This window comes from Vibrio sp. DW001 (assembly GCF_029016285.1).
In the GTDB taxonomy this organism is placed as follows: Bacteria; Pseudomonadota; Gammaproteobacteria; order Enterobacterales; family Vibrionaceae; genus Vibrio.
The window spans coordinates 1,095,756-1,211,098 of sequence record NZ_CP091976.1 but is presented as its reverse complement, the minus strand read 5'-3'; the positions used below and the strand labels follow the sequence as shown (position 1 = coordinate 1,211,098).

Genomic DNA, 115,343 nt, shown 5'->3' with positions numbered 1-115,343 from the left:
GACCAATCTGTTCAGGATCATTAGATGCTAATAAGTAACCATCGCCTCGATTTACGAAAATATTACTCTTTTTCGCTACTTCAGTCACTTTGTCAGAAATTGCATTTACTGAGATATTCGCGTTTAAAATACCAACAATATTACCATTTCTCTTAATAGGAACTGACAGCGACATAACTAAGTCACCAACATTATTAAGATAAGGGATAGTGGCCGCATTTCGCTTATCCGACATCGCATTTTTATACCATTCTCGACCCAATTTTTTTGCGTTAAAGTTGGCGATTACACCATTGCTGTTATAAGTAACACCATCGGTTTGTCCAAGTGCAGCGCCAAACATATTTAAATTTTTCTCAACTTTAATGAGTTGTTTTTTTATTATTTCAATATCGCCAATTTCTCCAGCATCATTCATAGCAACTTCAGCGGCCATCAAACGTAATCCATCAAAATAACGAGACATTTTTTGTTCTACAACAGATGAAATAAGGTTTGCTTCTAGCGATAACGAGTCTCTTGTACTGTCACTTGAATATGTTTTGAAATTGTTATAATTGTTTATGGTTAAAAGACTAATACTTATCGCAACTAGTAAACCAAACAACGTAACAATCTTGCTTTTTACACTCATTCCTTATATACCTTATTTATTTTAAATTGATAAATTTAATTACATTATTCTGGTCATGTTAATTACCCAATGATTGAGGTATAGTAATCAGAGTTTCCGCGTTTACTTATATAGCAACTAGTCACTTAATATTAGACGCTATTTTTTATTACTTAACTCATGTCGGACACACCCGTATGTTTGCATGACCGTTGATATTAACGCCAGTAACAATGAGGATAAAAATATTCAATTAATTTCTGCAACATACAACTCTAACTAATTATTATAAAAATAAATTTATATGAATATTAATACTAAGGATGTCGTATGAGTATTAAAGTACTTGATTTCACTTATTTAGACATTTTCCATTCTAATATTATTGAAATGGAAAATAAAAATCGATAAATGAATCGCCTTTTATTGAACCGTACTACCTTGACTGATTGGAAGGTATCTACCAATAAACTCAATTGACCGACATAATTTTTCTTCAATTTCAGAGACACTCAATTTTTCTTCGATAGGTTTAAAACCAGCCGTTCCCGCCAATGTTCTTTCCAACCCATAAGGAGCCTCAATACTAAACATAATCGGTGTTGTGCGTTGATTCATTGCCGTAAGTAATTCACCATAGTCACAAATACCATCGCCTACTTCACAAAACTCATAGTGAGTTTCCGTACGTACCACATCTTTAATATGGATATGTTCACATGCGTCTAAACAAGCGATCGCATCTTGTACTATATTGTCGAGTGGTCGGTGCGATGCAAAGTTACCAGGATCGTAATTAACCCCCATAACACTTGAATCGATCGACCCGCAAAAACTTCCCAGATCTGATGAGCCATTGAACACATAAGGCAATTGGTCGCCAACATTTTCAATCAATATCCGTATGCCAAGCTTTTTGGATAACTGTAAACTTTCACCAACAAATTCGACAAACTCATTTAAGCTACAATCTCTTGGTGCATAAAGAATCAGAAATTTACAATCCAAGGTATGACAAATATTCAATCGCTTTTTAAGTAGCGTATTGCAATTATCACCAGTCAATGGGCAATGACAAGCCAATGACGAGCATGTCATACCACGTATATCTAGTTGGTTTTTTGCATATTGAGCAAATTCAACATTCACATCTTCTTCTTTTAACCCATAAATGGCACCTAGAATTAACGCCAGTTCAATCTGTTCTACTCCAAGGGATTGGATAGAATCTAATGCGACATCAATTTTATAACCCGAATAAGCAACCGTGCTGATTGAAAACGATGAAGTCATACTAACGCCTTGTTTTATTATAATTTTCAGCAATACCAATCAGCTGTAAAAAACTCTCTGGTTGCCAAGCAGAACGACCAATAAATAATCCATCCACATTAGTTTGAGCAAGCAAATCCTTCGCGTTACCTTGATGTACGCTTCCTCCGTATAACAGCGTCATAGATCGCGCTAATTCTGGTGAGTAACACTCAGCCAGTGCATTACGAATTTCAAGTAAGCCCGCTTCAGCTTCTTCTGGAGACGCCGGTATTCCAAATTCGCCAATCGCCCAAACCGGTTCGTAAGCTATCAGAACTTTTTTAACTTGTTCAATACTTAGGCCATAGAGTGCTATTTTTACCTGTCGAACGATTGCTTCTGCTGATACGCACCATTCTTTCTCTTGTGCAGTATCACCCACACAAACTAATGGCGTTAACCTCTCAGAGAGTGCAGCATGGACCTTTAAATTAACTGTTTGGTCAGTTTCTCCAAACATAGCTCGACGCTCAGAATGACCAATTTCTACCAATGAGGCGTTAAGATCATCTGCCATCCTTGCCGAAACTTCACCTGTATATGGACCCGCTTCATCCCAGCAAATGTTTTGCACTCCAACCAAAACACCAGAATCATTAAGCTGGTCGTACACAGTTTTAACGTAAGGAAAGGCTGGGATTACAAACATCTGTATCTCCATTTGAAAATCTGAGCCTACCAGCGCTTCCTTCATATGTTGACAAAATACATCAACGTCCCCTGATGTTTTATTCATTTTCCAACTAGAGCCGATCCAGAGAGGTTTCATGCAGGCACCCTACTTTGCGCATAGTCACTCATAAATTCCATAATATATGCCATTGACATAGCACCAGGATCAGGATGCCCCAATGAACGCTCGCCTAATGTTTTTGCTTTACCAGTGGTTGCAATCATAGATTTCGTTTCTTCAACGCCATTCTTAGCGCTTTCTGCAATCGAATGTAAAGCATCAACTAAGGGTGTATCACTCAGGGATTTTGCAGAATCCATTGCAGGTACTAATGCATCAATCATCGTTTTAGCACCAACCGCTGCACCGCCACGTTTATAGATACCTTGGAGCCCCGCATCTAAAAAAAGAGCGAGTACAGCAGTAGTTAATTCTTTTTCGCCTAAAATAGCTTTGCCACCTGTGCGAAATAAAGTCCCAAAAATTGCACCCGATGCCCCCCCCATTGTCGACATTAGCTTGGTACCGATTTTAAGCATGACATCACCTACATCCACAGCATCAAAGTCTTGCTCAATATATTCTGCTACAGCGCTAAAACCACGTTCAATACCTATACCATGGTCGCCATCTCCAATAGCTTGATCAAATTTCGTAAGTAATGGCTCTTTACCGACCATTCCTCTGGCAACCAAAAGCATCATTTGTTTTGTTTCGACAGTATTCATTATTTATTTCCTTAAGGCCAAAGCATGACAAGGCATGTCATAGAGTTCTTTTAGTTGATCATTGAGTTTTAACAGTGTTATCGAAAAACCAGACATTTCGAGCGAAGTACAATAACTGCCCAATAAAGTGTCATGTATTTCAATTCCTTGGTTACCTAATTGCTCAGCAATCGTTTTATTTGCAATAAGTAGTTCCATTTGAGTGGCAGAACCAAGGTTATTGACTAATACGCATACCGAGTCCCCCGCTTGCAAATCTTGCTCAACGCACAACATATTTAGCATCGTAATAACCACACTCTGAGAGTCGACTATCTTCGATTTACCAACACCAGGTTCTCCATGCAGGCCCATACCCACTTCAATTTCATCGTGTGGAATCTCAAAATTGAAAGAGTCATTTTGTGGAATCGCACACGGTCCAAGGGCAACACCAATTGAACTCGTATTTTTTAATGCCAATTCAGAAACTTCAACAATATGGTCAAAGTCCGAAGAACATTCCGCCACTGCCCCCGCTATTTTTAAAACAAATACACTACCTGCAATGCCCCGACGTTCAATTTTATTATCAGCTGAAGCCGAAATCACATCGTCATTAACACGAATCGTGTGAACCTTAATATCGTCGTCTTCCAATAATTCTGACGCAATATCAAAGTTCATATTATCTCCAGCATAATTCCCGTAGATAAATAAAACCCCTTGTTTAGGGTTCAATGCCGTCGTTGTATCAACGATAACGTCGGGAGTTGGTGCGGCAAATACATCGCCCACAACCACGGCATCAGCAAAGCCTTGACCAACATAACCGCCGTACATAGGTTCATGACCGGCGCCGCCGCCAGTAACAATCATTACTTTTTCAGCGGAAACATCTTTACGGATAGCTGCAGTTAAGTTACCAACTCGTTGTAAAATATCTTTGCCAGCATAGAGATATCCATCAAATTGCTCTCTGGCAACATCTGCTGCTTTGTTTATTAATTTTTTTGGTTTTCTCATCTCGAATTCTCCTTCATCACTTGCTTAGTACGTTGTTTTTAATAAGCTGTTTTCAATATCAATAATTCGTTGTACTTTTGGCAGTGATGAACTATCAATAGCGTCCGCTTCTAACCAGTGATCCAAAATCGTTTTAGCTAATTCAGATCCAATAACACGCTCTCCCATAGTAATAATTTGAGCACCATTACTTTTTCTTGCTCTAATTGCAGAAAATACATCATGGCAAAGCGCAGCTCTAATCCCAGGTACTTTATTCGCAACAATAGAAACACCAATGCCCGTGCCACAAACAATAATTCCACGAGATTGCTTACCTTCTGCAACAGCAGTAGCAACTCGAAATGCAACATCAGGGTATAAATCATCATCTTTGTTTTCTAAGTTACTGTAATCCACGCAAATAATACCTTTTGATTCCATGTGTACTTTTAAAACGTCTTTCAGTCCAACAGCCGCATCATCACAACCAATTGCAATTTCCATAATAATCATCCATTAACATGTATTGTTTTCTTTTTAAAAACTACGCTGATAACTAATACAAATCCAATGACTAAATACATACATTTGATCGCGATCACAATAAATACCTCAATAAATTTATTAATATATTTATGTATTTATTTAAACCATAGGCGCTTTAAAAAGATAAATTAACATTTAATTTTTAGCCTTTTAAAGTATGTTTTTTGACTATTAATATGCTTAATAAAAGCATTAAATCCGGGGTTGTTTCTGTGATAAAGATCCAAAAATAATCTTATTCATTCCCCTATAATCCATCTCGCTGACCAATATATTTTTTAATAAATATTTTAAAAAATTAACTAATTGATTAAATAATACTCTTGATATCGATCAGTAGAAAAGTTAACAACACTATTATTATGTTTTTAACTTTTAATAAGCATTTGTTTATAAATAAGAAATTTTATTTTTGATACGAAAAGTTAAAACGAACCGTTTAGAAAGTGAAACGTTTTCTGAGTGATTAATTAAAAACAAAATTTTTTGAATAAATTTTATTTTATAGAAAAAGGAGAAACTCCAATGCCTGAAGAAACTCAAGACCTTGCTTCTGTTGACGAGCTTTATAACATCGCAAATGAACTTAGGATTGACATTTTAGATATGGTCTACAAATCACAATCTGGCCACATTGGTGGTTCATATTCTGCAGCTGAAATTATGTCTACGTTGTACTTTTCTGAAATGAAAAATATTGACCCTGAGGATCCTCGTAAGGAAAATCGTGATCGATTTGTATTATCTAAAGGTCATGCTTGTCCAGTGTGGTATGCAAGTCTTGCAAAGCTAGGTTTTTTTAATAAAGAGGCTCTTAATCACTTACGTAAACTAAATAGCCCTTTGCAAGGTCATCCTGATATGAAGAGTACTCCAGGCCTTGATATGACAACAGGATCACTAGGTCATGGTTGCGCTTCAGCAACCGGAATGGCGCTAGAAGGCAAAATGACCAACGATGGTCGACGCGTATATTCTATTTTAGGAGATGGCGAATTAAACGAAGGTGTTGTTTGGGAAACATCTATGGTCGCCGCTAAGTATAAGCTTGATAACTTAGTATTTTTTATTGATAGAAATAACCTACAAATGGATGGTACGAGTGATCAAATCATGCCGTTATTTAGTGTTGAAGATAAATTTTCTTCGTTTGGCTGGCATGTATTAAGTATAGATGGACATGACATAGAGGCCATCCAAGGTGCACTAAAAACCGCACGAGAATACAAAGGAAAACCGACTTGTATTGTGGCAACAACCATAAAAGGTAAAGGCGTTAGCTTTATGGAAGATGAACGAAATTGGCATGGTAAAGCGCCAAATGATCAAGAATATCAAGCCGCCCGTGCAGAACTTACGGCTTAGCCATTTAACCTTAACAATACAGTGACAAATAATTATGACGAAATTAGTGAAATCTAACAAAGCAACACGCGTAGCCTTTGCCGAACGCATGGTTGAGTATGGAGAAATCAATCAGGAATTCGTGGTTTTTGAAGCCGATATCGGTTATTCAACTAACTCTTACCTATTTAATGACCAATACCCTCAACGTTACTTTCAAATGGGCATCGCAGAATTTGGCATGATGGCTTCCGCTGCAGGTATGGCTGCAAATGGTCGCCCAGCAGTTGTCGCAGGTTATGGAGTATTCCTAACAATGCGTGCACTAGAAAGCGTACGTAGCTTTATTTGTTATCCAAATTTGAACGTGAAATTAATGTCATCTCACAGTGGTGTAACAGCAGCAATTGATGGCGTAACTCATCAAGCATCTGAAGATATCGCATTAATGACTTCACTTCCCAATATGCATGTATTTGCACCCTGTGACTCAGCATCATCAAGGGCACTATTCGACGTAACAATGGCGACACAAGGTCCTGTTTATTGTCGTTTATTAAGAGATGCATATTTCGAACTATATGACCAGACAGCAGAGTTTGAATGTGGGGGTAGTCATACCCTCAAAACAGGTTCAGACCTAACAATTGTTTCTTACAGTGACATCCTTTTCCAAGCACTTGAAGCCGCAGATGAACTTGAAAAATTTGGCGTTAGTGTCGAAGTAATTGATGCATACAGTGTGAAACCACTTGATTGGGATAGCATTAAAAAATCGATCTCAAAAACCGGAAATCTGATCGTAGTGGAAGGGCATCAACAGCGTAACGGTATGGCTTATGAAATAGCAACACGTATGGCAAAAGATGGCGTACATGCGAAGTTTGACAACCTTGGCTTGAACGATACTTTTGCAGAATCAGGTGCATATCCAGAGTTAATTGAAAAATATGGAATATCTGCAAATCATATCGTTAAGTCTGCAAAAAAAATATTGATTTTAGAAAAGACTATAGAGGAAGTGATGGCTTAACCAGCTATCCGCTCAGGTCATTCATACAATGAATATAACCAATTTTTTTAAATAACGGCAATCAGTTTTGCCAATAAAAAACAAGGAACAGAAGATGTTTAAACACGCAGTGATCACGTCCTTTCTTGGTCAAACTAAAGATAGATTTTCTGAATATAACGAGCCACAGTCGTTAGAACAAAAATTTCAAAAGCTTGTTTTAATTGAAGGTATGACAGGGGCAGAACTAGTTTACCCTTACGAAGTAAATTATGAAAACCTTATTGAACTGAAGTTATTGCTAGCCAAATACGATATTACCGTAGCTGCCATCAACGTTAATGTGAAAGCTGAAGAAGATTTTAAATCTGGTGGACTTACGTCACCTGATGCAGCAGTTCGCGCTCGTGCAGTACAATTTATTAAAGAAGCGAAAGATTTTGCAGAAGAAGTTAATGCTGACAAAGTTCAATGTTGCCCTCTCAGTGATGGTTATGAGTTTTCTTTCCAAGCAAACTACTCCGACACATGGAAACGTTTAAAAGATACATTTGCTGAAGCTGGCGCTTACAAACCAAATATTCCTCTATTTATCGAATACAAACCAAATGAAGTACGCGGACGTTGTTACCTTGACAATGCATCTAAAACAACGTGCTTAATCAATAGCATCGGTAATGAAAATATCGGTGTAACACTCGATTATGGCCACTCTCTATATGGTGATAATAACCCTGCTGAAGAGCTTGCCCTACTTGAGTCTGAAGGAATCAAATACTACATCCATATCAATGACAATGATGGCAAATGGGATTGGGACTATTTTTGTGGCAGTCGTAGCTTAATGCAATACATTGAATTCATCTACTACCTGAAAAAATTCAATTATCAAGGTTGGCTCACTTCAGATACCTCTCCAACTCGTTGGGACATGGTGAAAATGTTTGAAACAAACGTACGAGTTACAAACAAAATTTCAGCAAGGATTGACCAAATTGGCATGGGCACGTTTGGTGAATCCTTACAGAAAAAAGAGTACATGGATATTTGGCAAGATTTAGAAACGTACTTTCTAAAGATCTAATAAAGCCATTTACTAAAATGAACAACCACTAGCAACCTGTTAATGTTTACAACTGTATAGTTATATATATTTTCAAGTTTAATAAAAAATAGAAAAGGACATCTCCATGAACAAGAAAAAACTACTCACAAGCATTTCTGTCGCAGCTTTGTCAATTTTGTCATGTGTCAGCTACGCCGATACCGATACGCGTTACCCGAGTCGTAATATTAGTGACATCGTGACATGGTCTGCCGGTGGTGGTACCGACGTCATTAACCGCGTTATTACGGCATCTATGTCTGGTTATTTAGGTACGAACATTAACGTTCTCAACAAACCAGGTGGTGTTTCAGGCTCAGTTGGTCTTCTTGAGGGTTACAAGAGTAAACCTGATGGTTACACCATCATTGGTCTATCGGAGTCTAACGTTACTGCAGCAGTAATGGGAGGATGGGAAAACAGAATGGACGTATTTGACTACTTTATCGTAGCAAGCTCACCTGACGTACTCTCTGTTTCTAAAAGATCTTCATATAAAAACTTAGCCGAGTTAGTGAAATACATTAAAGCAAATCCAGGCAAAGTACGTGTAGGTGCTGGTTCATCAGGTTCATTACACCACATTAACTACCTGGCATTTGCAAAAGGGATTCAAGGTGAGATGAACTTTATACCTTATCCTGGCTCATCTAAGTCACAAAATGCAGCATTAAGCGGTGAAGTAGATGTAGTCATTACATCTGTTGCTGAACAAAACCAGCTTATTCAATCAGGTGATTTTGTTGCACTTGGTACACTAACAAATGATAGCTTTCAAGTAGGCGATATATCTATCCCTTCTGCTATCAAAGCATACCCTGCATTAGGTGATTACTTACCAATTTCACAATCTATTGGTTTTGCTATAAAAAAAGAAACACCTAAAGATATTAAGAAAAAGATCGCTGGTGCATTTGTAAGTGCAATGGAAAGTGATGAAGTGAAAAAATACGCGGCAGAAAACTACTATACGTTAGTAGGCGACTTCGGTAAGAAGGCCAACGAACGAATGGCTCGTTTAGAATCACTTTTCTCATGGACACTTTGGGATCTTAAAGCTGCAAAAATCAGCCCTGCAACTCTTGGTATTCCAAAACCTTAGTCTACTTATGTAGTTAATGCCCGACACCTTGGCCACTGCTAGTCCTTTTTCCAAGGTGTCATTTTATACTACCTCTATTTCAACTCTTCAGTAGAGACAAGGACTTGATATGTCTGAAATAAATAAGCAAGAAAATGAACTTGTTGAAGAACTGCAAGAGAATGACAGTTCACAGCCAAACCAGAATGGATGGGATTTTGTCTTTTCTATTGTGGTTGTCATTTTCGCCGCCTTCATCATTGTTAATTCACTCACAATGCCATTCTCTGGGACTGTCGGTGGAGTAAAAACCACTTGGTATGAATCTCCTGGATTATTACCTTTGTTTATCGGATTTGCGTTACTAATGGCTGGTATTTCTATTTTTTTATCAAATAAAAAAGAAGGCGGTTATTCACTATTTTTAAAACAATTGAAATTTTTTAATCCTACTGCTTTCTTTATTTCTGGCGGTGGGTTGTTAAGTTATATCTATATTTTAATCACGTGGTATGACTTTTTCTTAGGCTCAATGGCCTTTTTGCTGTTCTACATCGCCCTGTACTACTTTGATAAGCCACCGTTAACAAAGATGCTATTAAAAGTTTATTACGGCTTTATGGCACTATCTGCAATTATTTTTTTAAGCGGTATGGATGCTGCAATTAATGCGTCATACGAGTTCAACACCGATATCATTATGCTTATTCTTTCGGTATGCCTTATTTACACTATGCATCGTTTTGCGAAACAGGAACCGTCCGAATATAGACCTAAAGTTCGCCGAGTCATTTTAATTGCAACGATATTTCCATTAATACTTTGCCCTATCTTTCGTTACTTTTTATTAGTCCCATTACCGAAAGAAGGCCTTGTCATAGAGCAAGTACTTAATACCACCTACTTTACCTATCTTGCTGATAATACTGCGACAAAAGAAGTTAATCTGTCGAATGAAAATCAACAATTATTGGATGATGCATTCTAATAAGGACGAATACAATGGACACTCTTTTAACCTTTGCTAACATGATTGGGAACATATTTTCATCACCAACCTTGGTCTTGGTATTATTGGGCAGTACTTTTTTGGGGATTATATTCGGAGCGATGCCTGGTCTGACCGCTACACTCGGGGTCGCGTTATTAACAACGTTAACTTATGGACTTGATCCCCAAGTGGCGTTGCTGGCTCTTCTTTCTATTTATGTGGGTGGAGTATATGGCGGTATGTATACGTCAATTCTATTGAACATACCAGGTACAGCGGCTTCAGCAGCCACTGCGATGGATGGATACCCGATGGCGCAAAAAGGCCAAGCAGGACGCGCATTTGGATTGGCAACGACATCATCACTTATCGGCTCATTTATTGGTATGATTTTTGTTGCATTACTTTCTCCTTGGATTGCACAAGCAGCATTACAATTTACTTCATATGAATATTTCTTATTAGCACTCTTTGGTATTTTGATAAGTGGTAGCTTAACGTCGCCAGACTTGGCTATTAAAGGTTGGATCGCTGGGCTATTCGGTATTTGGCTTTCAACTATTGGTCAAGACCAAATGCAAATGTATCCACGCTTTACCTTTGGTTTACACGAACTAGACAACGGTATTGATGTCGTTCCAGTATTAATCGGTGCATTTGGTTTGCCACAAATCATGTCGGTACTAGAGTCCAAATTAAAAATGGGCAACATGAAAGAATTTGGCCGGTTATTGCCTGACCTTTCTACCATGGTAAAAAATACTCGTAATATTGTTACTTCAGCACTTACAGGCGTTGGCATAGGTGCCGTTCCTGGTATTGGTGAAGATATTGCATCATGGGTTGCTTACGGCGTATCTAAGAAAGCGAGTAAAGTACCTGAAACTTTTGGTAAAGGCGCTCCCGAAGGCGTTATATCAACTTGTACCGCCAACCAAGCATGTGTGGGTGGTGCAATGATTCCTTTGTTAAGTCTTGGTATTCCGGGCTCTCCACCAGCCGTTATGCTACTTGGTGCATTAATGTTACATAATATCGCACCTGGACCAATGTTGCTTAAAACAAACCCAGACTTTATTCCAGAAGTCACTGCGATTCTATTTGCAGCGGCAATTGCAATGTGGGTTTGTGGGATGATCTTGTCAAAGCAAGTCGTTCATATTCTTAAGATCCCACAAACATTATTTATGCCGCTTATCGCTGTATTGTGTGTAATTGGTTCGTTTGCACTGGGTATGCGAGTATTTAATTTATACCTAATGGGTATCATCGGCATTCTTTCTTACTTCTTTATGAAACTCAGAGTCCCAATTGCACCGTTAGTTATTGGGGTAATCTTAGGTCCTATGGCTGACACTGCATTGCGTACTGGTTTAAAAACTACTGGTGGGAGCTTATGGCCAATGGTTGAACGCCCAATATCATTAGTTTTGGTCATCATCATTGCTCTTATTATCTTTAGCCAAGTTCCGGCATTTAACCGAGTAATTAGAAATATATTTACATCGATTAAAACCCGACTCTCACCTTCAACTTAAGGAACATTTATGAAAAATATTGTCTGCCTTGATGGCTACACACTCAATCCTGGTGATATCGTCTGGGATGAGGTTGCGGAACAGGGTAATTTCACTTGCTACGATCGCTCCACAAATGGACGTGCAGAAGTGATCAATCGAGCAAAAGATGCACATGTTCTACTCACGAATAAAACACCGATCTCTCGTGAAGTGATCGACGCATGTGCGTCTTTAGAGTGTATCGTGGTACTCGCTACGGGTTACAATGTCATTGACATAGAATATGCTCGCAGTAAAAGTATTACCGTCATGAACGTGCCGATTTATGGTACCGACACTGTAGCAGAAATGACATTCGCGATGATTTTTAGCCTGGCTCGTGCTATTGAAAAAAATAGTATTGATGTGCGTGAAAACCTAGGTTGGTGCAATAACCAGGACTGGACTTATTGGCTTTCACCACAAATTGAACTGGCTGGAAAAACTATTGGTATTGTAGGGTTTGGCCATATTGGTCAACGTGTAGGTGAAATTGCAAATGCTTTCAATATGAATGTAATTGCTTATGACAAAATAACAAGTAACAGACCAAGTTATTCACATGAATTTGTTGAACTCGATAATTTACTTGCACGTTCAGATTTTGTTTCACTGCATTGTCCTGTCTTTCCTGATACCGAGAATATGATTAATGAAGACCGCCTTACAAAAATGAAGCAAAGTGCTTTTTTAATTAATACATCACGTGGTCAGTTAGTTGTAGAGCAAGATTTAGCAAATGCACTCAATGACGGAGTCATATCAGGAGCCGGATTAGATACATTACACCAAGAACCTCCCACAACTGACAATCCTTTGTTAACAGCAAATAACTGTGTTATCACCCCGCATGTTGCTTGGGCTACTTTAGATGCACGTGTTCGTATCATGCACACCGTCGCAAGAAACATTAGTTGTCATCTTGATGGTAATCCACAAAACGTTGTGAACTAAGTAAAGCAAACCGGCTCGGCACTTTATTGTTGAGTCAGTTTACAGTTTAATAAGGGTCATTTTCATGCAAATCAATTCCTCCAAACACGGAGTATTCTTTAACCAAGATGTCTCTCTATTTACTCTCGAAAATGATAATGGTATGCAAGTGAGCATTAGCCAACTAGGAGGAATCATAACCTCGTTATACGTACCAGACGTAAAAGGTGAGGCAATAGATGTTGTTGCTGGATTTGATAACTTCAAGAATTATATTGATAACCCACATTATATCGGTGCATTAATTGGCCGTGTTGCCAACCGTATTGAAGGCGCCAGTTATACTATTAATGATACAGTCCAACACGTATTTGGGAATGCTTATGATGGGCGGCATTGTGTACACGGAGGTTACCTTGGTTATAATCGCCGAGTCTGGTCAGTACTCTCTACCGATATAACAAAAGAGACTGTTAGCCTCAATTTACAATTAATCGATAGTGATGGCGAACAAGGCTTTAAAGGTAATGTTCTCGTTGATGTACGCTATTGTTTAAATAATGATAATCAACTTACTCTAACATTCTCTGCGGTACCAGACACGGCAACACCTTTAAGTTTTACTGGGCACAGTTATTTCAACTTATTTGGTTACAAAAATGAAACCATTGCAGATCATCATGTTCAAGTTTTTTCATCACACATTCTTGAGCAAAAAGAAGATCGTATCCCTAGTGGGAAGATTGTCGATATCAGTATGACAGAATATGACTTTTCAACCCCTACCTCTCTCACTAAAAGTATTGAGCAGCTACAGTCAGAAATAAATCACTCTTATGTGTTTAACAATCCAAATAGAGAGCTGATAAAAATGGCACAAGTTCAAGCTAATAACCGCATGCTAACCATTTATTCCAATGAAAAAATTTTACATTTCTACAATGGTCATAACCTTGATGGTGTAAAAGGTAAAAACGGGTTAAATTACGCGCGCTATGCAGGTTTATGTCTAGAACCAAAAGGTTATGTTAATAGTATTAATACACCTCAATTTCCATCAAGTATATTTCAAGCAGAACAAACTTATAATCACACTATTAAGTATGACTTTGGCTATCACGCCAATGATACTTATTAGACAATAAATAATAATATCCCCCGTTGCTGAAATACACCTCTCTGATGTTGATACAACTAGAAATTTTCACCCACATTAGAGATAAACAATAGTAAAAGAATTAACATTATGAACAGAATTGATAGGTAGGCATATCGACTAAAAAATAGTAGTCTATTTTGAAATAGACTACTTTGTTACTTCTATACAAGCCTGCTATTCATTAATTTTCCAGGAAGTTATAATTCTCTAAAAAACCAACGAACTGTTTCGAAACTTCTTTCCAGTGATTCAAATGCATAGTTCTGGCAATAATAATGTCACCCGCCTCAATAGCATCAATAATTAAATTATGCTCAGAAATTGAGTCCCACGGTTTAGGGCGCACCTTTAATACAATATCTTTGGCTCTTTTGCCTTGCTCTGTATATTTAAGTGCAGTATCAATGAGACGTGAATTTTCTGTATAATGAAACATGGTCTCATGGAATTTTCGATCGTATTCAGCCCACAAATCAATGTCATCATCATGGAGTGCCGATTCCATATCTAGGGTGAAGTTCCTTAGGACAGCAATCTGCTCTTCAGATAATTTGCGAGAAATACATAAATCTATCGCAGTAACCTCTAAGTATCCAAGTATCTCATATAGCTCTAAAATATCTTTTTTAGATAATGGACTAATTCTTAATCCATGTCGTGGGTACAATTCGATTAAACCATCAACTTGTAATTTAAGTAGAGCCTCTCGAACAGGAGTTCTACTATAGCCACAAATATCAACTACTTCATCAACCAATAGACGTTGATTTACATGAAACTGATTATTTAAAATCATACCTTTCAGTTTTACATATGCTTTGTCAGATAACTTCATAAATGTATAAACCTAGTCTTCTAAAATTTATTTAACACAAACGTCCACCTGTGTATTTTTTAAAAAATATATTATTTCCAAGCTAAGTATAAATTATAACCTCATATAATCATATGATTTTTTCTCGTAAACACCTCTTAAAATAGACTCTAACCCAATTGAACTGGATACTTTAATGGCTATGTCTCCTAAATCAGGGAACCAAGGTAGGCCTCATTTTGGTACTGTGTATGAGCTACTTTTGAATTTTCGTATTCGGTGTTTTCTCACCCTGTTGACTCATGGGAACTTTCGCATCGATTGTTGTGATTCTTATTGTTATCGTGGATTAATTCCGGAACAAACGCTCTGTGAGCAACATCATAACTGCGGAGTTTGTCTATCACGATTCTCCAAGGTTTAACTCCTTGATTACTCGTTAGTCAGCGTTTGCATATCTTCTTTTCTGAGCAATAATATCGATAAGCACCTCGTTACGTATAGATCGTCGCTATTAATTCGTTGGCAGAATCACTAGATTTATTGGTTCGTGAACGGGTCATTGGCGTCATCAAAATATGGTTGTATAGTGAGATATTGCCTAATCTGATGGGTTGAAAGAGTAAAGTAGTCATAGTATGCCCTCGAATTAAACTAGAGGCATATTAACAAGTATAGTCATTCACATTTACAGCGATTAATACCAATAGCTTTTGTTCTCTATGTTAAAAATAATAAGATATGACGATTGACGCCTTGTCACAATGATAATTTAGGTTGAATAAAGTCAATAAATGCCGATATACGTTTTGCTACTGATGATGATTTATAATACACCGCGCTAATCTGCTCTCTATCCGCATTTGACTGTTTTTCAGGCTCTAATAATGACACCAACCTCCCTTCCTCAATATCTTTTTTAACCATAAAACCGGACAAACATGCGATTCCATTTCCAGCTAAAGAAAGTTGCCTAACCGTTTCCCCATTACTGGAAGTAAATACTTGCTCTAAGGACTCACAGCCTTTAACAGGCCACTTATTCAATACTTTTGGTCCCGAAAATCCAATAATATTGTGGTTACAAAGATCATTCGCATGCTGAGGAAATCCTCGACGGGATAAATACTCCGGAGAAGCGACGATAAATAGCGAACTTGTTCCCAGTGATCGTGCATGAAGAGTAGAATCGCTCAACTTACCAATCCGAATCGCGACATCGGTTTTCTTTTCGAGTAAATCGACAAAACCTTCGTTAGAAGTGAGCGCCAGTTTTATGTCGGGGTAGGCATCATTAAATGGTTTGATCAAAGGCACTAATTGATGAAAAACAAACGGACTGGCAGCGTCTACTCGTAAACAACCTTGTGGTAACTCGCCTCGTGAAACAAGGTCTTCTTCCGCTTGCTGAATGTGTGATAACCCCACTCGAATAGCTTCAACGAATTGACGTCCTTCATCGGTCAAGCCTACGCGTCGAGTGGTTCGATTTAATATCGATACACCAAGTTGCTTTTCAAGCTTACTAACAGATCTTGATACTTTTGCGATCTGAATATCTAAAACCTCAGCGGCAGCAGAAAAACCACCACTATCTATCACTGAAAGTAGAATTTCTAAATCATCAGAGCGAGTTTGCATTCCGTTACCTTGACACCATCAATAACACTTTTGCATTTATAACAAAAATCATTTGTCAAAGACACTGTTTTTCACAAGTACAACACTGCGCATAATCACCCTATCAAAACGAAGCACAAGACACTTAATAGAGAGAATGACCATGCCATTAGCCTTACTTGCATTGACGCTCAGCGCCTTTGCCATAGGAACAACTGAATTTGTTATAGTAGGACTGATCCCTACTATGGCTACAGACTTAAATGTATCCCTTCCTTCCGCAGGTCTATTAGTTAGCTTATACGCGCTGGGTGTCGCAATTGGCGCCCCTGTATTAACGGCCTTAACAGGCAGTTGGAACCGAAAACACGTACTACTTTCTGTCATGTCTCTTTTTGTCGTTGGAAACTTAATGGCCTGGCAAGCTCCGGGCTATAACACCCTCATCGTCGCACGTATTCTTACTGGCCTCGCACATGGGGTGTTTTTCTCAATTGGGTCGACTATTGCTACGGGCTTAGTCGCGAAAGAAAAAGCCGCCAGCGCTATTGCAATTATGTTCACAGGCTTAACTGTAGCCTTAGTTACTGGTGTTCCTTTAGGTACCTATATTGGTCAATCATTTGGCTGGCAAGCCACTTTCTTAATCGTTGCGCTACTGGGTCTTATTGCCCTAATAGGTAGTGCTATATTAATACCCGGTAACTTAAAGCAACCGCCTGCAGCGAAAATTTCATCACAACTAAAAGTTCTAACACAACCTCGTTTGCTGTTGGTGTATGCAATTACTGCTTTGGGTTACGGTGGCACATTTACAGCGTTTACTTTTCTTGCTCCTATTTTACAGCAGGTTTCAGGATTTAGCTCAGGTGCCATTGGATTAATCATGTTGGTGTACGGGATTTCAGTAGCAATTGGCAATATATGGGGCGGTAAAATGGCCGATTCAATGGGACCTATTAAAGCACTAACGATTATTTTTTCTGGTCTTGTCGCAATACTGGTTCTATTCAACTTTACAGCTGTAAACCCAATCGCTGCAGTTGCAACCATCTTAGTTTGGGGAGCCTTTGCATTTGGCAATGTTCCCGGATTACAAGTTTACGTTGTTAAGCTAGCAGAGAAATATACCCCAGATGCCGTAGACGTCGCGTCTGGCCTAAACATCGCCGCTTTCAACGTGGGTATCGCGCTTGGTTCTTGGGGGGGTGGTCTTGTCGTTGCAAAAATAGGCCTTATGCACACGCCATGGATTGGAGCTGTCGTCGTCTTACTGGCACTTGTTTTAACACGCTTTAGTGGGAAACTAGATAAGAAAGCAGAACGTGACGAATTAGTCGAACTAAATACACAAAACGCCACATAGTTTAGTTAGGCCAACCCGCCCACGTTGGCCTCTTCATATTTACTAAATACCTTATGACCACCGCAATGAAAACCGTTTTTGTTATAGGTTAAATCGCGGAATCAACCATGTATTGATGAAACCGTGCGTGAGAAAACACAGAACCACACATAACCACACATAACGATACTCATCTGTTAGCTTTCTTAATATCAGTTTACCGCCACTCGCTCATTTTCACTGCTAAGTATGGTGACCATAGTTCAAGAGGATACTGTTAACTTAACTAAATTTAGTCGCAGTTTCCTGATAGATTATCTCCTAACTAACAGTAATAATTTCGACGATGTGTAACATCTCTGGACAGTACCTTGTTACAAGCTTCCGATGACTCCACCTATCATCTAATTTCTCGTATACCAAAGCAGCTACTGTGCCTATCTATAATATTCTAGTGATCCTAAAATATTGTATGGGTGATCCTTACAAGACTGACCAAATGAGATTCATTGACAACGCAATTAAAATTAAATTGATGTACTTTCGGTAGTCAGCGGCAGCAATTCGTTGATGAATATGCCTGCCTAACCACATACATATTACCAATATAGGTAAGGAGTAATAGTAGTAACACCATACCGTCTCTGTGATATTTCCTGCCACCAAGTGAGTTAAGAAAGCGAGCAGATTAGTCTTCAATGCAAAACTCTGAATCGTTGCTCGGAACTTCTCAGGTGACCATCCAGACAATACACCATACATTACAACGGGAGGTCCACTGATGTTGTAAGCCCCTCCCAACACCCCAGATATAAATCCAAATAGCAAAGCAAATTTAGTATTTGGCCTGACAGACTCAAATAGCCTAAGCAGATTTGTTAAAGCAAATAGCCCAATACTTATAGCAAGAAGGGTTTTCACAGTTGATTCGTCGGCGAAAATAACGAAATACACTCCAATTGGGATGCCTATTGATGAGGATACTACAAGGGTAGCAGAACTCATTAAGTCAATTGATCTCCAACCTGTAACCACGATATAAGTTGATATGGTTAATGACATCATTGTGAGCAATACCGCTGCAGAACTTACGTCCATACACATAACTAACAGCGGAATAGCTACCAATGCCCCACCAAAGCTAAATGTTGATTGAACTAGGTTTGAAACAAATAGAATCAACAAAATAATTGAAATGTTATCCATATCAGCACCAACTTGCTAACTACCCCATTTTTATCAATAAGATATCTAACGATTTGGTCGAATGTTGTGATTTGTGTCGATTTTATGTAAACGTTCTCACTAAGGTAATGACTAGACATATTTAAGAAAATTAGCATGCGTTGTAACTATCGCGCTTTGTACATTAATAGAAGTTTTGGTGCATTATTCTTTATAGAGCAATTATCAAAAAATCTACGGAAAATTCAGGAATAAATCTATCGTTCGAAAACGTCATCGTTTTACAATAGGGCGTTTCTAAGTTACGAATAGCCAACTGTCTCAACTCCAAATTTTAGTGGGACAATTTATCTCCCTAGAATATTTCTGAACACTTCTAAGTAAACGCAGATACTAAATTAGAAAGTTATGGATTATTTGAGACAATAAGCGAAGTAAGTTGTTATAGAGATAGCGAAAACTCTTTAAGCGCTTTCATGGCTGCGTCTGCCTTATCTTTCTGAACAAAAATGTGGTCATGATAGTAGCCCGCTATTACGTTGGCGCTAATACCGTACGAAGCAAGTTTAGTTGCAAAAGCGGCGGTTAAGCCTACCGCTTCAAGGCTAGAGTGCACTGACAAAGTTATCAGACTGAATACAGCATCAAAATCCAATTTCGCTTCAATTCCCTTATGTTCTTCCAAGACTAAAGTAAGGCCTTCTTTTTCACGAAAAATTGCAATTGGTTCTAAAGCTAAGTAATCAGATAATGCACCGTTAACCGTACAGAAAACGTATTTTCCTTCGATAAGTTCTGGTGACATAGATTTCAATAGGATATCTAAATCAGTAATCGCAGCCATGTTCTATTCCTATGGTTGTATCAGCTTCGCTAATTTCGAATGATGTCACCTACGATAAGAGTTAATAAAGCATAAGTAAATTTAATAATATTAATAGTTCATTAGTATTATTAATGATATGACGTTAGCAGGAGGATATGTTTAAAGATAATAGGCGTAGTGGTTTATGGCATTTTATTCACATTTACAACTTAACCACATTGGTTATTCAAGCGTTTACTATAAATACATCCAAATTTACTGCACCAATATCGAATCGTTTCGCAACTTACGGTAACGCCTCGTTCAACTAGAAGGTTTTCTATACCCGGAAAACTCAGATGAAAACGATGATATTTAAATAGACACCATTTTATCTCAACAATGATGTCCATTTTAATTTTAAAAACGTAGATTCGTTGAGCTTTGGTATTGAAAAATTTCAAATTATGGAACTAAATTTATAACTTTTTAAGTTGTTTTAACATCCCCGAAAATATACGTTCTGATACGTTTTTAGGGAAATTTACTGCCAACTTGGCTTGAGTATCAATAATTATTTGCTCAGTGCTCGCTTTTATCTCACTTATTATACTTTCCATTTTAACCGTTTCAAATCCAACTTGCTTTGCTGTTTCAATGAAATGTCGAGGGTGAATTTTATTAACATGATACTTTTTACCTTTTGTCGATTTTAAACCCATCGCCAACTTTACTTGACGAATATTCAAGCCTTTTTTATTTACAATAGGGAAAACTGATAACACATCATAAAACGGTGTTAATTGAAATTGCCCATCCGGTAAGATGTAAATTGAGAAGTTTTTAGCGTGACCATCTGAGGCACCCATCAACCAAAAAAGTACTTGCGCCTTCATAAAATCATATCTATCTTTCGCAGCACTCTTTGAGCCTAATAGATGATTCATTATTTGTTCAATACCAGGGCCACCTTGATTTTCATACTTCAAAGCCGAAGGTGTATTGAATACTTGGCAGTAATCTTCCTGAGGTCTTCTCATTAGCCATTTTTTATCACTTGAATATTGGCGGTCAAAACGTTCAACAGAAAGTACATTCATCTCCTCTAGCGTTAGTATTTCACAGCCAGCAACAGACAAACCGTAAGCTTCTAGTAATAGCATGCATAAAAATTCATTTTCTACACTATCAGACATATCTAGCGAGTAAGAGTGGCTTTGTATCTGCCCGATAGGCAGCTTGATGATGTGTGAGGTAGGTGTAGAGTTTAAGGGTAAGTACCATGCTTTAGCGATATTCAATAGCGCTGTTTTTTCTTGTGCTCCCGCAACAGATATCCGGAAATTTTGTAACGATTCAATCATACCAAGTGGTATATCAGTACGATATCCCATTATTATTTTATCTAACTCTTCATTATCTAGTGCTCTATATTCCAGATTTTTAACGTTAAGTGGGGCCTCTCCTTTTGGTAATAGTTGTAAAGCACCTACACAGTCTCTACCGATCATAGATAACAAATCAAAGGGTAGAGAAGAACCTGCCTGATAACGAGCAACAATGCGTTGTCTAACCTCTAAGTTATCAGGCAGTAAATTATCAAAGTAGTTATAGACAACATCACCACGATATTCGGATTTAGCGAGTGGCATTGATAATGATATTGGCCGGCTTCCGCTCAATGCCAACCAACTATTTGAGTAGCGAAAAGAATGAGCACCATTACTGGATTTTTTAAACTCGCCGACGAGATAGCCATTGAGATAGACATCTAAGATGGCCATTACCACTCCTCTTTCCAGCCTGATTCATCATCGCTACTTTTGTTATTACGGGGGGTAATTTCAAAATCTAACTCAAGTGCAGAAAGGAGTTTAAAAAAGGTATCCAGCTTCGTCGATCCTGCTCTTAGCTCAAAATTTGAAACGGTATCTTGGCGTACCCCAACTTTTTTAGCGACATCTGTTTGCGATAATTCATTATCTAAGCGAACATCTTTTAAGTATGCACTGAGTTGTTTTGTTGTGGAGATTTTCATATTACATCTTACACGCTATAATAAGTAAACAAAGTATTACACTGTTTAGCAGGTAAATCAAACTTTACACGCTATAACAAGTAAAGCTTACTCGTCTTGGCTCATGTACACGTTCCCTATTAGCAACTACATTGCATAAACTGCAATTCAATTAATTTTCAGCCACCTTCAGCTCTGGCGCTTGCAAGATAGATTTGTTTAACAAACCAGCGTAAATGCCGTTGTGAGCAACCAGTTCCTGATGTCTACCCCTTTCAACGATTTCACCTTGTTCAAGCACTAATATCATATCGGAGTGACGCACTGTGCTTAAACGGTGAGCAATAGCGATCACCGTTTTTTCTTTAAACAGACGCTGCATTGCTTTCTGGATCAAATCTTCCGTTATGGAATCAACAGAACTTGTTGCTTCGTCCAACATCATTACTTGCCCGCTCTGTGCAATAGAACGAGCAAAAGAAATCAATTGAGTCTGTCCGACCGAAAGATTTGAAGCATTTTTATCCAAACAGAAATCATAGCCGTTAGGTAATTCATCAATAAATTTATCTGCATAAACATAGCGTGACGCCTGCTCTACTTGTTCACGTTGTATTTCTTTTTTTCCCAAAGCAATATTGAAATGTACACTCTCTTCGAACAGGTGAACATCCTGCATCATCATCGAAAATAGATGCGAAGAGTCTTCAATCGAAATCTGAGAAAACTCGATACCATTTAACAGAATGCTGCCGTCATAATCTTGATATGTTTTTGATATCAAACGTAGAATTGTCGACTTACCTGAACCAGTTGAACCAACCAATGCTATCTGATGCCCCTTTTCCAGTAAAAAGGACACATTTTTTAACACATAAGGTAAACTTTCGTTGTAACGAAAACTGACATTTTTGAACTCAAGACTGACAAACTTATTTAACTGTTTTTCAACCTTATGTGACGGTTGCAAATCACGCCCTTCTTCTTCCGTCGCTTCGACAAAGAGCTCTTCAATATGGTCAAAAGCGGCAAATGAGCTCTGAATAGACGCAATTTGTGATGTAAAATCCCTGATTGGAACAAATACTTTTTCCAGCGTGTTAATAAATGCAATCAATACACCCAATGTGAGTGCATCTTGAATGACTTGACCTGAACCATACCAGATCATCAGCGCTATGGTGATAGAGGTAACGCCGGAAATAAAGGCAAACAAAATGGCATCATATTTGTTAACCTTCTTTTGAGCTTTTAACAACTCATCGGTATAACCTTTGTACTTGTCCTCTACCTCTTCTTCGGCGCGATATAACTGAATGGTTTTCACGCCGAGTAAAACTTCCTGCAAAAAACCGATACTACGTGCCAATGTTGAACGTGTGACTTGATAAAGCGCTCGAAGACGGTTACGAACATAGAAAGTTAGATACATCACAGGAGGCATAATGACCAATACAATCAGTGTCAGCTGCCAATCAATAATTAGCATCATCACCAATAGAGCGACGGTATTGATGGTGTCTTTCACCAGTCCAACAATGGATTGAATAAAAGTCTCGCCGATAGTTTCTAAATCACTCGTTAAGCGAGAAAGGGTTACTCCAGTTGGTGTATTATCAAAATAGCGACGTGGCAACTTAAGTACGCGATCAACAAGCACCGAACGCATATCTGTAATGGTGTACTGCCCTGCTTTACGCAAGTTGTATGAATACGTTGTATCAACAACATAGCTAGCAATTAGTACCATAAGCAAATAAACAGTATGTAACAGCAACCCATCTATATTCCTCTGAGATAGATGAACATCAATGACCTGAATAATGAGCCAGGGAAACAATAGACTGGTGATAACAGAAAGAGGGAGCATGGTAATGCCAAGTAATATGGAGCGTTTATATTTTTTAGCGAACTTAAAAAAGTGCTTTAAATATTGCACATCGATGCTCTTTAGCATACTGCCACCTCCGTTTCGTTCTGTTGCAGCTTCCAAGTTTCAAAATAATAAGGACAAGTCTGGATCAGAGCGGCGTGATTACCTTTGGCGATAATCTTGCCCTCATTGAGCACGATAATTTCATCCATGTATTCGAGTGCGTTAACACGGTGAGAGACAACAAGTACAGACTGGTTATCCAACCGTTCAAACAACCCTCCTAGAATATTACGTTCGGTTTCGTAATCCACTGCAGATAATACATTGTCCATGATAATCACATCACAAGGTTCAAGCAGAGCACGAGCAATACTCAAGCGTTGCTTTTGACCTCCAGACAGCATAATCCCCTTCTCACCAACCAGAGTTTGGTCACCTTTTTCAAAACGGTAAACATCATTAGCCAACTGACTCAGTTCCAGAACTTCTTCAACCTGAGCTTTCGCAATATCAGCATCACGACTACCAAAGCGAATATTCTCCTCTACGGTTGCGGAGAACAAATATGGGTCTTGGGTCACCGTTTTAATATAACGACGTAAATCGCTACGGGAAAACGTCGTCACATCCTTATCGGCAAGAAACACTGTACCCTCAGGTACATCAAGATGGTGGTTCAGACAGTTCACCAATGTTGTTTTACCTGACCCGATACTGCCCAGTACGCCTATTTTTTTACCAACGGGAATATCGAAGCTGATGTTATCTAAAATTCGTCGCGTCTCCCCTTGATAACTGAAGCTCAAATTTCTAATCGAGAGTGTTTTAGCCTTCAATTTTTCAACTTCTACTAGTGGTAGTTCTACTAAATCCTTTTGTGGAACTTCAGCATTTAGAATTGTCTGTACACTGTGAATGGCAACCATACCTCGCTGATAAATAGTGGCGATCCGGCCCAATTGCATTAACGGCATAGCGAGTAACACTGAATAGGTAAGAAAAGCGGTAATCTCACCAAGAGTAAGCTGCTGATTCATCAACATATAGCCACCAATGCCAAGAATCATAATTTTCATAAAGTCATTGGCGTAATCCAACACTGGCATAAAAAACACCTGAACGCGTGTGATCTGCATTCGGCAGCGAAGTAAATGCTGATTAAGGTTTTCGATTTCATCCTTCACCCAAGGAGACATTTTCTCGCTCTTAATTAAATCAATACCTGTTAAATAACTCATTAATTGAGCGGAAAGATTTTGCAAGCGACGCATATGTTCCATATGGAGATCTTTCATGCGTTTAAAGCCAATACGAAAAATCACGAACGCAATCACAATAGGGATAATCGAGTAGAGTGTTAACTCTGGCGAGATACGCCACATCCATAACGGTGTTAACGACAGCGCAAGCAAAGCATTAAAAAACTGCAGAAAACCGAGCCCAAACAGTAGACGAACACCACTAAGGTCGTTATTGATGATTGAGATAAGTCTCCCTGATGCAAATTTTTGATGAAAACTATTTGGCAGACGATTAAGTTTTTTCAACAGAATGTTTTTTAATGCAGCCTCAGTTATACGACCTGGATTTAACGCATAGATACGTGAAAAAACCCGAACTACGGTCATAGACACCGCCATCACAACAACAATACCCACATAGGTTTGAAGCTCTTGATGGTCAGCCGGAGATGCACTGTCAATCAGGTCAATCGCCAATTGAATATAACGAGGAATTTCTACTTGAAGCCAATTAACGAGAAAAATTAATACGATTGCAATCATGTACGAAGTACGATTCATACGCAGGAAATGCGCGATAAACTGTTTTTTAGTCATGTGACTCTTTCTTTCGGGGAGGTTCAATGCCGTACTGCTCGATGCAAGCTTTGACAATACAGTGACGAGGTTCATCTATATCTTCTAATGCATCCAATAACCACTCAGGTAGGCGCACCGGCCGTGTTTTCACACCTGGTTTACGACCACAACCCGGTCTAAAACCACCTCTATTACTACAATGATATTTTTCAGAGTTATTTTTCAAGCTAAGTCCAGATTCGTTGCCATTTGATAAGTGTACACCTATCAAAATAAAATAGCATCCGGTATGTGAAGCAAAGGCATCCGTTCTGCGGCTTTTGTAAAATTCGGCACGACGCAAATGCCTTTGTAAATTGAAAACGTGGTAAATCAATGAAAACATACTGAGGAAGATCTGGGTGTGTGCCCTGCTTTTGAACTTTTAACTAACTCCCTGTGAGCAACATCATAACTGCGGAGTTTACCTGTCACCATTTTCCAAGATTTAACACTTTGATTGCACATTAGTCAGCATTTGAAATAACACTTTTCTGCTATTCCATCCCTTCTTTTCTGAACAAGAATATCGAAGAGTTTTGTAACTTACGGTAACGCCTCATTCAACTTAAAGCGCTTATACATCTCGAAAACTCAGGTTAAAACAGTAATACAACCACACGGCATGTAAGAAAATATCAGAGGGAAATCGATGTCTTTTGTATAGGCTCATATTGGGTACTGCCATAGCGTTATTTAACTAGACAGTATCCTTATTATGTCGTTTATTTTAGCTGTGTTTCAGTATTTAGGTCGGACGAAGTAACACCAATGTAATTCGATTTGATACCATCGAAGTAATCATTCCAATAGATATGAGGGCGGCCAGCGGCTTGCTCAAAATTACTTGGATTATCGGCGGCGCCTTCCAAAATGCCTTGATAGATACCTGCAATAACGGTTCCAATGAAATCACCTAATTCACCCATACGTTCTTCGCGGTAGTCATCGATACTCATCGACGTGAAGATGAGATCAGTGCCAAAAGCCTGGTTCATATAACCAGCTAGTTGGGCTTGAGATATTGCCTCGCCGTTTAAGTTATAAGTTTGACCATTGTGTTTTTCTTCAATAAGCATGCGTGCATAAGCATAACCGAGCTCAGAACGAGTAGTGTATCCACACTTTCCTTCACCTGCACAGTTAGAAATACCACCAGATTTTTTATAGCTATCAATAAATTCGATGTCCGGTTCAATGTAGATACCATTGCGCCCAATGACCCATTCTAACCCACATTCACGAACGTCTTGTTCAGTTTGTCGGTTACTCTGAATAACTGGTGAAAACGCTGTGTTCTCTTCAGCTCCTTGTACACTAGTGTATACAATTTTCTTCACTCCTGTTTTTTTTGCCGCTTCAATCACATTGCGGTGCTGGCCAATTCGTTTATCGGGAGCGTCCATTCCAGAGATAAGTAAAAGTGTATCCACGTTTTGCAATGACTGTTCAAGTTGTTCGACATTACTGTAGTCACCCGGCCTTACTTCTACACCTAAATGTTTTGCTTTTTCAGGTGTACGAGCAAGTGCTATTACGCTTTCTTTTGATGTCAATGCTACAGTGGCCTCGACTATTGCTGAACCTAATCGACCGCTGGCGGCGGTAATTGCAATTTTCATTTTAAATTCCTCGAATTTAAACGTAGGGTTTACATCTTATTCTGAATACCTTTGTAGTTATCTACTCGTATAATTTGGCGAACTTACCAGTCACAAGACATGTCGTTGGCAAGAGAGAGCACATCGTCCCTCCTCAATTCATATAGCAGATTCAATGTAACAGCCTTCTTTACTCGCTGATTTAACCGTACTTTTTAGATCCTGCATGAACGTTTTGAAGTGAGGCTTAAAATCAACAAATAACGGGTGTTTTCGATTTTTCATCATAACCGGACCAAGTAAACGTAGTGCTACTCCAATTTTAGTCGCTTCATTTTCTTCAAGCCCACTGGATTTTTTAAGGGTTTCGACAACCTTGAATAAATTTTCTCGGTCTTCCAATTCAAGTTACAGAGTTTCTATTGTTTCATGATCACTATTCACTTCTTCTACAGTAATTCGATAGCATCTATCTTTTCTAATTTTAGGGATCATAAACTCTTACCTTCTGTGTATGGTGGAGCCATCGTTGTTCAAACTGGATTAATCGACTAAATGCAATATCGTTAGCTTCTCAAGAATTTTTCAACTTTTGGTTTGACCGTCATGGAAACAAGAGTCATAAGGACTAACGCAACAGGGAGTGCTCCCAATACAGCGTGAAGCCAAGCGGATAGAAAGGTATCGAAATGGCTTAGACCTATATTATTAAGTGTGGTAACAAATGCCATCCCTGACTCCATGATTAAAGCCATCATGATTCCAACAGCAATGTTACGACCTTTCTCATCAAGGTTGGGTAACACGGTTTCAGTTAATTTGGTCATTAATACCATAATAAAAAAACCAGCAGGCATTACAACAACCGCTGCAGTCAAAAATGAGCGTAACCAATTAAAGAAAAAAGTCGAGCTATAACCTGCATTCATATAAGTCATAACACCCGTCAGTGTTCCTCCCATTAACACCATCATTGCTGATACAACTAAAATCTTATGAAACAATGGTGTCTTCTTTGACTCGATTACCGAGTCAGACATAGTAAGCTGTACATTCATCTTATTCTCCAGATTTAAACAAAACCACCAATCAAGTTGACAATATCAACTATAATGTCAATGGTTGATATTGTCAACTATATACTTAAAAAAACGTTTCAATTAAGTAAACGTTAAAGCAATTTTTCTGGAAAATTTATTCATCGACATCAATTTTTTACCTTTTGTAGGTAATGCCAACTAAACTAAATTGAATAGTAGTTTCCCAGTGGTTCACCTATTAACTAGCGGTAATATCACGCCATTTGGTAAAAGCATCCGTTCTTCGAGTTTTGTAAAATTCGACACTGCATAGATGCCTTTGTGAATTGAAGGTATTGTAAACCAACGAAAACATGCTGAGAAAACGCTGCGCGTGGGCCCTGCTTTTGAATTTTCGCATTTGCCGTACTCTCACTCTTGTTGGTTCATGGGAACTTTCACACCGATTGTTGTGATACTTGCTGTTGTGGTGAACTGATTTTGGAACAAACTCCCTGTAACAACATTATAACTGCGGAATTTTCTGTCACGATTTCCCAAGGTTTCACGCCTTGATTGCTCGTTACTAACCATTTGAAGAAACGCTTTGCCTCCTTTTCATCTCTTCTTTTCTGCACAAGAATATCGATAACATCACCATTCTGGCCTATTGCACTCCAAAGATAATGCCGCTCTCGACGAACATTAATAAACACTTCGTCCATAAACTAGGTATCACCGAACTGGCTAGTGTTTTTCTTCAAACGCTTACTTTAAATGCACCCGAATTTACTCCACCAGTAACGAATAGTTTTATAACTTACGGTAACGCCTCATTCCGCAAGAACATCTTCAACATCCCTAAAACTTAGGCTAAAACGGTAATACAACCAGACGGCTTGTTGGACAATATCAGAAGGGAATCGATGTCTTTTATATATGCTCATCTTGACGGTATTGCCATAGCATCGGTTAACTTGACAGTACATATGGATAAACTCAGCGATCTCGATCTGACGACCATTTACTCAAAGTTAATCTGCACAGCGAACTGTGCAGATTAATCGACAATACTACGGTCTACATTTCTAATACATATTACAAAGCGGCTAGATATATTGCAGACACCTCATCAGGACTAGGTAAATGAGGGTTACCCGGTAAGCAAGGGTCCGCCATCGCTTTATCTATCCATCCCCCAATATCCTCTTCTTTGATACCTAATTCAGCGAAGCCGCTTGGAATAGATACTTTCGCAGATAGCGCTTTAATTAAATCAATTGCACGCTGCGCACCCTCTTTTGCATCAACATCTAACTTTGCATCTAGCATCGCTTCTGCCACTGATGCAAATCGTTCAGGCACATATTGAGCATTATACTCACAGACATAAGGCAGAAGGATCGCATTGCAGACACCATGTGGAAGGTTGTGAGTTGCTCCAGGTTGGTGAGCCATAGCGTGGACCAGACCAAGTCCCGCACTATTGAATGCCATTCCAGACAAAAATTGAGCACAAGCAAGTTTGTCACGAGCTTCAATATTTTTTCCATCAGCAACGGCGATAGGCAACCACTTGGTGATCAGTTTGATTGCTTCGAGAGCAGTAGGGTCTGTTAAAGTATGTGCACCTGGTGTCACATATGCTTCTATTGCATGAGTAAGTGCATCCATACCGGTTGCAGCAGTAACACTAGCAGGTAACCCTACCATCAAATTAGCATCATTAACGGTGACATCAGGGATCTGCTTGGCGTCTATGATGACCATTTTGACTTGATTTTCTTCATCAGTAATCACAGAGTTTGATGTCATTTCAGCGGCTGTACCAGCGGTTGTGTTTATGGCGACAAAAAACTGTCCAGGGTGAGTAACGTGACCAACACCATTGAACTCACAGATATCTCTATCTGGATTAGCCGCAATCACGCGAATAGCTTTACAACAATCCATAGGACTGCCGCCACCAACGGCGACAAAACCATCACAAGCATTGTCGAGATACACCTGATAACCTTCACGAACTAGAGTAGCCGTCGGATTCGGTGTGACTTTATCAAACAATACATAGTCGATACCATGCAACTTAAGTTGCTCAAAAACAGTATCCAATATTCCTAACTTTACTAGGTTACCGTCGGTAACAAGCAATATTTTATTTAGCGATTGTTGATTCAGCACTTCGATCGCGTCAGCAACTGCGCCCGCACCAACAAAACTCAGTTTTGGTAAATTTAAAGCAAAAGCCATCGTTCTATTCCTATAAATTAAAGGTTTCTTTTAGTTCCTGCATATCGGCGTCACTTACACCTTCTGGCGTAAAACCACTCGCTAAGCAGCCAAGGAAAAGCTTCGCGCCTTTGTTAGCAACATCGACAAAGTCGAAGGCTTCTAGTGCATCAACCCCTGTCGCGACTGCCCCATGTTTTTCCCAGATAGCGACATCATTTACCATCAGTTTTTCTGTTGTCGTTACCGCCATTTGTTGGCTACCAGGCATACAGTAAGGAACAACGCCAATACCTCTTGGCACAAATGCTCGTACTTCTGGAAGCATTTGCCAGCAAACGGCCGTAAACGCTTCGTCACTGTGTGAATAATCTGGATGGTGGGATAACATGATTAGCTCTAATGGATGCGTATGTACGACGCAACGATCTTTAAAACCGGCTTTTTGCTTAGCCATAATGATTTCAACATGAGAAATAAATTCACTCGTAGGTGAATAGTCATCTTGCCCACGCCCTCCCCATAACAAATGATAACCTTTTGCTTCATCATCAATTCGCAGTATGCAACCTGCATCTTCTGGGCGACTTAACTCTCGAATTCTTTCTCCAGTACCTTTTACAAAAAAGATATGACCCGCACTCTCTTTCGGGAATACAAATTCACCTATACTTTGTAAAAAACAGTGAGGGAATTCGCCTAAGTCCTCATTAAATTCACCAAAAATATCCGTAACGTCAACTGAAATATTGCCACCATTACGTTCAGCCCACTCTCTCTGCCATAAATAAGAACCAACTTCAGAAACTTTCGAAATTTCATTTAGAACCAGTTCATTAACTTTAACTATCTTTCTCATTATTTTTCCCTTATCTGAGGTATTTGATCTTATTGATTTAACGACTGCGAACGACTACTGCATGAAAAATACATCTTTTAACTCTTTTGATATTGGAGAGTTATCTTCGTTGGTTCGCATAATATCTTTCATATAAAACCACCACGTCTTACACACTTCAGTTTCGGCAATTTTATTCCATCTGTCTTGGTCTGTTATTTCTACGTAGGCGAATAGATTACTAGTTTCTTCATCCAAAAAGATCGAATATCGACTTGTGCCATGTTTTTTTAAAACTTCTGTTAACTCTGGCCATATTTCATCATGCCTTCTTTTATATTCATGATGAGACTCAGGACAAATAGACATAACAAATGCCCTTCTAATAATATTAGAATCCATATCTATACCTTATGATATATAGTTATTTTTGAGTTTATTTTTTCTTTATACGTTTAAATATCTTAGGCAGTGCAATTACGCTAATTAACATTAGACCAATAACGATCGACATTACGATGCCAGGTACGTTAATTAAGCCTAAACCAACCGTCACCAATCCCATTAAGAAAATTGAAATAACAACACCCACAATGGTACCCGAACCGCCAAGAATACTTACACCGCCAAGTACGACCATAGTGATAATGCTCAGCTCCCAGCCAAGCGCGATAGTTGGTCTGGTGCTTCCTAAACGAGACGTCAACATAATAGCGGCCACGCCACAAAAGAAGCCAACTAAGGTGAATAATATAAGCTTATGCTTCGCGACATTTACACCAGAATAATAAGCTGCTGTTGGATTGTTGCCAATCGCGTAGGTACGACGCCCAAAATTTGACTTTTGTAATAAAAAATAAAATATTACTGCTAACATTAAGAAAGTAATAAATTCAAAACTTAATACCGAGAATATATAACCTTGACCAAAATACGAAAATGATTCTGGGTAATTCTTTAGTGCTTGGTCGCCAAGAAGAACATAGGTCACCCCCCTAAATAAACTCATCGTGCCTATTGTCACGACAATAGAAGGTATATTTAACTTTGTTACTAACAATCCATTTATAGCACCACATATTGTACCGACTATCATACCTGATAAGCATATTAGCGCTAAACTGTCCGTCACCTCCGCCGTAAAACCCATCGCAGTTGAACTTAGTGCGATAATAGAGGCAACGGAAATATCGATTTCTCTTACTATTATGACCAGTGCTAATGGCAACGCAATTATTGCTTTTTCGGTAAAATTAAATGTGGCATCTGACAATGACCACAGGTCTAAAAAATAAGGTGACGCAAAACTATTGATTATAAAAACACAAACCGCGGTTGCAAACAAAAAGGATTCCCAACCAAACAGCCAACTAGGTAACGAGCTACTTTTAGGCATACTATCTCCTAAAGCACTACTGCTAATTTTTTCCATTTTTCTAGTCCTCGATAATAGTTTAAGACGCATTTTGTACTGCTTTGCGCAAAATGATTCGTCCTAGTCTTCGTTCTGAACGTGAGTTCGCTATAACAGCAAGAATAATCACCGAGCCTGAGATGGCCATTTGCCAGAAAGGCGATACACCAATCACCGGCAACGCGTTATTAATTATGCCCAAGAACAGCGCCCCAAGAAGACAACCTAATACCGTACCTGTACCGCCAGCGATACTGACACCACCAATGACGCACGCAGCAATAACTTGTAATTCAAACCCATTTGCAATATCTACGTAGGCAACGGCATATCGGGAGATCCATAGGTAGCTGGCAATACCTGCACAGAGACCAGAAATAGTGAATGCCAAAAACTGCTTTTTACCAACATCAACACCAATGTAGTAGGCAGCCGTTGGGCTATTACCGGCAGCGTAAATTCTTCTGCCCATCTGACGATGTCGAGTAAAATAATACATGCCCGCTACTGCGACGATCGAACACCACCCCAGAACCGGAAGCCCTAAAATTTCAAAACGCGGAATTTGCAAGAATGTATCGCTCATCTGGTGAGCATTGATCCATGCACCCTTGCTGATTAAGAACACGGCGCCACGATAAATACTCATTGTTCCTAATGTCACTACAATTGCAGGTATATTCATCTTCCATACGAGCCAACCATTAATCATACCCAGTAAAGTGCCTAATGCCGCACCAATTAACATGATGAAAGGAACTGGAATTTCTGGATAAAGATTATTGATTGTTGCAACCACCATCCCAGTGAGAGCAACATTAGCAGCGACAGAAAGGTCTATACATCGAGTAATAATCACCAACATCTGCCCTAACGCTAGGATAATAAGTATAGATGTATCATTATAAACACCGAGAAGATTGGACAATCCTAAAAAGTTTGGCGTGATCATTCCTATAAGTGCAAGTAGCAAAACGATGACCATACCAAGCTGTGCTTCGCGGTTTTTCAACATATTTTTCATAAAGCCCCCCCAGTCGCACCGGTTGCAGCACTGACTAGTTTTTCGGCGGTAAAATCGTCACGAGCGAATTCATTCACCATTAACCCTTCTCGCAGAACAATGATACGGTCAGCCATTCCCATGATTTCCGGTAGTTCAGAAGACACCATAATAACCGCAAGCCCTTGACCAGTAAGCTCAGACATAAATTCATGCACAGCAGCTTTAGACCCGATATCAATGCCTTTGGTTGGCTCATCTAAAATGATAACTTTAGGTTTGGTCGCCAACCATTTTCCAATAACCACTTTTTGTTGATTTCCACCTGAGAGATTTTCTACCTTTTCGTGCCAATTTGGTGCTTTTACTCGCAAACGCTTGGCGTATTCATCAGCTAGCGCATACTCAGCTTCATCGTCTAAAAGGCCACTCGAGTTAATTTTGTCAAGCTGTGGTAAGCCAATATTTTGATATATCGGGAACTCTAGTACCGTTCCCTGACTTTGGCGTTCTTCCGGAACGTAAACAATGCCAGCTTTTATTGCATCGCTTGGGGAATTAATAGAAATGTCTGTTCGATCAATTTGTATTTTACCTGATGCTATGTTTGTCACACCAAATAAAGATTGCATCAATTCAGTACGACCAGCACCAACTAATCCATAAAATCCCAATATTTCACCTTCTCGAAGGTCGAAATTGATATCATCAAACTCTGTTGGGTGACTGAAGTGCTCTACTTTCATTATTTCAGCGCCAAATTCAGCGTCTACTTTTGGATAGGCATTATCAATGGTTCTTCCTACCATCATTGTCACGAGTTCAGCTTCCGCAACTTCAGGGATTTTTCCATCCCCGACATAGCACCCATCTCTAAATACAGTAAATCTGTCAGCAATCGTGTAGATTTCATCAAACTTATGGCTGATGAACATAATGGCACAGCCTTTGGCTTTCAATCGGCGCACAATATTATAAAAGTCTTCGATTTCACGATGAGAAAGTGCCGCTGTTGGTTCATCAAGTATGACTACCTTGGCATCAAACGAGAGTGCTCTGGCTATAGCGACCATATGCCTTTGTCCAATACTTAATTCTTTTAATAGTTTTTTAGGATCAAGTGGAGCTTCAATTTCTTTTAGGATACGAGCGGATTCGCTTTCCATCCCCGGCCAGTTTAAACGACCAGAAGGGTGTTTCATGTAGTGTCCAGCGAATATGTTTTCCGCAACACTGAGCTCATCAAATAATACGGTTTCCTGGTGAATGGCTGTAATACCAAGCAATCGTGCGTCTTCAGGCGTAACTAACTCGACAGGTTGGTCATCTAAAATTAATGTTCCAGAGGTTGGTTGATGAATCCCTGTCATTACTTTTACTAGCGTAGATTTACCTGCACCGTTTTCGCCAACCAAAGCAGTAACTTGTCCAGGATAGAGGTCGAGTTGGACCTTATCCAAAGCCTTTACACCTGGAAAGTGTTTGCTAATGTCCCGCAAAGAGAAAATAGGGTTTACTTCTGACATAGTGATGCCTTATTTCAATGGAAAAGACTAAACTGGTACTGGTTATGAGCTACCAGTTTATGTCCTATTTATTCAAATAGACTGCATTAGAAAATTTTTGCAAATTCTTCTACATTCGTACTGTTATAGATAAACGGTTTGGCCATAGCAGCATTGCCATCTTTATCTAACTTAGCTGTACCCATGCGGCCCATTTCTACTTCAGTGTCTGTCGCATTACCCTTGATTAGATTGTAGGCAATAGTTGTTGCTGCATAACCTAGATCAATCGGGTTCCAAATAGCAAAGCTGTGAACTGCACCAGATTTAACATGGCCAGCCAGTTCAGATGGTAGCCCTAGCCCAGTGACAAAAATCTCACCGGTTTTACCCATATCGGTTACTGCTTGCGCTGCGGCAACAATACCAACTGATGTGGGAGCCACAATAGCCTTTAAGTTAGGGTATGTTTTAATCAGGCCTTGAGTCTCACGATAACTTTTATCAGCCAAGTCATCACCGTACACTGTTGCAACTAGGTTTAGTTCTGGATGTTGTGGCAGAACTTTCTTCATTTCCGCTATCCAAATATTTTGATTTGTTGCCGTTGGCGTTGCACTTAAAATAGCTATATCGCCTTTTTCACTGTTACCCGCTACTAATGCATCTGATGCTAAATCCACATTAATTTGACCAATAAGCTCATTACTAGATGGATTAAGATGAATAGCGCGACCAGGAGCCGCTACACCGGAGTCAAAAGAAACAACTTTGATTCCACGCTTTTGCGCTTTCTTCAAAATTGGCACTAAGGCATCAGTATCATTGGCAGAAATAACAATCGCATCAACTCGTTGAGAGATGAGTGAGTTAACTATTTCGATTTGACCTTCTGCTGTTGGTGTTACCGGGCCTGTATAGATGATTTTAATATCATCTTTAATCTCTCTTGATGCTTCTGTTGCACCAGCATATGCTGCTTCAAAGAAACCGATACCTTGTGCTTTAACGACAAGGCCTATGCGGTATTCGTCAGCTTGAGTAAAAGCAGCTGCAAATAAACTCGTTATAAGTAGGGTAGATTTAAGAATTTTTTCTATTTTCATTTGTTGTAAACTCCATTTAAGAATGATTTGGTTCACTTTTCTAATTAGAACTCTTACCAGTATTAATCCACTTTCGTAAATCATGTAACATAACTATCAATTTAACGTTTTAGTAACACCTCTTTTTCATATTGTTTTACTTGATCTAACCAGCGAGCACCTACAGGAACATCTTGTTTAAAGCAGTAGTAATCCCATACGGCAGACCAAGGCAGAGATTTAGATTCTTCTAATAGAGCTAGCCTACTAGTGTAATCCCCTTCGTTTTCAAAAGTTTTCAACTGTTTTGTTGGTTCTAAAAGTGCGCGCATTAGTGCTTTTTTCATATTACGAGTACCAATAACCCATGCCGCAATGCGGTTAATAGACGCATCAAAGAAATCCAAGCCAATATTGACTCTGTCTAGCAAATCATTGCGAATAATTTCGTTTGCGATAGCTTGTGTTTCATCGTCTAACATCACCACATGATCACTATCCCAACGGATTGGGCGACTCACATGCAACAACATTTCATTAACGTATAAGGACGCAGAGGAAATTTTGTCAGAGATAACTTCAGTTGGATGGAAATGGCCTGAATCAAGACAAAGCATGACATCTCTAGAGGCGGCATAACCTAAATAAAACTCATTTGAACCAGCAGTATAAGCTTCTGTACCTATTCCAAATAACTTAGATTCAACAGCGTCTTTATGATATTTTTTGGAAATAGGCTCAGCAATTATCTTATCCAAAGACTCCATTAAGCGTTTACGCGGTGCTAAACGGTCAGCGGGTACATCTTTGTAACCATCTGGAACCCAAATGTTCATAACTGACGGCGTACCTAACTCTTTACCAAAGTACTCCGAAACCTTTCGGCTAGCGATACAGTGTCTAATCCAGAATTCCCTAATTTCTTCTTTAGGATGACTGAGTGTCATATTGTCTGCGCTCATTTCATGAGAGAAACAAGATGGATTGAAATCTAATCCAACTTTTTGTTTTTTTGCCCACTGAACCCAATTTTCAAAATGCTCTGGCTTAATTTGGTCACGTTCAACATATTCTTCACTTTCTAAATAGATAGCGTGAAGATTCAAACGCAATGAGCCAGGAATCATGCTCATTGCAACATCAATATCCGCTCTTAATTGCTCTGGTGTTGTTGCTTTACCTGGGTGATTGCCCGTCGCTTGAATACCGCCGGTTAATTCACCTCCTGGGTTTTCAAATCCTGATACATCATCTCCTTGCCAGCAGTGCATAGAAACCGATATCTCATTTAGTTGCTGCATCACATTTTCTGTATCTATACCCATCTCTGAAAATACGGATTTAGCATTGTCATAGCTTGACTCTATTTGGTCTGCATTACTCATTATTCTTCCTTATAAATTAATTTTACTTACTCGTTCAAACTCAGCCCAATACTGTAAAAACGCGGCGGTTTGCTTTGGTTGGTATACTTCTATAGGGAATGAGCGAAAAACGGCGTCACGTGCATGCTGCACACCGTCAAGCTCATTCAATGCGATTAATTGTCCACAGATATTTCCAATTGCGGAGGCCTCTATAGGACCAGTTTTGACCTCTACACCACATGCATCGGCACAAAGTTGGTTTAGGAATTTATTTTGAATACCACCACCAATAATATGGATTTTATTGGCTGGTATTTCTTTAAGTTGGTTTAGCTCCAACCATACTTTTCGGTATTGAAAAGCCAAGCTTTCGAAAACGCAGCGAGCAAATTCTCCCGCTGTCTTTGGCACAGGTTGATTGGTTTGGCTACAAAAGGTGCAAATAGCATCCGTCATTGATGCTGGATTTAAAAAGCTTGGGTGGTCTGGGTCAATTAAACATTTGAATGGTTGCGCTTTTTTTGCCAATGAAACTAATTCTGCAAAACTATGCTTAGCCAGTTCTTTTTGCACGTTTTGAATCAACCATAAACCCATAATGTTTTTCAATACTCTGAACTTAGACTCAGCACCACCTTCATTAGTGAAATTCATTGACTGAGCCAAGGGTGTATTTAGGGGGGTTAAACTTTCTATTCCCATTAAAGACCATGTGCCTGAGCTGATATACACAACATCATCTTCAGACACTGGTAAGGCTAATATGGCAGATGCAGTATCATGACTAGCGATAGAAGCAACAGGTATGGTTTGTAGATTCGACACATATTGGCCAATCAATCGGTTTGGCATACTAGGGAGTAAACACCAAGACTCAGGAACCCCTATCGCATCAAATAATTGTTTGTCCCAATTGCCTGTATTGCAATTTACAAGTTGTGATGTTGTTGCATTAGTGTATTCACAGTTTTGCACGCCCGTTAATTCATAATTCAGATAATCAGGGATAAAAAGCAGGCGTTCTACACGGTTAAGCCACTCTGGTTCACTGTCTTTTAAGGCAGCAAGTTGGTATAGAGTATTAAAACTCAAAAATTGAATGCCTGTTTGGCTATAAATGAAATCTTTTGAAAGTTGTTCAATAAATTTATCTAAATAACCTTCCGTTCGTGTGTCACGATAAGAGACTCCTTCACCAAGACGAAAACCATCTTTATCTAGAAGTACATAATCGACTCCCCAGGTATCAATTCCAATACAATCAATAATATGACCAGACTGCAGAGTGAGGTCGATACCGTGCTTGATCTCCATAAGAAGATAGTCCAGATTCCAGCATGCTTGACCTTCACGCAGGACCGGACCATTATCAAATCGATGAAATTCCTCTAATTTTATTTTCTGGTTTTTAAATGTCCCCAGAATTACTCGACCGCTCGATGCTCCGATATCCACTGCGATTATTTTTTTCATTTTAAGGAAACCTCTTTATCTGATGTTTTCAATCATAGAGGTTGTTAAATTGTTACACCTTTGAGAAATAACATTCACATTAAGAATCCAAGGTGTTTTTTCAAAGTCGATAGTTATCTATTTCACGTTTTTACAATATAGCCAATTTAATCGCAGTCACTATTGCTAAACTAACTCTATCGATAAAAAGTTATTTAGTAATGGTAATTTCAAAAAGAGTGAAGAGCAGAATGATATATCTCAAGTCCAATGAGTTTTTTCTAAATTCGTCTAGCGCTATCACTACAGAACTAAGGGAGCCTCAAGACCTTTTTCCCGAACACTGTCACTCCTTTGAGGAAATAGTGATCGTAGCAAAGGGGAATGGAATTCATGTTATCAACGATATTCCAATGTGCTTAAGTAAAAACTATGTCTGTTTTGTTGGACGTCAGGACCGACATCTATTTGAACATGTCGACAACCTTTATCTTAGCAATGTCCTTTTTCGTCGAGATAGGTTCAGCTCTACAAATCAATTGCAAAATTACTTGCCAGACCCAGCCAATGGCCAAGTTGATTGGTTCATCGAAGACGACACTGCATTGAGAGTTAACTACATTATAGAGAGGCTAAATTACGAGTCCCACGCTAATAATTTAGCATCAGAAGCTATGTCTGAGCTGCTTTTTCAACAACTTGTAGTGGAATTATGGCGCGGTAAGATCAGCGATATGAGTACTCTATCTAAAGACGACAAGATTATCTCTACCATAATTTATATTAATAAACACTACGAAAAACCACTGAATATTGAGGTTCTCGCAGACTACGCTTGTATTTCAGCTCGGTTACTTTCTAAGGAAATCAAAAGAGTCACGGGTATGAATTTTAATCAATACTTACACTTTATCCGGGCAAAAAGTGCCATGTCTTTGCTGATAAACACCGACAGAAGCATTACCGATATCGCGTTCGATGTTGGATATTGTGATAGCAACTACTTCTCAACAAAGTTCAAACAAGTACTCAATAAAAAACCTAGCGATATAAGAGAGGGATACAACAAATGAATCATGTAAAGTTACCGAACATTTTTTAAAAAAATTACTATTTAGGCGACTATTCAACAATACAGTTAATATTAAATTTTAAAAAACCCGATCATTAATAATATAAATATCAGTATAATTTACCTATAAACCATTCCCTACTTGGTTAGATTGTTGTTAATTTAACGATACTGTAGCAAGTAAAATTAAATAACAGAGCACTTCCGTCACTTGTTGTACCGCACCTAGTACATCTCCGGTGTAACCACCAATCTGCTTCATCATCCAACGACTAAAAAATAACCGCACAATAAATAACATTGTGATCATCAGTACGGCTGTACGAACGTCTTGAATTAACAAGCAGGTGCTCACTCCAATAGCCATCATTGTAATAAAGTCACCTCGACTATTTCTGCTTTTCGCTACTTTTAACTTTGATTGATCAGCCTGCCGCACGTAACCGTGCGTATAGATAAAACTCACCGCCATAGAACGACTTAGAATATGTGCTAGAACGAGAGCTACAGGCACGTTGTGTAATGAGAGTAGAGTGCTATATTTAAGCAATATTATCAGCACCGTCGCCAATAATGCATAAGCGCCGATCCTAGAGTCTTTCATTATCTCAAGTTTGCGCTCTGCTGTGATACCACCACCAAAACCGTCACAAGTATCAGCAAAACCATCTTCGTGAAAGGCGCCTGTGATAAAGACGCTAAAGACCATTGAGATCACCACTGATACTTCTGTAGACCAAAGCAGAAGCCCAGCGCTATACACCAATGCTGTCAGCCCACCAATAATTAACCCAACCAATCCACAATACTTATAAGACTCATTTTTTCGTGTTTCACTGTATGGTATGGAAACGGGAATCGGAAGTCGTGTAAAAATTGAGATGCCAAGCAAAAGCACCTGCCATTCTCTTTTTAACATACTTTTTCGTTCCCCTGCGCAATTGTAGAAGAGGACCAATTGATGATGGTCATGCCTGCATTGGTGTTTATTCCCTGCCCACAATGCCAAGATGGAACGCCTTTTATCACATTTAAAAAAGCTCTTAACCACTCTCCATGGCTGACGATTACCATGTCAACATCACTATTAATGTTCACTCTGTCTGATAAAAAATCGAAAATCCGGTCTTCAAATAACGTCTCAGATTCAACACCAAAAATCGTTGTGATTTTCCTAACATATCGTTGATGATAAGCATTCCAATGCGTTCGAAGACAAAGATCTTGGTCAATCACTTTGCCTTCCAGTTGACCAAATCTTCTTTCACGTAAACGGTCATCTGTCACTACATACGTGCTCAAACGTTTCGCTATTATCGTGGCGCTTTTATACGCTCTCCCCAAGTCACTACTAAACACCTGTGGATTATTTAGAACAGGAATAGGAATACAGTTAAGTTGCTCGACACCGCTACTCGTTAATGCACTGTCTTGCCAGCCTTGAATTCTTTTTTGTAAATTCCATTCGGTTTGACCGTGGCGAATCAGCAGCAGTTTCACAGTTCACCTCGAAAAATCTTCGCTATAAGTTGCGGGTTAGAAGGAAAATACCAATGAATATAGGAAGCTACTACCCGACCTTTTTGCCAAACGGGGTCTAACAAGCGTCCACGCTGGGAAACAGGGTAACAAAGTATTTTTTCGTGGGAGTCTGTTTTTGAATAGTGAAAAGTATGACCGCGTAAAATTTCATTGGGCGTCAATTCTCCCTCCACCATACCTAATGCCGTTAATTTTGATTGCATGTGAGAATTCGCATTCAATACCCCAGCTAATGACACTTTTTGATTGTTTAGTCCGGCTAGGCTGTTGTTTAAATATAACATCCCACCGCATTCTGCAAGGATTGGTTTGCCGTCACTAACATGCTTAACAACTTGTTCTTTTAACCTATTATGGTCAGTCAACACATCCAAATATAATTCAGGATAGCCACCTGGGAAATAAATCGCGTCACATGGCGGTAACGGTTGTTTTTCTATTGGTGAGAAATACTCAATGTGCGCGCCCATCTCGACCAATAAGTCCATATTAGCTTGATATATAAAACTAAACGCTTTATCCATAGCAACGGCAATCACTCTCCCATCTAGTGCGCTTGGCTGTGGCTTTGCTTTGTTAAGAGTAAAATCCACCCTGGGAGGAAGCGTCAATCGACTATGCTGAGCAACTAATGAGGCCGCTAAATTCAATTTAGCATTTAGGTCATCCAACTCCTGAGCTTGAACTAAACCTAAATGGCGCTCAGGTATTGTAAGACCACTATCTTTAGGGAAGTAACCAAAAAACGTCAGGTTGTCAGGCAGTGCTTCACTTAGCATTTCAGCATGCATTGCTGAGCCTACTCGATTAGCAAAAACACCGTACATCTCTATTTCTTGCCTAAAGTTCGCTAGTCCATAGGCAATAGCCCCAAAAGTCTGTGCCATTGAACCAGCATCAATTACTGCAAGTATCGGGATACCCAATGTTTCGGCGATATTCGCGCTGGAGCAGACCCCATCAAACATTCCCATGACGCCTTCAATCAGTATAAGGTCCGCTTCTTGTGCTGCCTCTGCGACCATTTGCTTACAATGTGCTTCACCACACATCCAAAAATCCAACTGATAGACAGGATGACCAGAAGCAAAAGAAAGAAAGTGAGAGTCAATAAAGTCTGGTCCCGTTTTAAACACACGGACTTTCAAACCTTGATTAGAAAAATGTCTTGCTATCGCAGCCACAACCGTGGTTTTTCCACTGCCTGAGCTCGGCGCCGCAACGACCAGAGCAGGACAACTGACTGTCGTGGAGTGTAGTTTATCGTTCATAGATACTATTTCTCCCAGACATCGAGATCTGGCCATAATTGCTTAAGGTCGAGATACTCTTCGATGGCATCAGCCACGCGATTGATACCATCTTCACGCATCTGGGCAAAATCCACTCCGTTGGTTTTCGTCAAACCTGCCCAATGAAGGATCGTACCTGTTGCCTCTGGAGCTTCAAAAATACCATGTAGATATGTACCGAATACTTGATTTTCCCATCCAACAGCACCATCGTTTCTATCACTAAGCTCTATTGGGGCATCTTTGGTTACGCCACTCGTCTCACCAGCATGAATTTCATAACCAAACACCTCTACGCTCTGTTGACCAGGCAGTGTCAATGTTCCTTTACTTCGTTTAAGCTGCTTTTGTTGTTTAAGTTCTGTCCTTAATGGTAGATACCCCAACCCTTTGCTTTCACCGATTTTACTTTCAATACCAAGCGGATCTGAGATAAGTTCACCTAACATTTGATAACCACCACAGATGCCCATTAACTTGCCACCAAAACGGAGATGACGAGCTATTTGAGTATCCCAACCTTGCTCTCGAATAAATTCTAGATCCGATCGAACACTCTTAGACCCAGGTATGATTATCAGATCTGCCGTAGGAAGGGGTTGGTTTTTTCCGACAAAAACCAGGTCTACATTAGGGTGCATTCTAAGGGGATCAAAATCCGTATGATTGCTAGTACGTTGTAAAATCGGCACAACAACCTTAAGGCTTGGTTCATCGTTACAGAGCTGACTGATATTAATCGCATCTTCAGCTTCAAGCATTAATCCATGAAGATAAGGCAGGACACCGATCACTGGTTTTCCGGTTTTTTCTTCCAACCATTCCAACCCATTTTCAAGCAGTGTTACATCCCCTCTAAAACGGTTGATCACAAAGCCAACCACTCTATTTTGTTCCGACGGACTGAGCAGTGCCAAGGTACCGTACAAATGTGCGAATACACCGCCTCTATCTATATCAGCCACAATGATGACTGGAATATCCGCTTCTTCAGCAAAACCCATATTGGCAATGTCACGATCTCTGAGGTTAATTTCCGCTGGACTGCCTGCTCCTTCTATCATTACTGACTGATAGTGACTTTGTAACCGGCCAAAAGACTCAATCACGTACTTCATCATTTTTGGCTTGAAGTTATGGTATGTTTTGGCGTCCATATCTGTAAGAGCTTTTCCATGGACAATAACCTGGGCACCCACATCCGTATTTGGTTTAAGTAATACTGGATTCATATCTGTCGTCGGCTCTATGTTGCACGCATATGCTTGAACGGCTTGGGCCCGACCAATCTCTCCACCATCTATCGTTACAGCACTATTGAGTGCCATATTTTGTGGCTTAAATGGCGCAACATTAACGCCTTTTCTAGCCAGAACACGGCATAACCCTGCAACAAGAACGCTTTTACCCGCATCGGATGTCGTTCCTTGAACCATAAGTGCTTTTGAACATGCTTGCATAATATTTCTCATTAAATTCGTTGAGTTGAAAACTTACAGCCAAGGGGCAACCGCATCATCTAGGCGTGCTATCAAGGTACTGTTAGGGATACCCAACTGCTCGGCAAGATCTAAACACCCACCAAGCCCACAGCCTTCGACAACATAGCCTTGTTCATACATCCGAACCGCTTCAAATTGAGAGTGATAGAATTCGATATTAGGAGTGCGCAGTTCACAATGACTTGGTAAAGACTGGGCCGCTATATTTGCGTCCCTCGATTCCATAACCCATCGGGTTGTAGCCACAGAAATATTCGCTACATTTATGTTTTCTGCCATTGCGACAATGGGAGCAAAAATCATCGCACCACCAGCGAAATTTAGCTCAGAAACACCACTATTAAGTAACGCGCAACAAGCCCTCTGGACTGGGTCCGAATAGCTGAGATTGTCGGTATAGGAGCTCGCTTTTTTTGGTAAAGCTGCCGTCATTTCCGTCAGCTCTGCCAATGTCCTATTTTTCATGGCCAATTTATCTTTGTCTTTGGTACTACCGGCAAAAGAAAGCTCACTATCAATCCAACGTTGCAACCATAAAGTGGCAAACGTTGTACCTCCAATGCCAGATTCAGCCAACAAATGTTTCTCACCGACTTGATGTTGACGTTGGAGTTCGGGAATAAGGACTTTGTTGATGAGCTCAGACTCTTCACCTAATTTGCAATAGTGGGTCACAACATCATCTAGCTTACTGTTACTAAAATCCGGTTCAGATTCGAGTCCAAGTTGATAACAGTGCAGGCGAATTTTATATCCTTGCGCTTGTAATGCGCGGAAAACTCCGTGGACAAGAATCGCAGGGGTGACGGATCCATTGCCTAACGCCGGAGATGGAAAACTTTGCCCATTAAGCAAGGTATTCGCCTTGCCGCACACGATGAGTTCGGTATCTCTTGTAGGATGAAGCTGCATCAATCCTTCCCCAGCACCCGCATCGCTAATTAAATGCAGGTTAAGAATTGGAGCAACAGAGTTAAGCGTTATAAAATTTAGCCAGCACATGATGTCCTCTATTTCTTTTGATGGTCTTTGAGTGTCATTGGAAGTCCTGCCACGACGAGGGTTACTTTTGCTGCTCGAGCCGCAATGGCCTGATGCAACCAACCCGCCTCATCGACAAAGCGACGACTCATATTTCCGATAGGCACAATGCCCGAGCCCACCTCATTTGTCACCAAAATGACTTGACCAGGAATCTGTTCCAATGTCTGTAATAATTGAGATTTATAATCGGTCCACGAGAGACGAGAATCAGAAAAAAGACAGTTACTCAACCAGAGCGTCATGCAATCCACTAAAATACAATTATCTGGTTTGCTGTTTGACTTAAGCTCTCGTGCTAGGTGTAAAGGTTCTTCAATTACTTTCCATTCTTTTGGTCTTTGAGTTTGATGCATCTTGACTCGCTTTGCCATTTCATCATCAAGGACCTCGGAAGTCGCAATATAAATAACTGACTTTCCCGAACTTTTAGCGACCTGTTCGGCGTAGCTGCTTTTACCCGAGCGAGCCCCACCCAACACCAGTTCAATCTCGTTTATAGTGTTGCTCATAACTGCCCCATCTCTTGATTAATCGCTACTAGCGCACTTTCCAACTTGTCCCATTGAAATGCACTCGCTGGCAACCCAAATCTCACTGCATTCATTTCATCACAAAGCCGCGTAAAAACCTGATGTTGGCAAAGCATCTCATGTAAATAAGGGGCATTTTCTACATATACAGTGGTAAACAGTGGTGTACCTTGAAAATCAGAAGTTAAGTAGTTGCTCAACAGAGCTTTTAATTTACTCGACGCTTCCTCTATCTTTTTAGACGTTTTGTTTTGCCATTCATGATCAACGATTGCGTGCTTTACCACCCAACGACTTGGGCCAGTTACGGCCCAGGGTCCTAGTCGCTCTGCCACGTTACTTTTTAAGGGTTCAGTGGCATATAAAAACCCAACTCTCGCTCCCGCCAAGCCAAAAAATTTGCCTATGGAACGTAAAACGATTAAGTTTTCAAGATCATTGATTGCACAAAGTATGCTCTTTTGAGGATGAATATCGATGAAGGCTTCATCGACTATCAAAATGCCATTTTTGCGGACGAGTGCTTGGTGTAACGTCAATAAATAATCAACGTCAAATTGATATCCCGTTGGGTTATTTGGATTAATGATCACCACCACGTCGCATTGATTTATCTGCTCAGGCGTCGGCATATCGTCATACCAAACAACTTGCCACGCATCATTTCCGCTGCCAGTACGATTGTGACACCACGCATGTTGATGCTCTTTGTAGCCGACTTTTGGTAACGCGACGACACCGGTTCTACCACCACGAATTTGCTTTACAGCATCAGGCAACAGCATAATAGCCGCTTGAGAACCGGCAACCGCCAACGGCTCTTCTGGTGACTGATAGTAATTTTTTGCCGCTACTTCTAGCCCATCATTTTCTTGAGGCAATTGGTTCCAAACGGAATCAGGTAGGTCACTAATCGGATAAGTGTAAGGACTGACACCAGTAGACAAATCTACCCATTGATCAATGTCCCCACCGTAGCACTTCGTTATTTGAAGTAAATTTCCACCGTGTTTTATCATTGCTAGACCCCAGCTATCGCGGTTACTACTAAGACATAACTCAAAGCAAAACTTCCTCTTCTGATCAATTGATTCGACTTAGGTATTACATGCCATGTTGCGAGTTCTCCGCATCCCATCGGTTTCTTATCGTGTAAAACACCATGGTAATAAGTTGGCCCTCCTATAATGACATTCAGTGCCCCAGCACCAGCGGTCATAACGACCCCCCCATTTGGACTGCTGCACTGTTTAGCTTGAGTTCGCCAACAAGTTATCGCTTTATTAAAGTGCCCTTGAAATGCATAAATAATGGCGGTGAGTCGAGCGGGAATCCAACCTAAAACGTCATCGGTTTGGGCCGTGAAACGACCAAAATTGAGATATTGCTCATTTTTATACCCCCACATCGCATCTAGCGTATTAGCTAGGCGAAATAACACAGCCGCGGGAGCACCAAAAACAAGGAACCAAAACATAGGTGCAAACACCGCGTCATTGCCATTTTCCAATACGGATTCAATCGTGGAAGAGGTGATATCCTGCACACTCATTTTTTCAGTATTGCGACTTACTATCAGAGAAACCTGATAACGAGCCGATTCGATGTCTTCTGCCTGTAATGGCTTATATATATTATGAGCGTGCTCTATGAGGTCTCGCCCTCCTAGTGTTAGGTAGACGAGAACCGTACTGAGCACCATATATAAAACCAATGATAATTGGGCAGTTAGCACCAACAAAGCAACTGTCGTTAGTGTTATCGGTACAACCGCCATCACCCACGCGACAATCCCTTGCTGCCTTACAGTAAGGTAATTCAGTTTTCTGGCGCTGATTTCTATTTTTGAAACCAGCCACCCAAACCCGACTAACGGATGAAACTTTGCGGGCTCACCGAGCAATCTATCCATCCAGAGCGCAAAAAGTAATATCAGCGCGCAGAGAAGCATAGAGTGACCGAGAGCAAGCTCAGCATTAAGCAACATACGAGCACTCATAGGGTTGGCTTAGCTCAGAGTCATCTATGAAATCTGGAATATCGTTTTCGCTTAAGATGTAGTTATTCTTTAAGGCCCAGATTCTTGCTTGATCATTAAGAGGCACAATTTTGGTCTTTTGTACTAAGTCAGGATTTTGCTGAATAAGTGATTGAGCAATAAGTACATCATCGACTAATAACCAATCTATATTAGGTAATGTGTAAGCAAGTGGTTGTTTTTTATAACGGCCTACCAAATAAGTGTGCTCAATAATGGCGAGCGATTTTACTTCATCCATTGTTAATTTAATTGACTTGTCTGAAACAGTGGCGTAGTTAATGCCGATCTTACGTAAAGCACTACGAACTGCACTGCTTTGACTGCCCATGGGCATTGCAAACTGCCTTATATCAAAACGGTATTTTTCAATCGCCTGTAACCAATGGGTGAACGAGGTAAAGTCAGAAAATGATAATTCCCTTTGGCTCGCTAAGAAATGTAAGTCCTTTTCATCTAACAAAGATTCTGTTGGGAGTTGAGCGATTTCAATCACTTCCCCACCTTGTTCTTTCAATGATTTCGCATCGGAATATTGACCACAGACTAGAAAACTAGTACCGGTAAATGGCAATAAACTACGCCAATCTAGCTCACTGCTTTGAGAAACCACATCGCCAATAATGGTTAAGGCTGGCCCAGTAAGCTCATTGTTTTCAATTTTTTCAGCGATGGTAGCGAGAGTCGCAATAACACAAGTATGGTCAGCACGTGTAGCGGAACTGATTAACGCAATAGGCGTATTAGGATCACGCCCATTATTCATTAAATTCACCGCGTGCTGTGCGAGCTTTTTCGCTCCCATATACAAGACCAATGTACCACCCGCGCGCCCTAGTTCGCCCCAAGAAGCAATCGTTTTTGAATGCTCATGCCCACTGACGAACGTAACACTGGACGCAATACCACCACTGGTTAATGGAAAACCAGAGTAGGATGCGGCGCCTAATGCTGCGGTGATTCCCGGTACAATTTCATAAGCAATACCATGTTGTTTAAGGTCTCTACATTCCTCGGTAGTTCGACCAAAGATGCAGGGATCTCCAGACTTTAGTCGCGCGATTGTTTTACCCGCTAATGCGAACTCCATTACATCTGGGTGCATATCATAAGTAATATGCCCACCCTGATATCCACGGTACCCAACTTGGTGTAGCTCCACATGACTTGGAATCATCGCAAGAATTGCAGGGGCAACGAGTTTGTCATAACAGACCACGTCACAATCACTAAGCAACTGTTTTGCACGACAAGTAAGCAACCCTGGGTCGCCCGGACCCGCTCCAATTAAATACACTTTACCTTTATTCATGATTTATCTCCTTTTCTAACTCAACGACTTTTGCTTTTCGACATGCATGAGAGAACGTCGGGTCGTACAATTTGGAATCAACAAAATCATCAATCGCAAATACCTTGCTCACAATGATCATTGCGGTAGAGCGAATATTGGCTTCATGCATTTTGTCTGCAATATCGGCGAGTGTGCCGCGAAGTATTCTTTGCTCAGGATGAGACGCTTTTTCTACTACAGCGACTGGCCAGTTCTGCGGATAGACATCACTCAACTCACGTACCACTTTTCTTATTAACGTCGCACTTAAAAACAGACACAATGTTGCTTCATGCTTCGCTAACGATTTTAAGTTTTCTTTATCTGGTACCGGAGTTCGACCAGAAGCACGGCTTAAGATGATGGTTTGGCACTCTTCAGGAAGCGTTAACTCTTGACCAAGTGCTGCTGCTGATGCTTGAAACGAAGAAACACCAGGAATAACTTTCCAATCTATGCCTAATTTATTTAGGCGGCGAGTCTGTTCAGCCAATGATGAATAGATAGATAAATCACCCGTTTGAACACGAGCTACATCCTGTCCCTTTTCGAAAGCATCTGTATATACTTTGGTAATTTCATCTAGATCCATATCCGCTGAGTTATGCACCTGTGCATCCGGACCCGCGCGCATAATGACCGCTTTTGGTACCAAGCTGCCGGCATACAGAATTACAGGGCAACGCTCAACGAGCTTGGCGCCTTTAACCGTTATTAGGTCTGGGTCACCTGGACCTGCGCCAATAAAAAAGACTGTCATTGCTCCACCTCATTTACTTTATAATTTTTAATCAGTGAACGTCCTGGAATTTGACCTTCTCGTGTCTCTCCATCGTCCAACGTATATTTGTTTTTGTATCCACGCGGGGTCACTATCCAATTATCGAAACGATAACTGCTGTTGTTGCCAACGATAACAGCCGCATTCATGCCAAACTCCAAATTGGTAAATAACTCTAATGTCGATAGCTGAACCGACTGCTCTTCACGATAAGCGGCATTGACCACCGCGACAGGCGTTTCAGGGTCGCGATATTTCAATAAAATCTGCTGGGCTTCTAATATATGAATTTGACGTTTTTTCGAGCGCGGGTTATAAAACGTCACAGCAAAGTCTGCCATTGCAGCCGCTTCAATGCGTTTGGTAATTACCTGCCAGGGTGTCAGTAAATCAGAGAGCGAAATAGTACAACTATCATGCCCTAATGGTGCCCCAACCAAAGAAGCACATGCATTTGCAGCCGTAATTCCTGGTACCGTTTCTACTTCTATCTGTATAGATTGAGTAGAAAGTAACTCAAAAATAAGCGGGGCCATGGCATACATTCCTGCGTCACCAGAACAGACCAACGCCACATTTTTACCTTCCTGTACATGTTGAATGGCTGAGTCTGCTCTTTGCCACTCTTTTGTCATACCTGTTCTCACCAATGCTTGTTGGTCAATTAATGTAGACACCATCTTCACGTAAGGTCCGTAACCAACAACAACGTCAGCACTTTTTACTACTTGCTGTGCTTTTACGGACATTAAATCTAAACTGCCGGGACCTAACCCGACCAACGATAATTTAGCCACAATGTGTCTCCTTGGCAGGGCTTTCTAAAGCCGCAAGATATTTTTGTTCCACAACTTGAGTAACAGGACGATTATCAGCCAGAGCTGTAAACAATTCATGCCACTGACTCTCCGAAAAATCCTCTACGTTTCTGAGCCATTGGGCATTATTGACTAAAGGGGTTTCTGAATTCGTGTCCTTAAGAGGACGCTCATAAATAGCTAAAGTAGAACGATTCCTGCAGGCACCAACACACATGGTTCGACTAATTTTGATCCGGCGGTCACCGCTAGATAAGCCCATTTTTTTAATGAGGCCTCGTAAGTCATGAGCAAGATTTTTGCTGCCGGCTTTTGCACAGCGTTTACCCTCACACAAAAGAAGATGATGACGGTGGAAAAGCATGGCTCGATCAAGATCCACGTGTTTTGTTTTACACTCAAAACCTTCTGCTACTTCATTACCGTAGGTATTTACTTTCACTTTAATGGTTTGTAGGTTTTCATCACCATGGCGCCCCTCTCCACCATGTTTCATTTGCCCATGCCAGTTCTTTCTCTTTTGCTGAACTAAAGATTCACTGAATTCACGTCGACAACAGGCAATAGTCATGTTGAAACCATCTTGTTTAAATACCCACTTAGCTACTACTAATTGATTGGTGTTACTTAACTTTAACGCAGCCGCTTCTGCAACAGAATTACTTCCCGTTACTTTTTTAACGTAATCAGATGGATTTTCTATACCAACAATGTCATCGAGCTGCTCAGCTGCAAAAGTAACGAAGGGCCACTGTTTGTGTTCCGACAATTCTAACAAGCCAACTTCATCCGCTTTTAAGTCAATACTCGCGATGGCATGTACTGAATCTAATGACAAACTGAACCTCTCACTGAACGCCTGTATTCCAGCCTTCAGAGTCGACAATGGTGTATTTCGGTCGCAGCCAAACCCTAAAATTAAGGACTTAGGACGCCAAAGCACTAATTTGTTTTGCCACTCGTTTTTAAGCCGCTCTTGACCTTCATTTCGCTCGGTATTGTCGCTACCTTTGAGTCTGTCACTGATTAATATAGCCCCACGGTATTTCGTGCTGTCTATACCGTTTAATTGATGACTACAGAGGATATTAGGGGGCATACGTTTGTCGTACTTCCACCAGTTTTTCTCTCCGGTTTCTTGAACAATAATGACGGGCTCATCGTTTACTACAGCAGCGGATATCGGCGTAATCGCTGATTCGGAAACAGTATCTAAATGCCAACCAAATGGTGCTCCAAGCATATCAACAGAAACACTCTCCGATACATCTGACGCTGTGGTTATCACCGGTGTCGCTTTTACAATATGAGCAACACGCTCGGTCAAATCATTTGCCCCTCCACGGTGGCCAGACAACATGGAAATCGCAAAATTTGCTTGTTCGTCCATGCAAACTACCGCTGGATCTTCTGTTTTATCTTTGATTAATGGACTGATCATTCGCGTAACAATGCCCGTAGCGCAGATAAAGATATGCCCATCATAGTGGCCAAATTTTTCAGCCACAAATTTAGACAGAGGCAGTGTTAGCCGCTGTGAGCCTGTTAATTCAAGTTTCGCAGCGTCCGAAACATACAGGTCAGCAAAAGGCAGCGATGTACTAAGACGTTTGCCTTGCTTCGCTCCGTTAACCGTAATCGCGTAAATAGCTAGCTTCATCATTGCCCTACTTACGCAGCATCAGAAGTGCCGCGAAGCACTCCTTTGCGAGATCGGATTGAGATTTGTACCATGGAGAAGTAGCGATGTTCCTCTGGAACATCCTCTAACTTAGTATATATTTCTTCACGGTCAGTACTGGCGTGAGACACGTACGTAGCCGCATCTTCCAACCCTAGTTGTTTCAACTTTTCAGACAGTTGCGCAATAATCCGACCGGCTTTAATCAACATGATAGTGTCGAACTCTTTTACTAAGTTTTCTAAACAATCAATGCCATATGTCGCTGGCACGACACAAAAACGTTCTTTCCCATCTGCCAACGGAATTTTTGTCGCGGCAGGTACCGCAGTGATGGACGTCACACCCGGTACAATAACTGGCACAACTTGTGGGGCAATTTCAGCCAATTCTTCTTGGATGTAAGCCCATGTACTGAATACCGATGGATCACCTTCAGTGACAAATGCCACGGACTTCCCTTGCTTTAAACGGTCAAGAATAGTCTCGGCAGCAGAACGCCATGCTGGTACATTTTTTGAAGCATCACGAGTCATTGGAAAGTGTAAAAAGCAACGTTCCGCACTAATTTGTTCTTCTTTGATAGCTCCAGTTACGATTTCCCAAGCAAAAGAATCAGCTTGACCCTTAGTTTTTTCTGGAATGGCTAATACGTCGACTTCCTGTATCAAGCGAACAGCTTTTAGCGTTAATAGCTCGCTGTCGCCAGTTCCGATACCAATGGAATATAGCTGACCTAATTGATTCGCACTCATTATGAATTCTCCTGCAAAGTTTTGGTGATCGAAAATAGATGAATTGGATTTTCAGCTTGGTAGCGTTGATAGTGCGCAAGAGGCTGAGTTTGTGAAATATTTATAATTTGAGTTGACAGGGTGAGTTGATTTTCTTTTGCCCACTGATACACTTCAGAGACGGTATCTATAGTAACTGCACTCGCAATTAAGCGACCATTGGGGTTTAGACGCTGCCATGCTAACGATAGGATTGCGTCTATTTCTCCTCTCGTACCTCCAATAAAAATAGCGTCTGGATTTGGTAAAGAATTCATACTAGACGGTGCTTTTTCACAAATTAGAGTCACATTATCTGTGGCATGCTCTTGTTTATTGTCTTTAATAGCGGAAAAACAGAGGTCATTACATTCCACAGCAAAAACTTGACCTTTCCATGCAAGTTTACCCGCTTCGATGGCCACTGACCCAGAACCAGAACCAATATCCCATACCGTGTCATCAGGCCGAATTCTTAAACTTGTTACCACCAAATTTCTCACCGCTTGTTTGGTAATTAGACCATTCTTAGGCATACGTTTTGAGAAGCTTTCATCGCTAGCGAATTGACCTTGTCCACCCCACCTCAACATTGAACCACGCTGTGCTACCAAGATATTGAGCGATGAAAACTGTCGGTCACAATGGATAAGTTCATCAACACTGGAGAAATGTATGTTTTCCTCACTCGACCCCAAATCTTCACAAACCGTGAGGTCCCAATGGCTCTCATTGAATGCAGCCATATGCTGAGCAATCACTTGTGGTGTATGACTACCGTCTGTTAACAAGGCAAAGAGATCTCCCTGCTGAAGTTGACAGGTCAGTCCGTTTAAACTGCGACCGTGACACGAATAAAACCTTGCATCATTCCACGACAATCCCAAGCGAGAAAAAGCCAATTGTGGTGAACTGAGGGAAGCGATAAAACGAACTTCATCCGCCCCAAGTTTTTTAACTAGACGATTTCCAATACCATAAAAAAGTGGGTCTCCTGAAGCCAGTACCACAACACCACCCTCTTCACTCTCATCAATGACTAAATTAAGCCAAGCAGAAAAGCCCTTAGTCATGTCGATGAACTCACCTATATATTGAGGAAACCATGTTAAGTGCCTTGGGTGTCCGGCAACAATTCTTGCGCTAGATACGGCACTTACTGCACGACTAGATAAGCTCAAGCAACCATCTTCTGGAACGCCGACTACTGTAATACTGACCATAATTTCTAACCCGCCTGATACAAAAGAGCATGGATGGTAGATACAACAATTGGGCTACCACCTTTTCGGCCAATACTGGCAATATATGGAACCTTGTTTTGTTCGATTAATGCATCTTTCGACTCTAGTGCTTTGACAAATCCAACAGGAATCCCAATGATTAGAGCTGGTTTAATCTCTCCTGCTTCAACCATTCTCAATATTTCAAACAACGCTGTAGGGGCATTACCCACTCCAATAATAGCCCCGTTGAGAATACCCATATCTCGAGCTTTTCTCATCGCCCATATAGCGCGTGTATCACCCCATTCTTTGGCAGCGGTTATCACGTCGGGATCGCTAATGAAGCAGTAGGCTTCGTTGTTATAAACCGATAATCTTTGTGCGCTGAGGCCACTGGTTATCATTGTTACATCACTGATAATTGGACAACCATTTTTAATAGCTTCAATGCCTCTAATGACGGCACCATCACTAAAGCGGAACAAGTTTGCAAACTCGAAATCACCCGTAGTATGAATGGCCCGCCTAACCACTGGCCATTCAAGGTCGTCAAAATGATGTTCACGATGAAACTGCTTTATCTCGCTATCAATAATGCCAAATGAGCCGTTTTCGATAGCTTGCCCTTGACGGGTCATCTGTTGCATTTTGTCCATAGTTATTTCACCTTTTTGACCCTCAGAGTCAGTTATTATTTCATTCTTGCTATCGTATTTAGCCAATAAACGACCATCGAAATCGACGAGAAAAACGTCAATGTCTAATGCATCATCACAATGATTTTTTGAAATGTTACTTTTATAAATATTTTGGTTGGAAACGTAACTTTTGGCGTGCTTACCGGCTTCTTGGCAAAGACGAGACAAATATTTTTCAGCGTTGTTGTCACGCACCAAATCAAGCACATGTCGCCCTGTATTAGCATGACGAATAGCGTCGCATAAAGAGTCACTTAACCTTTCCTGAATCGCGAGCTGGCTTAAGTGTTCAAAGTCAATTTTGTGCCCAGAGACATGGGTCATCATTTTGCCGGACAATAGTTTTCCTAGTTTGCCAATCATCACGGTCATGGATACTTTTTTTATGTGGTAACGTTTAGAGGCACGCAAGCCGATGCCCATAAAATCACCAGCTTGAATAAATGCGATGCTGTCTAAATCAGGAAACAGTTGCATCGCGAATTTTTCAGAACGACTGCCTGTTGTAAGAACCACGTGATTAGCGTTATTAGCGCTAGCAATTTGTATCGACTGCCTAATCGAAGCAGCAAACGCTGACGTTGAATACGGCCTAACTGTACCTCTAGTGCCCAATATAGAAATGCCACCAATGAGACCCAGTCGTTCGCTAATGGTATCTTTCGCAACCTCTTCTCCTCTTGGTACGGAAATAGTCAGTTCAATACCACCACTGCAACTGGCCCCCTTATCATGTTGTGCCATTTCTAGTGCAACCATAGCCAATATGTTATTTTTAGGAACAGGGTTAATGGCAGGTTCACCCACTGCCAATTCCAGTCCTGGAAGTGTTACTTGTGCAACACCTTTTCCACCGTTCAATTCAACACCAATCTGAGTTGACCACTTAGCTGTACATTGAATTTCTATACCATGAGTACAATCGGGGTCATCTCCTGCATCCTTAATGACCCCTGCAGTTACCGAATTTATCCCTTCTACGTATCTTTCTTCTGAGTAATTTGTCGCTTCTAACCGTGATAGTGCAAAATTAACCACCTCTTTATTAGGTAGTATTATCTCAATGTCCGCAAACCGCTTCGGACAAAGCAACATCTTGACAGCAGCTCGTGCAGCAGCGGCAGCACAAGCTCCCGTTGTATACCCCCCACGTAAATCATTTCTGCTTTTAGATTGTTTTAACTTGCCCACGCTTTTACTCTCTTTTCTCTATGTAATTAGTGTTTGTTTAAACTTGCCATATTCTCAGATTGTCCGTTCACTGCTACTGGCGAAATAACTGATTAAGTTCTAACGCCAACGTAAATGTTTTGGTGTTTGCTCTCGAAAACTCCAGTTGATTCACCTGCACCACGCGACTGTTCAACATGGTAAAATTGGGTCTATCTGACGGTGGCGTTGGATTTTTGTTCATAGGCCCAACCTGATAAAGGTAATAATCAGGGTCTTCTATCAACACGCTTTCTATGTTGAATTTCAACAATTTACGATCAGCCGGTGCGACAAGCTTTCCGCCCGCTACCCTAATAATGTCATTTATAATGTTGCCACGACCTGCAATGATGTAAGGACTTTCGGTAATTTCGTAAACCACACTTGGTACTTCGGTTACTGGTTGTAATTGGTCGCTTATCTGTGTCAATTTTTGAATGAGTTGTTCTGCTTGTGATTCCCTTTCAAGTAAAACACCAAATCGTTCTATCCCGGTAAGGATGCCTTCAAGGTTTGATGGGTCATATCTAATAACATCTGCCCCCACTTTTTCAGCAAGGTGATCTGAGAAAAACCGATTAGAACTAATCACTATAAGGTCGGGGGCTAAACCCTTAATCAACTCTATATTTGGCTTAATATGAGAACCAATTTTCATCGCCTGAGGAAAATCTTCATTACTACGAGTAATACCCACAACTTTATTCCGAGCATCAAGTTTAATGAGGATATCGCCAGCGGCTGGAGCCAGCAGTACTATCTTGTCGTATCCGTAAGAGCTAGGGACAGAAACTAAAGCTATGAGTATCAATAGAAACCGAAACATCATATACCTCCTCAAGTAATGGGCTGGTCACTTCGTCTCGAGTGACATCGAAAATCAGATTACCGTTTTTAAAAAAAAGAAATCGATCGAAATATCGATAGGCTAAATTCACGTCGTGCACTGACGAAATCACGGTGTGGGAAAGCTGCGTCAAGTGCTCAAAAATCTGCAAAGTATGCCGAATATCTAAACTGGAGTTCGGCTCGTCCAAATAAATAATCGGAGCTTCTTGATTGAGAACCCTTGCAATCATTACCCGACGCTTTTCGCCACCAGACAAATCGGAAAAGCTGCGCTGAGCATAATGATCTAGGTCCAACAACTTCATTAAGTTCAAACTGTTTTCTCTATCAACCTGATTAAAATCCACACCGGTCAGCTTCGCGAATCGACCTAACAACACCACCTCGAAAACACTAAAGGGGAAGGATATATCGGAAAACTGTGGCAACACCGAAAACAAACCTGCTCGCTTAGAATGGCTAATTTTTTCCAGCCGTTCATTTTGATAAAAGATGGATTCCGTATTCGCCTCGTTTAATCCGGCCATCAAGTTAATCAAAGTACTTTTGCCACAACCATTTTCCCCCATCAACGCCACCTTTTCTCCCGAACGAATATTTAGAGAATCAATATTGAGTGCGAATTCCGCTCGTTGATAACTAAGGTTTTTAATTTGAATATCAGCCATTCCAGAAATGATCTCTACGTCGTTTTAAAAGATAGAAGAAGAAAACGCCACCGAATACCGCTGTTAAGATACCCACTGGTAACTCTGCTCCGCCCGGAATAATCACTCTTGATAAGGTGTCTGAGGACATCAGTAAGAAGGCACCAAATAGACTGGAATAAAACATATTGTTTTTCATATCGCTGCCAAACAAGCTTCGTGAAATATGAGGAACAATAAGCCCAACAAAACCAATGATGCCAGAGAAGCTCACCGCAACAGAAACCAACAATGTGGACAGTACAAACACCACTGTTCTAAGTTGGTTTACGTTAATACCTAAGCTCTGCGCTGAGTGCTCATCTAAGGCGAGGACGTTTAATTTCATGGCATTTCTATGTAAATAAGTGAACACCAGCCCAAATAACGCAACACAGGTTGCTACTCTTTCCCAGCTCACCATGAAGATGCCGCCCATTAACCAATAAACAATGGAGTTCAATGAGTCTTCAAAATAATACTTAGAGAAGCTAATTATCGCGGACGCAATGATATTCATCACAACACCCGCTAAAATCATGGTAATCGGATTGATTCGACCAGCAGTTAAAGACATACGGTAGACCATCAATAACCCGGTAATTCCAGTCGCAAAAGCAAATACTGAAATGAACTGCACTGGCACACCTAACGCGATGGCTAATACTGCACCTAGTGCTGATGAAGAAGCTGCGCCAGTAGTAAAACTATCGGCTAATGGGTTTTTAAGCGTCAATTGATACACACTACCGCTTAGTCCTAACATTGCACCGATAATGGCGGAAAAAAGAACCCGTGGCATTCTGAGCTCCGTCAATATATCGCTTTCGATTATCGACATGTTGAAAGGATTAATCCAATGAGGTCCCACAAGCATAGAAACAAAGCTTGTTAGAATAAATATGGCGAATAGCCACAGCTTCATGCTTCTACCCTCTTCACAATATGATTCGCGATAAACCACAATCCGATATTAAGAAAAAGTAGAATAATCAAAGAGGTAAAACTAAACGCACTCGACGATAGCATTGAGGAACGAATAAGTTCTGCGCTATAAGTTAGCGGTGAAAATGCAGCTAGTATTTGAATAATCATTGGCATTTGTTCCACGGGGAAGAACGTCCCAGAGAGAAACATCATTGGAGTAATAATAAAGGCGTTCATTGAGGCTTGATCTCGATGGTTTTTCATCTTGAGCGCTACAATTAACCCGATAAGTGCAAAAGCCATAAGGTGCAAAAATAGACTCAACATAAACAACATTGAAAACGTTAAGTCGATGCCAGATACCACACAATAAATAGAGACCATGAATACTGGAATCAATCCTTTGGTCATGCCATAAAGCACTTCTCCCACAATAATTTGCCAACGCTGACAAGGCGCCAATAAATACTCTTCAAATATCTTTAAATAAAAGCGACTAATATTGATTTCAGAAGCAATATTATAGCTGTAGTTCATACTCGACATGGCCAGTAAACCTGGTAGCAAGAAAGTGAGGTAATCAACACCATCCACCACGGTTTCTTTCCCTACACCATAACCAAATGCCATCAAATATAAAAAAGGAGGAACTGCCGACGCCAATAAAACACGGACAATTTTTTTTCTGAGAATCATTATTTCTCGATAATAAACGCCAATGACGCCGCTAAACATAGTTATTCAACCTTGTACCAGTGATATGAACAAAGACATCTTCTAATGTGGTTTCTCTTATACTGACGGGTATATTGCCAAGCTTCATTAACCGAGCCTGAGCCTCTTCTCGGTCAGCGAAAAACTCTTGTTCTAATTCTTCTTTTTCAATATCCAGAACGAAGCGGCCAATATGTTTCTTAAGCCCTTGGGAAGTACCCTCTACGACAATTTTGCCTTGGTCGATAAAAATCACTCTGTTTGACAATTTTTCAGCTTCTTCAATATAGTGAGTGGTCAAAAAGATAGTACATGCGCGCTCGCGGTTAATTTTGGTAAGAAAGGACAGCATTTTCCGTCTAGCCAACGGATCGAGACCAACGGTTGGTTCATCTAAAAACAGGATCTTCGGGTTGTGCATTAACGCTCTTACAATGACTAACTTTCTTTTCATACCACCGGACAGTTTGCCCGCAGGTTTGTCTTTGTGCTCAGTTAAACCAGCAAATGCTAAGCTATCTACAATCGCTTGATTCAACTGCTTGCCTTTCATTTTATATAACAAGCCATGTACATAGAGGTTTTCAGCTAGACTAAGTTCTTTATCAAGATTGTTGTGCTGAGGCACAACACCAATCATTTTCTTTAAACTTATCTGACTGGGATCGTATTTCTCACCCTGATACGAAATTTGCCCTGAAGTTGGGGCGATTAACCCAGTTAGCATCTTAATGATGGTCGTTTTTCCAGCGCCATTGGGGCCAAGAAAAGCGCATATCTCACCTCGACGGATAGAAAAATTAACATCGTCTACCGCAGTGCTTTTTTCAAACCGTCGAGTAAGTGATTTTACGTCGATAAGAACCTTGTTATCACGTACATCGCTTTCAAGTTCAAAATCATCAGGAGTTAGTATGTGCACCTCAGCCACCATTTCTGTTTCTCAACCATTAATTCAAAGAGATGCCAGCATCGTTTGCAGCATCCTTTAAATGATTAAGGTAGATGGTTTGAATTGCTTTTTTGCTGCCTAACCCTTCAAAGACGGCAGTAACCTTAATGTTGGCGTTCGAAAGCATGACCTTCCAAGAATCACTTTCATCTCCCGCCATATCATTAGTTGCATGGTCACCTGCCACTACCATCAAAGGTTTTAATGTCACACTATCGACACCGTCTTGCTTTATTTTTTTCAAAATAAAATCAAAGTCGGGGTGCCCTTCTACTACGCCAACATAACTTTTCACTTCTGGGTACATGTCGTTAAGTAACTGACTCAGTTCATAGTAAAGCCCCGTAGAAAGATGGTCATTGCCGTGTCCCATGTAGACGAGCGCGGTACCGTTTTGCTTCGCTAGATTGATATCTTCTCGCAATGCTTTAGCAAGCATCTCCAGATCAAGACGATATTCATACTTGTTTCCCCATGTCCCCATCAGAGGACGACCCAGTGCAATGTTGCTGAACGGACGCCACTTCTTTTTTAATGTTTCTATAGAAGCAAGTGCACCCACATAATTTTGAAGATCGATATATTCCTCACCGTGAGACAAAAGAGTCGTTTGTACAACGATATCTTTATAACCTTCGTTCTGCAGATCCGCTAGCGTACCAAGCACGTTTTTTACATCATACAAATCTTCAGAAATTTCAGAGTGCCGCTCTCGATATTGAGCATCATTTTTACGGGAATGCCATTTTTTACGAATAATATTAGAAGTAAAAGCGAACTTAACAAGCGTATTGGGATAGGCTTCTTCGACTGTCTGTTTTATGGCTATTAATGAGCCAACAGCACTGTCATAGGTTGTACCAAACGCGGCTAAAACAATGGCAGATTTTTGTGGTTCAGAGTCAGCACTGGATACCGTAGAAGAAAAACACAGTAGTACCGTAAGAAATAACAAAATCGTAGGTTTAGCGACTATTTCTATTAAACAATTTGAGAATTTCATTTTCTATTTCCATCTATTTTTCGATTGTGAAATCGAAAAAACTAAATAATTGGCGATAGAGAGGGGAGGGACATTAATTATTTTAGCAATAACTAATAAATATCGAGACACCCGCTCGCATGCTGTTGTATTCCGATAGACAGGTATCCTGGCTTATGGGTCTATGCTACATAGCGCCTTCCCAGATTTCTCCAGTGGTTAATTGCTATTAGCTCGCCAATTACAGTTGCGGGTACAGCCCAAGCTTCTACTTGGTTCCCTTTTAAAGAGTAAATAAATTAACTCTTACCTATTGGAATATATAAGATACTGATTTTTATATAAATTCATCAAATCCGTTCGCGTCCACCCTTATGGGCGCAAAACAGCTAAAGTGCTTGTTTGTATAACGCCATAATTTCTTCAGGGCTTGGTTGTCTTGGGTTTCCAGGTAGACAAGGATCTTGCATCGCTTTATCTATCCAGCCTTCAAAATCGCTTTCCGTCACACCTAATTCAGCAAATCCGCTAGGGATTTTAACGCGTACCGATAACTTACAAATCAGATCAATAGCTAAGTCAGCGGCTTGTTTATCGTTGAGGTCAAAGGTGTTACCGCTCATTGCTTCAGCAACAGCGCGGAAAGGCTCAGGACCCGTTTCGGCGTTAAATTTACTAACAACTGGTAATAAAATTGCGTTACAAACACCGTGAGGTAAGTTATGTGTCGCACCAGGCTGATGGGCCATTGAATGAACCAGTCCTAGACCTGCACTGTTAAAAGCCATCCCTGCAAGAAATTGCGCGCAAGCTAAGTTATCACGCGCTTCGATATCGCTGCCGTTATCAACAGCGGCTGGCAACCATTTAGTAATGAGCCTAATAGCTTCTAGAGCTGTTGGTTTAGTCAGGGTATGAGCACCTGGTGTTACATAGGCTTCAATTGCATGAGTTAAAGCATCCATACCTGTTGCAGCGGTAACACTCGCAGGAAGCCCCGTCATTAGAGTTGGATCATTGACGGCAATATCAGGGATCTGTTTTCCGTCAATGATCACCATTTTGACTTTGTTTTCTTCATCAGTAATAACTGAGTTTGACGTCATCTCAGCTGCAGTACCCGCGGTTGTATTAATGGCGATAAAAAAGGCACCAGGGTTAGTCACTTTACCTACACCATTAAATTTACAAATATCGCCCTCATTGGAGGCAACAACTCGAATGGCTTTAGCACAATCTACTGGGCTACCACCACCGACGGCAATAAAACAATCACACCCTTCAGCTTGGTATTTCTTTAGCCCATTACGTACCAAGGTAACCGTCGGATTTGGTGTTACTTCGTCATAAATAACGTATTCAATAGAAAAGGACGTTAATTCTTGAGTTAACTTATCTAATAAACCCAACTTAATTAGATTTTTATCGGTAACGATGAATACTTTTTTAATCGGTTGTTGGTTTAAAACAGCAACCGCATCTTCAATAGCTCCCACTCCAGCAAAACTCAGCTTTGGTAAATTCAATGCGAAAGACATATTATTCCCCTGTGATTTTAGTATAATATTAAAATTAATTTCAGTATGAAATGATAATAATATTTTGCTAATTTAAATTCTGAGCTGTAATTAAAATTATTATTAGAACGACAATTTTCTCTCATAAGTAGACAACAATTTACCATCCAAAATCAGTTACTAGTCACTACATAAAAAGTAATATAACATAGTATTTCTGTAATAAACTGAACGATATTAATGGCATAAGGCACTCTAAAAAACATGCGCTTATCCATTAAAAAAAATAATACTCTACTGACTAAAAAGGACACCAACAACAACAGAAGAGACAGTTTAGAATCTGAAACAAAACACGATACTGCTAAGACAATAAACATCAATATAATCATATCATCTTGTCGTTCACTATTTATGCTTACTCTAATCCATTCTTTTGTTTGTTCGGAATAACTGAATTTATAGATCATGCTAAAAACCATGGAGTAACTTAAAAAATGACTTAGTATTAACGCATACGGTACGTTTTCTATCCTCAACAAAACTATATATTTGATCAAAAAAAGCATTACTAGTGTCAGAAATATCACAGATTGTTTTTTTATCTTCATTCTTAGTTTCAGGTTTCCGATGGGATTTATTAAACTATTTTTAAGCAAAAAGCCATTCCCTTGATAAAAACGAGACCCAATAAAACTCACCACCAAAGAGGAAAAAATTGCATAATATTCACATAAATAGCTGATAAACAATATGTATGAAAATGCGGCTGAAGCACCAATGAACAATCCAGCGACGCCGCAGTATTTATATGATTCAATTATGTTATTTTTATTATTCGAAATAGAACGGGGAATAGATAGGCGTGTAAAAATGGATAGAGATAAAAGTAACACCTGCCATTCCCTGAGCATCCGAGAAAAAATATTCATATTTTTTCTTCCATACCAAAAATATGTTCTTCATTAAATATGAATCACTATCAAATGGTTTATTTTCAAGGAAAATGAATTGATTATGATAAATATCATGTAAGAAATTAACACCACTCAATACATGAAATTAAAATCATCATTATTACACTAGGATATAAATTAACTATCCTCATCTAATATGGAATTCCTAAAGTCTTGAGGTGTCATTCCATATGAATTTCTAAATACCTTACAAAAATAACTAGAGCATGAATAACCTAAGTTATGAGCAATTCTAGAAATAGACCAGTCGCTATATTGCAACATTTTTTTCGCACCCTGAAGTCGCTGCTGTTTTACATAAGAATTGAATCCAATACCAATTTCCTTTTTAAACAATTTGCTAAAATAATGTGTACTTAAAAAAACATGGTCTGCAACGTCTTCTAGTCTAATATCTTCGAAATAATGCGCTTCAATATATTTAACGGATTTTTTTATTTTTCCATCATACGAATGTGCACTTTCTCTACTATGGAAAAGACTTTTGATATCATATTTATCATTAATAACGACAAAATCCATATGTTTTTTAATTGAATCATCTACCAATGTTTTAAGCAAATCGGCAGCTGAAAACAATTTTGCATAATCGACCACTTTGATCTTTTCATAATCTTCAGCTAAATCTGCGTTCTGCATCCACTTTTTATCGACTGGTTGAATATCATCGAGACCGACAGCATTTTTTACCCGAGCTTGACCACAAAGAACAAAGCCGACGAGATGTCCATTGATTTCTAGCGGGATCGAAAAATCGATTAATCCTGCATGACACCGATAAACACACGGTTTACACTCTTTTGATGCTTCTAAGCCTCCGCATCTATCGCTATTTTTACAGCGAGAGTACAGCTCTGGATGCTGTCGCATTCGCATGCAAAAATCAGTAAAATTGATACTTTCTGAGACCTCTCGCCCTTCTATATCAACTAAAACTACTGCTAATCCTGTTGAGCTAGCAAAGTCATGTAGTATTTTATTAATACCTTGCGACTCCAAAAGATTGTCTGATTTTGTTTTCATTATCACCCTCGATTGTAGGACAACTCCTAACTAAGCATGCAAACCGTCTGCTTACAAGAAATGGATGAATTATCTGCGATAACAAACAACACAACCATTCCTTTAACCAATAATATAACTAAAGCGATATTTTCCGCTATTTCACGTCTTGTATTGCTAAGTTTTTGGTAATTAAATAACGATAACCTGCACCACCGATTATTGCCCCAATAATTGGTGCAACAATCGGAATAATAAAGTAGGGAATATCTCTACCGCCAGTGAAACTCATTTCACCCCATCCTGCAACAAAAGCAAAAACTTTTGGTCCAAAATCTCTTGCAGGGTTCATTGCAAAACCAGTAAGAGGCCCAGTTGCCGCGCCGATTACGGCAACTAATAAACCAATAAGTAATGGTGCTAATGCTCCTTTAGGCACGCCGTTACCATCATCAGTCAGAGCAAAGATAAGACCCATTAAAGTAGCAGTAATTACAACCTCAACAAGTGCTGCACGCCACAGTGGTATAGCAACTTGAGGATAGGTAGAAAAAATGCTCGCTAAGTACAAACTGTCTTCACTTCCACGGACCATATTATTAGTTTGCTCATACAACACAAACAAGTCGGCATAGAGAAAATAACAAACAGCAACACCAAAAAATGCGCCTGCAGTTTGTGATGCTATATAAGGCAACACCCTACGTCTTTCAAAGTTCCCAAAAAGCCACAAACCAATTGTTACCGCAGGATTTAGGTGCGCTCCAGAAATACCAGCCGCTAAATAAACCGCTAACGAAATGCCCATCCCCCAAACGATACAAATTTCCCATAACCCAAATTGTGCACCTGCCAACTTAAGGGCAGCCAGACATGATGCGCCAAAAAATAAGAACAGCCCAGTAGCGAAGAACTCCGCAATACACTGCCCTCTCAATGAATCTTTCATAGTTATTCCTTAACCTTTTTTTCATCAATTTATCGTATATCAATCACGATTTTTTATTACTTTCATAAATCCTGATTAAATATAAATACTAAAAACATGTCACTTTATTTTTCTAGACCCATGTTAACGTCAAAATATTTAATTCTATGGTAAATAATTGTCATCAATTGATTAATATGTCGACATACGATCGATTTATTATATGACATAAATGTTTTAAATTACGCTGAAATGAATTATTTATTCTTTATACACAATAACTTAAGTTAAGTTCGCTATATGGTAATAAATTGTCTTTTGTATTTTTAAAAATTGCAACGCAAGTCATATTATTTGCCATAACTTAATATACATCTCGAAATTAAACCATCCCATAGCACTATTTATTAGCACTTACGATCTACCATGACAAGTACGTCACATATACCTTGACAATGATAAATGACAATTTTTTCTCATCTACAAACCACTAAACAATCTAATTAAAACAATCAATAGACAATTTTTTACCAATAATTCGGTATAGATTTGATTCCGTTTTCAAAGCATTAATTAATATTTTACACACTAAGATTCATTAAATAATAGTAGAGGTTATTATGCAACAAGAAGCATTAGGTATGATCGAAACGAAAGGGCTAACAGCTGCAATTGAAGCCGCTGATACGATGGTTAAGTCAGCAAATGTTGATTTAGTTGGTTACGAAAAAATTGGCTCTGGTCTAGTTACAGTTATTGTCCGTGGAGACGTAGGTGCGGTTAAAGCAGCAACAGACGCAGGCGCTGCTGCTGGTGCAAACGTGGGCGAAATAGTTGCTACACATGTTATTCCTCGCCCTCACACTGACGTAGAAAAAATCCTTCCAAAAGGAACTAAATAATGGACAGCAACCTGGTCGACGAAGTCATGACCCAGGTTATGGCAAAAGTTAATGATCAAGGAAATCAAACTCCGGATCAAAAAAATATTGAACAAGGCGGAAAGAAAATGACACAGAAAGCCTGTGGTTTAACAGAATTTGTTGGTACAGCAATCGGTGACACTATCGGACTGGTTATTGCCAATGTTGATACAGAAGTATTAAACGCAATGAAGTTAGAGAAGAAATATCGCTCTATCGGCATTATGGGGGCGCGCGTTGGTGCAGGCCCTCACATCATGGCAGCAGATGAAGCGGTTAAGAGTACCAATACCGAAGTCATCACTATTGAACTTCCACGTGATACTAAAGGCGGAGCTGGCCACGGCTCTCTTATCGTCTTTGGTGGCGATGATGTTTCTGATGTAAGACGAGCAGTTGAGGTCGCGCTAAAGGAATTGGACCGTACTTTTGGTGATGTATACGCTAACGATGCTGGTCATATTGAACTTCAATACAGCGCTAGAGCAAGTTACGCACTAGAAAAAGCGTTCGGGACACCACTAGGTAAAGCATGTGGCGTCATTGTTGGTGCACCTGCAGCTGTTGGTGTATTGATGGCTGACACGGCTGTTAAAGCCGCCAATGTAGAAACAGTTGCCTATAGTACACCCGCTAACGGAACTAGCTTTAGTAATGAAGCTATCTTAGTTATTTCTGGCGATTCTGGCGCTGTACGTCAAGCCGTCATTTCAGCACGTGAAGTTGGAAAAACCCTGCTATCTGCAATGGGTGACGAGCCAACCAACACTCGTCCTTCTTATATCTAATGCTACACAGAGGTTGATCCATGAAATCAAAAAGATTTGAAGCATTGGCAAAGCGTCCAGTTAATCAGGACGGCTTTGTGAAAGAGTGGGTTGAAGAAGGGTTTATCGCTATGGATAGCCCTAACGATCCGATACCTTCCATCAAAATTGTCAATGGCGAAGTCATTGAACTAGATAACAAACCCAAAGCTGAGTTTGACTTAATCGACCATTTTATAGCGCGTTACGGAATTAACTTAGACAACGCTGAAAAAGTAATGGCGATGGATTCTGTCAAACTAGCCAACATGTTGTGTGATCCTAATGTTCCACGCAAAGACATTGTGCCACTGACTACTTCAATGACTCCAGCAAAAATTGTGGACGTAATGTCACAAATGAATGTTGTAGAAATGATGATGTCAATGCAAAAGATGAGAGCGAGAAAATCACCTTCTCAACAAGCTCACGTCACCAACATCAAAGATAATCCAGTGCAAATCGCTGCAGACGCAGCAGAAGGTGCATTGCGTGGATTTGATGAACAAGAAACGACTGTAGCGGTTGCACGTTACGCTCCATTTAACGCCATTGCGTTATTGGTCGGCTCACAAGTAGGTCGTCCTGGAGTATTAACGCAATGTGCTTTAGAAGAAGCCACTGAGCTCAAACTCGGTATGCTTGGCCACACTTGTTATGCAGAAACAATTTCTGTTTACGGTACAGAGCCGGTATTCACTGATGGCGATGATACGCCTTGGTCTAAAGGTTTCCTTGCCTCTGCGTATGCTTCTCGTGGTCTTAAAATGCGCTTCACTTCTGGTAGTGGCTCCGAAGTACAAATGGGCTATGCCGAAGGAAAATCGATGCTTTATTTGGAAGCTCGATGCATTTTTATCACTAAAGCAGCAGGCGTTCAAGGTCTACAAAACGGTTCCGTTAGCTGTATTGGTGTCCCTTCCGCAGTACCTTCTGGTATCCGTGCCGTGTTAGCTGAAAACCTGATTTGTTCTTCACTTGATTTAGAGTGTGCATCGAGTAATGACCAAACATTTACACACTCTGACATGAGACGTACCGCGCGCATGTTGATGCAGTTCTTGCCGGGTACAGACTTCATTTCATCTGGTTATTCTGCAGTACCAAACTATGACAACATGTTTGCCGGCTCAAATGAAGATGCTGAAGATTTTGATGATTACAACGTTCTACAGCGTGACTTACGCGTCGACGGTGGACTTAATCCTGTTGTAGAAGAAGACGTTGTGGCTATTCGAAATAAAGCAGCGCGTGCTATGCAAGCAATATTTGCTGGTATGGGACTTCCTGAAATCACAGACGAAGAAGTAACGGCAGCGACTTATGCTCACGGTTCAAGAGATATGCCTGACCGTAACATCGTTGAAGATCTCAAAGCCGCACAAGAAATTATCGACCTAGAAAGAAATGGATTGGAAGTAGTAACAGCCTTGTATAAAGGTGGTTTTGAAGATGTTGCTCAAAACATGCTTGATATTCAGAAAGCAAAAATTGCCGGGGACTACCTACATACTTCAGCCATTATTCTTGGAGATAACGAAGTCGTTTCTGCAGTAAATCACCTGAACGACTATGCAGGGCCAGCAACAGGTTATCGACTTGAAGGCAAACGCTGGGAACAAATCAAAAACATTCCAAATGCGTTAGATCCACAAGAATTGGGCTAAGGAGATTGATTATGGAAATCAACGAAAAATTGCTACGGACAATCATTGAAGATGTAATCAGTAGTATGCAAGTTAAGCAAGAATCTCAAGCGGTTTCGTTTACTAAACCGTCAAGCGACAGTTCATCAAGCGCTGGATTTCTGCAAGAAATTGGTGAAGCAAAAATTAGCACCAAACGCGACGAAGTTGTAATTGCAGTTGGGCCAGCATTTGGTCTATCACAGACTGAAAGTATTGTCGGAGTTCCGCATAAACACATTATCAGAGAATTGATTGCAGGCATCGAAGAAGAAGGCCTTAGCGCCAGAATTGTTCGTTGTTTTAAGTCATCTGATGTTGCATTTGTTGCGGTTGAAGGTGAGCACCTTTGTGGCTCTGGTATATGCATTGGGATCCAATCTAAAGGCACTACGGTTATCCATCAGAAAGGATTGCCCCCTTTGTCCAACCTAGAGTTATTCCCTCAAGCGCCATTACTTACCCTTGATACTTACCGTCTGATAGGTAAAAACTCGGCTAAATATGCGAAAGGTGAAACACCGCAACCCGTTCCAACACTTAACGACCAGATGGCAAGACCTAAATACCAAGCTAAATCGGCTGTATTGCATATCAAGGAAACTAAGCACGTTGTAACGGGTAAAAACGCAGTTGAGCTAGCGGTTGCCATTTAATAAGGAAAATAAGATGAATTCAGAAACGATTGAATCGATGGTTCGTGATGTGCTGGAGAAGATGAATGGTCCACAAGGCTCTGCGTCGACTACTAGCTCGGCTCCAACACGAACTTCTAAAGCGAAAGTCAGCGACTACCCGTTGGCAAGTAAGCATCCTGAATGGGTAAAAACACCTACAGGTAAAACAGCAAAAGACATTACGTTAGAAAACGTTTTAAACGGTAGCGTGACCAATCAAGACATGCGTATCACTCCTGAGATTTTAAGAACTCAGGCTGATATTGCACGAGATGCTGGTCGAGACCTTTTAGCTCTTAACTTTGAGCGTGCTGCTGAAATGACCGCGGTACCAGATGATCAAGTACTTGATATCTACAACGCGTTACGTCCATTCCGATCTAGCAAACAAGAACTGCTCGATATTGCTCAAGAATTAGAGAGTAAATATAAAGCGACAATATGTGCTGGGTTCGTAAGGGAAGCAGCTCAGTTGTACCAAGAAAGGAAAAAACTTAAAGGCGATAACTAAGCTTTACGTTTTTTATTTTCAAACTATATGGATAAGATTATGACCTACATTGTTGGTGTTGATATTGGTAACTCCTCTACCGAAGTCGCCTTAGCCCAGTCAAAATTTGATGGTGAGCAGCAATTTATCGCTAGCGCTATTACAAACACAACTGGGATAAAAGGAACCAAACAGAACTTAGTCGGGATATACAAGGCTTTAGACCTTTTGGTTGCTAAGTCAGGAATCACGCTTAAAGATCTTGACCTTATCCGCATTAATGAAGCTACGCCAGTGATCGGTGACGTTGCAATGGAGATGATTACAGAGACAATCATTACCGAGTCAACCATGATCGGTCACAATCCCAAGACTCCTGGTGGTCTTGGTGTTGGCGTTGGCATCACTACTACATTTGATGACTTGCTAACCTTAGATAAATCAAATTCTTATATAGTCGTCGTTACTAAAGATGTCGATTTTGCCGATATCGCTTCGATGATTAATCAAGCATCGACTTTGGGCTACGATGTAACCGGCGCTATCTTACAGAGAGATGATGGCGTATTGGTTAATAATCGCCTAGACAAAATCATCCCAATTGTTGATGAGGTTGCTTTTGTCCATAAAATTCCTCTTGGTATGCAAGCCGCGATAGAGGTGGCATCTCAAGGAAAAGTTATTAATACCTTATCTAATCCATATGGTATTGCTACTTTGTTCACTCTCACCCCAGAGGAAACAAAAAGTATTGTACCCATTGCCAGAGCATTAATCGGGACTCGGTCTGCCGTCGTAGTTAAAACACCAGAAGGTGACGTCAAAGCCCGAGTAATTCCAGCAGGCAAATTGTCACTATTTTGCAAAAACCAGTCAATAGAAGTCGATATAGCAAAAGGCAGCCAAGCGGTTATGGACGCGGTATCTTCTTTGAGCCACTTAAGCAATGTAATAGGTGAATTAGGAACCAACATTGGTGGAATGATTGAAAATGTTCGCCAAACTATGGCTGAATTAACAAATAAACCATGTGATGAAGTGTTTATCCAGGATTTATTAGCCGTAGACACTTTAGTGCCTGTCGACGTTCAAGGTGGATTAGCGGGTGAATTTGCTCTCGAACATGCTATAGGAGTAGCATCGATGGTCAAGTCTGACCACTTACAGATGGCACGTATAGCAGAAGAAATTCATCACACTCTTAATATTGAAGTACAAATAGGTGGTGCAGAAGCGGAAGCCGCTATACTAGGCGCGCTAACTACACCTGGTACTGCAAAACCAATGGCGATTCTAGATTTAGGTGCTGGTTCTACCGACGCCTCTATCATCAATGGTAAAAACGACATTGTTGCCACTCACCTTGCCGGGGCTGGTGAGATGGTAACCATGGTTATTGCTGCTGAGCTCGGTTTATCTGACCGCTACCTTGCAGAGGATATTAAACGATACCCATTGGCTAAAGTAGAGAGCTTATTTCACATTCGTCACGAAGACAATAGCGTCCAATTTTTTGACAAACCTCTATCCTCAGACGTGTTTGCCAGAGTTGTTGTGGTTAAAGACGAAAGCCTAGTTCCATTAGATGCAGACCTAACTTTAGAAAAAATTCGCAATATTCGGCGTAGCGCCAAGTCTCGTGTATTCGTGACAAATTCACTAAGAGCACTTAAATCAGTTAGTCCAACAGGAAATATTCGTGATATTCCGTTCGTCGTTCTCGTCGGTGGTTCATCACTTGATTTTGAGGTCCCTCAATTAGTTACTGACGCCTTAGCACATTACAACCTTGTTGCAGGTCAAGGAAATATTCGTGGACAAGAAGGACCACGTAACGCAGTAGCAACGGGATTAATACTGTCTCATGCACAAGGAGAGATCTCGTGAGAAACTTCACTGAGCATAAGCCAACTATATTAATCATGACTCAAAATGGAGAACTCGAATCTCATTGGAGTCAAGTATTGTTTGGTATGGAAGAAGAAGGCATTCCTTATCAAATTAAAAAAGGAAAAGCTGACTATTCAATTGAAGAACAAGCTTACGAAGCGGCGCATCAATCGGCTCTAGCGGTTGGTATCGCATCGACCAATGAAGAGATAGTCGTACATTATAAGAACTTATCCAAACAACAACCTTTATTTAGAAAGGCGTACCACGATGTTACTAATCCGTTTCAGCTTAGAAACATCGGTTGTAACGCCGCTCGTTTAGTCAAAGGTATACCGTTCAAAATCAATGAATAATCAACAAGGAGTACAGAAGGTGAAAATCTCTCTCGGTTTGTTAGAAGTTAAAGGATTGGCCTTGGCGATTAATACCGCTGATGCCATGGCAAAGTGCGCTGCAATCAATATTATAGACATCGAAAAGACCAACGGTGACGGTTGGATGGTAATAAAAATCACAGGTGATGTTGCTGCCGTTCAAGCCGCTATATCTTCTGGTGCGTCTTTAGCGAACAAAAATGGCGGCCTTGTCTCTGAAAAAGTCTTACCTCGTCCTGACCTAAAACTACTGGACACTTTCATACCGAGCCCTAAAAAAGAACATATGGTAAGCAAGGCCATTGCCCCTACAGAGCTACCACAAGTAGTCAAAGACCAAAGGCCTGACCCTGTAGAACCAGTTGTGGAAGAAATATCAGAACAAGTAGAAGTAATTCAAGAGGTAAAAGAGGATTCTGAAAAATCATCAGTACAAGAATCGGAAAGTTCAAGTACGCAGATAGAGTTTGAACCAATAGAAGAAGACTCAGTTGAAATCGAACAAAAGTCGCCGCAAATAGCTACATGTAATCTATGTCTGGACCCGCAATGCCCTCGGCATAAAGGCGAACCTCACGGCAACTGCGTGAATGGAGGGAAATACAATGGTTGAGGAGGAGTTAATCCACAACGAAGTAGAGAACATTGTAAGAAATCTATTTGATGAGATGCGTCAACGACCAATACCTGTGGGGGTATCTAATCGTCATATTCACCTTTGCCAAGCCGATTTTTCAGCTCTTTTTCCCGGTCGAGATCTGACCGTTAAGAAAATGCTTCTACAACCAGGTCAATATGCAGCAGATGAAATAGTCACGGTATGTGGACCAAAAGGATGTATTGAACGAGTACGTATATTAGGGCCTTTACGTGGTCAAACCCAGGTTGAAATTTCTGCAACTGATGCTCGTACTATCGGTGTTAAAGCGCCCTTACGTTTATCAGGGAAATTAGCGGGTACACCAGGCGTTAGCTTAGTCAGTCAGTTTGGAGAAGTGGCATTAGAACAAGGTACGCTTGTCGCATTACGTCATATCCATATGTCTCCGTTAGAAGCATTGGTTTACGGTGTTTCAGATGGGGACTCGGTGAAAGTATCCATTGAAGGCACGCTCAGAAAGGCCATTTTCGACGATGTAGCGATTCGTATTGATCCCGCGATGAAACTGGAAATGCACATCGATACCGATGAGGCAAATGCTGCGGATTTAGGTAATCAATCCGCTTTCGCTGTGTTGATAAAAAACTAAAAGGTGGAATAGTGACGAATCAAGAGATCGACATTACTAGTATTGTTAACGCGGTGATTAACACTCTCATTAAACGTCAAACTGCTGTTTATAAAACAAACCTAAATGCGTTAACAAATGGAATATCAAAATCTGTTTACTCAAATTACAGCACGTTATTTATTACTCTACCAGACATACAGTTTATTCAGCAACTCGCTAGTCATGGTAAAAGTGACCATGTTAGTCCTGCTGTTCAACATGTTTATGATGCACTCTCTTATGGCCTTGATCTCAAACTCAATATCCATGAGCACCTTTTACCGTCTTTGCCCATTGATGGCTTAGCCTTATTACCGATTCAATTAAGTGATCAACTTGGCAACGCTATCAAGTTAGAGACAACACCTGTGTTGAGTTACCAACAGGTGATCACTTTCACTGGAAAATGGTTGATTACGCCAAAAACAACGCTTATTACCCCATTGGCCAAGGATATCCTTATCCAAAACAATATTTACCTAATTAAAGTGAGATAAATCATGCAATTAGCAACAGTTGTAGGCTCTATTGTTTCGACTCAGAAATCGCCGTCGCTCATCGGTAAAAAGTTATTAATTGTGAGGCGAGTAAATGGCGACGATGCCCAAACGTCAAATCCTGAATGGTCTGACGAAATCGCAGCCGATTGCGTTGGCGCAGGCGAAGGTGAACTCGTGTTTGTCACCAGAGGTTCTTCTGCCCGACTGATTCAAGATAACAACTGTGAAGCGGTTGATCTTGCCATCGTCGGTATTGTCGATTCAGTCAATTATCGGTCAGAAGGTTAAGGGGACAGACTGTGAGTATTTATACAAAGAAAGGGGATGCAGGTATGACCTCTTTAGTTGGTGGAACAAGAGTGAACAAATCTGATTTACAGGTTGATGCGTACGGAACCATTGATGAACTCAATTCTAATATTGCTCTCGCCACTAAGGCGGTCAAAAATAAGAGTCATATTCAACTCTTGGAATCAATTCAACATCAGCTTTTTTATCTTGGTGCTGAGGTTGCAACATCAGACCAGAGCGTCATTAAAAGTAATCAAAGGTTAATAGAAACCTGTGATATCGAATCGATGGAACGCGCTATTGACCAATGCATGTCGGCGCTTCCTCCCGTAAATAGCTTTGTATTACCAGGAAGTTCAGAAGCAGGGAGTCGACTTCACTGCGCCCGAACAATCGCTAGAAGAGCGGAAAGACGTTTAGTAGAAGTCGCACAACATTCAAATATACGCCCAATCGTTCTTAAATATGTAAACCGGCTATCCGATTTTCTCTATGCACTTGCACGAGCAGAAGATGATTTTTACTCAAACGAACAAATGATAAAAACTATCGTACATAGCTATTGTGAAGCGGTGGAATCTGGTCCTAAGCACGACAATCAACACAGCCAAATTTACCAAGAGAGAAGTATCATGCCAACTCCTCAAAACCTCAATTTCATGCTCGTTCATCAAATGATAAAACAAGCTGTTGACACATCTATTGAACGAAAAGTACCGGTGGTAATTTCTGTTGTCGATGCGAATGGACATCTAATCATTACTTATCGCATGCCAGAAGCATTATTGGTGAGTACCGATTTAGCACCTAAAAAAGCCTATACATCGGTAGCACTAAAATGCGCCACCCATCAACTATCTGATTTGATACAACCCGGTACAGACCTTTACCAACTAGAAACCATGTGCGATGGGAAAATTGTCACCTTTGGCGGCGGTATTCCGTTGTACCAACAACAGCAACTCGTCGGTGCTATTGGCATCAGTGGCGGCACGGTTAAGCAAGATGTAGAGATTGCACTCGCTGCCATCAAAAACTTAGATTTAGAGGAAAAATAGAAAATGGACAGTAATGAATTAGAAAACATTGTTCGCAATATTTTAACCGAGAAATTCGCGCAAAGTGAACCAGTTGAATCACCTACTGCAATAGAAAACGCTTTATTTGAAAGTGTAGATAGTGCCATACAGGCGGCTTCTGCAGCATTTCAGCGTTTTCATAGAAGCCCACTAAAAACTCGTAGTGCCATTATTACTGCGATTCGAAAAGAGTTAGCCCCCGTCATTCCAAAATTGGCAGCGGACGCAGTGGCTGAGTCAGGTATGGGCAACACAGAAGACAAAATTTTAAAAAATCAGGCGGCATTAAACAATACCCCTGGTATCGAAGACCTCACAACCCAAGCATTAACCGGTGACGATGGCATGGTGTTATATGAGTATTCACCTTATGGAGTCATTGGATCTATCACCCCAAGCACCAACCCAACTGAAACTATAATCAATAACAGTATTAGCATGTTAGCAGCTGGCAATGCGGTTTACTTTTCACCTCATCCTGGGGCAAAGCTCATCTCTTTGTGGCTTATTAGTAAAATGGAAGACATTGCCTTTAGAGCCTGTGGTATTAGAAACCTAATTGTCACTATGAAAGAGCCTAGCTTCAAAGCAACTCAGGAGATGATGATTCACCCTTCAATCGCACTGTTAGCGGTTACAGGTGGCCCGGCTATTGTTACTGCAGCAATGAAAACAGGTAAAAAAGTGATTGGCGCTGGCGCGGGTAATCCCCCTTGTCTCGTTGATGAAACCGCCGAAATTGTGAATGCCGCTAGAAGTATCATTGCTGGTGCATCTCTCGATTATAATGTGCCATGTATCGCTGAAAAAGCGGTTGTTGTTGTCGACTCTGTTGTCGATCAACTCATTCAGCAAATGCAGTCATTTGACGCCTATCTTGTATCTAATCCAAGTGATATAGAGCGCCTACGTAATGCTTGCTTTGACAATGGCACAGTAAACAAAAACCTTGTAGGAAGAAGCCCAGGAACTATCTTAGAAGCCGCAGGGATCCACTGCCCAGATAAAGAACCAAAGCTCATTATCTTAGAAACGGATGCTGATGATATTTTCGTTGTTGAAGAACAACTTATGCCTGTATTACCTATTGTTCGTGTCACTAATTTTGAAGAAGGGTTAACACTTTCTTTACGCATTGAAGCCGGCCTACACCACACAGCAGTAATGCACTCACAAAACGTATCTCGCTTAAATAAAGCAGCTCAGATGATGCAAACTTCGATTTTTGTTAAGAATGGACCTTCCTATGCTGGCATCGGTGTCGGTGGTGAGAGTTTTACCACATTCACTATTGCGACACCGACTGGTGAAGGAACAACATCAGCAAAATCATTCGCGAGATCGCGTCGTTGTGTATTACAAAACGGATTTTCAATTCGCTAATAAAAAATAAGTGAGTATAGAGGGATCATGAAGAAATTTTCAGTTAAAACTCGAGTGTATAGTGGCGTAGGTAGCCTTGCATATTTGAAGCGCTTCAAACAAAGAAAAATATGGATTGTTTGCGATGGCTTTTTAGCCTCAAGTCCAGCTTATACGCGTCTGAAATCCATGTTAGAAGATGATAATCAGCTATTCCTTTTTTCTGATATTAGTCCTGATCCCGATATTGCTACCATTGTGAAAGGCATTGCCGATTTACAACGGGTACAACCAGACATCATTATAGGATTTGGTGGAGGATCGGCTATTGATGCAGCCAAAGCAATCCGATTTTTTGTGGAGCAAAGCCAGCATCTACCACTTGACTGCTGCATTGCAATTCCAACCACCAGCGGTACTGGCTCAGAAGTAACATCTGCAACGGTCATTAGCGACAAAGAAAAAGGGATTAAATATCCCCTATTCCACCCAACTATTTTTCCTGACATCGCTATTTTGGACCCAGAATTGGTTGTCACTGTACCAGACAACATAACCGCTAATACTGGGTTGGATGTATTAACCCACGCAATTGAAGCGTATGTTTCAGTTGATGCTAACGACTTTGCTGACGCCTTAGCTGAGAAAGCGGTATACAACATTTTCCAATATTTACCTACTGCTTACGAAAACGGGCAATGCATACCAACCAGAACAAAAGTGCATAATGCGTCAAGTATGGCAGGCATGGCGTTTAGCCAAGCTGGGTTGGGTCTTAATCATGCTATTGCCCATCAACTAGGGGGGCAATTTAAAATACCTCATGGGTTAGCTAACGCTATCTTATTACCTCATGTCATACGTCATAATGCCAAAAACATCAGAGCAAGAAAACGATATGCACGACTGGCTAAATTCAGCCAACTCTGCCCAAAATCTGCTAGCGACGAAACCGCTGTTAATCAGTTGATCTTTCAGATTAATAAATTGATGGCGAAGCTGAATATCCAAACATCATTGAGAAAACTAGGCGTAAATGACAGCGTTTTTCTAGAAAAACAACCGTTGATTATAGCCGCTACACATGCAGATAGTACTCTAACTACCAATCCGTGTGCGGTTTCTGATAATGACATAAAGCATATATTAGAGGCCATATTATGACCACTACCCATTCATCATCAGCCGCGGTATTAGCGGCAGATCAGGATATAGTATCTGAGACACTAAACAGAATGAGTAAAGACAATTTACTTAAAGCTGTTCGAGATGCTGGCATTGTAGGAGCAGGAGGTGCTGGTTTCCCTACTTACGTCAAACTACAATCTAAAGCAGAAATATTCCTAGTGAATGCAGCTGAATGTGAACCTTTGCTCAAAGTAGATCAACAGCTGATGGATCGCTACCCAAGCAAGCTCATTCGTGGCTTGCAATATGGCATGTCACTCACTGGCGCGAAAGAAGGCGTGATTGCGCTTAAAGAAAAATACTCAGCAGCGATTTCTGCTCTCACTCCATTATTACCAAGCAATATTCGCATTCATGTCCTGCCAGACATCTACCCGGCAGGTGACGAAGTCATTACAATTTGGTTAGCGACAGGACGACAAGTTGCTGCTGCGGCTTTGCCACTAAGTGTTGGTGTAATGGTAAATAATGTACAAACATTAATGCAATTGGCTGATACCTTTGAACAAGGTGAGCCAGTGACAAAGCGTACATTAACCATTAATGGAGCAGTGGCTAATCCAGTTACGTTTACCGCTCCAATTGGCATCACGCTTGCGCAAGCTCTTGCAATTGCAGGAGGAGCAACAATACAAAATCCCGCTTATATTTTAGGCGGCCCGATGATGGGTAAAGTGATTGAAGATTTAGACCAACCAGTGACTAAAACAACCGGTGGACTGATCGTTTTACCGCAAGACCACATACTGATACAACGCCAAAAACGTTCTATCGAATCTGTATTAAATATGGCACGTAACGTGTGCGAGCAATGCAAAATGTGCACAGAGTTATGCCCCCGACACCTTATTGGCCACGAGCTCTCTCCGAGTGAAATTGTTAAAGCTGTTTGCTATGAAAAAGTGAGTAAACCGTCCGTATTACTCTCGGCTTTAACCTGTTCAGAATGTGGTATATGCGAAGCATACGCTTGTCCTGTCGAAATTTCCCCAATGCGCATCAACCAAATGCTGAAAAAACAGTTTAGAGAACAAGGGGCGAATTATACAGGCGAACTGCGCGATGTAGATCCTATGTTGCCTTACCGCATGCTTCCAACTAAACGCTTGATATCACGCTTAGACCTTGACTCATTAAACAAAAACGCACCAATGCAAGACATTGATTGGAGCCCAGAGCAAGTCTGTATTCCATTACAACAACATATAGGAAAAGCCTCTAACCCAATCGTGTCTGTAGGCGATAAAGTCTTTGTGGGGCAGTGTATTGCTACGCCAGATGAAGACGCTTTAGGTGTCTCTATCCATTCAAGCCTGTGCGGCGTAGTGCATTATATTTCTAATACTGACATAACGATCACCAAGGAGTAAACCGTGTATCACGCAATTGGATTGGTAGAAATGAGCAGCATAGCTAAAGGTATCGAAGCCACTGATGTCATGCTCACTAGCGCTAATGTTGAACTGTTACTGGCTAAAACCATCTGCCCAGGAAAATACATCACTATGGTGGGAGGTGAAATTGGCGCAATACAGCAAGCAGTGGAGAACGGTATTCGCTGTGGTGGTCATCTTACCGTTGATAGTTTTGTTATCGCCAACGTTCACGCCTCTATTCTCCCCGCGTTAAGCGGCGTTAATGAAATAGAACAAAAGAAATCGATCGGTGTCGTTGAAACCTACAGTGTTGGTGCCTGCATAACAGCGGCAGATGCTGCGGTTAAAAGTGCCAACGTTCAACTGGTAAGAATTCATATGGCCTATGGGATTGGTGGTAAATGTTACATGGTATTAAATGGTGAAATTACCGATATAAAAACCGCAGTTACCGAAGCTTCCAACAGTGCGGGTAGTAAAGGTTTGCTAGTACAAAGCAGTTCAATTGCCAAACCAAATAAGACGTTATGGCAGCACCTATTATGATTCGAGGATGAACCAATGAGCAATGAAACTAAAAACCGCGTAATTCAAGAATATGTTCCTGGTAAGCAAATTACTTTGATTCATCTAATTGCCAATCCAAACAAAGTCTTATATAAGAAAATGGGGCTCAATAGCGCTACAAATGCAATCGGCATACTGACTATTACACCAAGCGAAGCCGCTATCATAGCAGGTGATATAGCCACTAAATCTGGCGCAGTCGAACTTGGATTTGTAGACAGATTCACCGGCTCTGTTGTATTTACTGGCGACGTGTCAGCCGTAGAATACGCATTAAAGCAAGTTCGTTACACATTAGGTGACATGATGAAATTTAGCACGTGTCCAGTGACTCGGACGTAATGATGCGTAAAAAAATAATGCTTGTCGGAAGAAGTGAAAGTGGCAAAACCACACTGCTTCAAAGCTTAAACCAACTACCGATTAAGTACGACAAAACTCAAGTCTTAAACTTTCGACTGTCTTCTATTGACACTCCAGGCGAATATTTAGAGAACCCAAGGTTTTATAGCGCTCTCATCACAGCATCATATGAAGTGGATGTGGTGGCGTTAATTCAGAGCGCTGACAATCCGGCTAGTTTATTTGCACCTCAATTTGCAACCGCATTCAATAAGCCAGTCATTGGTATAGTAACCAAATCTGACACAATACCAGACCTTGCGTCGTCTTCGGTAAATCAACTACTTCGAGACGCTGGAGCAAGCACTATTTTTGCAACTTCAGCGTATAACAACGTCGGCGTCCTACAGCTACGCCAATTTTTAAACTGGGAATAACCGTAAAATCATGGAAAATAAAATTTTAGCAATCAACGCTGGCAGTTCAACATTAAAGTTTCAGCTATATTTGATGCCAAGTGAAAGGCTGATTGTCAAAGGAATGATCGACAAAATTGGTAAGGACGACGCGGAGTTCGTTCTAAAATTAGACCAACATAAGTACACCATAAAGGACATAAGCTTGCATTCCCCTCAGCAAGCCATCGATTACCTATTAGAGCAGTTGTTGCACAAAAAGGTGATTAAGTCTCTTGATGACATTGATAGTATCGGACATCGAGTCGCTCACGGTGGAGAGCACTTTAGTCATTCGGTAAACATAAATAAGAATGTTATCTCAACGTTAGAATCACTAATAGAACTCGCGCCACTACACAATCCCGTCAATATCGCCTTTATTAAAGCCATGTCGACCAGATTGCCAGATGTTAAGCAGGTAGCCATATTTGACACCTCGTTTCATCAGAGCATACAAAAAAAAGATTACTTATATGCGATACCTCATCGTTTTTATGAAGACGATCATATTCGCCGCTACGGTTTCCATGGTACTAGCCACAAGTACGTAAGTGAAGTATGCGCTGAAAAGATGAATAAACCGATCGAGGATCTCAATATCATTAGCTGCCACCTTGGGAGCGGCGCCAGCATATGCGCAATTCAGGGGGGGGTATCCGTTAATACCTCAATGGGCTTTACGCCATTGGCTGGCTTAATGATGGGGACACGTTGTGGTGATATTGACCCATCGATACTTGTATTTATCGCTAAAAAATACAATATGAATGTTGAAGAGGTCAACCAAATCATGATCAATGAGTCTGGGCTACTCGGGATATCTGGTGTTTCAAACGATTGTCGAGAAGTTGAAAACGCGGCGACAAACGGCAATAAGAGAGCTCAGCTTGCCTTAGATATGTTCGTACAACGAATCAGAGCATTCATAGGATCCTACATGGTACAAATGGGAGGGGTCGATGCCATTCTATTTACTGGAGGAATAGGAGAAAACTCTACGGTTATTAGAGCCTCAGTGTGTGAGGGGTTAGAACGATTCGGCATAGTGGTCAATAAAGATGAAAATGTCACCTCTGAATCTTTTTTCCACGACATTAACGGTACAGTAGCGTTAGTCGTCATCAATACTAATGAAGAGCTGATGATGGCAAGAGAAACTCACAGTATTCAGTGAGTCATTATTTGATTAATTAAAGGGGTTATACCAAGTAATTTTACACGTAGTATAACCCCCTTTGTTAGTGAACAATGAATATCATTGAGCATATCGCAACCTCAAGTGCAGGTTCTAATTATTTCAGAGAGATAGGTTTATGTTTTTAACAATTTTAAAATATCTTAGTCCTTTTATCATGGCCGGAATATGTTATTTACTATACCGAAGGTTGGGGAATAAAAACGTCATTTCTACTGAAGATGCTGATGATATTATATCGAAATCGTCAATTAGTATTAAAACAATAGATGAGCAGATAAAGGGCTTCGGAAATATAAAAGATCAAAAAAAGATTTCAACGCTAGATTATTCTTTTAAAGAACTGGTCGATGTTGACGTTTTGCAAAAAGTTCAAGACGAGTTTGCAAAAGCTATGGGGGTGGCAAGTATTACCGTTGACAATGATGGAAACCCCATCACTAAACCGAGCAACTTCACCTCCTTTTGTATGGAGCATACGAGAGAGAGTAAAAAAGGGTCAGATCTTTGTACAAAATGTGATCGAGGCGGCGGTATTATCTCTGGTCATACTAATGAGCCAGCCATCTATAAATGCCATACTGGGTTAATAGATTTTGGCGTGCCAATAATTATTGAAGGCACTCAGATTGGCAGTATCCTTGGCGGACAAACGCTAACCCATAAACCGGATGAAGATGAATTTAGAGCAATCGCCAGAAACCTTAATATTGATGAAGACAAATATATTCAAGCGTTGAAGAAAATTTCCATTATTACCCCAGATAAACTCATCGCCGCGGCAAATCTACTCTTTCTAATCGCCAACACTTTTTCAAAATCAGGGTTGCAGAGAAGAAAACTGGTGGATTTATCATTGTCAGGAATTTCTGAAATGTCAGTTTCGCTAAGTTCTATTTCAAAAGCCACAGATCAGGTTAATATGGCTCTTGGAATGGTCTCAACGGCGTCAGAAGAATTACACTCAACGGTTAGTGGCATATCTAACCATGCCAATATGGGCCGCAGTGTCGCACAAGAAGCGGTCAAAAACGTGCGTGAGTCAGCAAATCAAGTGGGTGTTTTAAGCAATGCCGCTCAAGATATTGGCAGAGTCGTAGAAACTATTTCTGAAATTTCAGATCAGGTCAACTTACTGTCTCTTAACGCAACCATCGAAGCTGCAAGGGCTGGCGACGCTGGCAGAGGTTTTGCTATTGTTGCCAATGAAATAAAAAAACTCGCAAAACAAACATCCGATGCATCTATTGAAATAAAAGAAAAAATCTGTGAAATTCAAAACGAATCAGACGATGCAAAATCAAATATGGATAGTATAAGTGAAATCATGGTTCAGGTAGATAGCATCGTTTTATCTATCGCAGAGTCAGTGAATGAACAGACTCTAGCCACTCAAAATATGACAGAAAACCTATCTAAAACCTCTGTTGATATGGAGGAAATAGACAATGATCTGAAAAGCACTTCAGATGTCATGCGAAAAGTAACCAAAGACATTAATATGGTACTGTCAACTTAGCTAAATTGAATCGTAGTTTCCCTGTAGATTATCTCTTAACTAGCGATAATATTACGCCATGTAGTAAAGGCATCCGTTCTTCGAGTTTTGTAAAATTCGGCACTGCATAGATGCCTTTGTGAATTGAAGATATTGTAAACCAACGAAAACACGCTGAGAAAACGCTGCGCGTGGGCCCTGCTTTTGAATTTTCGCATTTACCGTACTCTCACTTTTGTTGGTGCATGGGAACTTTCACACCGATTGTTGTGATACTTGCTGTTGTGGTGAACTGATTTTGGAACAAACTCCCTGTAGCAACATTATAACTACGGAGTTTTCTGTCACGATTTCCCAAGGTTTCACGCCTTGATTGCTCGTTACTAGCCATTTGAAGAAACGCTTTACCCCCTTTTCATCTCTTCTTTTCTGCACAAGAATATCGATAACATCACCATTCTGGCCTATTGCGCTCCAAAGATAATGCCGCTCTCGACGAACACTAATAAACACTTCGTCCATAAACTAGGTATCACCGAACTGGCTAGTGTTTTTCTTCAAACGCTTACTTTAAATGCACCCGAATTTACTCCACCAGTAACGAATAGTTTTATAACTTACGGTAACGCCTCATTCCGCAAGAAGATCTTCAACATCCCTAAAACTTAGGCTAAAACGGTAATACAACCAGACGGCTTGTTGGACAATATCAGAAGGGAATCGATGTCTTTTATATATGCTCATATGGAAATACTGCCATAGCATCGGTTAACTTGACAGTACCATCATGGGCGCTAAGCGATTAAAAATTGCAGATGTGGTACGGGAGTCAGGAATAAATCGAAATACGATCACGCGCCTTTATCATGAAACAAACAATCGAATTGAGTTCGAAACACTCGAAATTTTGTGTCGATATCTTGAATGTCAGATCGGTGATCTTCTTGAGATATTGGATGAAGATGAAGTTGTTAGCTAAATCTTAACTTCTAATGGCATTAAGAAAATTAGCATTATATTTTCTAATTTTAAGCTGATGAGTTTGCGGGGACTGGAAAAATGAGGAATAGTAAGGCCAAATACTCAGGTGGCCCCTACTTGGTCCCTAGACTCGATTTAAAGACCGAATATCAATTCGTCATAGGATTCCAGACACACAAAAACCCACAACTAAGTGGTTAATTTTCAAAGGCTTGGGATTGGTAGAACAGAGGAGACAACTTGGAGCGTGCAGTGGGAATCGAACCCACATCATCAGCTTGGAAGGCTGAGGTAATAGCCATTATACGATGCACGCACATCGTTGAGGGGGTTATAATGCCACAGCGAACAGAAAATGGAAGCCCAAACCACGATAAATTCAATAAAACTCAATCGGTTGCTTTAATTTTAAACAAAGCGATTGATTTGGCATCATGTAAGGGCATGATATCAACTAGTATTGCCGTAATACATCCCCTCAGGCTGCCTCTTTCTCAAATATCAGGGTTTACCAAACACGCTAAAGCTTGCCCACGCAGACGGATTGGCTAAAGCGCCACCACGGCTAATCATTGCTCGCTGTGCATTCGCCATAGCCGCAAACAGGTTGACCTCTGGGTCTTGAATTTCTTTGTAGAAGATCTGCATCAATTCCGACGTCGCCTCATCGTTCACTTGCCAGTAGCTCGCCACAATAGATGGCACTTTGGCATGGGCAAAAGCTCTGGCTAAGGAAGCGTACTCAAGCCCTTTGGTACCAATACCTGATTCGCATGCAGACAATACAACGATGTCAGTTTCAGACAAGTCCATTACAGAAATGTCGATAACACCCAGTTGTTCGTCATTCGCCATAATAAGGTAGCTATCAGCTGCACTTTCAGAGTCCAGTATCCCATGGGTAGCAAAATGAATAACTCGGCTGTCCATGGATATCTCTTCTAGTTCCTCTAAGCTTGCTTCATCTCCTTGCAGCACCACCGCATTATCTTTGTAGAGTGACGCTACATTCTCTACCTCTTGTTTCGCTCCGGGGAGCGACCCATCTGGGTCAGCAATAAATAACGCCGTATCGCTCAACGACGCTTCGTCATTCATGACCAGATTGAAATGATAAAGTGACGGCAGTACTCCGATATTATATTTCTCTATTGCATACTCTAGGGCTGGTTCCTGCATTTTTATTAGAGAACCAAATGGTAGGTAATTTAACTTACCAACTGGCGTGACGTAGACTTGGTCTTTTCCTTTCATGTCGGCTTCTACTGGTCTTAACAGTTTATCGTAAAGCCAAGCCAAACTCTGATTTATATTCGTACTTGTTTTCGGTGCGGATTTTATAAAACCTCTTTGTTTATCGAGAACCTCAATATTCGTCACTACATTTGTCGTATCAAGCCTAAAGGCCCCTTGACGCAAACCGATAATAGCATTCTCTACATGGCGGTTTAGTTCCTGATCCGACACATCAATTTCGATGATACGGACACCCTCTTGTGTAACCACTTGCGTCAGCAACTTATCTGGAGACGGTATAAACTGAAGCAGCACTTGGTTTTCGTCCAACCGCTCATGCATTGAACCAATTTCACGAGGATCAAGCCGAAGCATTTGGAAAAGCGCCGGATGATCTCGCTCTAAGTCTGCGAGCAACCGCTGCCTTTTTCGTTCCTCTTTTTTGATGCTTTTTTGCAGTTTTTTCTTATCAACAGAGGCAAACTCAATATTCGCGGTTTTGGTCTCTGTTGTGGTCGGTTCTACCCTCAATGTATCTTCTTCTAGTTGATTCTCTAATTGTTCGAGACGAGCTTGTAATTTCTGATAATCGGCAATCAACTCGCCCTGCTCACTACCTTCTGGAATATTATCGAGAAAGAGGTGATTCAGCTCGCTTTGTATCTCATTATTTTGACTAACAAAAGCCTGTTGTCCACGGTTATGATCGCTAAGAAGTGAGGCTAAGTTACCCGCTTTGTATAACAACACACCTCTGTCCGTTCCAACAAAAACTCTCCCTTTATCATCAATAGAGATGGCGTGGATCACCCGCGCTCCATACTGACCCAATTTTTGGTCATCCGGCAGCAACTGATTCAATCTATCTGGATATAACCACTGGCCTTGATAGTAAATGACAACACCAGCAGCCGAAGGAAATAACCACGCTTTATCGTCAGGTAATTTGGCGCCCGCTCCGCCCAAGTAGAGCATTTTGATCTGTTCCGACATTTCTTTATAACTAACGTCATCCGCGCTTTTGTAAGAAGACCATTCTCCTTTTCTATCCAAAGCAAAACTGCCTGTTGTAGAAATGATGGCCGTATTCTCGCTGATCGCCGTATAGGCGGTTGCAAACCACGTTGGTTTCTCTTTTAGACTCACTCGCGTAAAGCCGGAATCGGTTAACTCTAAGAGCCCACCCGCTAAGCTAACGCCTTTATAGTTCAGATGCCCTTCATCGGAAGCAACGACATAAAGAGTGCCTTGAACATCCCTGAATACACGCGCCAACATATTGCTTCGAGCGGGAAACGCAACGGGGTCGACATAGTAATTGAATCGCACCAATGCACCGTCTTGCCAATGGAAAAGATCCGCGCCAGCTGCAACCCAAATCGAGTCATCCTTGTCTACATAGATATCGGCGATACGACCAGACTCATCATCGCTTGATGCAGTGAATAGCTCCTCGTATTCCTCCGTGAGACTATTCACTCTTATCACCCTACTTCCTGAGTGAGTAATCATGTTGCCAGCACTATCACGCCTTAAAATCTGAGCGTTTAAACTGGCAAAATAATCGTATTCGAGCTGGCCATCGTCACCTTCATAGAAAGCCATGATGTCGCGCCCATTGGCTGCAAAAGTCCTCCCCATTTCGGGAATATAAAGTAAGTCACGCACCTTTCCCACATCGTTAAATCGTTGGCTTCTCGACGGCGTAAATTGATACACAGCTTCCTCTGTAACGAGCGTCCAATCATGCTTCGATGAAACCACAGCCAAAGGGCCAATGTCTAGTCCGCCCCTTAATTCTTCGTAGGGTAACGACAGCATGTTGAAACTATCTTGATGCCAGATCGCCATTCCCTGATCGGTCAACACCACAGGCTTTCTACCCAGAATCGGGATCTCAAGCCATTGTAAACCGTGAATCTTTTTGCTCATAGGTAGTAGCGATTTGTCAGCGATAATCGATGCCTCTTCAAACTGGCCTCGTTGGTATCGCGTCTGAGTTAAAACCGAGCCATTCCACCACCATAGTTGGTCTCTGTTTTGCTGCCAAAGAAAATGCTCTACACCATTCGCTAGTATCTTTTCTGCTTTCTTTTCTTCTGGTTGACTATTGTCACCTTGCAAAAAGGCAAGGGAGTCTGCGGAGTGAACCAACCAGTTTCCATCTGGTAGCCTTTGAAATGCATCTATCTGGGATGAATATTCCGTCTCAAGAACGACCATGTGGTTGGTGCGTTCAATACTGAAGATCTGATTTTTAATCGCAACCCAAACGGTATTGGCACTCGTCTGGATATGAGCGACAGAAGCGTCAGGCATACCATCGTTTACCCCACTCCAGCGCTTTACCGCATCCTCTTTTTCAATGGCAAATAAGCCGCCATTTGTCGCAACCCAAATCACGCCATCTGCCGACACTTTAAGGTCATTAATGTGGGTACGAGGAGAGGCATCTGGTTGCTCTCCTGTTCGAGTAAATTTTTGGGTTATGCCTTCATAAACAAACCAACTCCAATAATTATGTCTACGAAGCAACAAACCTTGAGACGTGCCTAGCAGAACGTCACCATTTTCTAGAGAAATCATACTGGAAATATCAGAGGCATCGGACGGTACATTCAATAGCTTAGGTAATGTTTCTCGATACCAATACCCTGAGTTACTCAGCGTATTTTCTTCCATCCAACTTTGTGTTTTTAGTTCAGTAACCTTGATATTACTCAGTGTTTCATTATGACCATTCAACTCACTTTCTTTGTCACGGTTTACCAGCATCCAAAGCTTCATCTGCTGACTTAATTGATAATCACTCTTGGGTACACCGTATGGTCGAATTTTACTCTTGAGCTTATGCCACAAAACAATGGCTTCACCTGTATCCACGTTTGTATTCCCAGTATCGATGGATGCTTGAAAGATGCCTTCCATTAGATTGGTTATTTCATCGACATTGTCTGGGTTTAAATCGCCGTGTTCAAATAGATACAACGCATAGTCTAGAGCGGCTCTTCGTTCTTGCTCAGAATCACTCGGTGTTTCTTGGTATCGGTTATACAACTGCTCTTGCATTTCGTCCTGAACACTAATATCAGGCAGTTCAAAATTGTTCGCGGCATCACCTAGCGATTTTGCTAAAGACGTGAGTTTTTGAAATGATTGAGTAATATTCAAGGCTAAGTTATTGCCTTCACCTACACTGTTTACATTCAGTATTTCATTATTATCGTCATAGGTAATGGTCAGTTTTCCTAACCCTAACAGCTCAATTTCAATTGGCTTCCCTCTTTGATTGTATTGAAGCTGCAACGAAGCAACAGATGAAACCATTTTGATTATGTTTTCATGAACATCATAATGAAGGCTTACCGCCTCTCCAGATGAATCTTCAACTTGGGTTAAGCTACCATTTTTGTTGTATTCCGCCTTGATGAACGTTGCCCCACGTCCAAGAAAAACCATCTTACCTTTTGTTGCATCATCTCGACGAACAAGCACCTCACCACTAGGTAATATGATCTCGACTTCCGGTTGGTCTCCTTCAAATCGATATCGGACCTGATTTCCTTCTTCTTCTAATGCCGATTCCCGCGCCGTTTCAAACCAGCCAATATAGCGCAGTGAATTTGAAATAGCGGTGTCGTGTCGATAACCCAGAAACCCAGCTAAGTTGTCTCCCAGATCACTGAGTGCTTTTTCTTCCCATTTTTTGTTAAGAAAAACACCTCGCTGTTTCGCCTCTTCGATAACCTGCAATGCAATAACCGCGGAACCTTGTCCCCAATAAAGCGCACGATTAACAAACGATGAAATATGTGAAGCGCTATACGGGTTTCGCTGGATCATACGATATCCATAACCGTATACATCTTGTGAGGTAAGTGGGTCGGAATATCTCGCCACCAGTTGATGATATATCTTGGTACTATCTTGATTCAGTTCACTGTACTGCTTCATAACATGCGCAGCTTCTTGAATTCGCCCCATTGAATACAGTAAATCACGTTTGTAATAGTAGTAATTACTGAGGCTTGCAAAACTGTCGCGGTATTGGTCCCATTCTGACAAGTAACGATTAAGTTCATCGTTAGACAACCTCGTCTCTCGACTCTTTTGTGCAACCAACCAAATCTTAGACAGTTGTAATTCTAACGACTCATTCAATGTACCTTCAACATCTGGTATCTGACCAAGAAGTTGGCTAGCTAACTCATAGTCTTTATTGCCTGTCGCAATATCCATTCTCTGACGCAAGGCTGATGTGGCGTAAGCTGGGTTTACCTGTAATTGTTGCCAAACCAAATCGGGCTTGTCGGATTTAGATGCGACAAAGCGCCATAAAGCGTGGTTCCATGGTTGTTCTTTCGCCCTATCAAGAAGACGCTGCTGCGCCGTTTCCGCATCATGGGCTGACACCAACACTTGATAAAACGTCTTCATAACGCGGCTGTCTTCAGGCCACTGACTGATCAGGTTCATACTTTGCTCGACCGCTTCTTTATATTGCTTCTTATTTAAAAAAGCCAGAATGGATTCTTTATGTAATCCAATAGAACGAGGATAAGTCTCAAGCGATTGGTTGAGCAGTCGATCATACTTTGCCGTCATTTGAACGGATTTGTATAGATCTAGACCTTCTAGATATAAGGAAATAGTCGGGTATGGGATTGTTACTAGTGCTTGTTCAAACCGTTCAATCGCACGGGCGGTTTCTCCTATTTCACTGTAACTTTCTACGATGTTCTTCCAATCGCTTGCATCAAATTCATCATTACCGATAAGAGGCTCTAGTGCTTTAATTGCTTGTAGATGTCTATCATCAGAACGTTCAAGCTCGGCTAGGTAATAGCCTAAATAAAGTGAATTTTCACCAACTAATGTATTATAAACTTGATGCGCTTTGCCTTTATCTCCAGCGTTTAAAAAGGCTTGGCCATTGTAGCGTTGCTGTCGAACCAGTCGGTTTTCTTGCTTTTCATTATACCAATTTGCCTTCAGTACATTTTGGCTTTCAACTAAAACGTAATCCCCTTTTTTTGCAATAATCTCGACATACTTTCCCCAATTACTATAAAAAGGGTAACTCATCACGGCCTGTTCAAATGCCGCTTTCGCCTCCGCTAAATAACCACCTGTAGAATACAAATACCCCATGGAAGTAAGAAGCCTAGCGTCGTGCGTTTTCTGATACCACTTATCTTTAAGCTCTTGTAGGTCAATTGGATTAATCGATCGCGCAGAGAGTACAGCTTGCCCATATTGACTAAATAACGTGCCTTTCAACTGCGGACTATCCACTAATTTCTGTGCTCGAGCTCTAAAGGTTTCATTATTGAGCCAACTACTGCTGAAATAACGCCAACTGAATTGCCAAAAATTTGGTGAAAGCTTTATACCCGTTTCTAATACATCCCACGATTTTTTTTGCTCGTCCGCGTTAATATAAAGATCGGCAATTTCATGGACAAGCCACAGATCTTGTTCCGTTGGTTCTACCGACAGATACTGTTCAATCGCTTCATCACGCTCACCTAAACTTGCTAGGCGTTCCGCTTCAAACCCTTTTCCCATGGCTTCTTTCAAGGGGGTAGCGATAGTAAAATTTTCCGTACCAAGCGAGTTTTGTCGTGTTGCAACCGTTAACCATATGTGTCTAGCAAACGGGTGCGGCTGACCATTAAGTAGGTGCTTTTCTAGATGACTCTGTAGCGTAACTGTTTGGCCCGTATTTGAGAGCCATGACCAGTACCGTACTAAATCACTGTCAAAATAAGAATCGCTTGGGGAATAGTTGATTGATGGCTCAGGGTAGTGATCCACCATGAGGTCTAAAATCGGTTGGTTCGCCGCGTACATTGCAATCTCAAAACCCGTTTGTTTCTTTTGATTTTGCTTGAGTGGGTCGAATCCTGCGTTTAGGAGGTAAGCGGTCAGAGGTTCGTTACGGTATTGTATCGCCAAGTGAAACAACGAGATCTGTTTCTCATCGTCAAGTTTTTCTATTACTGAAGCGACTAATTCGATATTTTTTGATAGCGCAAAAGAAGAAAGCGTCGCGTCATTAACCACTAAACCATGCTCAAACAGCCACCAGATATTTTCTTTATCATTCTCTACTATTAAATAATCCAGAAAGCGGTTCCCGGACATATCTTTTTGGCTGACTAAAACATCGATGGATTCACGGCTTGTTGAAAGCCAATCCGTAAATGGTATGGCCGGTTTATAAGGTTCTTGATACCACCTCTGATAAACATTAGTGATAAGAAAATGCCCTTCACTATCCATTGATTGTGTGTAAGCCCCTTTCGACCACAACGCATAACAAAGCGCTAGGTCACCCTGGTTATAGGCCAATCTAAGTAATCCGTTCCATTCCTTTTGGTAGCGAAACCGACCTTGTTTTAGCAAAGCTTCAGCCCGTTTAGGCGCACTATTTATCATGGCAGTGAGTAACATTACTCCGGTATTAGACCCCATTCCATTGAGATCTTTACCTTTTATAATCTGATCAAATAATGGCTGTGAGATAATCCCGACAGAATCTAAAAATAGCGGGTCTCCTTGGCTGTTTTTGAATGTCGGATCAGCGCCAAGCCCCATCAGCTTCAAGACCAAATCTTCAACTATCGCACTTGTTTCTTCTGGAAAGTTATCAAATACACTCTCGATATGTTGCTGCGAGGATACTGAGGTAAAGCGATCAAGTAATTGTAACGCGGGTTTATAGTCTTGATAGCGAATATAGACACTGACTATTTCGTCAGCATGTCCATTTTCAATAAACTGTTGAGTGTTTTCTGTCACTTCTGCCAATGCGGCATTATACGTCGACCTCTGTTCTAGATTTAGCTCTGTATCCACCTCAAGCAATCGAGTCAACATGGATATTAGAGTGTCGTTAGGAATAGACTTATTGTTGGCTTGGATAATAGATAGATAAGAAAGGAATTCATCATCTTGATAAGTCGCTGGCACAAGCGAGTATAGTATTGAGAGCATCGCGTCATCTTCTTTGACCGCATATTCTAACCAAACACTGAGGCCCTTTTCTGTGTCACTGAGCAGTATTTCAAAGCCCAATAGACTCATTTCATCCGGTGTAAGATACGGCCTTAAGACTAAAAATTGTTCAACCTGTCCATCGTATAAATATTCTTCCGCAAGCTGTACTCTAAGTTCTTGAGGACCATTTTCACTGATAGCCTTCACTATGACTGACACGACAGGGTTATCTTCATCATATCTTGAGGCAGCATAAGGGGTATCATCGTAATGGTTCGTTGCCTGTAAATCGGCCCCTTGTTCAAGTAAAAACTGGGTAATTTCAACACGGTGAAAGATCACGGCATAATGAAGTAGGCTTGAATTGTCGGCACTTCTATATTCAAGGTCTTTTTTGGTGAAATAGTGTCTAAATACCTCTTCTTCGTTAATGCTAATCGCAAGTCTCAATCGTTCATTCTTTAATGTCCGTATCTGATCTTGAGTTAAGTTGCTCTCTGCATTATTTAAACGCGCTTGAATATCCTGATACAGAATCAGACTGGTTTCATCGCTGTCACTGTAAAGCGCAAACTCATAGGCAGTGTCATCCTCATGGGTCAATTCTAACGGGTCATAGCCTTGTTCTATCAACTGTTCCACAAGTTTATTTTGTCCATAAAGAACCGCCCAATGCAGCAATGAATACCCCTCATTCGAACGCAGTTTTGAATCAAGCCCTGCAGCTACTAATGATTCCACCAATAACGGATCGGGAAACTCGTCCTCCATTGCGGTTAGGCTATCCAATACATTCCAGTTCAATGCACTGATTTTATTAACATCATATCCTTGTTGAATGAGCCAGGAAACCAATTCGGCATTACCTGAAAGCACAGCATAATAAAGTGGCGATCCCCCACGACCTGAATCGACATCAAGCTTCGCCCCCAGACTTTGCAACAACTTGACGATATTTAGATCACCAAACTCAAGTGCAAGCATCATGACGGTTTGACCATCTTCGTTCTCGGCTTCAAGGTCTGCACCATAATGCGCAACCATCTCTAAGGCGTCGAGGCTTTCAGAGTACAGTGCAACATGGATAGGATAGGCGCCAAACTCTTCACTGTACTCGTTTACGTCAGCGCCACTTTTTACGGCCTTCTCTGCAGATAAAACACCTCCATCATATAAATCTTCAAGCCAGTTTGCATTGGCTATAGAAAGACATAAATACGGGAGAAGCAACAGTAGAAAAACGAAGCGTTTGGACATAACTTTTCCTTGTCATATAAAACAGGCTGGCAGTGCATCACATTCATAACACTAGAATAGATAGGTCGAACTCTCCATAGTCGTCCTAACTGATAGTATACATTACAAAATTAACAATTTAGATACAAATTAATTACAAGTGTGCGAGTAACGCGAAGATAAACTGGGCTGGAACATCGGCTTAGCGGGGGATATAACGTAAAAAAGCAGATTGGCCTGCACCAATCTGCTTTCTATTATAGGTAAAAGTTTACACGATTTCTGTTTCTGATCCAACGTTACTCGTTTCAGCATTATAGATAGATTCGTCTAACTCGCCTTCACTTTTTGCGATCAAAACAGATACCATCATATCACCACAAACGTTCACAGTGGTACGTGCCATATCTAGGATACGGTCGATACCAGCAACAATTGCCAATCCTTCAATAGGAAGACCAACGGTAGTTAGAACAAGCGATAACATGATAAGACCGGCACCAGGAACACCTGCTGTACCAATTGAGGCTAATGTCGAGGTCAAAATAATCAACACGTAATCAGACATTTCAAGGTCAATACCAAATGCCTGGGCAATAAACAGAGCACAAACACCTTGATAAAGCGCCGTACCATCCATGTTGATAGTGGCACCAAGTGGCAATACAAAACTTGCTACACCTTTAGAAACACCAAGCTCTTCACGACTAGCTTTCAGTGTGGCTGGAAGTGTGCCTGAACTACTTGTTGTAGTAAACGCAACAGCGGCAGGATTGGTCAATGCCTTGATATAACGAATAGGGCTTAGTCGACCAACAAAGCTAATTATGCCCGTATAAAACACTAATACGTGTATAAGACTACCTAGGTACGCGACAGCGATAACCTTGATAAGCGGTAACAGAATATCAATACCATATTTACCAGCAACCCAAGCCATTAAGCCAAATACACCATATGGTGCAAGCTTCATAACAAGTTCAGTCAATTTGTACATGGCTTCTGCTAGGCTTTCAAAAACAGCGATAGCGGGTTTCGCTTTTTCGCCAATTAGCGTTAACGAAATGCCTAAACCGAGTGCAAATACAATGATTTGAAGGATGTTGCCGGCGGCCAAAGCTCCCACTGGATTTTTAGGGATAATGTTTAATAAAGTTTGTACCAGAGGGGGCGCATCTTTGCCCATCGTTGTTGAATCTTGTGCCACCATGTTTAGCCCTTCACCCGGAGTCAAAATTGCAGCGAGTCCAAGACCAATAGTGATAGCAATTGCTGTTGTGCCTAAATAGAGAATAATCGCCTTGGCACCAATTCGTCCCATTTTACGGGAGTCTTGCATTGATGTAACACCAACGATCAAAGAACAGAAAATCAACGGTACAATCAGCATTTTGATTGCATTGATAAATAGAGTCCCGATGGGTTTTAGTACCTCAGCATCTGGTCCCATTATCGCACCAACAATCACACCTGCAATCATGCCTATTACGATTTTTTTCCATAGTTCCATTTTACTCCAAAAGCCACCACGTGCCTGTGGTGTTGCGTCCTTTCTTTCCATAATTATTTCCCTTAATTGTCCTATTTAAATATGTTTACTGCGCACTCTATATCTCAATAGATACAGTAACCCAGTCATTAACTTGCAATCACAATGCCAGAGTTAACTAAAACAATAACCTATTGATAATTAAATAATTAATAGAAAGGTGAATTATGATAGGGGTATAACTTAAGTTATAAAAAAACATAGCCCCAATAAAAATCATAAAAATAACAAATAGATGGCCCCTTATAACAAAAGACATAATATAACTTTTGTTATAAGGGTTTGATTACCAAGTTAACGCCAAATAGTGAGGTTAACCTGCATGATTCATTCAATGCCGAATACAGGTTAACTACTTTTCTTGACCTTTTTTGAGGCGTTTACTCAAAGCAGGTTGAGAAATACCAAGCATACGAGAGGCGAGTGATTGATTCCCGTTAGAGCGCTCCATCGCCGCAATGATGAGTATTTCACTTAATTCTTGCAGCGTCGGTAAAGGTTTCGTCGGTTCAAATAAACCACTATCAAACTCAATCGAATCAAGATCATGATAAGAATGGTCTATCACTCTTCGAAATACCTCCATCGACAATGTGTGGCTCTTATGCTGGCCAACGGCGTCATAGATCAAAGCCTGCAATTCACGTACATTGCCCGGAAAATGGTAGGTAGACAACAGCACTGGCAATTCTTTAGGATAAGCGGGAGCGGTTTTACGCATCTCATCGGACGCTTGCGTCAAAAAATGTTTGAAAAGCAAAGGAATATCATCTTTTCGTTCTCTTAATGCGGGTACTTCAACATGGTGAGTACAAAGCCTAAAATAGAGGTCCTTTCTGAAACTGCCTTCCTCTACTTTAGATTTAAGATCCTGATGAGTCGCAGCAACAATACGTGCTTTGCTTCGTTTAGGGCGATCACTACCCAATGAGTAGTACTCTCCTTCTTGTAGAAGCCGGAGCAATTTGGTTTGCGATGTGTGACTAAGATCACCAATTTCGTCTAAGAATAGTGTGCCATCTGCGGCAGCCTCAACCATACCAATTCGCTTTTTATCCGCCCCGGTAAAGGCACCTCGGCTATGACCAAACAACGTATCAGCAAAAACGTTATCATCAATACCCGCAACATTGACACTGACCATCTTTCCTGGACGGCGACTCAACTTATGAACCGCTTTAGCTATCTGCTCTTTACCTACACCGCTTTCGCCACAAATCATCACTGATTGTCGACTAGACGAAATCGACTCTAAATACTGAAATATCGAGCGCAGTTTTTTGTCCTGAGTGATTATCTGTTCAAATACTTCTGGTTCTTCTAACGTATCGGAAAGAAAGCGTCTGCGCATGGCTTCATTTTCTCGACGCATTTCCTGCATCGATACAGCGCGCTTAATCCCTTCTAACAGCCGGTTTTCTTCCGTCGTTTTCACAAAATAGTCATATGCACCAAGACGAATGCAATCTACCGCTGTTTCTATCTGGTTCATACCACTAATGATGATAACGCCAACTTGAGGATGTTTTTCCACAATCTGCTTAAGAAGTACATCCCCAGTCAAATGAGGCATGTTTAGATCGAGCAATACCAACTCAATCGGATGTTGTTCGATTAATGTCATCACCTCACGGCTATCACTCGTTTGATACAGGTGATTTATCCCCCCTCGCCTTTCAAGAACGAGAGACAAACTGCGTATAAATGCTGACTCATCATCAACCAACAAAACACCGAAACTCGGGTAAAGCGTATCTTTCATGTAAATTAATTTTCCTTAGTTAACGGAATAGTGAGAAGAATTTGAGTCCCTTTTCCCACTACAGACTTAAATAATAGCTTGCCACCATGTTCTTCAATAATATTTGAAGATATCGACAAGCCTAGTCCTGTTCCACCTTCTTTACGCTTCGTTGTGAAAAAAGGGTCGGTAAGTCGAGAGAGGTGTTGAGATTCTATCCCCTTTCCTTCATCACTTATCGTTAGCTCAATACTACGGGTAGTCATCTGGTATTCTGTTTTTATAGATATAACTTGGTGAGTACTATCCAATGCCTGACAGGCGTTAACAATAAGATTGATAACGACCTGCTGTAATCGTTGGCTATTTCCTCTAAACAGAGGCAACGATTCGCTGTACGACACAGAGAAATTGTCTGTCGCGGATTTAATTGCCCTATCTGTTAATCGAATCGCTGCGGCAACCACTTGGTTTAAATCAACATTATCAGACAAAGCTTGTGGTTCTTGTCTCGCAAAATCTCGCAAGTCACTCACAATCCTACGAATATGGTTCGACCCCTCTAGCATCTCCCCAAGCATTAAAGGGATCTCTTTACTAATGCGAGTATAACTGAGGCCGGCAATCTCGAAATCACCATGGTTTTCATAGTGCTCTTCAAGTATTTCCTCAATATCCTCAAACGACTCTTTCAAAACAGGAAGGTTAAGCAGCAACAAACTGGTTGGATTATTAATTTCATGTGCAACACCGGAGACGAGTATACCGAGTGACGCCATCTTGTCGGCTTGAATTAACTGTTGATGCTGCTGTTCCAATTTCTTGGTTCGCCTAGCCACTTGCTTAGCCAAACTTCTATTCCATACAATAACGACAATAAAAATAGAGGTAAATAACACCGATGCAATAACGATAAATAGACTGATCTTCTGCCAATTTAGTCCGCTTTCTGTATACGAACCAAACCACTTATTGTAGATCTCCTGCTGCTTACCTGTGTTTTTTAGTATCGCTAAACCTTCATTAAATTTGGCAAGTAGGTCGGCATTACCTTTTAAGACCGCATAACCGTAACGTTGAGAGCTCAGTGGTTTGCCGACAGGTTCTACATTTGACAGTGACAACTCTTTACCGAGATAGAGCCCAGGTAAATTGGCAACAAAAGCATAATCATACTTACCTGCTGAAAGCATCCGCAGCGCTGCTGCATGGGTATCCACATAAATAAGCTGGACATCAATCCCAGAGCTTTCCATTTTCTCTGCCATTATGCCGCCACTTTGAACAATAATGGACTTTCCAGCAAGCTCCGATAATTGAGAAATAGACGGAGAACCCACACGTGCGAAAACAGATTGATGGATAAGGGAGTGAGGCGGAGAAAAATCGAGAAGTTCCGCCCTTTCCTCTGAATAAGAGATCCCTTGAAGTAGATCGATATTACCACTCTCAAGATCCCACTTCATTTCATCCCAACTTGATAGTGCAACGTTAACATCTAACCCCATAACCTGAGCAATAGCATAGGTTAGCTCGGTGTTATATCCGTCAGGTTCACCGTTGTCATTAATAAATTCGTAGGGAGGATAATTATGGTCTCCGCCGACAACAATAATCTTGTCATTAGCTAGGACATTAGTCATGAATGCAACACAGCAACAAAACAACGCTCTAAGCGGATATTTCACTTCTTTCATGGTTGGTTTTCATTCCTTATCGTTAGCGTTTCATCCTTGCGAAAAGTATACATTAATCGCCATGGTGTAAAACCAGAAAAGGGGGAATAAGAGACACTATAGCCCTTAATTTCAGCGGTTTTACACAGTTTATCAAGCAGAAACGTTGACATGGATTAAAATCAAATAATATCGTTAAATTAGTCAGTTATATGGAAATACAGCCAACCTGTAACACGAAATTTTGGTAATGATGGTTAGTTTTGTACATAAAAATGTGCCTCTTCACAAATTATTGAAGTTATTCCAAAAAGTTAACGTAATATTCATTGACTTCCTACGTAGTTGATTTAAGCTTTGTTCCGGCTAGAAAGAAAAGCTTTTGTTTAAGATTTACAAGTCGTTGGTTAGTTCAAAACTTCCCGCCGTGTGTATCTAAATAGCAATCTATTTTTTCCACGCTATCTATATATGTCCCCAGTGGGACCTACACAATTTTTATAGGAATTAAGACTATGTCTAACACAGTGACTGGTACAGTTAAATGGTTTAACGAAACTAAAGGTTTCGGTTTCATTCAACAAGAAAATGGCCCAGACGTTTTTGCACATTTCAGTGCTATTCAATCTGACGGTTTCCGTACTCTTGGTGAAGGTCAAAAAGTTGAGTTCACTGTAACTCAAGGCCAAAAAGGCCCTCAAGCTGAGAACATCAAACCTGTTTAATATGGTTTGTTAAATCGCTAAAATTTCTGTAGCCAGTCTAACGACTGGCTATTTTTTTGTCTTTTTTCTAGATATGGATAGAAAGCATGCGCACATTAGGAAATATAATCTGGTTCTTGTTCGGTGGTATCATCATGGGCCTAGCTTGGTGGTTTTTTGGTATACTCGCTTTCGTCAGTATCATTGGTATTCCATGGGGCCGCGCTTGTTTTGTCATGGGTACTTTCTCATTTTTCCCATTTGGCAAAGAAGCGATTGATCGGGAAGAGTTAACAAATAATAGAGACATAGGCACTGGTGCTTTTGGTATTATCGGCAACATTCTTTGGTTCTTATTTGCTGGTATCTGGCTTGCGATAGGTCATATTACTTCTGCCATCGCTTGTTTCATTACCATCATCGGCATACCCTTTAGCATTCAGCATCTCAAACTTGCCGCTATTGCTCTTTTCCCTATTGGTAAAACCGTTGTCGAAAAAGAGATCGCTTCCGCCGCTAGAGAGGCGAACGCACAAGACTATATCCGGAAGAACCGAAAATAGACCTTCTAAAACGAATCAAAGAGAAATTAAAAGTGGCTTTAAAACCAACAATATATAAATTCCGTGTGGCATTAACCGATATTAATAACGATTACTATGATTCGCTTAATTTAACTATTGCACAGCACCCTTCGGAAAGCTTACAAAGAATGATGGCGCGTGTAGTGGCATTCTCTATGAATGCGCAACCCGACCTCGCTTTTACTAAAGGTCTTTCAAACATTGAAGAGCCCGATATCTGGCATAAAACACTGGATGGCCAAATTTCATTGTGGATAGACGTGGGTGAACCCGATCCTGAACGTGTGAAAAAATCAACGCGATTGGCTCGTAAAGTTCGTGTGTATAGTTTCAATACTAAATCTGATGTTTGGTGGAAACAAAACGCAAATAAACTAAACTTGTTAAAGGCAGAGGTCTATAAATTTGACGCTGAAGGGATCGAGACCCTAGCAACCTATGTAAAGAGAACGATGGATTTTTCTATCATGCTTTCTGGCAATACTGTTTTTGCTTCAACAGAAAATGGTGATTGCGAGATCGAATGGCGAGAACTGAAGGCTTAACAATTTATGACAGACTCAATCATAAGTAAACTTAAACAACAGCTGGAAGTCGCTGGCATAGATACGCTTCATCTTTCGGATAAAGAAGCGTCACTGTTTGCTCGTGCAGTGGAGGAAAAAGCCGCTGTCTACGAAAATATCTGTTCTAAAAGCCCAGGGAAAGACCCCAAACTTCTTCTTCTTGGGTTATTAACCAAACTGCAAATCGAAGCCACTGCGAGGTTAGAAACCCAAGCCGATAAAATAGGCATGATGCAGAATATTTTTTCGGACACTATCGGTCAATCTCAGGCCGACAAATTTAGTGCCGACTCTGTTATCGAGCTATCACTCGTCACTAAACTATGGCTCATGGTTCAAGGCTACCTGAATATGGATTTCAGCTTAGCCAATGATTACGCACATAATGCATCTGAGCTGCTAGCAAAGGCTCTTCACTCTCATAGCTTAGATGAAATTCGCACCGAGCTTCTCGCAAGCTATTACCATGGTAAAGAAAAACGAAAAGTCGACGATCCCTCTGTTCTCTGGTCGGAAAAAATCGTCAAGTGGTTTACTCGCTCTAGTTAATTTATGTTTTGTAGAGCACTTTAACCACGTGCCATCCAAATTTAGTTTTGACGATAAATGGTGTCAGCACTTCATTTTTGAATACGGCTTTATCGAATTGTGGCACCATTGCACCTTGACGAAATTCACCGAGATCCCCACCTTTTTTTGCCGAGGGGCAGGTCGAATGCTTTTTCGCCAACACTTGAAATTTGGCTCCTTTCTTAAGTTCTGCAAGCAGTTCTTTAGCTAAAGATTCGTGTTTTACTAATATATGCAATGCTGCCGCGGTTCTAGCCATGATGAGCTCCAAAGAAAATAGAAGGCGATTTTAACTAAATCACTCAAGATGTACATGTTTAGGCCGCTATAATGGCATATTTATTAAAATATATACTGAGTAGTGGCTAAGAGTTAGTTACTATAGAGCCTGTCAATAAGTCGTATGTGTAGGATAAAAACATGAAAAGCAAAGCGAGTCAGTCCCAAGGGATGCTATTGTTTAAACTCTCTCTACTGCAGCAGAGCTTTGCCATAGGTACATTAAAGGTGCGCGAGATTGTTCCTTACTCACCAACGACACAGATCCCTTTCTCGCATCATCATGTTATTGGTACAGTTAACATTCGAGGTCTTACCGTCCCTGTCATCGACATGGCGGCGGCGATTGGTTTTAGACCGATAGCAAAAGAAGAATATAATGAGTGTTACCTCATTGTGACCGATTGCTTACGAACTATCGTTGCATTTATGGTTAGGACGATAGAAAAAATTATCGATTGTGACTGGCATGCCATCGAACCTTCGCCAGAAACGGCAGGGTCTAACGTATTTGTTACTGGCATCACTCGCTACGAAGATAAGATAGTACAGATGCTCGATGTCGAACTGCTTCTGTCTAAGATATATCCCCAGGATGCATCTGCGAGAATACCTATTTTAACCGACGTCGAACGCGAACGTCTAAAACCGCTGAATATCTTACTGGTCGATGACTCACGCATTGCTCGCAAGCAACTTTCTGACGCACTAGACAGCATTAACATTTCATATTTCGTCTGTAAGAACGGCATAGATGCGCTTGAGTTAATGAAAAGCCATGCCGACGAAGGAAAGCCCATCGATCTTCTCGTCAGCGATATCGAAATGCCGGGCCTTGATGGCTACGAACTCGCATTTGAAGTACAAAATAATCCCAATATTAGCAAAGCCTATCGTATCCTGCACACCTCTTTATCTAGTGAAATGAGCGCCGATAGAGCCCACCAAGTTGGCGCACACGAAGCCTTATGTAAGTTTGATGCCACTGAGTTAGTACAGGCTATGTTGCGCGGCGCAGAGCAAATTGAACGCTTGGCGATGAGTAGTTAGGGTTCCACAGCCATTGTTCAACATAAACACATAAAAAACCGCTAACAACTTGTTGCTAGCGGTTTTTTATTAACTAAAGCCATTCAATACAGATTCTTCTCAGGGTTTCATAGCGTTACTCTTCTATATCAACGACCTTTGTATTTCCACCATGAATTTTTTCTCTTCGTCGTTGGATAACAGCATAAAAACCGGGTATCAAAAATGTACCCGCGAGTAATACACAAAGTAACCCGCCTACCAAAGAAACACCCAATGAGTTTTGGCTGATGTGCCCCGCTCCAGAAGCAAATATCAATGGTGTAATACCCAAAATAAACGACCACGATGTCATGTTTACTGCTCTAAAACGCAATTTGCCGCCGTGTACTGCCGCATCGTCAATAGGTACTTCTTTTTCCTCTCGTTCTTGTTTAGCAAACTCCACAATAAGAATGGCATTTTTTGCCGCTAAAGCGATCAACAATACCAAACCTATCTGAGCATAAAGATTGAGTGGCAATCCCGCCAAGTTTATCGCCGAGAAGGATCCCAGCGTGGCGACAGGAACAACAAGAATAATGGCAATTGGTATACTCCAACTCTCATATTGCGCCACCATGAAGAGATAGATAAAGATAAGTGCCAACGCGAATGCGAAAATCGCTTGGTTCCCGGCTTTCACTTCTTGATATGCCATCCCTGTCCATTCATGCTGATAACCATGTGGCAACACTTCTGCGGCAACTCGTTCCATCGCAGCAATAGCATCACCACTTGAATATCCCTGTGCTGGCTGACCTTGGATTACCGCCGAACGATACATGTTATAACGCCACGCCACGTCCGGTTCAAATACTTGTTCATAAGAAACCAATGTACTCAGTGGAATCATCTTGTTTTCAGATGAACGAACATGGAATCGGTTTAGGTTGTTCATGCTGCTTCTGTGTTCGCTATCCGCTTGCATGGTGACTCTGAAATTTTTACCAAACATCGTAAAGTCATTCACATAAAGTGACCCTAGATTTCCCTGCAATGTCTGGAATATATCACCTAACGAAATACCTAATTGCTTCGCCTTTTCCCGGTCAATATCAACATGGAAATGCGGCACATTCGCTCTAAACGTACTGAATGTATGCTGTATCTCTGGCTGTTGATTTGCCGCTTGAATAACCTCATTCATTACTTGTGCAAGATCGGTTCGGTTTCGTCCTAACGTATCCTCTAAAACAAATTCGAAACCAGATGCAGCCCCCATCCCTGGAACCGCTGGTGGACCCAAAGCGAATACTACCGCTTCAGGTAACAATTGAGCTGCGGCGCTATTAAGTCGTTGTGCAATAGCAAATGAGGAGTGATCCCCCTCAAGGCTGTTTCGCTCCTCCCAACCTTTAAGCTTAACGAATAAGGTCGCTCCGTTAGAAGCCGCTGCACCTGTTAATAATGCATAACCATTCGCAACCGTAACCCCATCAATTCCCGGTTCTTGTTCAACAATCTCCATCAACTTAACCGTCGTATCCTCGGTTCTGGATAGTGACGCTGAATCGGGTAGTTGAACATTAACCAGTAAGATGCCTTTGTCTTCTTGAGGAACAAATGCGGTTGACGTTGTTTTAGTGAAATAGGTGACGGCGGCGACCGCAATTATGAAAAATGCGCCAAGTAATATTGTCTTTCTCACCAAGAAACCAGCGACATTACCGTAGCCCCGAGTCACCTTTTCCAACCCCCTGTTGAATGCCTTGAACCAGTTAGATGTGTTACCTCCACCCTGTTTCAACACCAATGAACAGAGTGCTGGCGATAAGGTCAATGCATTGATAGAGGAGATAACAACCGAAATACAGATAGTTAAAGCAAACTGCCGATACATGATGCCAGTGATACCCGGTAGCATAGCAACGGGTAAGAATACCGCCAATAATACGAGCGTCGACGTAACAATCGGGCCGGTAACCTCTTTCATCGCTATCAATGTTGCCTTGGCCGGTGTTAAACTAGGATCTTTTTTCATTGTTGTATCGACGTTTTCAATGACTAAAATTGCATCATCTACTACGATACCAATGGCGAGTATTAAACCAAAAAGTGTCACCGTATTTATGGTGAAGCCCGTGATGAGCATTACCGCAAAAGTACCTATTAATGAAACCGGAATCGCAATCACTGGTATCAATGTGGCTCGTGCACTACCCAAAAACATGTAGGTAACCGCAATGACCAAGAGTATGGCTTCGATTAGTGTTTTAACGACGCCCTTAATCGACTCGGCAACAAAAACCGTCGTGTCATAGCTTGCTTCATATGCCATACCCTCCGGGAAATTAACGCTCATGCCATCCAGTAGTGACATCACCGCTTCGCCACTCTCTAAAGCGTTAGCATCGGACTGTAGTGACAGCGTCACAATGGCGGCATCTTGCCCTCGAAATTTTCCGTTACCATCGTAGAATTTTTTACCCAATTCTAGTCGGGCAACGTCTTGTAAATATATGGTGGAGCCATCATTGTTGGCTCTTAGCACAACATTTTCAAACTCTTCGACTGTCTCTAACCTACCCTTTGTAACAAGGTTAAATTGAACCTCTTGCGCATTATCATAAGGTGGTGCACCGACCTTACCAGCCGCAACTTGAACATTCTGTTCTGCGAGCGCCGCATAAACATCAGTGGTGGTTAACCCAAGATTTGCCATCTTATCTGGATCCAACCAAACACGCATTGAGTACTCTCCACCTCCTATCACACCGACTTCACTGATACCTTTGACACGCGCTAGCTGATCTTTAACATTTAGATTTACGTAGTTCACCAGAAACTGGTCATCGTATTTACCATCTGGAGAGTAAAAATTCAGAACCATCAGTAGATCCGGCGACCTTTTTTTCACCGTCACGCCAACCATGCGTACTTCCTGAGGAAGCTTTGATTCGATTTGAGTCACTCGATTCTGCACGTTAACTTGTGCCATATCAGGATCGGTACCAACATCAAAGGTGACGTTCAGATTATACGATCCATCGTTGGCACTTTTTGAAGACATGTAGATCATGTTCTCAACGCCATTAACCGAGGTTTCGATCGGATCCGCTATGGCTTGTTCCACTGTCTCTGCACTTGCTCCGGTGTAATACGCTGTTACACTGACGGAAGGCGGGCTTATCTTTGGATATTCAGCCACAGGCAGTTGAGTTAACGAAATAGCGCCTGCTAATGTCAGAATAATAGAAATAACCAATGCAAATTTAGGACGTTGAATAAAGAAACGACTCAGCATAGTTACGAACCCTCTCCGTGGACTTTATCTGCGGCTAAGGTGTCCTCAACTCTCACCACAATACCGTTACGTACTCGTTGTAGTCCCTTGGTAATAATCGTATCGTCTTTGGATAATCCATTCATAATAATAACACCGGATTCCACTTGTTTTCCCAAAGATACGTTATGTCGTTCAGCAATATTCCCCTCGCTAAGTACCATCACGAAATCACCCTCTAAGTCACTTTGAACAGCACGACGAGCAATAGTAATAACCTCAACAGGCTTCTTTTCTTGGATATTGACTTTTATGTGTTGGCCTGGCAGCAATATTTGATTTGGATTAGCAAAACTCGCACGCATCGCTAGGGTACCCGTTGTCACATCAATACGATTATCGATGAAATCGATATACCCACTCTGGTTGTACATCTGTTCATTTTCAAAAACAACATGCACTTCAACCTTGTCGATCGCTCCTTTACCGTCGCCATCAACGCCGTCCATCCCCATATTCAAACGTTCTCTTTCACTCACCGTAAAGCTTGCATGAATAGGGTCCAGACTTACAATGTTGGTTAATGTCCCCGTAGAAGGAGAAACAAGGTCACCAATACTAACGTTACTTTCGCTAATACGACCCGAAATTGGTGCCTCAATACTGGTATATGAAAGATTAACGTTAGCCACATTTAATTGAGCTTTCGCCGCTTCTCGCTGTGCTTCTGCCCCCAACTTAATACTGGTCAACGCATCATATTCCGAACGAGAGATATTTCCTTTCGGCAATAAGTCTTTGCCTCGTTCATAGTCTAACGTTGCTTTTTGTACATTCGCATCGGCTTGAGCAATGTCGGCTTTTGCACTGGCAACCTGAGCCTGATATGAAGAAGATTCAATTTGGTATAAAAGCTGCCCCTTCTTGACGGTCTCCCCTTCGGTATAATGGCGAGACTTTAGATAACCTGATATTTGAGCCGTGATGGCAACATCTTCCACCGCATTCACTCGACCGACATAATCTTGGTTTCGGTGGTAACTCACCACCTCAACTTTTTCTGTCGTTACAAGAGGCGCCGTCGCTTGTGATAGAGAAGGTTCTTGACCGCAGCCGACTAGAATTACTGCACTAGCAACAGGAATAAGAAGTATAATTTTACGCATTAATTGACCAATAATTGTGGGAATTGTAAGTAACCTGAATTTAGAAAAAATACGCTAATAGACATAAATCATGTCTACGTATCACACATCTGAAGGTAAGGTTAAATTGCTTATAGGCCAATAACATAGATTATAAAAAACCGAGCAATGTCAGAGTTTTATCAAAATTAAAGTCGAATATGTGTGAAAATATTTCAGTGACTTATAAATAAAAAAGCCGCTGTATATAAACGACTTTTCTTATTGATTTCAATGATAACTAGCTACGTTAATAATTGGTTATGGCACACCATGACCTTTGGATGCCACCCAAACTCGATACCATTGCTCACGGGTCAACTCGATTCGTAGAGCGTCAATTGCCGCTTGCACACGCTCTATTTTACCCGAGCCGATAATAGGGAGTGGTTGCGAAGGTAAACGACGTACCCATGCATAGATAACCTGATCGATACTCTCTGCCCCTAATTCTTGCCTGACAACTTCAAGCTCGTTTCTAACCCTGATTTCTTTCTCTGAATTACCAAAGAAAAGGCGACCACCCGCAAGACAAGACCAAGCCATTGGCCGCGTGCGTTTCATCTGCATCTGATCGAGAGTACCGTCATCAACAGCGCCAAAGTTCAATGGATTAATCTCGACTTGATTGGTCACTAAAGGGATGTTGAGTCTGGATTGCAACAGATCGAACTGCAAAGGAGAGTGATTTGACACCCCGAAGTGCGACACCTTACCGGCCTTTTTCAACGCCAACATTGTCTCTGCTACTTCGTCAGCATTCATTAATGCATCTGGTCTATGGATAAGCAGGACATCAATGTTTTCTATATTTAGATGTGACAGTGAGTTATTCACTGACGCCAAAATGTGTTGCTTACTTGTATCGTAGTGATTGATTTTTCTTTCTGGAGCATGGTATCCACACAGATGGATATCACACTTGGTTACAATCTCAATTTGATCACGCATCGATTTATCTAATGCCAACGCTTCACCAAAAAGCTTCTCACACTGATAGTTTCCATATATATCTGCGTGATCGACCGTCGTCACGCCGAGTTCAACGTGTTGCTTTAAAAAACTTAGTCTTTCTTGAGGAGTCATTCCCCACTCTGTCATACGCCAATAGCCTTGAACCAATTCAGAAAAAATTGGGCCTTGAGGCGCAATACCAACGTTAGCAACCATTAGATTGTCTCCTTAATTAATTGGATATAAACGAATCCTAGGCTTGTTTAAGAACTCACTCAATGGTAAAACATCGAATATTCGAACCAGAGTACGAAATCATGAGTTTTTCAGAACGATTACAAGAGTTAATAGGCGAAGAGAGTGTCAGCGGATTTGCTAGACGAGTCGAGTTAAATGAAGCCTTAATTAGAAAGTACCTCAAAGGCAGTGAGCCGAGTTTAACGAAAGCAAATCAGATAGCAATGAAAGCAAACTGTTCTTTAGAATGGCTAGCGACCGGGTGTGGATACTTGTACCGTAAAGCGGAAATTGTCGATATGGAAGCCTACAAAATTGCTTACGAATTTGTCACTGATCGCCAATTAGTAGAGGACAGCCTGCACCGCCGTATTATTGCAGGTTATCAATACCTACGAGCCCACAAAAAAGCAGACAATTATCTCGACAAAACAGGTATGAAAGCTTTTTTGAATCGAAGGGGTTAAACTAAGGTCTGTTGGCCCTTTTGAAGGTCAATTTGATGCCCTGTTCATCACTAGAAAAAATAGCCTCTCTACTTGGGTGCTCTGCATAATATTCTGAATTAGGGTACCAAGTCAGCTCTCGAGAAGAAGAAATAGGACCATTATTAATAAACATGACCATCTCTCTATTTACCAATTTAGTGGGTTTTGATTTCAACGCCTTAATCGCATCATATACGCGGTCGTTGATAACGGCTTTAGCGAGTACATAACCATCCTTTCTCAGGTTAAGTTGAAGCTCTGAATAGGCAATCGAAGAATAAGGCGCCGTGATTTCTATATGCTGCACCACATTATTCTGTACCAATAGGCGACTTTCTACATCAACATTATAGTATTTAATCACATCGGAACAGAACGCTTGATTCTCCCTTTCTAGCCCACAATCATAGAGTTCCATTGACTCTTGCAATTGTTCTAACTGCCAAGGGGCAGTGTTTGGCTCAATCATTGGTTGCAACCATACCAGAGAAAAAGCACTGGCTTGATTGGTAAACAACGCTAATGCCATTGACAAATAAAATCGCTTTTTCATATCTTTCAACCCGTAACAAACAACAGGTATTGTACAGGCATTAATAATAACGCTATTCAATAAAATCGAGAATAGATCTAAAAAAACCTGATTTACATCTCATTTTTATATAAAAAATCGCTAAATAACCCATCGTGCTACCTTTTATTTTTGCCCTTCTAAAATATTTAACAAATCCAATATTAACCTTAATATACAGACACTTAACTGACATAAAAACAAAATAAAATGCATTTATTATAGAATTTATTTCGTTTTACTAGCCTGAAAAACCTCATCGGCGTTAAATCGATGAGGTGAGTCAATGTATTACGACATCTACATTTGAGCGCCAAATCTATCAACTTTCGTTGTATAGAAAATTAAGACGCGTTTGTTGCAGATACTCGTGTTGATCTCACCTCAATATAACTAAAACACGTATTACATAGGATTAGTAAAAATGAATAGAAAACTTATTGCTTTAGCAGTGGCCGCTGTTACTACTGGTGCAAACGCAGCGAGCATATATAGCGACGACCAAACGTCTCTTAACTTGAAAGGTGAAATTGATGTCTATCTAAGTACTTCTGAACTGAAAGGCACCGCTGCAGACGATTATAAAAGTGACCCAGACGTTGATGTATGGGCAAAAATTCAGATCGATGCTACCCATAAACTAAGTGACACGGTTGGCGTGTTTGGTTCATTCGAAATACAAAACGGCGTAGGCTTTGGCCCTGGTGACAATGATTCAAAAGAAGTTGAAACTGATGACGAATACTTCGGCGCAAAATTTGGCGAAAATTTCGCTGTCGCCGTTGGTGAAGTGGGTGATTTCGGAGACTCTTTGAACGCAATTATTATCGATAACACCAATGAAGGTGTAGGTTATGTTGATGACGTTGCAGACCGATTTGAGTCAAAAGGTCACGGCATTGCGCTAAGATACAATACAGAAATGTTGACGTTGATTGCAGACACTTATTTAGCTGAAGATTCAGATCAAGATTCGGTATATGGACTTTCAGCTGCTTTTGATATCGCTGACTTTAATATTGGTGCATCTTATCAAGATCGTGGCAACCGCGGCGCTTACGCAGTCACAAACAATGGCGACAATGACGTTTACGGCTTTAAACTAGGCTATGACAATGATGTTTTCTCTATCGCATCACACTATGTAGTTGAGCAAGTCGACAGCCAAGAGTACGAAGTCATCGGCCTTGCTGCGGACTATACAATTAACGCAGTGCGAGTATATGCTTCAACATACATTGCTGAAGAGCAAGACGTCGCTAATAGCGATGAAGTAACAACCTATACTTTTGGTGCTGATTACACATTCTCAAGCAACCTAACAGGTTTTGCTGAATACTCCGCTGCAGACAACTCAGGTTATGAAAAAGACGCTGACCTGTCTCTAATGGTGGCTGGTGTTTACTATACTTTCTAAGAATAGTAACGTTCAGATAATTTCAATGCCTACTTAACTGTAGGCTTTTTTCCCAATAACTAACCTAATCATTATTCTCGAGTAAAAATATAAACGCTAACACCCAGGAATAAATATAATTGAATCAATAAGGAGACAATATATATCCTTAACAACATTATTTATATTATACTTTCTAACACGACCATTTATTACAAACCCTATTAATCAAGCATACCATCCTATTACTAATGTAATAATCATCCTTAATACATGCACCAAAAATCATGGCAAATAATTTTTTAATAACATTTATTTTTACATAAAAACACACCAAGAAAGATCCTAAAAATCTGATGCATAAATATAGTACAACTTTATTAATTACATGTTTATCAGCTCATTAAAAATCAATACACGAACTCAAATATATAAACCCTTACCAACTTAGCTTGATTTCAAAATTAAAGGCCCTTTGCTAATGCAAGGGGCCTTTAAAAACAAAATTCATTCCACTATTTATATATTAATTGGCTACCCACAGCCTAGATGAGTTATCTATAGACGTCATCAACATGGTTTTCTCATCGATCTGATTTACCTCAGTCACTCGTAACATATTAATGATGAACATTTCCTTTATTTTTTCCAGACTTCCGTCATCAATATGATTAACTCTGACGGAAGAAACGTCTCTAATATCACCAGCCTCTAAAAAAATATAACCTTGCTCGTATTTCCATTGCCCTACATTAGATATTTCAAGAGTAGATATCGTGTCGTCATTTCTATCTAAGCTATTCACGATAGAATTTTGAACATATGTATTATCATTCATATATTTAATATCACTCTTTATCGAAACTGTATACGTTTTGTCTATATCCAGCTTCCCATAGTTCGCACTTTTCTTTGGAAGAAGAACCTTCATTTCCGAATGCCATGCTTTAGAGGTAAAGCTTGATTTTTCAATTGAAGTAGAATCATGAACAATCAAATACATCAGTGGTATAGACAATATAGTCAATGTAATCAACAAGTTTTTATTTATCATTATCAAACCTCATCTCACAAAAGGACATCATATCCATATTTTTTGGCATCAGATTATAGCTCACGCTTTCCGTTAAATATTTATCTACTACGTTAATGATCAGCTCATTTCTGAACGTATAAGACACAATGACTTTATCGATATTCTCGGTATTGGGATGATAGGTCAACAACTTATTCGTACAATACTTGATATCTTCCGCATGGCTAGCGCCATTAGTATCTCTATTTAACAAATAGACTCCTATATCACCTACCCGACCTATTTCTTTGAGTTCAGAATACTTAGGAGAAAATAGATTCAACGGCCATATAAACTGGAACATTAATACAGAAACCAACATCACCATAAAAAATGATAATAATTTTTTACTTAACAGATTCGTTATGTTGAAACGTTCAATTTCAATCTCTTTTAGATCATCATCTTGTAGTTCGTCATCTATGCCTTGCTTTACATCTTCTTCTATCTTTTTACTATTACCAATAAATTGGTAACCATGTTTGGGAATGGTCTTAATAAACTCAGGTTCTTTTGCTGAATCTTTTAGTATTTTTCTAACGGTTGATATTGCTTGGATAACACTAGATTCATCCACATGAAACCCGTTGCTAGTCCACACGAGCTCGTGTATTTCATCTCGACTCAAGACCTGATTTGGCCTTTCAATAAATGCTAATAAAATATTGCTTTCATTACTACCTAGCCAGATTATATCTTCACTATTATCCAGATCAGTTAATGACTTTTTGTTGACATTGAAAATATACTTGTCGTTAAGAAAGTACTTATTCTCCACTATCATAAACACCTCCTTAGTTTCACAAATATTCGCCCAAAGTTATAATTTTATAAAACTTTATTCGAATATATTATGATAGTATATCCTCATTCATCTTCATTTCAACCATTTATTGCACACTCGTAAAGTAAATGTTTGTAAATAATTTATCTCTTTGTTTAAATAGAAAATTTATAAAAAATCACATAAATATCAGGCCAAAATGTACAAAAAAGACACTATATGTGTGAAAAATTAATCGTATCTATAGGTAATGAATAATTTTTTCTACTGTGACAAATCTAAAAATATTACCCCCTACATCTTTCTACACCCTACCATGACCTAGTTAACACTTTTGAGGCGTAGCCAACCGAATGATGTCTAAGCGTCGTTTTGCATTTATCATTTAGCTAGATGATACTAATATGAACTATAATGGCCCAGCAATGAAACTTAATACGATAGTAACTGCATTGATCTTGGCATCGACACCTTTGTCGGCGGCTAACCTAACAATATCGACGTCCACTAACAGCCGAAACTATTCTTTTACCGCGGAGCATCCAGTGAATGTTCCGCTAAAAAAAGATAATTATTCAATAAAAGTGACTGATATTGGTGGAACATGTACTGTTGATGTCGTTAAGAAACTCAAATTCAATACACCGACGCAACTCAACTGCCAAGAACCAACTCTTTTCGAGCTAAAGATACGCCTTAGTGGCGACTACCTATTTACATTCGATAAAACCACGCAATCGATAACACTCACAAAGAAGAAAAGTAATACCGTAAAAAAGGAATTCAAAAGAGCCGTTCCCAACCTCACTTGCGATACCCATATTAGTGAAGAGGTCACGTTAAACGTAGCCGATACATTCGCAGATGGTACCAAGCTAAAAGACACGTTCACGGGGCAAGTTACTGAGGTTATCAATCATCACGTAACACTAACGCCATCCCTCAATAGCGGTGGTATGGTTTTGTTAGAACCAACGTTGCAACAGAGTTCCAACCTTTCTACCCCTCTAGACTGGCGCAACGCGAACATCTACTTTGTCATGGTCGATAGGTTTAGCAATGGTGACCTGAATAATGATACGAGTTATGGTCGACAAAAAGATGGTAATGATGAAGTGGGGACTTTCCATGGTGGTGATTTAAAAGGCATTATTAAAAAGCTAGATTACATCCAGAGTTTAGGAACTGACGCTATATGGCTTTCCCCTATTGTAGAGCAAATACATGGTTTTGTTGGGGGAGGAGAAAAAGGGTCCTTCCCATTTTATGCTTATCACGGTTATTGGACCCGAGATTTCACCAAGATTGACGAAAATTTCGGTAAAGATGAGGATTTAACACAACTTGTCGCGGAAGCGCATAAACGGGGTATAAAAATTCTGTTAGATGCGGTCGTGAACCATTCCGGCTACGCTGCTTTATCCGATCTACAGTTTGACGACATCAATGTCGTCTCGCCGAAAAGAAGTTGGCCGGATAAATGGTCTGATTGGGTACCGGGAAAAAATGAAAACTGGCACAGTTACAATGACAGTATTGATTATGCTAGTAACGCATGGACGAGTTGGTGGGGACCAGATTGGATCCGTGCTGGTTTTCCTGACTATAAAAAACCAGGGAATAGTGACATTACGATGTCTTTGGCGGGACTACCAGACTTTATCACCGAGTCAGAAAAAACCGTTACACCACCAAATTGGCTGCTCAATAACCCAGGCACTCGTGTCAAACATAAGCAGAATTTCACTGTCTCCGATTATCTAATCGAATGGCAGTCCGATTGGGTTAAACGATTTGGAATTGATGGCTTTCGTGTCGATACCGTAAAGCACGTTGAAAGTGACGTTTGGATACGACTAAAAAAACAATCAAGCGAGAAGCTAGAGGCATGGCGTAAGAAAAATGGACAATCGGGCGGCCAGCCATTTTGGATGATGGGTGAAGTATGGGGACACTCAGCGTACAGAAGTCCATATTTTGATGACGGTTTTGATGCCTTGATAAACTTCGACATGCAGAAAAAAATGGATAAAGGTGCCGCTTGCTTCAGCTATATGGCAGAGACCTATCAATCTTATGCCGATACGATCGCCTCCGAAAAAGATT

The 115,343-nt window shown here is 40.7% G+C and carries 103 protein-coding genes, 1 tRNA gene, 2 pseudogenes and 1 riboswitch (2 of these 107 cut by a window edge); of the genes and pseudogenes, 40 read left to right on the top strand and 66 right to left on the bottom strand.

Annotated features, from left to right (window positions below; genetic code table 11):
* The 6 genes from L3V77_RS22815 to L3V77_RS22790 form a co-directional block, all read right to left on the bottom strand.
* A protein-coding gene (locus L3V77_RS22815; RefSeq protein ID WP_275137110.1) for a methyl-accepting chemotaxis protein crosses the window boundary here: on the bottom strand, positions 1–634 show its 5' end (the start). Its footprint begins 1,250 nt before the window's first position; the window shows 634 of its 1,884 coding nt (coding positions 1–634); its start codon is at positions 632–634; its stop codon lies off the left edge, out of view.
* A 402-nt stretch (positions 635–1,036) separates the two neighbouring features.
* The gene (locus L3V77_RS22810; RefSeq protein ID WP_275137109.1) at positions 1,037–1,906 is read right to left on the bottom strand and encodes a TIM barrel protein; all 870 of its coding nucleotides are present in this window, start codon (positions 1,904–1,906) and stop codon (positions 1,037–1,039) included.
* A 1-nt stretch (position 1,907) separates the two neighbouring features.
* Positions 1,908–2,696 (bottom strand): triose-phosphate isomerase, encoded by a 789-nt coding sequence (locus L3V77_RS22805; protein ID WP_275137108.1) that lies wholly within the window; start codon positions 2,694–2,696, stop codon positions 1,908–1,910.
* The gene (gene dhaL, locus L3V77_RS22800; RefSeq protein WP_275137107.1) at positions 2,693–3,328 is read right to left on the bottom strand and encodes a dihydroxyacetone kinase subunit DhaL; all 636 of its coding nucleotides are present in this window, start codon (positions 3,326–3,328) and stop codon (positions 2,693–2,695) included. Before dhaL ends, L3V77_RS22805 begins: the two co-directional genes overlap by 4 nt.
* A gap of 3 nt (positions 3,329–3,331) precedes the next feature.
* Complete coding sequence (locus L3V77_RS22795) at positions 3,332–4,333, bottom strand: dihydroxyacetone kinase subunit DhaK (RefSeq protein ID WP_275137106.1); 1,002 nt, start codon at positions 4,331–4,333, stop codon at positions 3,332–3,334.
* A gap of 24 nt (positions 4,334–4,357) precedes the next feature.
* Positions 4,358–4,819 (bottom strand): RpiB/LacA/LacB family sugar-phosphate isomerase, encoded by a 462-nt coding sequence (locus L3V77_RS22790; RefSeq protein WP_275137105.1) that lies wholly within the window; start codon positions 4,817–4,819, stop codon positions 4,358–4,360.
* 567 nt (positions 4,820–5,386) lie between these two features.
* On the opposite strand from L3V77_RS22790, the gene L3V77_RS22785 reads away from it, so the two are divergent.
* The 8 genes from L3V77_RS22785 to L3V77_RS22750 all read left to right on the top strand — a co-directional run bounded on the left by L3V77_RS22785 (position 5,387) and on the right by L3V77_RS22750 (position 14,024).
* Positions 5,387–6,226, top strand: a complete 840-nt coding sequence (locus tag L3V77_RS22785) for a transketolase (protein WP_275137104.1) — start codon at positions 5,387–5,389, stop codon at positions 6,224–6,226.
* Positions 6,227–6,260: 34 nt separating this feature from the next.
* Positions 6,261–7,238: a transketolase C-terminal domain-containing protein gene (locus tag L3V77_RS22780; RefSeq protein ID WP_275137103.1), complete on the top strand. Its 978-nt coding sequence runs from the start codon at positions 6,261–6,263 to the stop codon at positions 7,236–7,238.
* 94 nt (positions 7,239–7,332) lie between these two features.
* The gene (locus tag L3V77_RS22775; protein WP_275137102.1) at positions 7,333–8,301 is read left to right on the top strand and encodes a sugar phosphate isomerase/epimerase family protein; all 969 of its coding nucleotides are present in this window, start codon (positions 7,333–7,335) and stop codon (positions 8,299–8,301) included.
* A gap of 106 nt (positions 8,302–8,407) precedes the next feature.
* Positions 8,408–9,424, top strand: coding sequence for a tripartite tricarboxylate transporter substrate binding protein (locus L3V77_RS22770; RefSeq protein WP_275137101.1), 1,017 nt, complete (start codon positions 8,408–8,410; stop codon positions 9,422–9,424).
* A 109-nt stretch (positions 9,425–9,533) separates the two neighbouring features.
* A complete protein-coding gene (locus tag L3V77_RS22765; RefSeq protein ID WP_275137100.1) occupies positions 9,534–10,391 on the top strand; it encodes a hypothetical protein in 858 nt (285 codons plus the stop codon).
* Positions 10,392–10,405: 14 nt separating this feature from the next.
* Positions 10,406–11,932 (top strand): tripartite tricarboxylate transporter permease, encoded by a 1,527-nt coding sequence (locus tag L3V77_RS22760; RefSeq protein WP_275137099.1) that lies wholly within the window; start codon positions 10,406–10,408, stop codon positions 11,930–11,932.
* Positions 11,933–11,941: 9 nt separating this feature from the next.
* Complete coding sequence (locus L3V77_RS22755; protein WP_275137098.1) at positions 11,942–12,907, top strand: D-2-hydroxyacid dehydrogenase; 966 nt, start codon at positions 11,942–11,944, stop codon at positions 12,905–12,907.
* A gap of 64 nt (positions 12,908–12,971) precedes the next feature.
* The gene (locus tag L3V77_RS22750) at positions 12,972–14,024 is read left to right on the top strand and encodes an aldose epimerase family protein (protein ID WP_275137097.1); all 1,053 of its coding nucleotides are present in this window, start codon (positions 12,972–12,974) and stop codon (positions 14,022–14,024) included.
* A gap of 202 nt (positions 14,025–14,226) precedes the next feature.
* On the opposite strand, the gene L3V77_RS22745 is transcribed toward L3V77_RS22750, so the two are convergent.
* Both L3V77_RS22745 and L3V77_RS22735 read right to left on the bottom strand, forming a co-directional pair.
* Positions 14,227–14,880: a GntR family transcriptional regulator gene (locus tag L3V77_RS22745; protein WP_275137096.1), complete on the bottom strand. Its 654-nt coding sequence runs from the start codon at positions 14,878–14,880 to the stop codon at positions 14,227–14,229.
* Between the two features lie 738 nt (positions 14,881–15,618).
* On the bottom strand, positions 15,619–16,500 hold the full coding sequence (locus L3V77_RS22735) for a LysR family transcriptional regulator (RefSeq protein WP_275137095.1): 882 nt from the start codon (positions 16,498–16,500) through the stop codon (positions 15,619–15,621).
* A gap of 142 nt (positions 16,501–16,642) precedes the next feature.
* Between L3V77_RS22735 and L3V77_RS22730 the strand changes: the two genes are divergently transcribed.
* On the top strand, positions 16,643–17,845 hold the full coding sequence (locus tag L3V77_RS22730) for an MFS transporter (RefSeq protein ID WP_275137094.1): 1,203 nt from the start codon (positions 16,643–16,645) through the stop codon (positions 17,843–17,845).
* Positions 17,846–18,307: 462 nt separating this feature from the next.
* On the opposite strand, the gene L3V77_RS22725 is transcribed toward L3V77_RS22730, so the two are convergent.
* From L3V77_RS22725 to L3V77_RS22670, 12 genes and pseudogenes are all read right to left on the bottom strand, one after another.
* A complete protein-coding gene (locus tag L3V77_RS22725) occupies positions 18,308–19,030 on the bottom strand; it encodes a sulfite exporter TauE/SafE family protein (protein WP_275137093.1) in 723 nt (240 codons plus the stop codon).
* Positions 19,031–19,451: 421 nt separating this feature from the next.
* The gene (locus tag L3V77_RS22720) at positions 19,452–19,853 is read right to left on the bottom strand and encodes an ACT domain-containing protein (RefSeq protein WP_275137092.1); all 402 of its coding nucleotides are present in this window, start codon (positions 19,851–19,853) and stop codon (positions 19,452–19,454) included.
* 230 nt (positions 19,854–20,083) lie between these two features.
* A pseudogene (locus tag L3V77_RS22715) lies at positions 20,084–20,188 on the bottom strand (IS6 family transposase); the annotation flags it as partial.
* A gap of 105 nt (positions 20,189–20,293) precedes the next feature.
* Complete coding sequence (locus L3V77_RS22710) at positions 20,294–21,598, bottom strand: type II toxin-antitoxin system HipA family toxin (RefSeq protein WP_275137091.1); 1,305 nt, start codon at positions 21,596–21,598, stop codon at positions 20,294–20,296.
* The gene (locus tag L3V77_RS22705; RefSeq protein ID WP_275137090.1) at positions 21,598–21,852 is read right to left on the bottom strand and encodes a helix-turn-helix domain-containing protein; all 255 of its coding nucleotides are present in this window, start codon (positions 21,850–21,852) and stop codon (positions 21,598–21,600) included. The genes L3V77_RS22710 and L3V77_RS22705 overlap by 1 nt, the downstream gene beginning before the upstream one ends.
* Before the next feature lie 151 nt (positions 21,853–22,003).
* Positions 22,004–23,788, bottom strand: coding sequence for an ABC transporter ATP-binding protein (locus tag L3V77_RS22700; RefSeq protein WP_275137089.1), 1,785 nt, complete (start codon positions 23,786–23,788; stop codon positions 22,004–22,006).
* Positions 23,782–25,545 carry an ABC transporter ATP-binding protein gene (locus L3V77_RS22695; RefSeq protein ID WP_275137088.1) on the bottom strand — a complete coding sequence of 588 codons (1,764 nt, stop codon included), beginning with the start codon at positions 25,543–25,545 and terminating at the stop codon, positions 23,782–23,784. The genes L3V77_RS22700 and L3V77_RS22695 overlap by 7 nt, the downstream gene beginning before the upstream one ends.
* Entirely contained in the window at positions 25,538–25,753 is a 216-nt protein-coding gene (locus tag L3V77_RS22690; protein WP_275137087.1) for a hypothetical protein, read from the bottom strand. Before L3V77_RS22690 ends, L3V77_RS22695 begins: the two co-directional genes overlap by 8 nt.
* Before the next feature lie 538 nt (positions 25,754–26,291).
* Complete coding sequence (locus L3V77_RS22685; protein WP_275137086.1) at positions 26,292–27,188, bottom strand: SDR family oxidoreductase; 897 nt, start codon at positions 27,186–27,188, stop codon at positions 26,292–26,294.
* Positions 27,189–27,326: 138 nt separating this feature from the next.
* Positions 27,327–27,662: pseudogene (locus L3V77_RS22680) on the bottom strand (DUF3861 domain-containing protein).
* A gap of 71 nt (positions 27,663–27,733) precedes the next feature.
* Positions 27,734–28,225, bottom strand: a complete 492-nt coding sequence (locus tag L3V77_RS22675) for a DUF2798 domain-containing protein (RefSeq protein ID WP_275137085.1) — start codon at positions 28,223–28,225, stop codon at positions 27,734–27,736.
* 419 nt (positions 28,226–28,644) lie between these two features.
* The gene (locus L3V77_RS22670; RefSeq protein ID WP_275137084.1) at positions 28,645–28,911 is read right to left on the bottom strand and encodes a DDE-type integrase/transposase/recombinase; all 267 of its coding nucleotides are present in this window, start codon (positions 28,909–28,911) and stop codon (positions 28,645–28,647) included.
* A 201-nt stretch (positions 28,912–29,112) separates the two neighbouring features.
* Between L3V77_RS22670 and L3V77_RS22665 the strand changes: the two genes are divergently transcribed.
* Positions 29,113–29,250: a hypothetical protein gene (locus tag L3V77_RS22665; RefSeq protein WP_275137083.1), complete on the top strand. Its 138-nt coding sequence runs from the start codon at positions 29,113–29,115 to the stop codon at positions 29,248–29,250.
* A 34-nt stretch (positions 29,251–29,284) separates the two neighbouring features.
* On the opposite strand, the gene fucO (L3V77_RS22660) is transcribed toward L3V77_RS22665, so the two are convergent.
* The 9 genes from fucO (L3V77_RS22660) to rhaB all read right to left on the bottom strand — a co-directional run bounded on the left by fucO (L3V77_RS22660) (position 29,285) and on the right by rhaB (position 39,100).
* A complete protein-coding gene (fucO, locus tag L3V77_RS22660; RefSeq protein ID WP_275137082.1) occupies positions 29,285–30,436 on the bottom strand; it encodes a lactaldehyde reductase in 1,152 nt (383 codons plus the stop codon).
* 10 nt (positions 30,437–30,446) lie between these two features.
* The gene (gene rhaD, locus L3V77_RS22655; RefSeq protein WP_275137081.1) at positions 30,447–31,274 is read right to left on the bottom strand and encodes a rhamnulose-1-phosphate aldolase; all 828 of its coding nucleotides are present in this window, start codon (positions 31,272–31,274) and stop codon (positions 30,447–30,449) included.
* 54 nt (positions 31,275–31,328) lie between these two features.
* Positions 31,329–31,655 (bottom strand): L-rhamnose mutarotase, encoded by a 327-nt coding sequence (gene rhaM, locus L3V77_RS22650; protein ID WP_275137080.1) that lies wholly within the window; start codon positions 31,653–31,655, stop codon positions 31,329–31,331.
* A gap of 34 nt (positions 31,656–31,689) precedes the next feature.
* Positions 31,690–32,685 carry an ABC transporter permease gene (locus tag L3V77_RS22645; RefSeq protein WP_275137079.1) on the bottom strand — a complete coding sequence of 332 codons (996 nt, stop codon included), beginning with the start codon at positions 32,683–32,685 and terminating at the stop codon, positions 31,690–31,692.
* Positions 32,686–32,707: 22 nt separating this feature from the next.
* Entirely contained in the window at positions 32,708–33,691 is a 984-nt protein-coding gene (locus L3V77_RS22640) for an ABC transporter permease (protein ID WP_275137078.1), read from the bottom strand.
* The gene (locus L3V77_RS22635) at positions 33,688–35,196 is read right to left on the bottom strand and encodes a sugar ABC transporter ATP-binding protein (RefSeq protein ID WP_275137077.1); all 1,509 of its coding nucleotides are present in this window, start codon (positions 35,194–35,196) and stop codon (positions 33,688–33,690) included. Before L3V77_RS22635 ends, L3V77_RS22640 begins: the two co-directional genes overlap by 4 nt.
* Positions 35,197–35,282: 86 nt before the next feature.
* The gene (gene rhaS / locus L3V77_RS22630; RefSeq protein ID WP_275137076.1) at positions 35,283–36,281 is read right to left on the bottom strand and encodes a rhamnose ABC transporter substrate-binding protein; all 999 of its coding nucleotides are present in this window, start codon (positions 36,279–36,281) and stop codon (positions 35,283–35,285) included.
* Positions 36,282–36,382: 101 nt separating this feature from the next.
* Positions 36,383–37,645 (bottom strand): L-rhamnose isomerase, encoded by a 1,263-nt coding sequence (rhaA, locus tag L3V77_RS22625; RefSeq protein ID WP_275137075.1) that lies wholly within the window; start codon positions 37,643–37,645, stop codon positions 36,383–36,385.
* 9 nt (positions 37,646–37,654) lie between these two features.
* Positions 37,655–39,100 carry a rhamnulokinase gene (gene rhaB / locus L3V77_RS22620; protein ID WP_275137074.1) on the bottom strand — a complete coding sequence of 482 codons (1,446 nt, stop codon included), beginning with the start codon at positions 39,098–39,100 and terminating at the stop codon, positions 37,655–37,657.
* Between the two features lie 230 nt (positions 39,101–39,330).
* On the opposite strand from rhaB, the gene L3V77_RS22615 reads away from it, so the two are divergent.
* A complete protein-coding gene (locus L3V77_RS22615; RefSeq protein ID WP_275137073.1) occupies positions 39,331–40,152 on the top strand; it encodes a helix-turn-helix domain-containing protein in 822 nt (273 codons plus the stop codon).
* Between the two features lie 156 nt (positions 40,153–40,308).
* On the opposite strand, the gene L3V77_RS22610 is transcribed toward L3V77_RS22615, so the two are convergent.
* From L3V77_RS22610 to L3V77_RS22495, 24 genes are all read right to left on the bottom strand, one after another.
* On the bottom strand, positions 40,309–41,070 hold the full coding sequence (locus L3V77_RS22610; RefSeq protein WP_275137072.1) for an adenosylcobinamide-GDP ribazoletransferase: 762 nt from the start codon (positions 41,068–41,070) through the stop codon (positions 40,309–40,311).
* Positions 41,064–41,651 (bottom strand): histidine phosphatase family protein, encoded by a 588-nt coding sequence (locus L3V77_RS22605; RefSeq protein ID WP_275137071.1) that lies wholly within the window; start codon positions 41,649–41,651, stop codon positions 41,064–41,066. The genes L3V77_RS22610 and L3V77_RS22605 overlap by 7 nt, the downstream gene beginning before the upstream one ends.
* On the bottom strand, positions 41,648–42,964 hold the full coding sequence (locus tag L3V77_RS22600) for a cobyrinate a,c-diamide synthase (RefSeq protein ID WP_275137070.1): 1,317 nt from the start codon (positions 42,962–42,964) through the stop codon (positions 41,648–41,650). Before L3V77_RS22600 ends, L3V77_RS22605 begins: the two co-directional genes overlap by 4 nt.
* A gap of 5 nt (positions 42,965–42,969) precedes the next feature.
* Positions 42,970–44,445, bottom strand: a complete 1,476-nt coding sequence (locus L3V77_RS22595; RefSeq protein WP_275137069.1) for a cobyric acid synthase — start codon at positions 44,443–44,445, stop codon at positions 42,970–42,972.
* A 33-nt stretch (positions 44,446–44,478) separates the two neighbouring features.
* The gene (locus tag L3V77_RS22590; protein ID WP_275137068.1) at positions 44,479–45,489 is read right to left on the bottom strand and encodes a hypothetical protein; all 1,011 of its coding nucleotides are present in this window, start codon (positions 45,487–45,489) and stop codon (positions 44,479–44,481) included.
* Positions 45,490–45,497: 8 nt separating this feature from the next.
* Positions 45,498–46,040, bottom strand: coding sequence for a bifunctional adenosylcobinamide kinase/adenosylcobinamide-phosphate guanylyltransferase (gene cobU / locus L3V77_RS22585; RefSeq protein ID WP_275137067.1), 543 nt, complete (start codon positions 46,038–46,040; stop codon positions 45,498–45,500).
* Entirely contained in the window at positions 46,037–47,080 is a 1,044-nt protein-coding gene (locus L3V77_RS22580) for a threonine-phosphate decarboxylase (protein WP_275137066.1), read from the bottom strand. Before L3V77_RS22580 ends, cobU begins: the two co-directional genes overlap by 4 nt.
* A 2-nt stretch (positions 47,081–47,082) precedes the next feature.
* The gene (gene cbiB / locus L3V77_RS22575) at positions 47,083–48,060 is read right to left on the bottom strand and encodes an adenosylcobinamide-phosphate synthase CbiB (RefSeq protein ID WP_275137065.1); all 978 of its coding nucleotides are present in this window, start codon (positions 48,058–48,060) and stop codon (positions 47,083–47,085) included.
* The gene (gene cobA, locus L3V77_RS22570) at positions 48,038–49,411 is read right to left on the bottom strand and encodes a uroporphyrinogen-III C-methyltransferase (RefSeq protein WP_275137064.1); all 1,374 of its coding nucleotides are present in this window, start codon (positions 49,409–49,411) and stop codon (positions 48,038–48,040) included. Before cobA ends, cbiB begins: the two co-directional genes overlap by 23 nt.
* On the bottom strand, positions 49,404–50,192 hold the full coding sequence (cobM, locus tag L3V77_RS22565) for a precorrin-4 C(11)-methyltransferase (protein ID WP_275137063.1): 789 nt from the start codon (positions 50,190–50,192) through the stop codon (positions 49,404–49,406). The genes cobA and cobM overlap by 8 nt, the downstream gene beginning before the upstream one ends.
* Entirely contained in the window at positions 50,189–51,010 is an 822-nt protein-coding gene (gene cobJ / locus L3V77_RS22560; protein WP_275137062.1) for a precorrin-3B C(17)-methyltransferase, read from the bottom strand. Before cobJ ends, cobM begins: the two co-directional genes overlap by 4 nt.
* Positions 51,003–52,694, bottom strand: coding sequence for a cobalamin biosynthesis protein (locus L3V77_RS22555; protein ID WP_275137061.1), 1,692 nt, complete (start codon positions 52,692–52,694; stop codon positions 51,003–51,005). Before L3V77_RS22555 ends, cobJ begins: the two co-directional genes overlap by 8 nt.
* An 8-nt stretch (positions 52,695–52,702) precedes the next feature.
* Positions 52,703–53,467 (bottom strand): precorrin-2 C(20)-methyltransferase, encoded by a 765-nt coding sequence (cobI, locus tag L3V77_RS22550; RefSeq protein ID WP_275137060.1) that lies wholly within the window; start codon positions 53,465–53,467, stop codon positions 52,703–52,705.
* Positions 53,467–54,708 carry a precorrin-6y C5,15-methyltransferase (decarboxylating) subunit CbiE gene (cbiE, locus tag L3V77_RS22545; RefSeq protein ID WP_275137059.1) on the bottom strand — a complete coding sequence of 414 codons (1,242 nt, stop codon included), beginning with the start codon at positions 54,706–54,708 and terminating at the stop codon, positions 53,467–53,469. The genes cobI and cbiE overlap by 1 nt, the downstream gene beginning before the upstream one ends.
* 5 nt (positions 54,709–54,713) lie before the next feature.
* Positions 54,714–56,600: a cobalt-precorrin-5B (C(1))-methyltransferase gene (locus L3V77_RS22540; RefSeq protein WP_275137058.1), complete on the bottom strand. Its 1,887-nt coding sequence runs from the start codon at positions 56,598–56,600 to the stop codon at positions 54,714–54,716.
* Between the two features lie 73 nt (positions 56,601–56,673).
* Positions 56,674–57,450: an ABC transporter substrate-binding protein gene (locus L3V77_RS22535; protein WP_275137057.1), complete on the bottom strand. Its 777-nt coding sequence runs from the start codon at positions 57,448–57,450 to the stop codon at positions 56,674–56,676.
* On the bottom strand, positions 57,401–58,138 hold the full coding sequence (locus tag L3V77_RS22530; protein WP_275137056.1) for an ABC transporter ATP-binding protein: 738 nt from the start codon (positions 58,136–58,138) through the stop codon (positions 57,401–57,403). Before L3V77_RS22530 ends, L3V77_RS22535 begins: the two co-directional genes overlap by 50 nt.
* Positions 58,131–59,081 (bottom strand): iron ABC transporter permease, encoded by a 951-nt coding sequence (locus L3V77_RS22525; protein ID WP_275137055.1) that lies wholly within the window; start codon positions 59,079–59,081, stop codon positions 58,131–58,133. Before L3V77_RS22525 ends, L3V77_RS22530 begins: the two co-directional genes overlap by 8 nt.
* Complete coding sequence (locus L3V77_RS22520) at positions 59,078–59,818, bottom strand: ABC transporter permease (RefSeq protein WP_275137054.1); 741 nt, start codon at positions 59,816–59,818, stop codon at positions 59,078–59,080. The genes L3V77_RS22525 and L3V77_RS22520 overlap by 4 nt, the downstream gene beginning before the upstream one ends.
* A complete protein-coding gene (locus L3V77_RS22515) occupies positions 59,811–60,719 on the bottom strand; it encodes an ABC transporter ATP-binding protein (protein WP_275137053.1) in 909 nt (302 codons plus the stop codon). The genes L3V77_RS22520 and L3V77_RS22515 overlap by 8 nt, the downstream gene beginning before the upstream one ends.
* A gap of 28 nt (positions 60,720–60,747) precedes the next feature.
* A complete protein-coding gene (locus tag L3V77_RS22510) occupies positions 60,748–61,752 on the bottom strand; it encodes a sirohydrochlorin cobaltochelatase (protein ID WP_275137052.1) in 1,005 nt (334 codons plus the stop codon).
* Between the two features lie 120 nt (positions 61,753–61,872).
* Positions 61,873–62,060, bottom strand: a riboswitch (cobalamin riboswitch).
* A 60-nt stretch (positions 62,061–62,120) separates the two neighbouring features.
* Positions 62,121–63,269, bottom strand: coding sequence for a lactaldehyde reductase (gene fucO / locus L3V77_RS22505; RefSeq protein ID WP_275137051.1), 1,149 nt, complete (start codon positions 63,267–63,269; stop codon positions 62,121–62,123).
* 1,073 nt (positions 63,270–64,342) lie between these two features.
* Entirely contained in the window at positions 64,343–65,248 is a 906-nt protein-coding gene (locus L3V77_RS22500) for a PocR ligand-binding domain-containing protein (protein WP_275137050.1), read from the bottom strand.
* A 136-nt stretch (positions 65,249–65,384) separates the two neighbouring features.
* Positions 65,385–66,176, bottom strand: coding sequence for an MIP/aquaporin family protein (locus L3V77_RS22495; protein WP_275137049.1), 792 nt, complete (start codon positions 66,174–66,176; stop codon positions 65,385–65,387).
* Positions 66,177–66,775: 599 nt separating this feature from the next.
* Here L3V77_RS22495 and pduA point away from each other — a divergent pair.
* The 20 genes from pduA to L3V77_RS22395 all read left to right on the top strand — a co-directional run bounded on the left by pduA (position 66,776) and on the right by L3V77_RS22395 (position 84,151).
* Positions 66,776–67,057 (top strand): propanediol utilization microcompartment protein PduA, encoded by a 282-nt coding sequence (gene pduA, locus L3V77_RS22490; protein WP_275137048.1) that lies wholly within the window; start codon positions 66,776–66,778, stop codon positions 67,055–67,057.
* Positions 67,057–67,866 carry a propanediol utilization microcompartment protein PduB gene (gene pduB, locus L3V77_RS22485; RefSeq protein ID WP_275137047.1) on the top strand — a complete coding sequence of 270 codons (810 nt, stop codon included), beginning with the start codon at positions 67,057–67,059 and terminating at the stop codon, positions 67,864–67,866. Before pduA ends, pduB begins: the two co-directional genes overlap by 1 nt.
* Positions 67,867–67,886: 20 nt before the next feature.
* The gene (locus L3V77_RS22480; RefSeq protein ID WP_275137046.1) at positions 67,887–69,551 is read left to right on the top strand and encodes a propanediol/glycerol family dehydratase large subunit; all 1,665 of its coding nucleotides are present in this window, start codon (positions 67,887–67,889) and stop codon (positions 69,549–69,551) included.
* 11 nt (positions 69,552–69,562) lie between these two features.
* Positions 69,563–70,225 carry a propanediol/glycerol family dehydratase medium subunit gene (locus L3V77_RS22475; protein WP_275137045.1) on the top strand — a complete coding sequence of 221 codons (663 nt, stop codon included), beginning with the start codon at positions 69,563–69,565 and terminating at the stop codon, positions 70,223–70,225.
* A gap of 13 nt (positions 70,226–70,238) precedes the next feature.
* Positions 70,239–70,757 (top strand): propanediol dehydratase small subunit PduE, encoded by a 519-nt coding sequence (pduE, locus tag L3V77_RS22470; RefSeq protein ID WP_275137044.1) that lies wholly within the window; start codon positions 70,239–70,241, stop codon positions 70,755–70,757.
* A gap of 39 nt (positions 70,758–70,796) precedes the next feature.
* Entirely contained in the window at positions 70,797–72,623 is a 1,827-nt protein-coding gene (locus L3V77_RS22465; protein ID WP_275137043.1) for a diol dehydratase reactivase subunit alpha, read from the top strand.
* Positions 72,620–72,982 (top strand): glycerol dehydratase reactivase beta/small subunit family protein, encoded by a 363-nt coding sequence (locus L3V77_RS22460; protein WP_275137042.1) that lies wholly within the window; start codon positions 72,620–72,622, stop codon positions 72,980–72,982. Before L3V77_RS22465 ends, L3V77_RS22460 begins: the two co-directional genes overlap by 4 nt.
* A gap of 19 nt (positions 72,983–73,001) precedes the next feature.
* A complete protein-coding gene (locus L3V77_RS22455; RefSeq protein ID WP_275137041.1) occupies positions 73,002–73,616 on the top strand; it encodes a BMC domain-containing protein in 615 nt (204 codons plus the stop codon).
* A complete protein-coding gene (locus L3V77_RS22450; RefSeq protein WP_275137040.1) occupies positions 73,609–74,253 on the top strand; it encodes a phosphate propanoyltransferase in 645 nt (214 codons plus the stop codon). The genes L3V77_RS22455 and L3V77_RS22450 overlap by 8 nt, the downstream gene beginning before the upstream one ends.
* A gap of 11 nt (positions 74,254–74,264) precedes the next feature.
* On the top strand, positions 74,265–74,771 hold the full coding sequence (gene pduM, locus L3V77_RS22445; protein WP_275137039.1) for a PduM family microcompartment protein: 507 nt from the start codon (positions 74,265–74,267) through the stop codon (positions 74,769–74,771).
* 3 nt (positions 74,772–74,774) lie between these two features.
* Positions 74,775–75,062, top strand: coding sequence for a EutN/CcmL family microcompartment protein (locus L3V77_RS22440; protein WP_275137038.1), 288 nt, complete (start codon positions 74,775–74,777; stop codon positions 75,060–75,062).
* A gap of 11 nt (positions 75,063–75,073) precedes the next feature.
* Entirely contained in the window at positions 75,074–76,123 is a 1,050-nt protein-coding gene (locus tag L3V77_RS22435; protein ID WP_275137037.1) for a cob(I)yrinic acid a,c-diamide adenosyltransferase, read from the top strand.
* Positions 76,124–76,126: 3 nt separating this feature from the next.
* Entirely contained in the window at positions 76,127–77,527 is a 1,401-nt protein-coding gene (locus L3V77_RS22430; RefSeq protein WP_275137036.1) for an aldehyde dehydrogenase family protein, read from the top strand.
* A gap of 27 nt (positions 77,528–77,554) precedes the next feature.
* Entirely contained in the window at positions 77,555–78,670 is a 1,116-nt protein-coding gene (locus L3V77_RS22425) for a 1-propanol dehydrogenase PduQ (protein WP_275137035.1), read from the top strand.
* Positions 78,667–80,064 carry a 4Fe-4S dicluster domain-containing protein gene (locus tag L3V77_RS22420; RefSeq protein ID WP_275137034.1) on the top strand — a complete coding sequence of 466 codons (1,398 nt, stop codon included), beginning with the start codon at positions 78,667–78,669 and terminating at the stop codon, positions 80,062–80,064. Before L3V77_RS22425 ends, L3V77_RS22420 begins: the two co-directional genes overlap by 4 nt.
* A gap of 3 nt (positions 80,065–80,067) precedes the next feature.
* Positions 80,068–80,616, top strand: a complete 549-nt coding sequence (locus L3V77_RS22415) for a BMC domain-containing protein (RefSeq protein ID WP_275137033.1) — start codon at positions 80,068–80,070, stop codon at positions 80,614–80,616.
* A gap of 15 nt (positions 80,617–80,631) precedes the next feature.
* On the top strand, positions 80,632–80,979 hold the full coding sequence (locus tag L3V77_RS22410; protein ID WP_275137032.1) for a BMC domain-containing protein: 348 nt from the start codon (positions 80,632–80,634) through the stop codon (positions 80,977–80,979).
* A complete protein-coding gene (gene eutP, locus L3V77_RS22405) occupies positions 80,958–81,416 on the top strand; it encodes a EutP/PduV family microcompartment system protein (protein ID WP_275137031.1) in 459 nt (152 codons plus the stop codon). Before L3V77_RS22410 ends, eutP begins: the two co-directional genes overlap by 22 nt.
* Before the next feature lie 10 nt (positions 81,417–81,426).
* Entirely contained in the window at positions 81,427–82,611 is a 1,185-nt protein-coding gene (locus L3V77_RS22400; RefSeq protein WP_275137030.1) for an acetate kinase, read from the top strand.
* Positions 82,612–82,750: 139 nt separating this feature from the next.
* Positions 82,751–84,151 carry a PocR ligand-binding domain-containing protein gene (locus tag L3V77_RS22395; protein ID WP_275137029.1) on the top strand — a complete coding sequence of 467 codons (1,401 nt, stop codon included), beginning with the start codon at positions 82,751–82,753 and terminating at the stop codon, positions 84,149–84,151.
* A gap of 234 nt (positions 84,152–84,385) precedes the next feature.
* On the opposite strand, the gene L3V77_RS22390 is transcribed toward L3V77_RS22395, so the two are convergent.
* Positions 84,386–84,652: a DDE-type integrase/transposase/recombinase gene (locus tag L3V77_RS22390; protein ID WP_275137028.1), complete on the bottom strand. Its 267-nt coding sequence runs from the start codon at positions 84,650–84,652 to the stop codon at positions 84,386–84,388.
* Between the two features lie 265 nt (positions 84,653–84,917).
* Between L3V77_RS22390 and L3V77_RS22385 the strand changes: the two genes are divergently transcribed.
* Positions 84,918–85,109, top strand: coding sequence for a helix-turn-helix transcriptional regulator (locus tag L3V77_RS22385; protein ID WP_275137027.1), 192 nt, complete (start codon positions 84,918–84,920; stop codon positions 85,107–85,109).
* Positions 85,110–85,352: 243 nt separating this feature from the next.
* Here L3V77_RS22385 and L3V77_RS22380 read toward each other — a convergent pair.
* The 5 genes from L3V77_RS22380 to L3V77_RS22360 form a co-directional block, all read right to left on the bottom strand.
* Positions 85,353–85,427, bottom strand: a tRNA-Gly gene (locus L3V77_RS22380).
* A gap of 185 nt (positions 85,428–85,612) precedes the next feature.
* Entirely contained in the window at positions 85,613–94,606 is an 8,994-nt protein-coding gene (locus tag L3V77_RS22375) for a CHAT domain-containing protein (protein ID WP_275137026.1), read from the bottom strand.
* 250 nt (positions 94,607–94,856) lie between these two features.
* The gene (locus L3V77_RS22370) at positions 94,857–96,146 is read right to left on the bottom strand and encodes a dicarboxylate/amino acid:cation symporter (protein WP_275137025.1); all 1,290 of its coding nucleotides are present in this window, start codon (positions 96,144–96,146) and stop codon (positions 94,857–94,859) included.
* Between the two features lie 340 nt (positions 96,147–96,486).
* Positions 96,487–97,896, bottom strand: coding sequence for a sigma-54 dependent transcriptional regulator (locus tag L3V77_RS22365; protein WP_275137024.1), 1,410 nt, complete (start codon positions 97,894–97,896; stop codon positions 96,487–96,489).
* Between the two features lie 5 nt (positions 97,897–97,901).
* Positions 97,902–99,572 (bottom strand): transporter substrate-binding domain-containing protein, encoded by a 1,671-nt coding sequence (locus L3V77_RS22360; protein WP_275137023.1) that lies wholly within the window; start codon positions 99,570–99,572, stop codon positions 97,902–97,904.
* Between the two features lie 494 nt (positions 99,573–100,066).
* On the opposite strand from L3V77_RS22360, the gene L3V77_RS22355 reads away from it, so the two are divergent.
* The 4 genes from L3V77_RS22355 (at position 100,067) to L3V77_RS22340 (ending at position 101,954) form a co-directional block, all read left to right on the top strand.
* Complete coding sequence (locus L3V77_RS22355; RefSeq protein ID WP_195705549.1) at positions 100,067–100,276, top strand: cold-shock protein; 210 nt, start codon at positions 100,067–100,069, stop codon at positions 100,274–100,276.
* Positions 100,277–100,362: 86 nt separating this feature from the next.
* Entirely contained in the window at positions 100,363–100,818 is a 456-nt protein-coding gene (locus L3V77_RS22350) for a YccF domain-containing protein (protein WP_275137022.1), read from the top strand.
* Positions 100,819–100,850: 32 nt separating this feature from the next.
* Positions 100,851–101,384, top strand: a complete 534-nt coding sequence (locus tag L3V77_RS22345) for a YaeQ family protein (protein WP_275137021.1) — start codon at positions 100,851–100,853, stop codon at positions 101,382–101,384.
* Positions 101,385–101,390: 6 nt separating this feature from the next.
* Positions 101,391–101,954 (top strand): hypothetical protein, encoded by a 564-nt coding sequence (locus tag L3V77_RS22340; RefSeq protein ID WP_275137020.1) that lies wholly within the window; start codon positions 101,391–101,393, stop codon positions 101,952–101,954.
* 1 nt (position 101,955) lies between these two features.
* Here L3V77_RS22340 and ppiC read toward each other — a convergent pair whose 3' ends face one another.
* Positions 101,956–102,234, bottom strand: a complete 279-nt coding sequence (ppiC, locus tag L3V77_RS22335; protein ID WP_195705553.1) for a peptidylprolyl isomerase PpiC — start codon at positions 102,232–102,234, stop codon at positions 101,956–101,958.
* A 161-nt stretch (positions 102,235–102,395) separates the two neighbouring features.
* On the opposite strand from ppiC, the gene L3V77_RS22330 reads away from it, so the two are divergent.
* Positions 102,396–103,304 carry a chemotaxis protein gene (locus L3V77_RS22330; RefSeq protein ID WP_275137019.1) on the top strand — a complete coding sequence of 303 codons (909 nt, stop codon included), beginning with the start codon at positions 102,396–102,398 and terminating at the stop codon, positions 103,302–103,304.
* A 115-nt stretch (positions 103,305–103,419) separates the two neighbouring features.
* Here the strand turns inward: L3V77_RS22330 and L3V77_RS22325 are convergent, their stop codons facing one another.
* From L3V77_RS22325 to L3V77_RS22315, 3 genes are all read right to left on the bottom strand, one after another.
* Positions 103,420–106,569 (bottom strand): multidrug efflux RND transporter permease subunit, encoded by a 3,150-nt coding sequence (locus L3V77_RS22325; protein WP_275137018.1) that lies wholly within the window; start codon positions 106,567–106,569, stop codon positions 103,420–103,422.
* Positions 106,570–106,571: 2 nt separating this feature from the next.
* Positions 106,572–107,714: an efflux RND transporter periplasmic adaptor subunit gene (locus L3V77_RS22320; protein ID WP_275137017.1), complete on the bottom strand. Its 1,143-nt coding sequence runs from the start codon at positions 107,712–107,714 to the stop codon at positions 106,572–106,574.
* Positions 107,715–107,993: 279 nt separating this feature from the next.
* Positions 107,994–108,902: an aldo/keto reductase family oxidoreductase gene (locus L3V77_RS22315; RefSeq protein WP_275137016.1), complete on the bottom strand. Its 909-nt coding sequence runs from the start codon at positions 108,900–108,902 to the stop codon at positions 107,994–107,996.
* A gap of 101 nt (positions 108,903–109,003) precedes the next feature.
* Between L3V77_RS22315 and L3V77_RS22310 the strand changes: the two genes are divergently transcribed.
* On the top strand, positions 109,004–109,390 hold the full coding sequence (locus L3V77_RS22310) for an XRE family transcriptional regulator (RefSeq protein WP_275138232.1): 387 nt from the start codon (positions 109,004–109,006) through the stop codon (positions 109,388–109,390).
* 1 nt (position 109,391) lies between these two features.
* On the opposite strand, the gene L3V77_RS22305 is transcribed toward L3V77_RS22310, so the two are convergent.
* A complete protein-coding gene (locus L3V77_RS22305) occupies positions 109,392–109,964 on the bottom strand; it encodes a hypothetical protein (protein ID WP_275137015.1) in 573 nt (190 codons plus the stop codon).
* A gap of 442 nt (positions 109,965–110,406) precedes the next feature.
* Here L3V77_RS22305 and L3V77_RS22300 point away from each other — a divergent pair, with 442 nt between their 5' ends.
* Positions 110,407–111,399, top strand: coding sequence for a porin (locus L3V77_RS22300; RefSeq protein WP_275137014.1), 993 nt, complete (start codon positions 110,407–110,409; stop codon positions 111,397–111,399).
* 505 nt (positions 111,400–111,904) lie between these two features.
* Here the strand turns inward: L3V77_RS22300 and L3V77_RS22295 are convergent.
* Both L3V77_RS22295 and L3V77_RS22290 read right to left on the bottom strand, forming a co-directional pair.
* The gene (locus tag L3V77_RS22295) at positions 111,905–112,432 is read right to left on the bottom strand and encodes a regulatory protein ToxS (RefSeq protein ID WP_275137013.1); all 528 of its coding nucleotides are present in this window, start codon (positions 112,430–112,432) and stop codon (positions 111,905–111,907) included.
* Entirely contained in the window at positions 112,422–113,237 is an 816-nt protein-coding gene (locus L3V77_RS22290; protein WP_275137012.1) for a winged helix-turn-helix domain-containing protein, read from the bottom strand. The genes L3V77_RS22295 and L3V77_RS22290 overlap by 11 nt, the downstream gene beginning before the upstream one ends.
* A gap of 425 nt (positions 113,238–113,662) precedes the next feature.
* On the opposite strand from L3V77_RS22290, the gene L3V77_RS22285 reads away from it, so the two are divergent.
* On the top strand, positions 113,663–115,343 hold the 5' portion of the coding sequence (locus L3V77_RS22285) for an alpha-amylase (protein WP_275138231.1). Its footprint extends 380 nt past the window's final position; 1,681 of the gene's 2,061 nt are visible here — the first part of the coding sequence; it begins with the start codon at positions 113,663–113,665; its stop codon lies beyond the right edge, outside the window.

Excerpts from the sequence above, each read along its gene's own strand:
- L3V77_RS22580 (WP_275137066.1), bottom strand. The coding sequence starts at position 47,080 with ATGATAAAACACGGTGGAAATTTACTTCAAATAACGAAGTGCTACGGT.
- L3V77_RS22595 (WP_275137069.1), bottom strand. The coding sequence starts at position 44,445 with ATGCAAGCATGTTCAAAAGCACTTATGGTTCAAGGAACGACATCCGAT.
- cobA (WP_275137064.1), bottom strand. The coding sequence starts at position 49,411 with ATGAATAAAGGTAAAGTGTATTTAATTGGAGCGGGTCCGGGCGACCCA.
- pduE (WP_275137044.1), top strand. The coding sequence starts at position 70,239 with ATGAATTCAGAAACGATTGAATCGATGGTTCGTGATGTGCTGGAGAAG.
- cobU (WP_275137067.1), bottom strand. The coding sequence starts at position 46,040 with ATGAGCAACACTATAAACGAGATTGAACTGGTGTTGGGTGGGGCTCGC.
- L3V77_RS22785 (WP_275137104.1), top strand. The coding sequence starts at position 5,387 with ATGCCTGAAGAAACTCAAGACCTTGCTTCTGTTGACGAGCTTTATAAC.
- L3V77_RS22735 (WP_275137095.1), bottom strand. The coding sequence starts at position 16,500 with ATGCAAACTCGCTCTGATGATTTAGAAATTCTACTTTCAGTGATAGAT.
- L3V77_RS22355 (WP_195705549.1), top strand. The coding sequence starts at position 100,067 with ATGTCTAACACAGTGACTGGTACAGTTAAATGGTTTAACGAAACTAAA.
- L3V77_RS22635 (WP_275137077.1), bottom strand. The coding sequence starts at position 35,196 with ATGTCAGAAGTAAACCCTATTTTCTCTTTGCGGGACATTAGCAAACAC.
- cbiB (WP_275137065.1), bottom strand. The coding sequence starts at position 48,060 with ATGAGTGCTCGTATGTTGCTTAATGCTGAGCTTGCTCTCGGTCACTCT.
- rhaA (WP_275137075.1), bottom strand. The coding sequence starts at position 37,645 with ATGAGTAATGCAGACCAAATAGAGTCAAGCTATGACAATGCTAAATCC.
- rhaD (WP_275137081.1), bottom strand. The coding sequence starts at position 31,274 with ATGAGAAAGATAGTTAAAGTTAATGAACTGGTTCTAAATGAAATTTCG.
- L3V77_RS22465 (WP_275137043.1), top strand. The coding sequence starts at position 70,797 with ATGACCTACATTGTTGGTGTTGATATTGGTAACTCCTCTACCGAAGTC.
- L3V77_RS22475 (WP_275137045.1), top strand. The coding sequence starts at position 69,563 with ATGGAAATCAACGAAAAATTGCTACGGACAATCATTGAAGATGTAATC.
- L3V77_RS22670 (WP_275137084.1), bottom strand. The coding sequence starts at position 28,911 with ATGGACGAAGTGTTTATTAATGTTCGTCGAGAGCGGCATTATCTTTGG.
- L3V77_RS22805 (WP_275137108.1), bottom strand. The coding sequence starts at position 2,696 with ATGAAACCTCTCTGGATCGGCTCTAGTTGGAAAATGAATAAAACATCA.
- L3V77_RS22365 (WP_275137024.1), bottom strand. The coding sequence starts at position 97,896 with ATGAAAGATACGCTTTACCCGAGTTTCGGTGTTTTGTTGGTTGATGAT.
- L3V77_RS22440 (WP_275137038.1), top strand. The coding sequence starts at position 74,775 with ATGCAATTAGCAACAGTTGTAGGCTCTATTGTTTCGACTCAGAAATCG.
- L3V77_RS22410 (WP_275137032.1), top strand. The coding sequence starts at position 80,632 with ATGAGCAATGAAACTAAAAACCGCGTAATTCAAGAATATGTTCCTGGT.
- L3V77_RS22710 (WP_275137091.1), bottom strand. The coding sequence starts at position 21,598 with ATGGCCATCTTAGATGTCTATCTCAATGGCTATCTCGTCGGCGAGTTT.
- L3V77_RS22520 (WP_275137054.1), bottom strand. The coding sequence starts at position 59,818 with ATGTTTAGCGGCGTCATTGGCGTTTATTATCGAGAAATAATGATTCTC.
- L3V77_RS22395 (WP_275137029.1), top strand. The coding sequence starts at position 82,751 with ATGTTTTTAACAATTTTAAAATATCTTAGTCCTTTTATCATGGCCGGA.
- L3V77_RS22375 (WP_275137026.1), bottom strand. The coding sequence starts at position 94,606 with ATGTCCAAACGCTTCGTTTTTCTACTGTTGCTTCTCCCGTATTTATGT.
- ppiC (WP_195705553.1), bottom strand. The coding sequence starts at position 102,234 with ATGGCTAGAACCGCGGCAGCATTGCATATATTAGTAAAACACGAATCT.
- L3V77_RS22730 (WP_275137094.1), top strand. The coding sequence starts at position 16,643 with ATGCCATTAGCCTTACTTGCATTGACGCTCAGCGCCTTTGCCATAGGA.
- L3V77_RS22385 (WP_275137027.1), top strand. The coding sequence starts at position 84,918 with ATGGGCGCTAAGCGATTAAAAATTGCAGATGTGGTACGGGAGTCAGGA.
- L3V77_RS22360 (WP_275137023.1), bottom strand. The coding sequence starts at position 99,572 with ATGAAAGAAGTGAAATATCCGCTTAGAGCGTTGTTTTGTTGCTGTGTT.
- L3V77_RS22370 (WP_275137025.1), bottom strand. The coding sequence starts at position 96,146 with ATGGAAAGAAAGGACGCAACACCACAGGCACGTGGTGGCTTTTGGAGT.
- L3V77_RS22305 (WP_275137015.1), bottom strand. The coding sequence starts at position 109,964 with ATGAAAAAGCGATTTTATTTGTCAATGGCATTAGCGTTGTTTACCAAT.
- L3V77_RS22780 (WP_275137103.1), top strand. The coding sequence starts at position 6,261 with ATGACGAAATTAGTGAAATCTAACAAAGCAACACGCGTAGCCTTTGCC.
- L3V77_RS22450 (WP_275137040.1), top strand. The coding sequence starts at position 73,609 with ATGGTTGAGGAGGAGTTAATCCACAACGAAGTAGAGAACATTGTAAGA.
- L3V77_RS22695 (WP_275137088.1), bottom strand. The coding sequence starts at position 25,545 with ATGACTAAAAAACAGTTTATCGCGCATTTCCTGCGTATGAATCGTACT.
- pduA (WP_275137048.1), top strand. The coding sequence starts at position 66,776 with ATGCAACAAGAAGCATTAGGTATGATCGAAACGAAAGGGCTAACAGCT.
- L3V77_RS22775 (WP_275137102.1), top strand. The coding sequence starts at position 7,333 with ATGTTTAAACACGCAGTGATCACGTCCTTTCTTGGTCAAACTAAAGAT.
- L3V77_RS22745 (WP_275137096.1), bottom strand. The coding sequence starts at position 14,880 with ATGAAGTTATCTGACAAAGCATATGTAAAACTGAAAGGTATGATTTTA.
- L3V77_RS22390 (WP_275137028.1), bottom strand. The coding sequence starts at position 84,652 with ATGGACGAAGTGTTTATTAGTGTTCGTCGAGAGCGGCATTATCTTTGG.
- L3V77_RS22700 (WP_275137089.1), bottom strand. The coding sequence starts at position 23,788 with ATGCTAAAGAGCATCGATGTGCAATATTTAAAGCACTTTTTTAAGTTC.
- L3V77_RS22755 (WP_275137098.1), top strand. The coding sequence starts at position 11,942 with ATGAAAAATATTGTCTGCCTTGATGGCTACACACTCAATCCTGGTGAT.
- L3V77_RS22290 (WP_275137012.1), bottom strand. The coding sequence starts at position 113,237 with ATGATAGTGGAGAATAAGTACTTTCTTAACGACAAGTATATTTTCAAT.
- L3V77_RS22750 (WP_275137097.1), top strand. The coding sequence starts at position 12,972 with ATGCAAATCAATTCCTCCAAACACGGAGTATTCTTTAACCAAGATGTC.
- cbiE (WP_275137059.1), bottom strand. The coding sequence starts at position 54,708 with ATGGTCAGTATTACAGTAGTCGGCGTTCCAGAAGATGGTTGCTTGAGC.
- L3V77_RS22615 (WP_275137073.1), top strand. The coding sequence starts at position 39,331 with ATGATATATCTCAAGTCCAATGAGTTTTTTCTAAATTCGTCTAGCGCT.
- cobM (WP_275137063.1), bottom strand. The coding sequence starts at position 50,192 with ATGACAGTCTTTTTTATTGGCGCAGGTCCAGGTGACCCAGACCTAATA.
- rhaB (WP_275137074.1), bottom strand. The coding sequence starts at position 39,100 with ATGAAAAAAATAATCGCAGTGGATATCGGAGCATCGAGCGGTCGAGTA.
- L3V77_RS22675 (WP_275137085.1), bottom strand. The coding sequence starts at position 28,225 with ATGAATGTACAGCTTACTATGTCTGACTCGGTAATCGAGTCAAAGAAG.
- L3V77_RS22795 (WP_275137106.1), bottom strand. The coding sequence starts at position 4,333 with ATGAGAAAACCAAAAAAATTAATAAACAAAGCAGCAGATGTTGCCAGA.
- L3V77_RS22325 (WP_275137018.1), bottom strand. The coding sequence starts at position 106,569 with ATGCTGAGTCGTTTCTTTATTCAACGTCCTAAATTTGCATTGGTTATT.
- cobI (WP_275137060.1), bottom strand. The coding sequence starts at position 53,467 with ATGAGTGCGAATCAATTAGGTCAGCTATATTCCATTGGTATCGGAACT.
- pduB (WP_275137047.1), top strand. The coding sequence starts at position 67,057 with ATGGACAGCAACCTGGTCGACGAAGTCATGACCCAGGTTATGGCAAAA.
- L3V77_RS22480 (WP_275137046.1), top strand. The coding sequence starts at position 67,887 with ATGAAATCAAAAAGATTTGAAGCATTGGCAAAGCGTCCAGTTAATCAG.
- L3V77_RS22600 (WP_275137070.1), bottom strand. The coding sequence starts at position 42,964 with ATGAACGATAAACTACACTCCACGACAGTCAGTTGTCCTGCTCTGGTC.
- L3V77_RS22770 (WP_275137101.1), top strand. The coding sequence starts at position 8,408 with ATGAACAAGAAAAAACTACTCACAAGCATTTCTGTCGCAGCTTTGTCA.
- L3V77_RS22350 (WP_275137022.1), top strand. The coding sequence starts at position 100,363 with ATGCGCACATTAGGAAATATAATCTGGTTCTTGTTCGGTGGTATCATC.
- L3V77_RS22725 (WP_275137093.1), bottom strand. The coding sequence starts at position 19,030 with ATGGATAACATTTCAATTATTTTGTTGATTCTATTTGTTTCAAACCTA.
- L3V77_RS22665 (WP_275137083.1), top strand. The coding sequence starts at position 29,113 with ATGTCTTTTATATATGCTCATCTTGACGGTATTGCCATAGCATCGGTT.
- L3V77_RS22610 (WP_275137072.1), bottom strand. The coding sequence starts at position 41,070 with ATGTTAAAAAGAGAATGGCAGGTGCTTTTGCTTGGCATCTCAATTTTT.
- L3V77_RS22300 (WP_275137014.1), top strand. The coding sequence starts at position 110,407 with ATGAATAGAAAACTTATTGCTTTAGCAGTGGCCGCTGTTACTACTGGT.
- L3V77_RS22510 (WP_275137052.1), bottom strand. The coding sequence starts at position 61,752 with ATGAAATTCTCAAATTGTTTAATAGAAATAGTCGCTAAACCTACGATT.
- L3V77_RS22425 (WP_275137035.1), top strand. The coding sequence starts at position 77,555 with ATGAAGAAATTTTCAGTTAAAACTCGAGTGTATAGTGGCGTAGGTAGC.
- L3V77_RS22430 (WP_275137036.1), top strand. The coding sequence starts at position 76,127 with ATGGACAGTAATGAATTAGAAAACATTGTTCGCAATATTTTAACCGAG.
- fucO (WP_275137051.1), bottom strand. The coding sequence starts at position 63,269 with ATGTCTTTCGCATTGAATTTACCAAAGCTGAGTTTTGCTGGAGTGGGA.
- L3V77_RS22500 (WP_275137050.1), bottom strand. The coding sequence starts at position 65,248 with ATGAAAACAAAATCAGACAATCTTTTGGAGTCGCAAGGTATTAATAAA.
- L3V77_RS22765 (WP_275137100.1), top strand. The coding sequence starts at position 9,534 with ATGTCTGAAATAAATAAGCAAGAAAATGAACTTGTTGAAGAACTGCAA.
- rhaM (WP_275137080.1), bottom strand. The coding sequence starts at position 31,655 with ATGGATTCTAATATTATTAGAAGGGCATTTGTTATGTCTATTTGTCCT.
- L3V77_RS22535 (WP_275137057.1), bottom strand. The coding sequence starts at position 57,450 with ATGATGTTTCGGTTTCTATTGATACTCATAGCTTTAGTTTCTGTCCCT.
- L3V77_RS22705 (WP_275137090.1), bottom strand. The coding sequence starts at position 21,852 with ATGAAAATCTCCACAACAAAACAACTCAGTGCATACTTAAAAGATGTT.
- L3V77_RS22760 (WP_275137099.1), top strand. The coding sequence starts at position 10,406 with ATGGACACTCTTTTAACCTTTGCTAACATGATTGGGAACATATTTTCA.
- L3V77_RS22420 (WP_275137034.1), top strand. The coding sequence starts at position 78,667 with ATGACCACTACCCATTCATCATCAGCCGCGGTATTAGCGGCAGATCAG.
- L3V77_RS22555 (WP_275137061.1), bottom strand. The coding sequence starts at position 52,694 with ATGATGAAGCTAGCTATTTACGCGATTACGGTTAACGGAGCGAAGCAA.
- L3V77_RS22810 (WP_275137109.1), bottom strand. The coding sequence starts at position 1,906 with ATGACTTCATCGTTTTCAATCAGCACGGTTGCTTATTCGGGTTATAAA.
- L3V77_RS22295 (WP_275137013.1), bottom strand. The coding sequence starts at position 112,432 with ATGATAAATAAAAACTTGTTGATTACATTGACTATATTGTCTATACCA.
- fucO (WP_275137082.1), bottom strand. The coding sequence starts at position 30,436 with ATGGCTTTTGCTTTAAATTTACCAAAACTGAGTTTTGTTGGTGCGGGC.
- L3V77_RS22525 (WP_275137055.1), bottom strand. The coding sequence starts at position 59,081 with ATGAAGCTGTGGCTATTCGCCATATTTATTCTAACAAGCTTTGTTTCT.
- dhaL (WP_275137107.1), bottom strand. The coding sequence starts at position 3,328 with ATGAATACTGTCGAAACAAAACAAATGATGCTTTTGGTTGCCAGAGGA.
- L3V77_RS22495 (WP_275137049.1), bottom strand. The coding sequence starts at position 66,176 with ATGAAAGATTCATTGAGAGGGCAGTGTATTGCGGAGTTCTTCGCTACT.
- L3V77_RS22645 (WP_275137079.1), bottom strand. The coding sequence starts at position 32,685 with ATGGAAAAAATTAGCAGTAGTGCTTTAGGAGATAGTATGCCTAAAAGT.
- L3V77_RS22790 (WP_275137105.1), bottom strand. The coding sequence starts at position 4,819 with ATGGAAATTGCAATTGGTTGTGATGATGCGGCTGTTGGACTGAAAGAC.
- L3V77_RS22310 (WP_275138232.1), top strand. The coding sequence starts at position 109,004 with ATGAGTTTTTCAGAACGATTACAAGAGTTAATAGGCGAAGAGAGTGTC.
- L3V77_RS22590 (WP_275137068.1), bottom strand. The coding sequence starts at position 45,489 with ATGTGCTGGCTAAATTTTATAACGCTTAACTCTGTTGCTCCAATTCTT.
- rhaS (WP_275137076.1), bottom strand. The coding sequence starts at position 36,281 with ATGAAAATAGAAAAAATTCTTAAATCTACCCTACTTATAACGAGTTTA.
- L3V77_RS22330 (WP_275137019.1), top strand. The coding sequence starts at position 102,396 with ATGAAAAGCAAAGCGAGTCAGTCCCAAGGGATGCTATTGTTTAAACTC.
- L3V77_RS22400 (WP_275137030.1), top strand. The coding sequence starts at position 81,427 with ATGGAAAATAAAATTTTAGCAATCAACGCTGGCAGTTCAACATTAAAG.
- L3V77_RS22320 (WP_275137017.1), bottom strand. The coding sequence starts at position 107,714 with ATGCGTAAAATTATACTTCTTATTCCTGTTGCTAGTGCAGTAATTCTA.
- L3V77_RS22315 (WP_275137016.1), bottom strand. The coding sequence starts at position 108,902 with ATGGTTGCTAACGTTGGTATTGCGCCTCAAGGCCCAATTTTTTCTGAA.
- L3V77_RS22640 (WP_275137078.1), bottom strand. The coding sequence starts at position 33,691 with ATGAAAAATATGTTGAAAAACCGCGAAGCACAGCTTGGTATGGTCATC.
- L3V77_RS22530 (WP_275137056.1), bottom strand. The coding sequence starts at position 58,138 with ATGGCTGATATTCAAATTAAAAACCTTAGTTATCAACGAGCGGAATTC.
- L3V77_RS22720 (WP_275137092.1), bottom strand. The coding sequence starts at position 19,853 with ATGGCTGCGATTACTGATTTAGATATCCTATTGAAATCTATGTCACCA.
- L3V77_RS22340 (WP_275137020.1), top strand. The coding sequence starts at position 101,391 with ATGACAGACTCAATCATAAGTAAACTTAAACAACAGCTGGAAGTCGCT.
- L3V77_RS22685 (WP_275137086.1), bottom strand. The coding sequence starts at position 27,188 with ATGAAAATTGCAATTACCGCCGCCAGCGGTCGATTAGGTTCAGCAATA.